Raw genomic sequence first — 115,343 nt, forward strand, 5'->3', positions numbered from 1 at the left:
CCTTAAAACAACCTCAGAGAAACAAAGAAAGTTTGGTTTTTACTGTACTTCGCCCGATTAATATTCCCGTAGCAATGAATATGGGAATCTCGGATGGTTCCCGCCTTTCCACGAATACAACTTATAGCCAATCTTATGACGTGAATTTCTATTGTCATATCATCTTCGAACTGGATCAGCAGCAAATCGCCCGCGCCATACGTTATGAAGGTAAGGCTTGCTAAACAGCCAAATAAAAAACGCAGCAATTGCTGCGTTTTTGCTTTCAATACAGATTAGTTCAGCGCAGAAACAACCGCCTCACCCATCGCATCTGTACCCACTTTGGTCATGCCTTCAGACATAATGTCGGCAGTACGTAAACCTTGATCCAGCACCTGACCTACAGCATCTTCAATCGCTTTGGCAGCCGCTTCTTCACGGAAGGTATAACGTAGCATCATCGCAACTGACAGCACGGTCGCCAATGGGTTGGCAATATTCTGTCCTGCGATATCAGGAGCAGAACCATGACATGGTTCATACATGCCTTTGCCATTTTCATCTAAAGAAGCCGAAGGCAACATGCCAATTGAACCAGTCAACATCGCTGCTTCGTCAGACAGGATATCGCCAAACAGATTACCTGTTACGATGACATCAAATTGCTTTGGTGCACGCACCAGTTGCATCGCTGCATTATCAACATACATATGTGATAACTGAATATTTGAATATTGAGCTTGCTGTAAATCAGTCACCGTTTGCTTCCACAACTCAGTCACTTCAAGTACGTTAGCTTTATCGACCGAACATACTTTTCCACCGCGTAATCCCGCCAGTTCAAAAGCAACCTTAGCAATACGTTTGATTTCGCTTTCTGAGTAAACATCGGTGTTGTAACCCTGTTTCTCGCCATTTTCCAGTTCACGAATCCCACGCGGCTGACCAAAATAAATCCCGCCAGTTAATTCACGAACGATGAGAATATCCAGACCCGCTACAATTTCTGGCTTCAAGCTAGAAGCATCGGCCAATTGCGGATACAAAATTGCTGGACGAAGATTAGCGAATAAATTTAATTCACTACGGATTTTCAATAAACCACGTTCTGGACGAATTGAGCGCTCAATGCTATCCCATTTAGGACCACCCACAGCACCAAGTAGAATGGCATCGGCTTTTTTTGCTTGTTCGCTGGTCACAGCTGGATACGGTTCGCCATGTGCATCAATTGCTGAACCACCGAGTAAACCATGTTCCCATGTCAAACCTAGATTAAATTTATGATTGACCTTGGTTAAAACCTGTTCCGCTGCAGCTACGATTTCAGGACCAATGCCATCACCCGCTAAAATTAAAATATGTTTAGACATCTACTTTTCCAGTTTTCATATAAGCAGTTTTGATACTGCGAGCCGATTAAACCTTTTTCTCAACAAACTCGCCTAAACCTGTACTGACATCAAAAGGACGGCAGAAGCGGCGAATGGTATGTTGCTCTTGCTGTAAATCTACACATAGCGGATCAGGTACAGAAACTTTAAGTAAGCTGCCTGATGAGCGATGTGTTCTGTCTCGATACATTTTAAAGGTATAGCGCACATGCGGTTTAAACGCATGAATGACATGGAAAGTTTCTGCACGATCTGGAGAAATAGGATAGAAACGAATGACAACTTCATATTGCTTGGCAGGTACGCTTAAATACACCTGCTGTTTTCGGCTGAATACCGAACCATGTAATCGAACAATCCCCCGACCCATTGCCTGCTGGCTGATCCGGTGGGTCTTTGCATCGATTACCGCAATATCCCCGATTCGTTCAAACTCACAATTCTCAACGCCTGAACAATATAAAGTCGTGTTGTCCGCCTTACTTTCCAGCATGTTCTGTGCAATACGAACCTGATCAACCACGTTCGGTGCATTTTGACACGCGGTTAAAGTCGTACCAACACATAGACACAGTAAAATACTGCGAGCGAGTCTTCTTCTCATTATTCAAGCCCAGTCCTCATGCCTTGTTAACATGTAAGCAAAAAATTATTCGCTAGCATGTTAACAAGAGTTCAATGTCTGCGCTATGGCTATGTTAAAAATGTCCAAGACGAAGTGTAATTTCGTCCACTCAAATTAAGCCTGAATGTCCTGAAAGACCCAAGGACGCGCCTGTTTTGCTTTCGCTTCATAGGCACGAATATCGTCTGCAACCTGTAAAGTTAAGCCGATATCATCCAAGCCATTCAATAAACAATGTTTACGGAATGGATCAACTTCAAATTTAAATGCTTCACCTGTCGGCGTACGAACTTCCTGAGCATCCAAATCAATGGTTAACTGATAACCTTCATTTTCAGCACATTCTTTAAATAACTGATCCACAATCTGTTCAGACAAGATCACAGGCAACATGCCATTTTTAAAACAGTTATTAAAGAAAATATCGGCAAAGCTTGGTGCAATCACGGTACGGAAACCATATTCACTCAATGCCCACGGCGCATGCTCACGGCTTGAGCCACAACCAAAATTGGTACGTGCCAATAAAATGCTAGAACCTTGATAACGTGGCTTATTTAAAACGAAATCTGGATTTTTTGGACGTTTGCTAATGTTCTGTCCCAAATAACCTTCATCCAAATAGCGCAACTCATCAAATAAATTGTCGCCAAAACCAGTACGTTTAATTGATTTCAAAAACTGTTTTGGAATAATCAAGTCGGTATCAACATTGGCACGATCTAAAGGTGCAACAATACCTTGCTCTACAGTATATTTTTTCATGATTGTTTCCTAGAAAATCTGTAACCTCTCCCTACCCCTCTCCTTTAAGGAGAGGGAACTCCTTCTCCCTTTGGGAGAAGGTTGGGATGAGGGGCATAAAGGCTTTAATTAAAATGTCCGAACATCAACAAAATGGCCTGCAATTGCTGCCGCAGCCGCCATCGCTGGACTCACCAAATGGGTACGTCCGCCATTGCCCTGACGACCTTCAAAGTTACGGTTTGAAGTCGAGGCACAATGCTCACCGGGTTGTAATTTATCGGCATTCATCGCCAAGCACATTGAACAACCTGGTTCACGCCATTCAAAGCCCGCTTCCAAGAAAATCTGATCCAAACCTTCCTGTTCCGCCTGCTGTTTCACCAAACCAGAACCCGGAACGATCATAGCCTGCTTGATACTCGCAGCCACTTTACGACCTTTTACCACGTCGGCAGCAGCACGGATATCTTCAATACGTGAATTGGTACATGAACCAATAAATACGCGATCTAACTGAATATCAGCCAAGGCTTGTCCAGCTGTTAAACCCATATACTGATAAGCACGCGTCCAGTCATTGCGTTGTACGTCATCTTTAGCTTGCTCTAAAGTCGGCACGGCTTGTGTCACCGGAATCACCATTTCTGGCGAGGTGCCCCAAGACACTTGCGGTTCAATCTCGGCACCATTCAATACCACAACCGCATCAAATACCGCATCTTCGTCTGAATGTAAGGTATTCCAGTATTCAACTGCCTGATCCCACTGTTCACCTGTTGGCGCATAGTTACGATCTTTGACATAGGCAATAGTCTTGTCATCAACAGCCACCATTCCCACACGAGCACCGGCTTCAATCGCCATATTACATACCGTCATACGGCCTTCGATTGACATGTCGCGGAACACTTGCCCACCAAACTCGATGGCATAGCCTGTACCACCCGCAGTACCAATTTTGCCGATAATCGCCAAAACCACGTCTTTAGAGGTTACGCCCTTGCCTAATACGCCATCGACACGCACCAACATGTTTTTCGACTTCTTCTGTACCAAGCATTGCGTTGCCAATACATGTTCAACTTCTGAAGTCCCAATACCATGTGCCAAGCAACCAAAAGCACCATGCGTTGCGGTATGCGAGTCACCACACACTACCGTCATACCCGGTAAAGTCAAACCTTGCTCTGGCCCAACAACATGCGCGATGCCTTGGCGAATGTCATTAATACCAAACTCAACGATATTAAATGTTTTACAGTTATCGTCTAAAGTCTGGACCTGAATACGAGAAGTATCATCTTCAATCCCAGCGATACCCTGTTCACGCTCTTTTTTAGAAGTCGGTACGTTATGGTCAGGGGTTGCGACATTGGCACTTAAACGCCACGGTTGACGACCAGCAAGTTGTAAGCCTTCAAATGCCTGAGGGCTGGTCACTTCATGCAATAAATGACGATCAATATAAATAAGGCTAGAACCATCATCGCGTTGTTTTACTAAATGGTCGTCCCATAATTTATCGTACAAAGTTTTGCCTGCCATGTCGTCGCTCTCCATCGTGCTTGCCATCGGACTGGGTATTTTTTATCTTGAATTGATTATAGCAATGCTTTTACATAAATCTAATTTATCATTTTTATAAATTAACAAACTTTTTGGAATGATAAATTTTCTTCTCGGCTCATCTTTGTGCTTTCAAATGAAAAGCATGCGAAATCAATCTGATCCTGCCTGATCTTAACTTTAATGTCATTTTTTTTAATCATATTTAAGTGAATGTTCATTCTATTTATAAAAACAATCGTCATGAATTGAAATTTCTTTTTTACATTTCAAATGATAATGATTATTATTTAATTAAATAGAGATTCTGTAGGGTGAAGCCGATGTCAAATATTCAACAATTCGTAATGAATAATAGTAGGACTTTGAAAAAAACCTTGAGTTATTACATCATGCATATTAGTGTGGCGATGCTCGTTGCATATATCATTACAGGCAATTGGATCATGGCGGCAACCTTAAGTTTGATTGAGCCAACAGTACAAGCCTTTGCTTTTTTCTTTCATGAAAAAGTCTGGAATTATTTCTAATTCAAAAAATTGCACATAAAACCAATTTAAAATCTCTCCCGGATAAGCGTGTATGAACCTCGCAGCTTTTGAAGCATTTGTAAAAGTGATGGAAACTGGTTCAATTTCTATTGCAGCAGAACAATTATTTATTACCCAGCCTGCAGTGACCAAAAGGATTCATAGCTTGGAAGACTACTTTGGCGTCAAGCTATTTGAATCCGCAGGTCGTGGCATTCAACCGACCCATGCAGCACATTCTCTATTGCCCAAAGTTCAAACCTGGCTGAATAAACTGGGTGAGATTCATCATACCCTGAGTCATGAACAGGCACAGGTACAAGGTCGTCTCAAGATTGGTACCAGTCACCATATCGGTTTACATCACCTAGCTGAGCCGCTTAAAAATTTTGTTCAGCATTTTCCTCAAGTCACTTTAGATGTCCATTTTGTCGATTCTGAGCAGGCTCATGAACAGGTATTGGCTGGCGAACTCGAACTGGCCTTTTTAACCTTACCTCCAGTCGGGGATGATCGGCTCAACTATGTCACCATCTGGAATGATCCGTTGGTATTTGTTACCGCGCCCTTCCATCCCTTGGCACAACAAACTCAGCTCAAGCTCGAAGACCTGATAGCTTATCCAAGCTTATTACCGGCAGCACAAACCTATACCAGTCAGATTACTTTGGCGGAATTTGAAAAGAATAATCTCAAGCCAAAAATCACCATGAGCAACAATCCATTAGAATCCATCCGCATGTTGGTATCGATTGGTTTAGGCTGGTCTGTTTTACCCAAAACACTGGTCAATCAGGATTTAAAACAGCTAGATCTACAGCTGGATATGCAACGTCAACTCGGTATGGTCTGGCATCCAGCTCGCATCCAGTCTAAAGCAGCTGAGGAGCTGATTCGGATGATGCAGGTAGGATAATAATCCATCCTTTGCTGTATAACATTGGTACGATAAAAAACCTCCACTTATGGGAGGTTTTTTACATTCTTCAAAATAGACAGGGATATAGAGACTTTAGATTGACCAGTCCTGAATTTCCCAAGCCTGCTCTTGCGCCAATTTTTCTAAACGGTCATCTGGATTGACTGCAATCGCATGGGTCGCATATTCCAGCAAGAAACGGTCATTGATCGAATCTGAATAAGCCCAAGATTCATCTACGGTGCGTCCAGCGAGCCATTGATCCAGACGTGCCAGCTTACCTTTTTGATAACAGGGAATTCCTGTGACCTTGCCCGTGTATTTACCATCAACAACTTCAGCACTGGTGGCAATAATTTCTGTAATACCAAACTCACGGAAAATCGGCGCGGTAATAAAATCACTGGTCGCGGTAATCCCCACAATGGCATGCCCCAGATCCTGATGCTTTTTAATCGCATCAAATCCTTTTGGACGCATTTGTGGGCGAATGACTTTTTGCATAAACAACTGATGTAATTCAGTTAAATAGTGATTATCGTGTTTGGTGAGAAATTCAAAAACAAATTCATTATAGGCAATCGGATCCAGTTGCCCTGCTTTATAGTCTTCGTAAAATTTGTCGTTCATTTGACGATGATGAACAGGATCAACCAAAGCTTCACTGACCAAAAACTCGCCCCATGAATGGTCAGAATCGGTATTTAACAGGGTATGATCTAAATCAAACAAAGCCAATTTCATATAAATGCTCATTTAAATGCAAATTAAAGAAAAAAAACGTAAATCTATTTCCGTAAGTCACTAAAAATTCGTTAAGATCATAGCAATTTAAACATTTTACTTTGACCTTTTTCGAGTTGGACATGGAAGATAGTCTGTCCCCGAGATCAAAGTCAACGATATAGATAAAATTTAGGTAGCCAAATGATCGACTCAGAAGGTTTCCGACCCAACGTCGGGATCATTTTGGCAAACGATGATGGACAGGTTTTATGGGCAAAGCGCATTGGTCACAATGCTTGGCAATTTCCACAAGGAGGGATCCAATTTGGTGAAACCCCTGAACAGGCACTTTTTCGTGAACTGAGAGAAGAAGTCGGTTTATTGCCCGAACACGTCCAGATTATAGCGCAAACAAAAGGTTGGCTGCGTTATCGTTTGCCACATCGGTACATTCGGTCAGATTCAGATCCGGTATGTATTGGACAAAAGCAAAAATGGTTTTTACTGAAGTTAACGGCCTCGCCTCATCATATTCAGTTAAACCTGTCAGACCCACCCGAGTTCGATGAATGGCAATGGGTGAGTTACTGGTACCCATTGGGTCAAGTGGTCAACTTCAAACGTGATGTTTACCGTAAAGCCATGATGGAATTATGTTTACAACTACCTCAGCGTTAATTGTCATAGAATCATCATTTTAAGCAATGATTTTTGGCAAGAGAGCTGTTATAACTAGGCCTATAACGATTCAATAAACTGGAGTAAACATCCATGTCAAACATGCAACTCGACACCCTTAGACGCATTGTGCAAGAAATTAATGCGTCCGTCAGTTTGCATGATTCTTTGGACATTATGGTCAATCATGTGGCTGAAGCCATGCATGTGGATGTCTGCTCGATTTATTTACTGGACGAACGTAATCGCCGTTATGTGCTGATGGCATCGAAAGGTCTTAAACCTGAAGCCGTCGGCAATGTCTCGTTAAATATCGGTGAAGGTCTGGTCGGTTTAGTCGGGCAACGCGAGGAGATTGTGAACCTCGACAATGCGCCGAAGCATGACCGCTTTGCTTATTTACCTGAAACAGGCGAAGAGCTATTTAACTCGTTCCTTGGCGTGCCTGTGATGTATCGCCGTAAGGTCATGGGCGTACTTGTGGTTCAGAATAAAGAATCGCAAGACTTCAGCGAAGCCGCAGAATCCTTTTTAGTGACGCTATGTGCACAACTTTCAGGTGTCATCGCACATGCACATGCGGTCGGCAATATTGATGTGTTCCGCAAGCCAACCACTGGTTCAACTTACAAAACCTTCCAAGGTGTTTCAGGTGCAGGCGGTATCGCACTGGGTCGTGCCATCGTGCTCTACCCACCTGCCGATCTTGCTGCCATTCCAGATCGTGAAGCAGAAGATATCAGCGAAGAACTGGATTTACTGGATCAAGCCATTGCTTCGGTTCGTCAGGAAATTCAGTCCTTAGATGAAAAAATGCAAGATTCCCTCATGTCGGAAGAACGGGCGTTATTTAGCGTGTTCTTACGAATGCTGGATGAAAATGCCTTACCAAGTGAAATTAAAGACCATATCCGTGTAGGAAGCTGGGCCCAAGGCGCAGTGCGTAAAGTGATCGACAAACATGTTGCGCTGTTTGCGCAAATGGAAGATGACTATCTGCGCGAACGCGTTTCTGATCTCAAAGATCTGGGCCGTCGAATTCTAGCCTGCCTGCAAGAGGCGGATTCAAGCCATCGTGAGCTCAGCCCTGACAGCATTCTGATTGGCGAAGAAATCAGTACCGCTGCTCTGGTGGAATTGCCAGTTGATAATATTGCCGCAATCGTCACCTCGGAAGGTGCAGCCAATTCACATATGGTGATTGTAGCGCGTGCATTAGGTATTCCAACAGTGGTCGGTGTTACCGAATTGCCAATCACCACGCTGGACGATATTGAAATGATTGTCGATGCTTATCAAGGCCGTGTTTTTGTCAATCCACCACGTCGCTTACGCCAACGTTATAAAGAAGTTCAGAAAGAAGAAGAACAGATCGCTAAAGATTTAAAGCAATACGAAACCAAAGATGCGATTACGCCTGATGGTATTTCTATTCCGTTATTCGTCAATACAGGTTTAATGATTGATGTGGTGCGTGGTGTTCAGCGCGGTGCCAAAGGTGTAGGTTTATACCGTAGCGAGATTCCCTTCATGCTACGTGAGCGCTTCCCTGGCGAAGAAGAACAACGTGCCATTTATCGTCAGCAGCTCAGCCATTTTGCCAATAAACCGGTGATTATGCGTACCCTTGATATTGGTGCGGATAAAGACTTGCCATACTTCAGTATTGAAGAAGAAAACTCAGCGCTAGGCTGGCGTGGACTGCGGTTTACGCTGGATCATCCTGAGATTTTCTCTGCACAAATCCGTGCCATGCTCAAAGCCAGCATTGGCCTGAATAATCTGCATATCCTGCTGCCGATGGTGACCAGTGTCAGCGAAGTAGAAGAAGTGCTGTATCTGCTTGAGCGTGACTGGGTTGCAGTACAGGAAGAAGAACAGGTCAAGATTACCAAGCCTAAAATCGGGATTATGGTCGAGGTGCCGAGTGTGCTACTGCAAATTGATGAGTTTGCCGAACTAGTCGATTTCTTCTCGGTAGGTTCCAACGATTTAACCCAGTACTTGTTGGCAGTTGACCGTAATAATCCCCATGTCGCCAACGTGTATTCACACTTCCATCCATCGATTTTACGGGCCTTGAAACGTCTGGCTGAAGACTGCCATACACACCAAAAACCTGTCAGTGTGTGTGGTGAAATGGCGGGCGATCCATTGTCTGCGATTCTGTTAATGGCAATGGGCTTCAATACGCTATCAATGAGTTCTAGTAATATTTTGCGAGTACGCAAAGCAATTTGCCATGTGCCAATGAGCGATGCCAAAAAACTGCTTGAAGATGTGCTGCAAATGAACAATCCGCTGGTGATTAAAAGCTGGCTTGAGCATTATTTCAGAACCCACGGTCTTGCCGACATGGTGAAATCGAATCGTCTGGTCAGTGTATAAAATACCATTCACACAATCATAAAAAGAGCGCCCCTTTAAAAGTGGCGCTCTTTTTATAGCTAGATTTTTTATTTTAAATAAACCTGTTGCTTTCCTTGACCAAGATTCACCTTCGGAAATTGGCGGTCGTAATCAATCACAATGGCATCTTTAGCCGTTAGATTGTTGCTATCAGATTGCCAAGTCACATAATAACTAATCTCAGCATCATCACGGACTTGCGGTTGAATCAACTGACGATGCCCTGCGGGCACACTAAACTCCACACTAAACGGCACTTGTGATACCTGCACTTTCTTTTGCTGAATTAAAGTCGCAGGCACATCAGCCATGCGACTTTCTACCGCATATAAACTGACTGTACCTTGCTGTGGCTGAACGGCATGGTTGCCTGTCCCCACAAACTCAACCGTCAAAGCGGTGGCGTGATTGGCCTTATGTTCAGAAGTCTGCGACATGGAGGTACAACCTGTCAGTAAAGTGAAAGATAAACCAAGACCCGTTACTATTTTTTTCATTGTTTTTATCTCATCATGAAAGAGCTCAAACATAGCATGCCTTGAATTAAAATCATGATGACTTACATATTTTCAACCTAATCTCTTATCTCAGCCCTCTTAATGAGATATTGCTCTTAAGGATGAATGCTCAAATATTGACGAATAATTAAACTTTTTGTGCAATTGAATGCCGCTTTACACAACTGCAACAGGTCAATCCCCCTATTTCCGCACCAGCCATCACCATCTTTCATTTCTTCGTTCAGCGATTTTCATGTAGTTGAATGGTTGAGAAAAATTACAATAAAACTTTTATTTTTCATGAGTTTTTTGATTTTTTTAACAATTTCTATATCCAAAAATGCTCAGCTCAAGTTTAAGATTTAGACAGCTTCAATCGAATAAAGCATTTATGACATCAACTTTAATCCATTGGAAAAAAAGCTTTCATCAACCTAGAGTAAAAATACAAAGGCTGAACTGATCCATTACAAATCTTACTTAGGCATCTGAAATTTTGATACCCAATTTGTATATGTCCCAGTAAAGCATTCATATCTTTGAACGGTCAAATTATTGAGATGACCTAGCTCACAGGTCATCTTGATGGAGATAGCACATGAGCCAAGACGATAAATTACAAACAAGTACCACTTCATCAGGACAGTGTCCTGTTCTCCACGGTAGTAATACAGAAAATAGCCAAGGTCCAATGGCTTGGTGGCCAAATGCCTTAAATCTCGATATTTTAAGTCAACATGACCATAAAACAGATCCAATGGATCCAGATTTCGATTACGCCAAAGCATTTGCAGAACTTGATCTGGAAGCAGTCAAGCAAGATCTACGTGAACTCATCAATACCAGCCAAAGTTGGTGGCCTGCCGACTGGGGCAGCTATGTCGGGATGATGGTACGTACCGCATGGCATCTTGCGGGAAGCTATCGTAAACAGGATGGACGCGGTGGTGCCAATACTGGTAATCAGCGCTTTGCCCCCCTAAATAGCTGGCCAGATAACGTTAACACGGATAAAGGACGTCGTTTGTTATGGCCAATTAAACGAAAATATGGCAACAAAATCTCATGGGGTGATCTCATTGTTCTCGCTGGAACAGTTGCCTATGACGTTGCGGGTTTAAAAACCTTTGGTTTTGCGGGTGGTCGTCTCGACATCTGGCATCCAGAAAAAGATGTGTACTGGGGAAGCGAAACAAAATGGTTAGATGCGACGAAAAATCGTTATGACAACGATCAAGATCGTAACTCACTTGAAAATCCATTAGCTGCAGTACAAATGGGCTTGATTTATGTCAACCCTGAAGGCGTTGACGGTATTCCTGATCCATTACGTACTGCACAAGATATGCGTACCACATTCGACCGCATGGGTATGGATGATGAAGAAACTGTTGCATTAACAGCAGGTGGGCATACCGTAGGTAAAGCTCATGGTAATGGTAAAGCGGAAAATTTAGGTGCAGATGTCGAAGGTGCGGATGTCGAATTCCAAGGTCTAGGTTGGCACAATTCTGTTGGTACAGGCAATGCCGAAAACACGATGGTGAGTGGGATTGAAGGTGCTTGGACCACTCATCCAACCAAATGGGACAATGAATTTTTCTATTTATTATTCACATACGACTGGGAATTACGCAAAAGTCCTGCGGGCGCTCATCAATGGGAACCGATCAATATTAAGGAAGAAGATAAACCTGTTGATGCTCACAACCCGAATGTCCGTCGCAATCCAATCATGACTGATGCCGATATGGCACTCAAAATTGACCCTGAATATCGTAAAATTTCAGAGCGTTTCTACCGTGATCCTGCTTACTTGGCAGAAGTATTCGCACGCGCCTGGTTTAAACTTACCCATCGTGATATGGGGCCAAAAAGCCGCTATTTAGGTGCAGATGTTCCTGCTGAAGATCTCATTTGGCAAGATCCAATTCCAACCGTGGACTACTCTTTAACGGATGCTGAAATCGCTGAACTCAAAGCGACATTGCTTACAAGTGGCCTCAACTCGGCTGATCTTATTGCAACGGCATGGGACAGTGCGCGTACCTATCGAGGTTCCGATTATCGTGGCGGTGCCAATGGTGGCCGAATTCGTTTAGCACCACAAAAAGACTGGGTAGGTAATGAACCTGAGCGCTTACAGCGCGTCTTAACCGTACTCGAATCAATTCAAGCAGGTCTCAGCAAGAAAGTAAGCATTGCTGACCTAATCGTACTCGGTGGCACGGCGGCTGTGGAACAAGCAGCACATAAAGCGGGTGTACAGATTACGGTACCTTTTGCGGCAGGTCGAGGTGATGCAACAGCGGAACAAACGGATGTCTATTCATTTGAACCTTTAGAGCCTTTACATGATGGTTTCCGCAACTGGCAGAAACAGCACTATGCCAATACACCAGAAGAATTATTATTAGATCGTGCACAACTGATGGGTTTAACTGCACCAGAAATGACAGTTTTGGTCGGCGGTTTACGTGTCCTTGGTGCGAACTATGGCAATAATCCACAAGGTGTATTGACGGATCGTGTTGGTGTCTTAAGTAATGATTTCTTCGTGAATTTGACTGATATGCAATACAACTGGAAACCAACAGGCCGTAATAGTTATGACATCGTTGATCGAAACAGTGGTGCCGTCAAATGGACAGCAAGTCGTGTTGACTTAGTCTTTGGTTCAAACTCGATTCTACGTTCTTATGCTGAAGTGTATGCACAAGATGACAACAAAGAGAAGTTTGTGAAAGACTTTGTCAAAGCTTGGGTCAAAGTCATGAATGCTGATCGCTTTGATCTTGCTTAAGGACTAAATTGCCTTAAAACTCAAAATGAAGGATCTGCAAAGGTCCTTCATTTTTTATGTACTCAACAAGCATTTAAACCAATAGCAAAACAATCATGTTAAGCCCGAATAAAATGCCCTTCTCGAATGCAATAGAAAGGATTAACCAGTTTCGAAGAAGATTTCATGGCATGCTGTAATTCATGTTCAGGAGAATCACGATCTTCATCTGTCAACTGGAAGGTACGATAATGAATCGCCAGTGAACGGTGCGCATGCAAGTCTAAATGTGCATGAAATGCATCTTGTGGATTCATATGCACATAACGCATCAACATTCGTGGTTCATAGGCCCCTATCGGCAATAATGCAATTCGGGCATCGCCATAGCGCTCATGGATTTGTTTAAAATGCCCTGAATAACCTGTATCGCCGGCAAAAAAACAATGCCCTGTCTTGGCAAGCAAAGAAAAACCGCCCCATAAGGCACGGTTCTGATCGCGCACGCCACGTCCAGATGCATGTTGTGCAGGTGTATAGGCAATCTTTAACTCATCATGAAACGGGATTTCCTGCCACCAATCCATTTCAATCACATGCAAATGCTTCGGCAGGTAATAAGCATTACCTAAACCAGTATAAATCGGCATTTCAAATTTTTGATGTAACCATTCCAGCGTCGCCAGATCCATGTGGTCATAATGATTATGACTCAATAACACCCCATGAATAGTCGGGAGATGTTCTAGTGCTATTCCTGCGGGACATACACGGCGTGGGCCATTGCCCTGTTTCGGGCTGGCATATTCACACCAGACGGGATCAGTCAGAAAGTTATAAGGGCCGATTTGAATTAAAATCGTAGCGTGTCCCACAAACCAGATTTGCCAGTCATTTAAGTCCGCATGCGGACGGTTTTGAGGCAGTTCCAGCATTTGATTGCGTAAATTCGACTCATGAACACGATCAACATTCCATGTATAGGACTGACGTGTCGCCAACCACTTTAATAGCCCTTTTCGATCAAACGGCGTTAACGGTTTCTGCAAATTATAGAAACGGTCTATCCCGCAATGATCAGAAGCCTCATGTGGAAACGGAGGTTTCACCCAAGTATGACTCAAGCAAGATTGTGTCGGCAATTGATAGGTTAATGTCGGCTTATCTTTCATGTACTTCTTCTTTGGTGGAATCTAATCGCATGAGGTCCATTATGCTATATCCCTGTGATTACGGCGTGTTTTCAATGTTATCGCGTTTTAAATCATCATGATTTTTTGACTACAAAGATGACATTTCATCACAACACAATCGGTCTTTGATCCTAACATAAGGTTTTTAGTTATGCTGATTTTCTAGAGCTGAGTCAACACAATTTTACTGAACTAATAACGCTCAGTGACATTTCCATCTAAACGTTAAACAAAGAGTTTTTCATTTATATTTTTTATTTTGATTTGATCGTTTATAGGCACTGCAAAAATTAAAAAAGCCGAACGAGTCGGCTTTTTAGGAGGATGAGAATCTAAGCATTACTAAAAAAGGCAGCAAATTTTTGATAGCTTGGACGCTGCTTAATATTGTCCAGATAGCGTTCAATTGCAGGATGAGATTCAACCTCGCCCATCTTAAGCTGCCAGAACAGCATCGCGGCAACAGTTACATCCGCAGCGGTGAACTGCTTTCCACATAAATATGGATCAACCTCACTCAAGCCTTGTACAAAGGCATTATAGGCATCGTGGTAGTCTCCATATCCCACAGAACCTTTCTGATCGGGTTTCACCTCAACACCTAGCATTTTATTGGTTGAAGCAGCTTCCCAAGGCCCTGAAATAAAGAACAACCAGCGATAATAAAGACCGCGTTTTGGATCATTGAGTGCAGGTGCCAAACCTTTGTCAGCAAACTTATCGGCTAAATACGCACAAATTGCATCAAGCTCATACACCACAATATCATCGTCCACCAATACCGGGACTTTGCCAAATGGATTGATTTTTAAGTACTCAGGCGCTTTCATTTCAGTTTCAAAGGCCACTTCGATGCGCTCACACTGCACACCCAATTCGATGAGTAACCAGTCTACAACGACGCCACGTGAGAAGTTATTGGTATAAAGTTTAAGTGCCATGTTGATATTTCCTTAGTGAGTTATTCTTATTTCAATGTAATTGTTTAGATTGTCAGTTTTTGTCAGTAGTCGCACACACCTCTTGAATCCACCATTGTTGAAAGAGCTGTTGTTTAAATTGCGGATAAAGCTCCTGACTCAGGCTTAAACGTTGAATACGGTCAATCCGAAAGTGCCGAAAACTCTGTCGCAACTCACACCATGCTGCCAGCACAATCCGATCATTAAAATAACCTAAAGCAAAAGGCCACACGGTACGAGAACTGATACGTTGTTGTTCATCCGCATAATCCACGACTATTTTGACCTGCTGACGAATGGCCAAACGCACCTGTTCTACCAGATTTTCATCGACCGGTAACCAGGCATTGATTGAGCGTAAGGTGGTTTGTTCAAGTAAATGTCGACAATGTTCAGGCAATACCGCATTGAGTTTCGCCAAGACCGACGTTGAAGCCGATTTTAAAGCCAGATCTGGAATTTCACTTAACCAGTTTAAGGCCAAGAAGATGGCCTCAATTTCGGTTTCATTCAAGGTCATTGGCGGTAACAGGAAATCTTCTTTGAGTTGAAAACCCAAGCCTGCCGCAGCATCAATATTCACACCTTGGGCGCGTAATGTTTCAATATCACGATAGACACTGCGCTGACTAATCTGCAAGCGCTCCGCCAATACCTGTGCAGTGACTGGATAGCGATATTCTCTGAGTAGTTGTAATAAATTGAGCAAACGGATCGATCGGCTCATACAGTCCCTATTGTTATTATGGATGACGGGAAAGCGAACTCTCCCCTCATGATCATTTTATCTTAAGCGGCTTAACTTTCAGTTAAATCAGCAACCTTGAGGAGGCTTTGTAAATAACCATGCAAGTCCTGCACGTTATGCGCGATGGTTAAAGGCTGATATTGCTGTAAAGTTTCAATACTGTGCACCCCATAACTGACCCCGATACGCGGCATACTCAGGTTTTGTGCCATTTCCAGATCGTAACTGGTATCCCCCACCATAATAGCGTGTTCAACCGCTACATCCATCTCGGCAAGAATCTCCTGCAACATCAATGGGTCTGGCTTGGACTTGGTTTCACTCGCGGCACGGGTAATATCGAACAGTGCATGGCTATTGGTTTGTGCCAATACACGGTCCAGACCTTTACGGCTTTTACCTGTCGCTACAGCAAGCTTGAGACCTTGCTGCTTTAAATCCATCAATAGCTCAGCGACACCATTGAACCAGACATCACCTTTCGAGTTTGCCACATAATGATCGGCATAGCATTGCAAAAGCTCTTGATGCAAATTAGGTACTTGCGGAAACAGGATCTGCATCACTTCGGGTAAACCTAGACCAATAATGCTTTTCGCGGCTTCATCAGTCAGGGGCTGCTCAAATTGCTGCGCAGCATATTGCAAACTTGCCACAATCTGGCCTACCGAGTCGAATAAGGTGCCATCCCAATCAAAAATGATGAGTTCGATATTCTGCTTCATTTCTGCTTTCTCAACTCGTCAATCACTTGCTGCATATCTTCGGGCATCGGTGCTTCAATCACGGGATAATTCGGAATTTCCAAACGCATGGCATGCAGGCACAAACGGCGTGCTGCTGGGCCGTTATACACCGTATTGTGTCCATATTTATCGTCCCCTACCAATGGATGACCAATACTTAAACCATGTACACGAATTTGATGGGTACGACCTGATAATGGTGATGCATGAACCAGAGTTGCTGTTTTAAAGCGCTCAACCACTTTCCAGTCTGTCTTACTTGGCTTACCTTCAGAAGTAACACGGACACGACGCTCGCCATTGGCCAGTTCATAACGCAATAAAGGTGCATCAATCATTTGGCGATCTAGACTGACTTGCCCTTTGACAATAGCCGCATAAGTTTTCTGGATCTTATGTTCACGCAGGAGATCCTGTAACAATTTTAAGGTACTACGCTTTTTACTGACCATCACCAGACCTGAGGTATCACGGTCAATACGATGAATCAGTTCTAAATATTTTTTACCTGTGGCAGCCCGTAACGCTTCGATCAGGCCATAGGCCACACCACTACCGCCATGTACGGCAATACCTGAAGGCTTATTAATGACCAACAGGCCTTCATCTTCATAAACCACACGGCTCAATAAGCTTTGCGCAACGCTATCGCTTACAGGTGCAGCCGTTTCATCCTTTTGTTCATAACGAATGGGTGCGACACGAATCTGGTCGCCAATGCTCAAACGTGTTTCTGCTTTTATTCTTTTTTTGTTTACGCGTACTTGCCCTTCACGAATCAAACGGTAGATTCGACTTTTTGGAACACCTTTTAATCGGGTAAATAAAAAATTATCTATTCGCTGCCCGTCTTGATGCTCATCCACGTCAAACCAAGTGACACTTTGCCATTGTTGTGTAGAATTCATACGCTCGATTAATCCAAGATTTGCTAAATATGATTAAAAAATGATCATTTAGCTAAGTTATTTCACAAGAAACCTAAACTTAGCCCATAGGCAGATGCTGCAAGGTTTGGTATATTCAGCGCACGGATACCACCGTAAGTGAGCATCAAATCAGAAATTTTATTTAGATAAAATTTTAAATCGATGAGATATTCACCAATAACTCGGATAGGTCCTAAAGAATTATGCCGACGCCGAAGGCTTATTATATCGGCAAAATGGCAAACTGTTGCGTTTAATTGTGCATCAGCACATACAGTTTGTTCAGAAAAAATATGTCGCCAGCAATTTGCTGGTTATTAAACGTAAACTGATCCACATCAGACAATTTGCTCCCTGATGTCGCATTCAGGCTAAAGCGTTGATGCATTGGAACTGCCAAGCAGAGATACGATGATCATTCCGTATCAAGACTTCCAGATGGATCGACTTCAATGCTTAATGACAGTGAAAGTCACCATCCAATGCACCGCTCACCCGCCAGTGAAGCGTACAGGAAACTTTGATTATGTCGGATCTAGTGATATTTCACAGATGTAAGACATGCCATGAAATATCAACGGATTCAAGATTGAAGCAGTATTGCTAACATCGGAATAACCGAATCAAAGCCCCCAGCTGGATACTTACAGCCAGTGGTTTCAGAGCTTCCTACACAAAGTTGCTTCTGAGTCTTGATCGCGCCAATTTGATGTTTGCTCAAAAATATTGGGCTTATTGTTTGTGTGTATCACTATTAGGTGTCACACCCATGAAACGTATGTTGATTAATGCAACCCACGCAGAAGAAGTTCGCGTTGCACTTATCACTGGTAATCGCCTTTACGATTTCGATTTAGAGAATCGTACTCGCGAACAAAAAAAATCAAATATTTATAAAGGTCATGTTACTCGCGTTGAGCCATCTTTAGAGGCGGTTTTCGTTGAGTACGGCGCACAGCGTCAAGGCTTTTTATCAATGCGAGAAATTGCAAACTCGTACTTCAAAGCTGACCCTCGTCAAACTTCAAACATCCGTGAACTCATCACTGAAGGCACTGAATTACTGGTTCAAGTTGAAAAAGAAGAGCGTGGCAACAAAGGTGCTGCCCTATCGACTTTCATTTCCCTTGCAGGCCGTTATTTAGTTTTAATGCCGAACAATCCGAAAGGTGGCGGTATCAGCCGTCAGATTTCAGGTTCGGTTCGTGAAGAACTCAAAGAAATCTTAGCGTCTTTAAATGTACCGCGTGGCATGAGCGTGATCGTTCGTACCGCAGGTATTGGCCGCACTCAGGAAGAGCTTCAACTCGACCTACAACACTTACTTGACCTTTGGGCACAAATCCAAGGTTCAGCAAGTTCAGGTCCATCACCAATGCTGGTACATCAAGAAGCGGGCGTGGTGACACGTGCCATTCGTGATTATTTACGTGATGATGTGGCTGAAATCCTGATTGATAGTGAGCAAGCCTATAACGAAGCCTATAACTTCGTAAAAGCAGTGATGCCACGTCAGCTTGATAAATTAAAAACCTATACTTTGAATGAGCCTTTATTTGCTCACTTCGGTATCGAAAGCCAAATCCAGACTGCCTATGAGCGTGAAGTAAAACTTCCTTCTGGCGGTTCAATCGTGATTGACCAGACTGAAGCTTTGGTATCAATTGATATTAACTCGGCGAAATCAACTCGCGGTCACGATGTTGAAGAAACAGCACTCAATACCAACCTTGAAGCAGCTGAAGAAATTGCACGTCAACTTCGTTTACGTGATATCGGCGGTTTAGTGGTCATCGATTTCATCGACATGACCAAAGACCGTAACCAGCGTATGGTTGAAGCCAAATTACGTGAAGCAACGCAAAGCGACCGCGCACGTATCCAGTTCGGTCAACTATCACGTTTTGGCCTGATGGAAATGAGCCGTCAACGTTTACGCCCTTCTCTTGAAGAAGCGACAGGTTACGTGTGCCCACGCTGTCATGGTACAGGTATGGTGCGTGACTTACGTTCATTGTCACTTTCGATCATGCGTAAGGTTGAAGAAATTGCATTACGCGAACGTCAAGGTGAAGTTCAAGTTGAAGTCCCTGTTGAAATCGCAGCATTCTTATTGAATGAAAAGCGTCACAGCCTTGTTTACTTAGAACAAACGTCAAATGTTCGTGTAACGGTATTACCACATCCGCACTTGGAAACGCCGCACTACCAGATCCAGTTCAATCCAGATGGTTTTGCGCCGTCGAGTTATGAACGTACTGAAGCAACTCGTTCGAGTGAAAAAGAACTCGGTTATGAGTCTTCTGACTGGCATTTGGAAGATGCAGAGCATCACCATGCACCTGCACAAAATCAAGCAGCTACACCACAGAAGAAAGCAGCACAACATGCGGCAGCACCAGCAAAACAAGCTCAACAGGCTGTTGCGCAAAAGTCAGCAAGTCCTTGTGCATGGTTAGAAAACCTGTTTGTTCAAAAGCAAGCGCAAACCACAGACCAATCTCGTTCTGCACAAAATGCTGCAGCTGCGATTGAGCAAATGGTAAATAATGGCGCAGTGAGCCGTGGCCAGTTTGGTCAGGTGAACGCACCTGTTGCCACTGAAACTGCTGCACCAGCGGCAAACAATGCCTATATCTCACAAAATCCTGTGAAACAGGAAACGCGTGAGCAGTTTGAGAAAGACGAAAAACCACATCGTCCGAATCAAAACCAGAAGAAACGTAAGCACAAAGAGCAACGTGAACAACACGCCCATGCACATGAACAACAAAATCAAGTGCACGAAGAAGTGGTTCAGTTGTCACGTCAGGAACAGCGCCAAGAGCAACGCGAACTGAAACGTCAGCAAAAACGTCAGCAGTCGCAAGAGCCTCAAAACCAGCAACAGCATCATGATGCTGCTCAAGGCAATGAGAATGCGCCATTACCACGTCGTGACCGCAACCAACAGCGTCCAAACCGTCCAAACCGTCATCGTGACCAAAGCGTGTTGAATGAAGCACCTGCGGCTACAACTGCAGCGCCTGCGAATCCACAGCAAGTTAAAGTTGATGTTGTTGATGCACCACGTTCAGAACCAATGAACACAGCATTGATCGTGAACATTGATCAAGGTCAAAGTGAAATTGTTGCACTGAATCCACAACAAGCACCTGCACCTAAAGCAAAAGCTGAGGTTGCTCCTGCTGTTGTTGAAAAAGCAGAAACAAAACCTGCGGCTCAAGCAGAACCAGTCGTTGCGAAAGAAGCACCTGCTGCAACTGCAGAAGAAGCGGTTCAAGCACCTGTAAAACGTGCCAGCAATGATCCACGTTCTCGCCGTCGTCAACGTGGTGCTCAAGCACCTCAGAAAGCCGCTGCACCAAAAGTTGCACCATCGCAAATTCCTGCGTTGGGTCAATACACGCTAGGTAGCTTGATTCGTCATGTGTATGGCGAAGACTGCACCATCTTGATTGAGCAGTTTGGTTTAATCACGACATTTAACCGTGCCCTACAAAAGTTTGCTGAGCAATATGCAAGCACTCTCGTGGTAGAAACAGTGGTTGAAGAAGAAAAGCGTCCTGTAACACGTGATGCTGAACTTCCAAGCAAGCAAGTCACTGAAGAAGCTGAACCAGCGCCAGTGTTAGCATTAACACCGCCTGAAGCATCAACAGTGCGTGTTGCAAACGATCCTCGTGAACGTCGTCGTTTAGCAAAACTTGCTGCTGAGCAAGCCAAAGAAGCGCATATTGCTTCAAACGCGACTCCAGCTCCTGTCGAAAACACTGAATCGAAAGAAGAAGTGAAAGCAGAAGAAACTGTGGTTGCAGCGCCAGAGCAACAACCATTAGAACTTGCGACTGAGACAGTTGCTACGCCAGCAGAAACAGCACCAGTTGAAGCTGTCGAAGCACCAGTGGCTAAAGCTGAAGCGAAGTCTGAAGTAACGACTAAAGTTGCTGAGAAAGCCCAAGCTGCTGAAAAAGCAGAACAGGCAGCACCTGCAACTGAAGCAGAGTCTGAAGACGAAGCTGCAAAAGCAGAAAAAGAGAAATCGAGCCGCCCGCGCCGTCCACGTGGACGTCCACCAAAAAAAGCTGCAGCTAGCAATGAGTAATTTGCTAAATTGCACTCAATAAGGCTAAGCCTAGTCATTTCGGTGACTAGGCTTTTTTGTTATTTTGTCAAATTAGGTTGATTGCTCTAGGGACTTACCATTACAAAACAGCATCAACGACAATGGTGTGAATGGTTGTGTTCTTACGGATAGCCATTTTTGGATTGATCAAAAAATAAACAGGATTGATATGAGCCAAACTACGCAGACCGATATTATTACTCTTGGTGATGTCGCTACTCGACTTCCAAACTTCATTACTAAAGTACCTCATATCCTTAATGGTCTTAAACAGGCATATTTACGTACGCCATCTTCTCCCGCTGGTTTAGGTATTGCCTTTGAAAAAGCAGTCAAGCGTAACCCTCAAGGCATCGCACTGTTATTTGAAGATCAAAGCTATAGTTATCAGGCCTTAAATGAATGGGCAAACCAGATTGCACATTACTATTTATCTTTGGGTGCTAAAAAAGGTGATGTGATTGCAGTGATGGTTGAGAACCGTCCTGAATTGATTGCCAGCATTGTTGCTTTAGCAAAAATCGGGGTCACCATTGCACTTGTAAATACCTCTCAAGTCGGTAAAGTACTCGCGCATAGTATTAATCTGGTCAATCCAATTGCAGTGATTGCAGGTGAAGAAGTTCGTGCTGCAATCGATGAAGCACGTCAGGATTTAAAAGTTGCTCAGGACCGTTTCCACTGGTTTGCTGATCAGGAAACCCGTAAAAATGCGGGTGTAGCACCAGAAGGCTACCTCAATCTAGCATTACAAATTGACCAGTTCCCTAAATTTAACCCATCCACCACACGTACCGTGACGGGTAAAGATGGCTTGTTCTATATCTACACTTCAGGCACCACTGGTTTGCCAAAAGCCGTGATTTTTACGCATAGCCGCTGGACACTTGCTTACGGTACCTATGGTCATATTCTCAATCTTGGCAAAGATGATGTGATGTATGTCACCCTACCGCTTTACCATGCAACAGGTGTGGTGGTGTGCTGGTGTGGCGTGATTGCAGGCAGTGCAACGCTTGCAGTACGTCGTAAATATTCAACCAGTGCCTTCTGGAAAGATGTACAGAAATTCAATGCTTCTGCAATTGGTTACGTCGGTGAACTTTGCCGCTACCTGATTGATGCACCTGCAACAGAACTGGATCGTGCCCATCGTGTCACCAAAATGATTGGTAATGGCATGCGTCCAAATATCTGGGGTAAATTTAAAGAGCGTTTTGGTGTTGAAGAAGTCCTTGAACTCTATGCGTCAAGTGAAGGTAATGTCGGTTTCAGCAATATCTTTAACTTTGACAATACCGTCGGCTTCTCTCCTACGCCTTATGCCATTGTTGAATTTGACAAAGAAAAGAACGAACTGGTACGCGACAAAAAAGGCTATTGCAAGAAAGTCAAAACCGGTGAAGTTGGCTTACTGATTGGGAAGATCACCAGCCGTTCGCCTTTCGATGGTTATACCGACCCTGAAAAGAACAAATCTGTGATTATGAAAGATGTATTCACTCAAGGTGACTCATACTTCAATACAGGCGACTTGGTCCGTGATATCGGCTTCCGTCATGCACAGTTTGTGGATCGTCTAGGCGACACATTCCGCTGGAAAGGTGAAAACGTTTCGACCACCGAAGTTGAAAACATGGTGTGCGAGTATGAAAAAATCGCAGAAGCAGTGGTATACGGCGTAGAAATTCCAAATACCAACGGTCGTGCTGGCATGGCAGCCATTACCTTGGTCGATGGTGTCGAGCTAAATGATGCAGATTTAAGCGAAATGGTGAACGTATTTAAAAAATGTTTACCTTCATATGCCATTCCTGTGTTTTTACGCGTACAGGAAAAGGTCGAAACCACAGGTACATTTAAATACCAGAAGAATAAATTGAAAGAAGACGCGTTCAATCCGAGCAAAACTTCTGAACGTTTATTGGTTTTATTACCTGGTACAAGCAGCTATTGTGATGTAAATACTGAGATCTTTGACAACATTCAAAGCTATCAATACCGTTTCTAGTTTATTTTTTAGCTAAATAAGAGGAAATCGTGCTTTTTATAAACAATCATGCACATGTTTTTAAATTTCCTCTTGTGTTAGCTGAATAACTTGCTAGAATACGCAACATCAAAACGAAGACGCATTTAGAACAAATTAGTTTTTCTTGCGAAGCTTGTTGAAACACTTGCTTAGGGTCGTTAGCTCAGTTGGTAGAGCAGCGGACTTTTAATCCGTTGGTCCCGCGTTCGAGTCGCGGACGACCCACCATCTAATGTTTTGAGAGTTTGTAAAATGTATTTTACAAACGCCTGTAAGAGGTTAAGCTACAGAAAATCATAGATTTTCTCTTGCGCTCAGGTAAAACGTTGTTTTACTTATCCTCGCTCAGGGTCGTTAGCTCAGTTGGTAGAGCAGCGGACTTTTAATCCGTTGGTCCCGCGTTCGAGTCGCGGACGACCCACCAGATTCTAAAAAGCCTCATCATTTGATGAGGCTTTTTTATTTTGTCTTCGATATCTTTCCAAATGATGACAAAACCAAAATCTATGCTTTAAGCTTCCCTGCTCAAAGCACACATAATTTTTAAACTATAAAAATTTTTCTAGCACCGAATTTAAAAAGATATGTCCCTGCTCGGTACAGGCAATTCGCTCTTCATCAGCAATGAGGAGTTTTTTCTCACGCAACTGATGCAATGTCTCATTCAAATCTTCCAATGCAAGCCCTGTCCGCTGCGTATAAGACTCAGTCGCCACACCTTCATTTAAACGCAATGCGTTCATCATAAACTCGAAAGGTAATTCATCTGCTTCAATACGTTTCATTTGCACATGTTCAGCCGGGACTTTAGCCAAATAATCTTTAGGTAAGCGGGTTTTCTGGAAACGATAGATTCCATCAGGACGCGTGACCTTGCCATGCGCACCAGCCCCAATCGCCAGATAATCACCAAATTGCCAATAATTCAGATTATGTGCCGATGGCTTTTCCTTTCGCCAAGCCGAAACTTCATAATTCACATAACCATTGGCCTTCAAATAGGTCTCGCCTTGCTCCTGAATATGCTCTAGAACCTCGTCTTGAGGCAATACAGGCTGGGTTCGGAAGAAAACCGTGTTTGGCTCAATGGTCAGCTGATACCAGCTAATATGCGTCGCTCCGTGCTCTACAGCCAATCTAAGATCCGTTAAGGCCTGTTGTTCTGTTTGCTGAGGTAAACCGTGCATCAAGTCCACATTTACGCGCTCAAAGCCTGCTTGTCGTGCCTGCTGGATCGCATCTAGTGCATTACTGGCTGTATGAATCCGTCCTAAACGCTGTAAATGTTCAGGATCAAAACTTTGTACGCCCAAGGATAAACGGTTAATCCCCGTAGCAAGGTAATCCGCAAACGGGTCATGTTCAACGGTTCCCGGATTGGCTTCCAGCGTAATTTCACAATCTTCCTCAAACGCTAAACGCGCTTTCAACTGCTCAAATAACCATTGATACCCTTGTGCAGAAATCAGTGAAGGTGTTCCGCCACCAATAAAAACACTGTGAATTGATCGGCCTTGTGCCATTTCAACCTGAGTTTCAAAATCTGCCACCAGTGCAGCCAGATATTGCTGTTCCAGTTCTAACGACAATTGTCCATCAGGCACAGCATGCGAGTTAAAGTCACAATAAGGACATTTACGTACACACCACGGCATATGAATATACAAGGAAAGCGGAATATTTGCGGGGTTTAAATGGCTCAAGATAGCAGCTCAATGACAGAACTCCGCTATTTTAACATGACTCGCGCATTCGGCTTATCATCATCTACGTATTCAGTTAGACTGAGGATAACCAAGAACAATTAGACCGATAATATGATGAAAATTTCTAGCCAATTACTTTTTATTCTTCCCCTGACTTTAGGGATTGGCATTGCCATGGCCTTTCAGACTGCAATCAATACACAACTGCGAGAGTATCTAAACTCTCCCCTGCAAGCGGCTCTACTTTCTTTTTTTATTGGCACGATTGTGCTGGCACTACTGGTCTGTTTTCAGAGTGCCAGCAAGCCGAGTTTAAGTGAAATTTCACAAATTCCCTGGTTTCTATGGCTAGGCGGCTTTCTTGGGGTTTATGCGATTAGTTTGAGCATTTATACTGCACCCAAGCTCGGATTGTTAACGTTTTCAGGTTTGGTCATTTTCGGGCAACTGGTGATTTCGATGTTTATTGATCACTTTGGCTGGTTAGGTACAGAAAAAACACCGATTAACTGGCAACGCCTGCTCGGTAGTATTGTGATTTTTATTGGGGTGCTCCTCACCCTGCAACGCTGATTCCTCCTCATTTTAATAAGAGTATTTTTTGTGTCCCATGTCACAACTAAGCGGTTTGAACTCAAGCAGCTATTCCATTTGATGTTTCCCATCCTGATCACCCAGTTTGCTCAAGCGGGTTTGGGGTTGATCGATACCATTATGGCAGGTCATCTTTCTGCGACAGATCTGGCAGCCATCGCAGTCGGTGTCGGGCTGTGGATTCCGATTATGCTGTTATTTGCAGGCATCATGCTGGCAACGACCCCATTGGTCGCTGAAGCACGGGGCGCAAAAACACCAGAGAAAATACCGACCATTGCCCGTCAGTCTTTATGGGTCGCTGTGATTCTTGGTACTGTGGCAATGTTGATTTTGCAATGTATGCCTAGATTTTTGCCGTTGTTTGGCGTACCTGAAAGCTTATTGCCCAAAGCCAGCCTGTTTCTTCATGCAATTGGCTTCGGTATGCCTGCGGTGATGATGTATGCTGCGTTACGAAGCTACTCCGAAGCCTTGGGACATCCACGTCCAGTCACCGCAATCAGCTTAATCGCCTTACTGGTATTGATTCCGCTCAACTTTATGTTTATGTACGGCTTCGGACCAATTCCAGCACTTGGTAGCGCAGGCTGTGGTTTTGCAACAGCCATCTTGCAATGGTTAATGTTCATTACACTGGCTGTGTATGTGTCAAAAGCCAAAGCCTATAAGCAGGCGCCTATTTTTACAAAATGGGAAAAACTTGATCCAGTCTGGATTAAACGAATTCTAAAACTTGGCTTACCGATTGGTCTGGCCGTTTTCTTTGAAGTCAGTATTTTTAGCACAGGCGCAATTGTGCTCAGCCCACTTGGTGAAAATGCGATTGCAGCGCATCAAATTGCAATTTCAGTCACCTCTCAACTGTTTATGATTCCGCTTTCATTGGCGATTGCCTTAACGATTCGTGTTGGCATGTATTATGGCGAGCAGAACTGGCACGCAATGCGTCAGGTACAAACCGTGGGATTGATTAGCGCTACGATTTTTGCTGCGTTCACGATGACGCTGATTGTTCTGGCTCGTCCTTATATCGTGGCAATCTACACCACAGATGTAGATGTGATTCCTGTGGCAATGTATCTGCTCTGGTTTGCAATGGCATATCAATTGATGGATGCATGGCAAGTGAGTGCGGCAGGTTGCTTACGAGGGATGCAGGACACGCAGGCACCGATGTGGATTACCTTAATGGCGTATTGGGTGATTGCCTTCCCGATTGGTTTATATCTCGCCCGTTATACCTCTTGGGGCGTGGCAGGTGTCTGGTTGGGTCTGATTATTGGCTTAAGCATTGCCTGTGTATTGTTGATCAGCCGTTTATATTTAAACAATAAACGTTTGGCAAAAATGACGCTCACGACCTAATGACAATCCATTTTTAACAAGAAAAGACATCAAGGGCGGCATGGACGCTGCCTGCGATTGATCCTCCTGTCATTACTTTCAAAACCATGATTTTTAGATCATGCACCATATAGCCAGTACAGTTTGCATGCATACAGTTGCTGATCGCAGCCCTCTTATACCTGCTTACATCACTTAACATTTTGTTATAGGCAATTTAAGTTTTGTCACCTATGATCAAGGTATCACTTTGAAACTGGATCGTATGAGGTCAAGTCCTTATGGCAAAACATGCAAGCTCTCCCAGTAAGCGTTTTCTAAAACTGGCTGGTATGACCGCAAGTATTGCCAGCAAAAGCGTGGCGAACTCTATCCGCAATCTCACCGCAGATGAAGAACAGAAAAATGCAGCGCGTAGCCAGCTGTTTCAGGACATCGGTCTACAGATTGCCGATACACTCGGAGAAATGAAAGGCGCAGTGATGAAAGTCGGGCAAATCGCCTCGCAATATAAGGATATTTTCCCGCCAGAAGTCGCCAAAGCCATTGCCAAGCTGCAACGTCAGGCCCCAGCAATGCCTTTTTCCGCGATTCAACAACAAGTTGAAAAAGAACTGAGTAAACCGTTAAACCAGATTTTTAGCTCTTTTGAAACAGAACCTTTTGCTGCCGCATCAATCGGACAAGTCCATCGTGCAGTATTGCCAAATGGGCAAGCCGTTGTGGTAAAAGTGCAATATCCGGGTGTAGATCAGGCCTGTGAAAGTGACTTAAAACAAGTACGTTTGGCTTTGCGATTGATGGGCGTATTAAAAATTGACAAGAAGCTGCAAGATCAACTATTTCAGGAAATTCAGGACAGCCTCTCAGCCGAATTAAACTATGAAATCGAGGCCCAAAATCTGGAAGTATTTAAAACCTTCCATGAAAAGCTGGATCCTCATGTGATCATCCCAACCGTTTATAAAGACTATTCATCTCGTCGCGTACTGACCCTAAGTCTGGAGCAAGGTGAATCTATCGAAACGGCAAGTACATGGTCAGTTGATACGCGTAATCAGATTGGACGTCGCCTGATTCGTGCCTTGGGACAGGAAATGTTTTTCTTAAAACGCTTCCACTGCGACCCGCACCCAGGCAACTTTGCTTTCCGTGAAGATGGCAGTGTGATTATTTACGATTACGGTAGTGTCAAAACCTTATCACCTGAAATCGTTCAGCACTTTAAGGCGCTGGTCAATGCAGCTCGTCAGGAAAATATTACCCAAGTTGAAGACTTACTGGCAGAACTGCATTCGATTGCCGAAAAACAGAAATTTCCAAGTGAGTTATATACGCAATGGATTGAAATTCTATTGCGCCCATTAACGACCAATTATGATTTTGCAGAAAACTCATCACATCATGATGGCATGTTGCTGGTGAAAAAATCGCTTAAATACTGGGATGTCTTTAAACCGTCACCAGATACGCTCATGGTTAACCGAACTATTTCTGGCCATTACTGGAACCTGATTCATCTCAAAGTGCATGACAATCTCAATGATTTATTTGAAGAATTAGTTCCAAATTAGTCTATCTGATACCCTCTTATCTTGTTGCGACAAGTTAGAGGGTTATCTACTTTGATCAATTTCTATATACAACTGACTTGAAAAGACATGAATTGACTTCACATATTGTTATGTTATAACATTTCTATTAACAATAGGAGTCATTCAAAATGCGTAAAGATATCCATCCTGCTTATCAACAAGTATTGTTCCACGATACCAATGCCGATGCTTACTTCTTAATTGGTAGCACCCTGCAAACCAAACAGACCAAGGAATATCAAGGCAAAGTTTATCCCTACGTGACGCTTGATATTTCAAGTGCATCACATCCGTTTTATACCGGTGAGCAACGTCAGGCCAGCAATGAAGGTCGTGTTGCAAGCTTTAACAAACGCTTTGCACGTTTTAACCGCAAAGGTTAATTTTCATTTAAGTTTCACCCATTAAGCTAAAAGCATTAGAAGTCTAAGGTTAACTCTCCTCCACTTAGACTTCTTTTTTTATGTCTTGATTCCAGCCTTAGGAATCTGTCTTTTGCTGTCCCACCACGCCAAACTCAATCGGTGTTTTCACATAGAACAGCGAAATCTCTTTAGCATTGAGATAGCTCAATAATTCAGTCGCCTGTTGCTCTGTTACCGCAAATTGAATCTGCACAGGTCGATCCGCCAATTCAAAAAAACTGGCAGAATGAAATAGGCCTTGATGGTCAACACCTTCCAGTCCAGCCAATACCGTCGCGCCACGTAAATTCATCTGTTTGGCAACGGCCAATAGCCATTCACTGATCGGCTGCCCCTGATAGGAACGATTTTGTGCGGTATAAAAGGTAATTAAAAATCCATTCATTGCGATAACTCCCAATTATGCAGCACTGAGCCATTGATGCAGGCTCATTCCCAGAATAGTAAACAATAGCGATCCAACCACATGAATCACGATTGCTGCACAGGCATAGCCCAGTTTACCACTTTGTAATAAGGCAATAATCTCGGCAGAAAAAGTCGAAAATGTCGTGAGCGCGCCACAAAAGCCTGTAATCACAAACAATTTATAATTGGGACTGAGTGAACTTTGAGAAAAATATGAAATGGCAAAACCAATAATAAAGCCACCGACAAAGTTGACCGTGACCGTACCCAAAGGAATATTCGGGAAAATAGGATTGAGTTTTAAGCCCAAAAACCAGCGCAACCATGCGCCTAATACTGAACCTAAGGCAATCGAAAGTAATGGATAGTACATGATTTACTCCAAGAACAGAGTTGGAGCGAAAGAATGATGAGACATGGATGTATAGCAATTATTCTGAAGATTTTTCATGGGCGAACTCCAAAAATGGGAACAGAGCACGCACGAACCTACGTCCCCTGTTCAGGGTAACATAGGCATCATTAGCCATTCTGGCGGTTTGTAATAGGAGGAATGCCATCTCCTTTGCTCTAAAATAACATATTTTTTAGGCAACTCAATCGCTCTTTTTAAGCAGAATTGCACTGTGTATAAACATAGAGTTATCCACAATTCAGCTAGATGTTGCTAAAACTTTTCCCCAGCCCCATCAAAATTTCAGGCAGATGCGACAAAAGCAAAGGCGGGGATCTATACATGATTCGTCAATATATAAATGACGACTTTGCACATAAACGGCGAATACACCAACGACTTCTCTTCTGCATTTTCAATGTTATGATGCTGCTATTGATTCAATCAACATGGAATTTTAGACATGACTCAAAGCTTATTGGCACAACTTAAAGATGGCTCGGCAAAGTTTGCAGATGTATTGGCATTTATCGAAGCGCGTTATCAACATACCCCAACTGCATTCCAGAACGGCGCGCAATCGAATGCTGCGACTGAAAACCAAGGCAGTGCCAAAGTACTCAGCTTTGCTAAAATTGAAGGCTTAAATCAAGCGGACACACTCAGTTTATTTGCAGAACATTATGCCTCTGTGTTGGCAACGCCTGAAGCAACAGACCATCAAAATATCCGTCAGTTTATGCAAAATGGCTGGGATGGGGTCAAGTTTGAAGGTGAGGCTTTAACTGCCAAATAATAGAAAAAGGAGGTAGTTAACCTCCTTTTTTATGCTCATCTGTTGTGGATGACACGATTGGTCGGGCAAGTTTTCGTAGATCGGTGGTTAAACTATAAAAATCGCCACCCATTTTGCCAACACTATCCAGTTGTTGCTGGTCGATCATTTGACCATCCCAGAGCCGATCATCGACATAAATTGATTTCACATCCAGCAAAGCCACCGTACCACCCGATGGAAGCGTACTCAGTTGCAGCACCTCTCTTAACTGACATTCATAACGAATCGGTGCATGTTTGACGGATAAAGCGGCCACCGAATGGCTTGGCTCAGACTCAATCTCGGCAAACTCAAATTCGCTTTGCGCTGGAGGCAATAAAGCACAGGATAAATTCATCTTTTCCAGCAATTGTAAATTCACGATATGCACCACACACTCTCGTGTATCCATCAGATTACGAATGGTATCTTTATCTTGCCCATTCCTGGGATTGACCTGCGAATACCATAAAATAGGTGGATTACAGCTGGCAACGTTAAAAAATGAATAAGGTGCAATATTGGCGACACCCTCTTTGGAGAGTGTACTAATCCAGGCAATCGGTCGAGGCGAAATTCCACCGGCCAATAAACGATAGATATCATTTGCTTCTAAATCAGAGGTCTCAAAAATCATCGTAAAAATACATCCGGTTTAAGGACGTTCAGCATATTGAGGTAAATCATCCGCAATACAATCCCACTCTGCTTTAGAAGCAGCGAAAATATGCATGCTTGGCTTTTGCTGTAATGGCGTATCCAAAGTTCCGATTCTTAAACGATAAAGCTCAGGCTGCGCATCCCGTGAACTGACCAGTGGAGAACCACATTCGCCACAGAACCAGCGATATACCCCAGATGCAGCAAACTTTTTAACTAGCGCTTCACCTTGTACAATTTTAAACGCTGTACTACTTATGGGTGCATTGGTGGCATAGGCCGTACCATTAGCTTTGCGGCAACGCTGGCAATGGCACTGTATAATCTCGCCGATTTCACCATGAATCTCATAATGAATTCCATTACATAAACAACTGCCACGATACACGGGTGAAGCTTGAGACATTGGTCATTCCTTGGATGATTTTTCCACTAAAAATATAGGCTAGATCTTGTCACCATGCAAATTACAAATCCTATTTATTCAGACTTTTTGGTCTAATACTTTTTGAGCGCGGGCATGATCGATATCCTTTTCCCAATGCGCAATTGCAACCGTCGCCACACAATTGCCGATCAAGTTTGTGCAAGCACGTACAATTCCAATGAACCAATCCACTGACAACAATAGAACCAAACCAATGGTCGGAAGACTTGGAATGACGGATAAGGTCGCCGCCAAAATAACCAAAGCTGAACCAGGAATACCGTGCGCACCTTTTGAAGTCACTAAAGAAACCAGTAAAATTGCGAGTAGATCATGCATGGATAAATCGATATTGCAGGCTTGTGCAATAAAGATGACTCCGAGGGTTAAGTAAATAGAGAATCCATCCAGATTAAAAGAATAACCCGTAGGAATCACCAAGCCGACCGTCGAATCCTGAATGCCTAAATTTTTCAACTTTTTCATGATCTGTGGCAATACAGAATCAGAAGATGCTGTTCCCAATACGATGGAAAGCTCGGCTTTAAAATAATTGAGAAATTTGAATATATTTAAACCTGCAACTTTCAGGATTCCACCCAAAACAATCAGCACGAATACAGTACACGTCACATAAAATAACAAGACTAAATAACCAAGCTGGATCAGCGAATCCAGTCCAAATTTTGCGGTGGTGTAGGCAACCGAACCTAACACTCCGATTGGAGCCAGACGGATAATCAAAGCCATCATTTTAAAAAACACTTCAGAAAATGCTTCAATTGCCTTGCAAACCAGTTCTGCTAAATGTTTTGGGATCAGTAATAAGGCGACACCAAATAAAATCGCAATCAACAGAACCTGTAAAATATCACCACGGGCAAACGCATCTACAAATGTTTTAGGAATAATATGAAGTAAAAAATCTGATCCCGAGCTAATGCTATGTGCACGTTCGGTATAAACATTTAAATCTTTGCCATCTAGCTTGGTGATATCAATATTCATCCCGACACCAGGTTTGAATACATAGGCAACCACAATCCCCAAAATCAGTGCAATACTGGTGACCACTTCAAAATATAAAATTGTTTTTGCACCAACTTTTCCCATTTTTTTAATGTCATTTGCGCCATAGATTCCCAGAACGACCACACAGAAAACAATCGGTGCAATCAACATCTTGATCAGCGCAATAAAGCCATCCCCGAATGGTTTTAAAGCTAAAGAAAAATCGTGAAAGCTAACCCCAATAACAATACCGAGAATTAATGCAAAAACAACTTGAGCAAATAGGCTGGACTTGAACTTTTGCAACATTGAACATTCATCAATAAAAAGATAAATATCAACACTGCAAAAAACTCGCCAATCGCTAAAAATAAGGTGATTTAGAACATGAAAAATACAGAAATTTTAAATAACGCTTTTAAAAACATTATCTTGTCGGGGCACACTCTAATCGGCGATGTACACCCTCTCCAGCGGCTCGCCCAGTTGCAAAGCAGGCTGTCAGCAAATAGCCACCCGTTGGTGCATCCCAATCCAGCATTTCACCACAGCAAAATACATAAGGGTTCGAGTGTAATTGCAGTTGTGGAGATAACACCTCTTGCTTCACCCCACCCGCACAGCTAATGGCTTCTTCAATGGGACGAAAGCCTGCCAAAGGAATACGAAGCTGTTTGATCTGCTGTGCCATTTGCTTGGCATCTGACCATAAGCTTTTTTCGACGATTTCCCGAAGCAGATTAATTTTGACATTGTCCAATCCTGCTTTACGCCAAAGATTGGTCAAAGACTGTTTTTTATTCGCCTGTAATTTCTTTTCTAATTGCTCAACGCTGACATCTGGCAGTAGGTCTAGCTGTAATTGTAGAGATTGCTGTTGGGTAAGCTGCGCTCTGAGATCACGCCCCAATTTATAAATCACGCCACTCTCAAAACCATAACGGGTAATGATGATATCGCCATGCGTTTGCTGTTCAGGCCATATCCATGCATTGACGCGTTTTAAAGGCTGACCGAAACATTCCTGCATAAACGGCGACCATGTTTTCAAAACACCAGCATTGCTGGCCTGAAAAGGCGCGATTTCATTCTTTGAGAGCCATTGTTGCCACGCACCATCACTGCCCAATTGCGACCATGACACCGCACCACAGGCCAGTACAATCGCATCATAACTGGCACTAAAACGTTGCGTCTGATTTTCCAGAGTGAGTTGATTATTGGATAAATCCACACAACGATGGCGATAATGAAATTTTACGCCAGCACTCATCAAACGCTTTAACCATGCACGGAGTAACGGCGCTGCTTTCATTTCTACAGGAAAGATACGTCCCGAACTGCCAACATAGGATTCAATCCCCAGACCTTGCATCCAGTTCTGAATCCATTGTGCATCCCATTGCTTGACCCAAGGTCCCAACCATTGTGTCTGGTCATAACGCTGGATAAAAGCCTCAACAGGCTCAGCATGGGAAATGTTTAAACCTGTTTTACCTGCCATTAAAAACTTGCGTGCAGCCGACGGTTTCTGCTCAAACACGTCAATTTCATAATCATATTGACTCAACACCTCAGCAGCCATCAAACCGGCTGGGCCTGCCCCAATAATGGCAACACGCTTAGGCATCGCGGTTCTCTTGGGTATTTTGACCTTGCAACGGTGCAAAATCATCAAAACGGGTTGCGTAACCTTTTGGCTTGCGAATGATCAATTGCTGGCAAAGTTCGCCGCGTTCCAGATATTTGATTTCAAAATGCGTTCGAGCTGAATCCGCTGCAATTTTTTGTTTTTCGTAAGGTAATTTCCATACTTCAATCAGTTGTTGCTCTGCTTCATCAATATATTCTGGAATATTACTGGCTAAGGTAATGGTTCCATCTGGCTGAAGGCGAGAAAGCAGGAATTCGAAAAATGGCATATTGAGCCAGCGCTGTGCTGGATTATGTGGTTCTGGATTTGGATAAAGAATAAAAAATTGTTGTACTTGTGCCGGGAACAAGGCGTGCACGACCCAAGGCAAAGCATCGGCATGAATAGGATTTAAATATTCCCGAGATTCCAGCTGATGCTGTTTTTGCATCGCCAAAAATTTTTCTTTGGTTCGCTCAATTGCATACAACGTGGTTTGCGGGTTTTGTCCCGTAAATAACAAGGCATGTTTGCCTTTTCCCGCACCAATTTCCACACAAATCGGGGTGTTAGAAATGGCCTTAAAATCACGAGGGGCTTGCATACGTTGTGCTTGAAATTGACGAATCGACATAATCTCATCAAACTATCTAGAAATCGGCATAAGTCTAACAAGTCACCTTACTTTTGCCTAATCTATTTAGTTTTTGTTTTAGGAATTTTCTATGCCACGTACATTTCCCTGCCCGCGTTGTGGTGAAACCAGCACTTGGGAAGGTAATGCATTTCGTCCTTTCTGCTCAGAACGTTGCAAGATGATTGATCTCGGTGCCTGGGCCAGTGATCAATACAAACTACCGACGCAAGATACACCACAAGCAGAGATGAAACGCCACGAAGATGATTATGAAGATTAATCATCTTCTACTCATGTGCTAAGACCAGATTCGGTTCAGTACATTGAGCCAGTTGCCCCAGCAGATTTTCTCAATCAGTTCTTTTGAGTAGTGGCGCTGTTGCATCGCAGCAATCAGTTGCGCTAAGCCCGTAACGTCTTGCAGTTCTGTACTGATCAGCGCGCCATCAAAATCTGAACCGAAGCCGATGTGATCTTCTCCAAGGTGATCCATCATATATTCCAGATGATCTAGAATCAGTTCAAGTGGCGTGTCCGCATTCCGCTGTCCATCGCCGCGTAAAAAGGCCACATCGAAATTGACCCCGACCATGCCACCACTCCCAGCAATTGCCTTGAGTTGTGGATCAGTGAGATTACGCGCTTGGGGACATAAAGCATGTGCATTGGAATGGGTGGCGACAATCGGTTGCTGCAAAATATCGACCGTGTCCCAAAATGCACGTTCATTCATATGCGATACATCTACCACCATTTTCTTTTCAGCACAGCGTCTTAATAAGGCTTTACCTGCTATGGTCAGGCCTGCACCTGTATCGGGTGAATGAGGAAAACGGGCATTTAAACCATGTCCAAACTGGCTCACCCTGTTCCATAAGGGGCCAATACTCCGCAACCCGGCCTGATAAAAAACATCGAGCAAGTCAGGGTTGTCCTGTAAAGCTTCCGCCCCTTCCATGTGTAGCACCATGGCCAGTTGGCCTTGAGTACGGCAGTCTTGAATCTGTTGCACCGATGTACACAGTTGAATCTGCTCGGAAGCTTGCACCATCTGCTGTGCCAGCTCGAATTGCGCCAGACAGATCTGCTCAATCTGCCGTTGAGTGAAATCTTCGGCATTTTTATCCACGAGCTTATCGGGATGATGTTGTTTCACATAAGCAAATGGCGGTAGAAAAATTGCAAACATGCCGCCTACAAATCCTGCCTGCTGGCAGCGCTTTAAATCCAGTTGTCCAGACAACTGTTCATGTATAAAAGCCTGTACGGGGTCCGCTTGATCGCTGAGCCATAACCGTGTCAGCAGATCATTATGACCATCGAAAACTGCAACGTTGTTGTGATTTAGGCCATGCATCATGAGGAAGATTCGCCCGTAATGCTTTGCACAGGAATTTTTTGCTGAAGTGCCAATTGTTTTGAGTTCTTGCTATTTCGAAATACCAATTGCGCAAGGGATGAAGCCTGTTCACTGTCACGGCGTGCTTGTTCAATCAGATAATGATCGCTGGATTTACCACACACAGGATCGGCATTGGCAGCATCACCTGTGAGCATATAGGCCTGACAACGGCAGCCGCCAAAGTCACGCTGTTTGTCTGGGCAACTACGGCAATTTTCTGGCATCCATGCATCGCCACGGAAATGGTTAAAACCAGTGGATTTGTACCAGATCTCCGATAAAGATTGTTCACGAACATTCGGAAATGCAATCGGTAGCTGACGTGCTGCATGACAGGGCAATGCCGTGCCATCAGGCGTCACCGTAAAGAAGATTTTACCCCAGCCATTCATACAGGCTTTGGGACGTTCCTCATAATAATCAGGCACCACAAAGATCAACTTACACGGATGATTCTGCTGGCGAAGTTTTTCTCGATAGGCATTGGTCACCTTTTCGGCACGCGTCAACTGTTCTTGAGTAGGCAATAGGCCCTGACGGTTTAAAAAAGCCCAACCATAAAATTGACAGATTGCCAGTTCGACCGTATCAGCATTCAGCTCCAGACACAGCTCAATAATCTGTTCAATCTGGTCGATATTATGTCGATGAATCACGAAATTCAGCACCATCGGATAGTCATATTGCTTGACCAGACGGCACATCTCATATTTCTGTTCAAAGGCATGTTTTGAACCCGCCAACGCATCATTCACCACAGGATCACTGGCCTGAAAACTGATCTGGATATGATCCAGTCCAGCCTGTTTAAGTTGAGCAATACGCTGCTCATTCAGGCCCATTCCCGAGGTGATTAAGTTGGTATAAAAACCTTGCTGATGCGCATGCGCAACCAGTTGTTCCAGATCTTGCCGAACCAGCGGTTCCCCACCAGAAAAGCCCAGTTGCACCGCACCCATCTGCCGTGCCTGATCAAAAACATCACACCATTGTTGCGTGCTCAGTTCATTTTTATGCTGGGCATAATCCAGAGGATTCGAGCAATAAGGACATTGTAAAGGACAACGATAGGTCAACTCCGCCAAAAGCCAGAGCGGTAAACCAACGCCTTCGGTCATCGCAAATCAATCCAGTATTGTTGCTGCGCAACGCGCATATAGTCGACCACATCCTGCTCGATTTCTGCAATGTCACCAAACTGCTGTTTCAACAAGGCCACAATGTCGGCAACATTCTGCTGTCCATTAATATGCTGTCCAATCGCTCCAGCACTGTCATTCAGCTTGATCATGCCTTCTGGATATAAGATCACAAAAGCATTTTGTGCAGGCTCAAACTGAAAGCGGTAACCTTGTCGCCAAGCCGGAATCAGGTTTAAATCAAATTCTGCATTAGTCACGAAATAACCCCTTATGCCAGACAGGTTGTGCGGTCACGGTATGATACGGCGCTTGCTCATGCACATAGGCCAAAGTCAGCGCATCCAAAATACTCCAAAGAATGTCCAGCTTGAATTGCAGGATTTCCAGCATACGCTGCTGCTGTTCATACGTGGTAAATGAGTCCAGTGTAATATTCAAACCATGCTCCACATCGCGACGAGCCTGACTTAAACGCGAACGGAAATAGTCATAACCCTGATCATTAATCCACGGATAATGCTGTGGCCATGAATCAAGACGGGACTGGTGAATTTGTGGTGCAAATAATTCGGTCAAGGAACTGCTAGCTGCTTCGCGCCATGTGGCACGGCGAGCAAAATTGACATAAGCATCCACAGCGAAACGCACGCCGGGTAACACCAGCTCTTCTGAAATCACTTGCTCACGGGTTAGGCCAACGGCTTCGGCCAAACGTAACCATGCTTCGCGCCCACCACCATCAGGATATTCGCCATCCTGATCAATCATCCGCTGAATCCATTCCTGACGCACACGCTGATCTGGGCAATTGGCCATGATCGCGGCATCTTTCAGTGGAATATTGATTTGATAATAATAGCGATTGGCAACCCACGCCTGTATTTGCTGCTGGGTGGCTTTACCCTCGTACATCATCACATGAAAAGGGTGATAAATATGGTAATACTGCCCTTTATCCAGAATGGCCTGCTTAAACTGTTCGACACTTAATACATCAGCGCTTGGCATCATCATTTACCTCAAAGTTCAATCTGCATGCCATCAAAGGCGACTTCAACACCGTGGGCTTTAAGTTCAGCACATTGAGCCGAGTTTTCATCTAAAATCGGATTGGTATTATTGATATGGATCAACACTTTTTTAGGGCGGCTAAGCTGATTCAGATAAGACAATGAACCACCCTCGCCACTAATATATAAATGCCCCATCTCACGTCCGGTTTTGCTGCCAACACCGGTGTGTTGCATTTCATCATCCGTCCAGAGCGTACCATCAATCATGACACAATCTGAATCACGCATGATCTGGATGATCTGTTCATCAATCTTTCCAAGACCCGGTGCATAGAACAACTGTTTTTGCGTTTTATGATCCCGAATGATCAATGCAATATTATCGCCCTCATGCGGATCGTGACGATGAGGTGAATACGGCGGTGCAGCACTTTGAATAATCAGTGGTATAAATTCCAAATCTTCAAAATCCGCAATCTTAAATGCCTGTTTAGGATCGATTTGCTGATATTGCAGACCGCCATTCCAGTGCTTCAACATCTTAAATACGGGGAACCCTGTGGTCAGATCCTGATAGACCATATCGGTACACCAGACCTTGATTGGACAGCCTTCACGTAAAGTCAGCAGTCCAGTGGTGTGATCCAGCTGGCTGTCCATCAGGATCACATCACGAATACCGGTATCACGTAACTTACGGGCAGGCTGAGCTGCCTTAAAATCAAATAATTGCTGACGGATATCTGGTGAAGCATTAAGCAGCACCCAATCGATGCCATTTTCAGAAATCGCGATTGAGGATTGTGTACGAGCCTTGGCCTGAATCGTACCCGTACGCACGCCATGACAATTGGGGCAATTACAATTCCACTGCGGAAAGCCCCCACCAGCAGCCGAACCTAGAACATGAATATACATAGATTTAATTTCTTGTTAGAAAAAGATAAGCCCTAGGCATAACTAGGGCTTATCTTGAATTTGAATCGGAATGATTAACGTACTTCGAAGTACATGGTCACTTCAAAACCAATACGTACATCAGTAAAAGCAGGTTTAGTCCATTGCATGAAATCGTCTCCAATTGGTTTTCATCAGGTGAAATTAAGCAATTAGTTCAACATGAATAAAGCGTTTCACACCTGATTCTAAATAAAAATAATCGCTTTGTAGACCTACCCTGCCCAAGATATTGTTCGATAATTGTGAGTTTTGGCTAAATTTCGGTAAGTCCCACTCAAATTCAGTCTCTCTGCTTAAAAATTGTCTACCGACAACGCTATTCTTAATAAAAATTTACACATTTTAAATATGTGATTCACATCACAGTAATTTACTTTTCCATGACCTTATGCAAATCTAGTGACAACTGTAGGATTGAATAACAAGACCAAACTACACATTACAACTTATACATTGTTCTGATCCAGTTTCGCACCGATTTATGTGGCATCAGCTTGTTCAATAAAAAGATTTAAATTTACCAGGATGTAAAAATGAATAACGATATTCCTTATCAGCTCAAGCTTTTGGCGACACAAATTGATCCCAATCTGGATGCTGATTGGCAAACGGCACTGATCACACTTTTTTCAGAACACACGCCTGAACATTGCGAAAAAATTTCCCAGCAGGTGCTGCAACTCAAAAAAATTCACTGGAACCGAAAGGACAACAGCTTTTCCTATTTGGCCAAACATGACTTTGATATTCTCATTGAGAAAATTTATATCGCTCCAATCAAAGTGTTAGTGAAAAAAATTGCAGCGTCCCTAGAAAAGTTAAGAAGCTATCAGCATGCTTATGAAATTTCAGACTATCTGGAAAATATCCTGAGCCAGATTCATGCCATTGAAACCGAAGACGACTTTGATCTACAAGAGCAAAAGAAACTGATTCTAAAAGAATTTATCTATGCAGCAGCGCAAATTATTCTGGCAAAAGAAAAAATCATCCTGCCTGATAATCAGCGACATATTAATACCGACATCATTAAAACCTTTATGACCGAGGTTTTTCTCAAACAACAGTTATTAAAATATTCTTTTAACCTTTTGCGTTCGCATCAACTCAGAGCAGAAAAACCTCATATTCTGAAATATTTTCTCTATAAACAACAAAAATCCAGACAACTGGATATCGTGAAAACCTCCAAATATATTTTTGCTTTGGCGCCGAACAAGGAAGGAATGGTCAATACCTTTTCAATTCGACGTTTCTTACAAGAAGAAAAATTTGAAGGCTGTGACAATATTTATGTGAATTCAGCGATTCTGCATTTAGATAAAATCGAAGACATCCACCATCACGAACAATTCGAGTGGCAAATCAGCCGAATCATTACGATTGATAAGCCTGTTAACCAGTATGTTTCAGATATTGTGCGCAATATTGAACTGTATACCAGCAAAACCTTAGTGCCGTTCTTACGAGAACCACTGCAACCCAATGGGGTATTTATGGAAAAACTGGTAGAACAACGGCTGATTGATTTCGAACAGAAACTCAATAGCAATATTCTTGAACCTGTTGCCGAAGCGCTGAAGCATTCAGTGCATCATCGGGATGAATGTAATTATCTCTATTTAAGTGTCAAACAAACGCTGGATGATCTGATTAGCCATTTTATCGAGTTCCAGTCACAGCCCTCTTTGATCTTTAACAAACAGGTTAATCTGTTTATTGCCCGACTCAAATCTTATGCCACCTTGCTACAGAAACGGCATTCGGATGTGTTCACCGTGTTTTCTTATGAGGAATGGAAAAAACATCATGCCGAAGCGTTAGAGCCAACCAATATCCTCAAAGACATTAGCTTGGCCTCGCTACAGGAATATAAAGATGCTTTTTCGGAATTAAAAGAAAATCAGCGCCAGCTCAAACAAAGTGCTTCATTTCTGAGTAAACTTATGAATAAACCTCAGAAAATAAAAGACAATATTCTCAAGCTAAAACTTAAAACTGCGCAAATTAAAAAAGATGCACATCAGGAAATTATGCGGATTCAGCGACGTTTTCCATCTCTGATCGTTTATTTAGAATTTGAATCACTGATTTCAATTAACCACAAAGAACGCCATTACGCTTTTCCGACAGGAGAAAATGGCATTACCCGCCTGCCCATTCTGATTCAGATTCCAGAAGATAAAGCCTCTTTCGACTTGCAAAGCATTTGTAATAGTTTGAACTTTGATTTGAATCTGGCCAATCAAAAATGGCTGGAAATCATTTAACCAGCAAGGAGCTGGCTTGTGTATAACACGCTACTATACACAAGCTAAAAGGTGCAGTTAGCCTGCTTTGCTTGCCACAAAAGGATTAAATTGCTTTTCATAACCAATGGTACTCATCGGGCCATGACCTGAAATAAACTGAGTATCATCAGGCAAGCTAAAGCATTCGCGCTGAATCGAATCGAGCAACTGCTGGTGATTGCCTTTTGGAAAATCTGTACGGCCGATCGAGCCTTTAAACAGCACGTCACCTGTCCACAACAAACCATGTTTGGCGTTATAGAACATCACATGACCTGGGGTATGGCCTGGGGCAAAACGCACTTCAAACTCATCGTCACCCAGCTTTAAAACTTCACCACCTTCCAACCATTGGTCCACTTTGACAGGCTGGGGAATTGGAAAGCCATAACGCGCCGAGACTTCCTGAATCATGTCCAGCCAGAACTGATCTTCCTTATGCGGGCCAATCACGGGGATCTGCCATGTTTCAGCAAGTTCACCCACTGCACCTGCATGATCGAGATGCCCGTGCGTCAACCACAGTGCCTTCACTTTTAGACCCAAAGCTTCCACTTCTTTTTTCAGCACCGCAGCATCACCGCCCGCATCAATCAAAATCGCTTCTTTGCTTTCACTGTCCCATAAGATCGAGCAGTTTTGGGCAAATGCAGTAACAGGGACAATTTTGACTTGGAGCATAAAAACCTCTGGCGAAATAAAGCGTCGATTTAACGATGGGCTAAGGTATGAGTGAGTGCATCAAGATTAGCCTGAACCAGACCGGCAAGCAAATCTATATGGGCCTGATCCGCATTCAAGGCTGGAATATAGACATAGTCTCCGCCACCCGCATGCTGGAAAATTTCCTTGTTTTGCATGGCCAACTCCTCCAGCGTTTCCAAACAATCGGCTGAAAAGGCAGGACTAATCACCTGTACCGATTGAACCTTTTGTTCACCCCATTGCTGTAACAACTGATCCGTATAAGGCTTTACCCATTCCTGCTTGCCAAAACGTGACTGGAAGCTGATCGCCCATTCATCCTCTTTGAGATGTAAAGCTTCTGCCACCAGACGTGCTGTAGTTCGGCAACGGTCTGCATAGGGGTCGCCTTTATCGGCATAGGGTTGAGGAATACCATGAAATGACATTAACAGTTTTTCAGCTTTGCCATGTTGTCCCTGATAATGCAATACGCTATCTGCCAACGCCTGAATAAATAAAGGATGCTGATGATAGTCCTTAATAATAGTCAGACCAGGTAAATGACGTTGCTGTGGAATCCATTTGGCAAACGCATCATATAACGGCGCTGTTGAGGTTGCTGAATATTGCGGGAACAGCGGCAGCAAAATTACATGTTCTTGTGGATCCTTTGCCAGTTGCGCCAGTACATCATGGATACTGGGTTGACCATAAGTCATGGCCGGTACAACCGTCAGATCAAACTGATGATTTTCTTCTTGTAGGCGTTGTTTAATCAGCAGTGTTTGTTCCAGCACAATTTCACGCATCGGTGAATCATTCGACCAGACCGAAGCATAGGCTTCAGCCACCCGTTTCGGACGAAAAGTCAAAACAAATAAGTGCAGGATGATCCACCATAATAATTTGGGAATCTCAATCACACGGGTATCAGATAAAAACTGTTTCAGGAAACGTCGTACTGCTGGCACAGTTGCTTCATCTGGCGTACCTAAATTGGCCAGAATCACAGTCACTTTTGGTTTTTGTGTCGCTAACATAGACCGCATCCGCTTTTCATTGGGTTCATACAATTACTTTAGCAGTTTTAGCCCTGTTTGCTAAATTGGATTAATGCATGGTCTTAAATTGAAAAACCCGATTACTATCCAGCATATTACTTTCAAGTAGTTTCTGTCCTTTTGCAGTGAGCTGCCACAACATACGTTGACGATCATCACGCCCTGTTGGCACAATCCATTCATTTTGACGCATTTGTAATTTGATCTCATGCAAAGCACGAATATTCACTTGGGCACGTGATACAGCATGCGCTCTTGGCATTTCCTTACGGGCATCATCCAAACCTGTCTCATTGAGATATTCATTGATCCGCTTGGAAAAATATTCTTCTGGTGTCGGAATCACAAAGGCTGAACCGAGAACATTCAGTAATTGAGCCCATGTCATCTTGCGATGTGGCTTTACTTCCTTGAAATTGCCATCCTGATAGGCATGCATACGATATTCAAATGAATAGAGTTCATGCATCGAAACTTTAGGTACATTGGTCAACGGATCAGCTTCACGATTACCCAGTTCCGTTTCCAACTGTTTCACCTTGGCACGTAATGCATCAATTTCATCACGCAATACCTGCGTATTTTGTGGACGCACCCACCCCACCACAGGATAACGCTCTAGCATTTGCGGCATACTTGAACGTACAGCCAGCTCCAGATCTCTTAAGGTACGATAACAAAAGACCTGATCCACTTCGTGTTGTAGCTGTTTTCTAAATTCTTTGAATTTTTCTTTAAGTTCTGGCTTGTGATCATGCAATTTGGCATCACGAGACTCTGGGTCTTCATGCATAAATACAATCACAGGCTTTTGTTTGGTCATGGCATAAATATATTCCAGATGCATATAGCCGACACCTGAAACGGATTGTTCGCCATATTGGCTACCCAGCAAAATCACCACATAATCACAATCATCAATTTGACGGCGGGCAATCGACGTACTGAGCGGGGTGCGCTGTTCTAGCCCCCATGACAGAAATCCCATGCCAACTAATGTTTGTGCGAGAACCGCTCGCTCTGGTTGCATTTCATTGCCAGAGGTAGAAATAAAGACTTGATAACGAGTATCTTGCATAGGCTAGGCCCCAATTCATTGATCAATAATATCAAGTATTTATCTTGATTTTTTATTAACAACTAACCCCAATAAATATATAAATATGGCTCGATTTAGTGATTTCCTATCTCAATCTCGGCCAGATTTTGAATCTTCCATGTTAATTGTTCTGGTATAAGGTGCTGAAGAACGGGTTCTAGTTCGACCGCATTGTTACCACTGACATAACATTGAATACGGGTAATGTTATGACGCAATTTGTCACATAATAACCCATTTTTAATTAAAAGATAGGCAGTTTGTCGCGCAACTGCTTGTCCAGAATCAATTAATTTTAATTTTTCAGAAAAAATCTGACGAATCGCATCTTTCAGGAAAGGATAATGGGTACATCCCAAGACCAGAAAGTCAGCGCCCTGCTCGACCACAGGTTGTAAAATCTGTTGTAGTACTTCGAGACATGCTGGACTCATCTGCTGCCCAGCCTCAACAAATGGCACCAGTTCCAGACTCGTCACCGTCAACACTTTGACACCAGCAGGCTGTGCAAAGTTTGCCATCACATCTTTAATCAGCTGTCCACGGAAGGTTGCAGGCGTCGCCAGCACCGCCACAACTTTGGATTGAGTTTGAATGACGGCGGGCTTTAATGCAGGCACAAGACCAACGATTGGAAAGCGTTCTCCATAATGATCGCGCAGGTAATCCAGACTAAAAGCAGAAGCGGTATTACACGCCACAACTGCAATTTTACAGCCCTGACGATAAAGCCATTCGATTGCCTGTGCAGTCAGTTGACGGATTTCCTGATCTGAACGCGCGCCATATGGCACATGCGCCGTATCTGCATAGTAGAGAATGCGTTCATTTGGTAAATGTCGTGCAATCTCTTGTGCAACCGATAAGCCGCCAATGCCTGAGTCAAAAACACCAATGGGTGCATCAGCAGATGCGTGTGGCATTGGATCAAGTAAAAGAGGCATGGATTGAACGGCTGTCATATTACACATGGACACTGGTTTATTTACTCTTTTAAGCTTAAACCTCAGGTGCTCAAATGCAAGACCAAATCACCACTTTTTAGCGTTAAAACCGTGTCACCTTGCGCATTTTCAGACAAAGTTCCGTAGTTGACGAGATGATAAAAACTCTGACGCTGGATCAGGGCATTCATACCAAAACGCACATGCACATAAGGACGTAACTCCCCTTCATATTCACGCATAAAAATAGGATGCGCTTCATCTACAATAATTACATCCTGATTGATGGTGGTGAGTTGCAGATAGGTTTTGCCTTCGATTTGCACCTGATCCGCCTGATTGATCAACAATGGTTCATCTTCAACGTCGATTTCAATCTGTTCCACAGGCGTTTTGAGGTAGAATTTGCCGTCCTCTTTCCACAAGACCTTACTGAACAGATCCAGAAGAGCTTGACGTTTGATCAATTGACCTTCGTGCCACCATTCTCCATTGGCTTTTATGCGTAGATCCATTTTGCCACAATGCTTTGGATGCCACTGGTCTAAAGGTGGAATTGACCTTTTGTGACTTTGCTGTACATCATTTAAGTATTGTGCAATGTTCATTAAGTTTTTATCATCAGAAAACATGATTTTTCCCTGATTTTCTAAAGAGTTTTGTGGAGAATCATTTTCATTTATCATAGTTTATGCCTTGCTGACGAGAAAATATGACCGCTCAGCCAATTGGCGAGATCAAGGTTTAAAACTATACTATCCCAAACGTTTGCAAGCACATACTATCATTTGTGTTTGGCAATTAAGAACACTCATGGCAGCGCCGAATCGCAATATTACGGTTGCCACCCTTAAAAATATGAGGAGTCCTACATGGAACACATCGAACGTGAAGCGATGGAGTTTGACGTAGTGATCGTAGGCGCAGGACCTGCGGGTTTATCTGCTGCGATTAAAATTCGTCAATTAGCGATTGAAAACAACCTACCTGACCTTTCTGTATGTGTTGTTGAAAAAGGCTCCGAAGTAGGTGCGCATATCCTTTCAGGTGCTGTACTTGAACCACGTGCCATGAATGAATTATTTCCAAACTGGAAAGAAGAAGGCGCACCACTGAATGTCCCTGTCACAGGTGACGAAACTTATTTCTTATTGTCTGATACCAAAGCGCAAAAAATGCCGTATTGGATGGTACCAAAATCAATGCACAACGAAGGGAACTATGTCATTTCTCTTGGTAATGTCGTGCGCTGGTTAGGCCAGAAAGCAGAAGAGCTGGAAGTTTCAATTTTCCCAGGCTTTGCTGCATCTGAAGTGCTTTACCATGAAGATGGTACGGTAAAAGGTATTCAAACAGGTGATATGGGCATTGGCAAAAATGGTGAGCCAACGCATAACTTCACGCCTGGTTATGAACTTCATGCCAAATATACATTGTTCGCTGAAGGCTGCCGTGGTCACCTCGGTAAGCGCCTGATTGCAAAATACAATCTTGATAAAGATGCTGATCCACAGCACTACGGTATCGGGATTAAAGAACTTTGGGAAATCGATCCTGCTAAACATAAGCCAGGCTTAGTCATGCATGGTGCTGGCTGGCCGTTGTCTGAAACAGGTTCATCTGGTGGCTGGTGGTTATACCACGCTGAAAACAATCAGGTGACTTTGGGTATGATCGTGGATTTATCATATGAAAATCCGCACATGTATCCATTCATGGAAATGCAACGCTGGAAAACGCACCCAACCATCAAGCAATTCCTTGAAGGCGGTAAACGTATTTCTTACGGCGCACGTGCTGTTGTGAAAGGTGGCTTTAATGCTTTACCTAAACTCACTTTCCCAGGCGGTTGCTTGATTGGTGATGATGCTGGTTTCTTGAACTTCTCAAAAATCAAAGGCTCACACACTGCAATGAAGTCAGGTATGTTGTGTGGTGAGGCAGTATTCGAAGCGATTGCTGCGGGTGTTGCAAAAGGTGGTGATCTTGCGATTGCACGTGTGCTTGAAGGCGACGATCATTTCGACAAAGAATTGACTGCGTATACAGACAAATATAACAATTCTTGGTTAAAAGAAGAGTTATATAACTCACGCAACTTTGGCCCTGCAATGCACAAGTTTGGTCAATGGATTGGTGGCGCGTTTAACTTTATCGATCAAAACATCCTTAAAGTGCCATTCACGTTGCATGATCTTAAACAAGACTTTGCTGCACTTAAAACTGTAGATGCGTCAACGTTTAAACCAAATTATCCAAAACCAGATGGCAAGTTGACCTTTGACCGTTTATCTTCTGTATTCGTATCAAATACCGTACATGAAGAAAATCAGCCAGCACACTTAAAGTTGACTGATCCATCTATTCCAGTTGATGTAAACCTACCAAAATGGGATGAGCCTGCTCAACGCTACTGCCCTGCGGGTGTTTATGAAATCATGGAAAATGATGACGGCTCTAAACGCTTCCAGATCAACGCAGCAAACTGTGTTCACTGTAAGACCTGTGATATTAAAGATCCATCACAGAACATCACTTGGGTAACACCTGAAGGCGGCGGTGGTCCGAACTATCCAAATATGTAATTCAAAATAAAAAAATCCGAGTTTAGACTCGGATTTTTTTATGTGCCATGCAATTTAAAAGTCAAAAAAAACTTAACCTTTCTGCACTAAATAGCGATATTCAGTATTGCTATTTTCATCCTGATTTTCTTCTTTGAGCAACAGCTCATGTCCAAGATGCATACAAAATTTTGGAATATCCCATGATGTTGAAGGGTCTGTTGCCAATACTTCAACAATCTCACCTGACTTGGCTTTGCGAATGGCTTGGTGCAACATCATCACAGGTTCAGGGCAACGTAAACCTCGCGTATTGATTTGAACAGCGGGAAGTTTTGGTTGTTCAGACATCATAAAACTCAAATATTCGAATTTTCACATTTTAGCATAAACTGCTCATATAAAAATCATCTGGCCTGTTTTGGAAAACTGTACGTTTTTTACATAGTATTGTTGATGCATATCCGCTTTATCTTCGGTATGATGAAAATCATCTAATTGATATAGAGAGTCTTTAGGAAAGATCATGGTCGAGGAATCCAGTCCGTCGTGGGGTATGCGTGGCTTAAGAAAATGGTTAGGTACCGCACCTGAAACCCGCGATGAATTACTCAAGTTAGTTCAAGACTCACGTCGCTTTTTAGAGCCAGATACTGTTGCTATGCTTGAGGGTGTTCTTGACCTGCCAGCAACAAAGATTCGAGAAGTCATGACACCGCGTACAGCGATCATCAGTTTGCAGGAGGACGATCAATTACTTGATATTCTGCATGTACTGATCGATTCTGCACATTCGCGCTTCCCCGTATTTTCAGCGGATCAAAGCGACAATGTGGTGGGCATCTTATTAGCGAAAGACCTATTACCTTTTTTAACTGAGCGTAATGTCAAAGTTGATATTCGTTCATTGATGCGCCAGCCTGTATTTGTGCCTGAAAGTGCACGTTCAGATCAGGTGCTGCGTATGCTGAAAAATACGCAAACGCATATTGCCATCGTGATTGATGAATATGGTTCAACCTCTGGTCTCGTCACCCTTGAAGATATTCTTGAAGAGATTGTCGGCGAAATTGAAGATGAACATGATATTGCGGATGAAGAAGCCTTATATATCGTTCCAGATAATGACCCGACCACAGCAAATACGTGGATTGTGCAGGCACTTACACCAATCGAACATTTCAACACTATTTTAAATGCAGATTTTTCTGACGATGAAGTTGAAACTATGGGCGGTTTACTGCTGCAAGAGATTGGTTTAGTGAGCGATTTACAAGGTCAAACTATTGAGCTTGGCGATTGGCAATTTACTATTATTGAAGCAGATGCACGCACTATTCATCTGATTCGAGCTGTCCGTCAATGAGAACCTATTTTGAGAAGCTGTTAAATTCGTCTCAACCACAAAAACAGCTCCCTTTTATTTTTCCACTTTTGATTGCACTCATTTCGGGTGCAATCTTTAGTTTGGCGCTCGCCCCGTACTATTTCTGGTGGCTTGCGATTTTGTCGCCTGCATTACTCTACGCTGTATTGCGCCAGCGTAGCCCACGTCAGGCCTTTGCGCTCGGCTGGACCTATGGCTTTGGTTTATGGTTTGTCGGGGCATTCTGGCTCTATACATCCATCCATACCTATGGCGATACCAATGCTATTTTAAGCGTGTTGATGATTGCCTTTATGGCAGCAGCAATGGGCTTGTTTACGGCATTTCAGACTTGGCTGTATCGTCGCTTTTTCCCAGAGACGCCGCTTACGTTTGCACCCCTGTGGGTGCTGTTTGAGTGGGCAAAAACCTGGGTATTTACTGGTTTTCCGTGGTTATTCGCAGGTTATGCCTTCACTGAACGCCTATTAGATGGTTATGCACCTCTATTTGGTGTTTATGCTGTTTCTTTCGTTGTCATCGTATTGGCCTGTGCGCTGGTCGAGATTTTAAATCGTCGCTGGTTTTGGGCAGTGCCTTCCGCAGTTCTAGTATTAGGTGCATGGGGCGCTGGATTTATTCAGTTTGTACAACCTAAAACAGCCAAACCACTGAGTGTGTCTTTGGTTCAGGGAAATATTCCTCAAGACCTGAAATGGTTAACTGAATACCAGATTAAGACCTTAGAAATTTATGCCACGCTGACTCGTGCTGAATGGGGACGTGATCTGATTGTCTGGCCAGAATCTTCGATTCCAATGTTCCAGACCGATATTCCAGAGTTTCTGGAGGCGATGGATGCTCAAGCCAAGAAAACAGACAGTGCATGGGTGACCGGTATTCCGTATTGGGATATGGCAAAGTCGCAGCAAGTCGGTGAACCATTGTATTACAACAGTATTATGGCTTCAGGCAGCGATTCACATGGCTTGTATAAAAAGCAACGTCTGGTGCCGTTTGGTGAATATATTCCATTATCAGGCATGCTGAAATGGGTACTGCCTGCGATGCAGAATGATGTCAGCATGAGTGGTTTTTCTCGTGGTGAATCGAACCAGAAGCCATTAATGGTTAAAGGTCATGCGCTGGCAGCTGCAATTTGCTATGAAGTGGCTTATCCAAACCTGACCCGCCGTAATGCATCGAATAGCGACTTTTTGATCACTGTTTCAAATGATGCATGGTTTACAGGGACTGCTGGGCCTTGGCAACATTTGCAAATGGTACAAATGCGTGCCAAAGAAAATGGCCGCTGGTTTATTCGTGCGACCAATACCGGTGTGACAGCATTTATCGATCAGAACGGTCATATTGTGAAACAGGCGCCAATTGATCAGGAAGCCGTGCTTCGTGGTGAACTGCCTGCCATGCAAGGGCAAACCTTGTATAACCGCTTAAGCGATTATCCGATCCTGATTTTCTCACTTCTGTTATTGATCGTTGGCTGGATTTACCGCCCACGTAAAGTCGATATTTCGTTTAAATCACGTCGATAAATCACAACAACTTTGTGCCCAGAGGAACATCAAACTCTGGGACGCAAAGTGCCACCTCTCCTTCCGCATTATGAAATCCTGTGACCAGACATTCTGATTGAATCGGGCCAATCTGTTTCTTCGGGAAGTTCACTACGGCAACCACCAGTTTTCCAATCAAGTTTTCAGGCTGATAAAGTTTGGTAATTTGCGCACTGGATTTTCGGATTCCTAATTCTTCACCAAAATCAACTTGCAAGATATAGGCTGGTTTTCGCGCTTCTTTAAATACTTCAGCCTGTACAATCCGACCGACACGCAACTCCACTTTGGTAAAATCATTCCATTCAATTTGTTGCATTTACTTGTTCTCTTCGATTTTTAAAGTCATATGGAATATAGAGGATCTCTATTTTTAAATAAAGATGCTCATTTTTTATTCCCTATTCTGATCCTTCATGTTAAATTAATTTTGCTCTTTATAAAGCCGTAAACGTTTACGTCAATCAACGTGCCAACATATCTCCAACAACGTTTGGAGCTATTTGATCAAGATATTTCATATTTGATCAGGCACTGGCGTTTGTTGGTTTACGGAGAAAAAAATGCAAAATTTCAAAGGGTCTTCTTTTCGTTTTCAAAAGATTCCAAATCGTTACGCCACCGTAGTTTTACCTTTGTTCCTATCTATCATCATGACCTTTATCGTGTCGTGTATTAGTACTTTACGTAGCATGGGATTAGAACAGTTTTCTACTCACATCTGGCTATCCGCATGGGGAATTTCGTGGTTAATTGCCTTCCCTGTTCTACTTTTAGTCTTGCCAATGGTACGCAAAATTACCTTTTTGTTTGTTCGCGCTGGCTAAATTCAGGCAATAAAAAACGTAGATTTTAAATCTACGTTTTTGACGCTCAGTATTTTAATAACTTAAAAGCTTATCGATAATTGCACGCTTAAATAGGCAACCAAACTAGATAAAAATAACATCGGAATATAACGATAAGCCTTAAATAAAAACTGCTCATATTTAGAAATCAAGTCAACATGATTCCAGACCGTGGTTTTCAAGGCACTTAAAAAGCACAAGACAAACCATGCACTTAACATACTTAATGCAAAGAAACCAATCATAATCTGGCTACTTCCCTCAGCGGCTTGCCATAATGTTAAAGCACCTTCACTAATGGGTAATAAAGTTAAAATGAGCAATACAGATTTAAGCATTGCCCAATGAAACTGATTCAGTTCATCTAACATAAAGAATGCTTTCATCTGATTTCTCACACTTGGTTTCAATGGTCTGAATTTATTATGCAAAGCTTTGATCTAAAGAAAAAGTCTATTTTTCTGCATAATTTCTTTTTCTTGTAACTATTAAATATGGGAATAATTCTTATTATAACTCTCACATATTCAATATTTTATTCTATCTTTATTTTTCAATAATTTATTAATTAATTTCGAATTAAGAAACATTATCACTTCACTCTAGATTTAATAATTCAAAAGTGAAGTGATATTTTTATCTAATGATTAAGGCTGATAATAAATATCGGCATCATTGCCTTCGCCACCTTCTTTACCATCCGCACCAAACGAATATAAATCAAATGGACGGCCTTCACGACCTGGAATAACATACTGCAAATCATTTTCCCAACTGTCTTTTGGATAGCCACCTTTCACATAACCACCAGGTAACCAGTTTTTCGCTGTTGCTGGCTGGTTGACCAATGCATCTAAACCACCATCTTGCATAGATGGGTAACGGCCATTGTCCAGCTTATATTGATCCAAGGCACCCGCAACACCTTTTAAGGTAATACTGGTAGTATCAACTTTGGCTTTTTCACCACGACCCATCACGTTCGGAACGATTAGTGCAGCCAAAACACCTAAAATTACAATAACAACCATCACTTCTATTAACGTGAAGCCAGATTGCTTCACATATATTTTTTGATTCTTCATATTCATCTCTTTCATGTCACTCATCAGATCATATTGTTCATATTAATAATTGGCAACATTACCGCAATCACAATCACCAATACAATTGCTGCCATAAAAATCAGCATCAAGGGTTCAAGCAAGGCCAGTAAAGTTGAAATAAAGGTGGTCACCTCACGATCCTGCATAGTTGATGCCCGATCCAGCATACGATCCAGTTCACCAGAGGCTTCACCACTTCGAATCATTTGTACCATCATCGGAGGGAAATAACCGCAGCGCTCCAGTTGTGTTGCCAAATTACCACCTTCTGTTACACGCTCCATCGCCAATTCAATGGCATCCCGAATTACCCAGTTATTACTGACTTCGGCACCAATGCGTAAGGCTTCCACCAAAGGCACGCCTGAGCGGGTTAAAATGGATAAGGTACTGGCAAAACGTGCCGCATTTATACCACGCGAAAGTTTACCGAATAGTGGCAATCTGAGCGTTAATCGGTCAAATGCATAATGCCCTGCATTGGTTCTTAAGAATCGGGTAAATAAAATGATGGCAATAAAGGCAAGAATAAGCATGCCAATCCAGGTATGCCGAATAAAGGCGCTGGCTTTCATTAAAGCAACAGTGATCCACGGCAAAGCCTCTTTACTTTGTTCAAAGGTTTTGACGATTTCTGGCACGACATAAGTCATCAAGGCCATCACAATACCGAAAGACATCAGCATCAGTACAATCGGGTAAATCATCGCACCCTGAACTTTCTTCTGCATGGCAAAACGGTTTTCTGTGTAGTCCGATAACTGATCCAGAATCAGATCAAGATGACCTGAACGCTCACCCGCAGCAACCGTTGCAATATAGAGCTCGGGAAAGCGTCCTGACTGTTGCATACTTTTTGCCAGTGAGTGCCCTTCCAGTACCTTGGAACGTACTGCAATCAATAAATTTCGGACATGCGCTTTTTCACTTTGTTTACTAACCGCACGGAGCGCTTCTTCCAATGGAATTCCTGCCGCGACCAACACTGAGAGTTGACGCGTCATCAATGCTAAATCATAAGCGCTAAAGCTTTTTTTAAACCATGAACGCTGTTGTTGTTTATCTTTTTGCTCAACCGCATCGACCGCAATTGGTGTCCATGCTTTATCGCGTAACTGTTGGCGAATCTGGCGTGCGGAATCCCCTTCCAGCACACCTTTATGTTGCTTTCCTGAGGCATCGATAGCAGTAAATTGATAAGCAGGCATGGTTCTGTTCTAATTGTCCCAAAATAGTCGTTGTTAAGTGCATCCGTGTATGGCCTGAGGAACATGGTTCCACAAGAAATTCATCGACATAACGCACAGCACTTTAGCATAATTCTATGAGATGCCGTCATGCCTTATTTAAGTTGTTTTAAGCGATCATACAACTTAAAAGGCTGAAAATATCAACATACACTTTACATGAATGAAGCCTATATGCCGACCCAAAATTCTAGCGCTATTGTTTACCGTATTCGCGTTGCCATACCTGTATATCTGTATGACACCTTTGATTATACGGTCAGTGCAGAGCAATATGCTCAGGCACAAGTCGGCGCGCGTGTTGCCATTTCATTTGGGCGGCAAAATCTGGTGGGTCTCATCACTGAAAAAGTTGATCCTCATGAAGTGTTTACAGGTCAGTTCAAACTTAAAGCCATCACGGAATTACTCGATCAAGAAGCGATTTTAGACCAACAAGTTTTAACTTTGTTGACATGGTCTGCCCAATATTATCAATTTCCGATTGGTGAGGTCATGCAAAGTGCCTTACCGGCGTTACTCAGACAAGGTCGTGCCTTAGATATCCTGTTCCATCTATGGAAAATTACGCCACACGATGACCCTACCTCTTTATTAAAACGTTCACAAAAACAATATGAAGCCTATCAGGTGCTAAAGCTACATCCGCATGGCACCACTGAAAATGTCTTGAATCTTAGTGGCGTCGAGACTTCGACCCTGAAAGCACTGGAAAAGAAAGGCCTGGTCGAATGTTGTCTGGAACCGCATGATTTTACTCCGACACCAGTGCAATTGGCGCAAGTTCCATTAACACCGAATGAAGACCAGAAAAAAGCCATTCAACATATTCTCAAGGCACAACATCATTATCAGGCCTTTTTACTCGACGGTTTGACTGGAAGCGGAAAAACCGAAGTTTATCTGCAAGTGATGTATGAAGTATTAAAACAAGGCAAGCAGGTACTGGTGCTGGTACCTGAAATTGGCCTCACCCCACAAACCGTTTCACGATTTAAATCACGCTTTCATTGTGATATTGCCTTGCTCCATTCTGGTCTAAATGACTCGAAACGTTTACAGGCATGGCAACATGCGCAAACGGGCAAAGCTTCGATCATTATTGGTACACGCTCTGCGATTTATACCCCATTGCCAAATCTGGGACTGATCATTTTAGATGAAGAACATGACCTTTCTTATAAGCAGCAAGAAGGTTTCCGTTACCATACCCGTGATGTCGCCTTATATCGTGGACATTTGCAAAACTGTCCTGTGATTCTCGGCTCAGCCACCCCTAGCATCGACAGTTATCATCTGGTTGAGTCAGGAAAATTACAGCTCCTTGAACTGAATCAGCGTGCAGGCGTAGCCGTTTTACCGAAAATGCATGTGGTGGATTTAAAGATTGCGAAAAAGCAGCATGGGCTCAGCCAGACCTTGATTCAGCAAATTAAGCATACGTTAGAGCGCAAAGAACAAGTCCTGATCTTTTTAAACCGACGTGGCTATGCACCCATTCTGATGTGTGAAAGCTGCGGCTGGCAAGCCAACTGTCCGCATTGTGATGCACACTTTACCCTGCATTCACAGCCTTACCATTATTTGCATTGTCATCATTGCGGTACCATCAATCGTCTACCAGATCATTGTCCTGAATGCAAAAAACAGAGTTTGAAAACGATTGGCGCAGGAACGGCGAAGCTTGAGGAACACCTACAAGAACTCTTCCCGCACAATGAAGTGATACGGGTTGATCGTGACAGTACCAGTCGCGTCGGTAGCTGGCAGAAAATTTATGATCGGATTCAACAAAACAAGCCAAGTATTTTACTGGGTACGCAAATGCTGGCTAAAGGTCATCACTTCCCACATGTAACGCTAGTTGCGATTCTGGATATTGATGCAGGTCTGCTCAGTGTTGATCCGCGCGCGCCTGAACGAACCGCACAATTGATTGTACAAGTGGCTGGACGTGCTGGACGTGGCGAGCATAAAGGTAGTGTGTATTTACAAAGCTTACGTCCTGACCATCCAATGCTGACCACACTGATTGAGCATGATTATCGTACCGTCGCCAAACAAATGCTGGCTGATCGCAAAATCGCCCTGCTACCGCCTTATCGTTATGCTGTACTGGTTCGGGTTGAATCTAAAGACCGTGATTATAGCCAACAATTTCTAGCGGATATTGCCCAGCAACTTAGAACAATGGCTGGCGATCTGGTTGATATTTGGGGCCCAATCCCTGCCCCTATGGAGCGTAAAGCAGGCCGTTATCGTGCACACATGGTGATTTTGTCTACCGATCGGGCAAAACTGCACTTTTATTTGCGTCAATGGTGGCAACAAGTGGTACATTTACCTCGACAGCATCAACTCAGACTTTCGATTGATGTTGATCCACAAGAGTTTAGTTAAGATACTTTAGACAGATGTTATAAAAGACACGTCACAGGATTGGTCTTTTTAACCTTTACTCATTTGAGTTAGTCTAGACAGAATAGAAAAATTGAGGCATTCGATGTCCTTACTACTACCCATTATTTTTTTACTGGCTGCGACTTTAATTTTTGTTCCATTGGCCAAGCGCTATATGGGCACCACTGTTTTGGGTTATCTCATCGCAGGGCTGGTACTCGGTTCTAATGTCTCAGGGCTGGTTGAAGATCCTCAACTAATCCAATCATTGCTCGAGCTGGGTATGATTGCGGTCATGCTCTTTCTAGGTCTTGCGTTTCGACCAGTACAACTCTGGGTAGAGCGTCGAAGTATTCTTAAACATAGTGGCTTACCACTCGCAATCATCATTCCACTTTTAGTCGGTGCCTGTTTCCTACTGTTGAATCAATTGCTGACCAGTCTCATTCTTGGCTTCGCACTGGCACTCTCCGCGGTTACTTTAGTGCAGCAACTACTACAGAAAAAACAACAACTGCATAACCAGTTGGGGCAAGCCTGTTTAGCCACACTGCAATTTCAGATTTTTATCACAGTGGTTCTGATTGCACTCTTTCCTTTGCTGGAAGAAACCGCATCGACAAGACATGGAATTGCTTATTTTGCTGCGATTATTGCCACGATTTCGGGTCTATTTCTCGCCAGTCGCTATCTAGTACGTCCAGCCTTCCGCTTTTTAGCACCAAAAAACAGTATTCAACTTATCCCTGTGCTGAGTGCCTTAATCATTGTCTCGGTCATTCTAATTATGGATATTTTGAATATTCATGTATTGATTGGTGCATTTTTAGCAGGCTTATTACTAGCAGAAACCGAATTCAAAGCTGAAGTTGAACGTATTCTTGAACCCTTTAAAGATGCTGCAATCGGGTTATTTTTTCTGGCGATTGGTCTCGGTCTTTCGCTTGAACCCCTCGCTCAGACGCCATTATTAATCTTAGGTTCAATCTTTGGATTGGTGCTGATCAAGGCGGGTGTTATTGCAGCAGTCCGTTATTATCAGCAACGTCATGCCAGATTCAGCACCTTGTTTGGAATCACCTTGGCCCAAAGTGGTGAACTGACTTTTATTCTACTGAAACTGGCAGAAAGTGAAGATCTGCTCAGCAAAGCCTTATTACAACCTGCCTTGCTGATTGTGTTCGGTTCGATGTTATTGACGCCTCTGCTGTACTGGCTCTTTGATGCAGAAATTTTGCCACGATTGCAGAAAAAAGTACGCATTGCGCCTGAAGATGTGCCACAACATCCGATTCTGATCGTCGGTTTTGGACGCTTTGGACAAGTGGTTGCCCGAGTTTTGCATGCGCAAGGCAAACAATTCAGTGTGATTGACAGCAACCAACCTGATGCTGACTTTATTGAACAATATGGACATCGTTTTTTTGATGCCGACGTGACTCAGGTCGACAACTTACGTGCTGCGGGAATCGAATACTGCAAGCTACTGATTCTCGCGATTGATGATGTTGAAGACAGTATGAATCTGGCGCGTTATCTGCGTTTGAATCATCCCGACCTGACGCTGTTTGTGCGGGCACGTGACCGTCATCATGCCCATTTACTCAATGGTTTAGGCATCCAATATATGTGGCGTGAAACCTATGCCGCTTCGCTGGATATGGCACAGCAGGCTTTAGTCGAAACTGGCCTTTCAAATCTTGATGCACAAACGCAGATGGAACGTTTTAAGCAACAGGATGAGCTGCTTCTGATCCAGCAACATTGGGTACAAGAACAGCAAGAGATTGTTGAACATTATCCAAGTGCAATTGCGGAACTTGAGTATTTGTTTGAAAACACAAAAACTTTGCAGCCAGATCGCATGCGCAATGATCAAAACACACAAAGTGATGCAAATTCACTCAATGAAACATCTTGAGTTTTAGCAAACTGACACCATTATTGACTGCATACATGCACCTTTTTATAAAGCCCTAAGTGCTTTTCAAAGCAGCGCATTGCTTTGTTTTCCCTGTGCGGGATACTGGAGAAAAATATGTCTGATTTACGCCAACGCTTTTTTATTGAGGACTGCCCTGTTCGCGGTGAAGTGGTGCATCTGGAAGAAGCATTGCAAACCATTTTGGCGCAACGTGAATATATGCCTGCAGTACAAAGCCTGCTGGGCGAAATGTTAAGTGCAACAGCATTACTTGCCAGCACACTGAAAATCCGTGGCCGTATTAGCTTACAGATTCAGGCAAGCGGCACCTTCAAATGGGCAATGGCTGAATGTAACCATTTAGGTGAAGTTCGTGCTCTGGCTGATTATGAAGAAGATCCAAGATTTGTAGAAGGTCATGATAGCCGCACGGTACTTGCAGCGTTAACCAATCCAGTTCTGTTCATTAATATTGAACCTGAGCACGGCGAACGCTATCAAGGGATCGTACCGCTTGATCAACCGACCTTGGCAGGCTGCTTGACGCAATATTACGATTTGTCGGCGCAGATCCCGACGCATATCGTATTGGCGACCAACAGCAAACGTTCAGGTGGTTTATTGATTCAATTACTTCCTCGTAATGATGAAGAAGAGCAAAAAATGGTGGACGAAGACCTATGGCCTCGTCTGACCATGCTTACTGAAACCTTGAAACCAGAAGAGCTGACCGATCTTTCAGCCAATGAAATCCTCTATCGTTTGTATAACGAAGAAGAAGTGCGTTTGCCTGAAATTGAACAGTTAAAGTTTGGTTGCACCTGCTCTAAAGAGCGTTGTGCCAATGCATTGATTCAGATTGGTGTAGATGCGGTACACGAAACGTTAGAAGCGCAAAACCCGATCCAGATGGATTGCCAGTTCTGTAATACACGCTATGAATTTACAGCAGAAGAAGCTTTGGCTTTATTCGGTGAACATTTAAGTTAATTTACCCAATGTTCAAAAATAAAAAGAGACGGGCTTCCGTCTTTTTTTATTTTGTATTAAGGTCTACCCGATAAAATAATTTTCAAATCTCCCAATAATATCGACCTTATGATTAAGCTATGAATTACTTCGAATATTTGCTGTTTATTGTGAGTGTGGTGGTCCTCATTGCCACGCCCGGCCCTGTGATGATTCTGGTAGCCAGTGCCGGACTCAAAGGCGGTTATAAAAAAGCTTTACAGACCATCTTTGGAACCAACTTTGCCTCTTTAATCCTGATTTTTATTTCAGTGCTGATTCTCAAAGGCTTTCTCACCATTGATGAAAATTACCTGAAAGCCATTCGGGTATTAGGTTGCCTTTATATTGCCTATCTTGGTTATAGCATTATTAAAGAAGTCATTCAGGCACCACATCCAACTGCAATTCAAACCGTATCGGCACAAAATGGCGGTTTTAAAAAAGGTTTTTTGGTCGGAATTTCCAATCCCAAAGATATTATTTTCTTCTCGGCATTTTTCCCGCAATTTATTTCAATTTCATCCAATATCAATTTTAGCCTCAGTCTATTGACCGTGACGTGGATCGTTCTGGATTTCCTGACTTTATCTTTGGTGTATCTGTTCTTCCGTCGCTTATCGCAAAGCAGTATTTATCCAAAAATTCTCGGTTTATGCGGTGCCTTGCTGGTCTTGATTGCGCTCTATGGCCTAATCGAAACCTTTATCTAGATGCTCAACCGAGCCAAATAAAATTATTTATACGCTCTTTTCTGATTCAAACAGAACAAGTCTTATACAATCGAATCCATTGAAATCTCTTGGATTCGTTTCATAATGAAAGAAACACAACATTATTATATTTAAAGATCATGGCAAAAAATTATTATGAAGAGCTAGGTGTTTCCAGAGATGCCTCAGCAGATGAAATCAAAAAAGCCTATCGAAAACTGGCGCGTAAATATCATCCTGACATTAGTAAAGAAGCGGATGCGGAAGCCAAAATGCAGGCGATTAATGTCGCCTACGACACCTTAAGCGATAGCAGCAAAAAAGCCGAATATGATCAAATGCTGGATCATCCACAAGGTTTTTCCAACTTTGGTCAAGGCAACCAAAGCGGTTTCGATGGTTCGCAGTTCTATCGCCAGAGTTCAGGTGAAGGGGCAGATTTTAGTGGCTTTGAAGACCTGTTTGGTCGTTTTGGTTCAGGCTTTGGTGGTGGGCAACAACGCTCTCAACGCCAACAGCGTAGCTATCGGGGTGAAGATCAGCATGCCAGTATTCAGGTCGATTTAGAGATCGCCTATCATGGATCAACTCAGCAAATCACGCTACAAATTCCGACTTATAACGTCTATGGCGAGCCTGAAGTTCAACGGAAAACCTTAGAAGTTAAAATTCCAAAAGGAATGAAAGAAGGCCAGCAAATCCGTCTCAATGGTCAAGGCCAGAGTGGTATCAATGGCGGCGCAAATGGCGATCTTTATATCGAGATTCAGTACAAGGATACTGACCGTATTCGTGTTGAAGGTGCTGATGTATATCAAACCATTGATGTCAGCCCTTGGGAAGCGGGTCTTGGGCAAAGTATTGAAGTCAATACCCCTGCTGGACAGCTCAAGGTGAACTTGCCGAAAAATGCCAAGAATGGGCAACAGTTACGTTTAAAAGAGAAAGGCATTCCGAATAAGACTGCGGGGCATCTGTACCTGATTATTAATATTGTTTTACCGCCAGCACACAGTGAGCAAGAGCAACAGGCTTATCAACAATTTGCCGAAGCCTTTGCTGCATTCAAACCTCGTGCCTCATAAGGAGTAAGATCATGACAACGATTCAATACAAAGAAATTCAATATGACGGTCACTGCCAAGTTGAAATCATTGATGAACAATTGGCACTTGATCTTGAACACTTTGCAGAAGCATGTGGTCAAAGTACCGAATGGGTACTCAAGCTGATCGATTATGATATTTTGCAAATCTCTGTCGATCCGCAAAGCTATCAGTTTATCGGTGAAGATGTCAGTCGCGCTCGGCGTGCCTATCGCCTGCAACGTGACTTTGATGCAAGCCTGTCAGCAGTAGCCGTGATGCTGGATTTAATCGATGAAGTGCAACAGCTTCGCAAACAGCTCAAACATTTTCATTAACCAATATTCTTAATTTAACGAACAACTAGATAAAATCTGATACTCGAGGGGGTCATCCACAACCTGAGCGAAGATAAACAAAGCACTGCTTTGTCTGAAGCACAAGACGAACAGCTATACTGTGAGTATGGTATCAAAAGTGAACCTTGCGGAGCTTTAGTCGCTCCTCATGTGGATGACGGTGCCTTTGCTCTTGCGAAGCTTTAAACGCTTCTCAGGGCGAAACCAAAGTAAGGCGAGCCTGAACGAACCAAAGCGATTAAAGCTTTGGTGAAGTGCAAGACGAAGTAGTTAATCCTGAGAACGGATGAGAACTCAGTATGACTCCGCTAAAAATTACTTTTTAACAATGAAATATTTGAACGAAATCTGTTATTTCAGCTTGGTCATTTTCTCCACCTCTTTCAGCGTTTGCTTAATCGGTTCGTAGTCCAGAAACCATAGCAAATTCAGATTACGCTGTTTATGTTGCTGTGCAAGCAAATCAATCACACTCCTTTCACCGCGCCCAACCAGATGCTGACGATAGAAATAATATAGCAGCAACACGGTACTCATCAGCATTACGCCCAGTATGATCCAGAATCCAACAGGTGATTTCAGCCCGGGAATAAACTCGAAGTTCATCCCATACACACCCGTTAATAAGGTCAATGGTGCAAAAATGGCCGTAATAATCGCCAAGATGCGCATGTTTTCATTGGTTTGATTGGCAATCGCAGAAAAGTGCAAATCGATAGCCGACTGAATCGCATTACGCAAACGTAAGGTATGTTTCTGTACCCGTTCGACATGGCTCATCAGATCATTCAAACGCACCAGTAAAATGTCTTGCGCCTTATGCTTATGCTCACCCACGACATGATGATAATTATCGACCAGCTCATCTCTAAACTCCTGCAAGGTTTCAATCTGCTCCTCACATAAATTTTCGATTTGCTGAAATGCCATGTCTTCATGAAATAACTGATGCCATTGCTTAAATCGACGATTACCCTGTAACAACTGCTGCTGCCAATATTCAACCCGTCGCGTTAACGGTGTGCGCAGATTCAGATAGCCATCAATCATGCTGTTCAGTAAGCGCAAGCAGAGATCTGCAGGTGTCGTAGGTAATTTACGTGGTTTATTCTGCTCGGCGATCGGACGTCCCATAATGGTCTGTAGACGCTGTATATAGCTTTCGACTGCCTTATTGCCCTGCTCGCGTACACTCACCAGAAATTGTGGCGTCAGGATAAAACTCATTGGCGTGGTGGCGAGCCCAAAAACACTCTCGTGAGATTCCAGAACATTCTCACTTTCAAGAATTTGGTCATCTGGGCTAATTAATTTACGGAACACCAAGAGATCGTATTCTTCAACCGTATCAAAAGCACAAGGATGTTCAATATTGAGTAAATCGCGCATATGGAATTCATTCAAAACCAATCCCGTATGCCGACAAATATCGCTTTGCCACGTCTCGTTATGATTGACCAGATCCTGTCTTAAACTATCGACCCACAAAAATTCCAGCGCGTGTTCTGCTTGTTGTTCTGTACTAATAAAAATTGTATTTTCACTGTTATGGCGATAAAAATAATAAAGCTGCATAGGACAATATGAATTTGGATAGCTACTGAAATGCTGCCATGAAGCGTGGTAAAAAGCTATCGCTATTCAATCCGCTATTTACTGCACAATAAAAAAGCCTCACATGGAGGCTTTTTTAACAGATAAAAGATTATGCATCTTCTTTAACGATACCGTGCTTTAACGTCAAATCAAGTTGTTCTTTATCTAATGCGTTATCCCATTTCGCAACCACGATAGTTGCACATGCATTTCCGACAAGGTTGGTCAATGCACGACATTCAGACATGAAACGGTCAATACCTAAAATCAGCGCCATACCTGCAACTGGAATTGCGGGTACGACTGAAAGTGTAGCTGCCAAAGTAATGAAGCCTGCACCTGTGATCCCTGCTGCACCTTTAGAGCTCAGCATCGCTACCAATAGAATGGTGATCTGTTGAGTCAGCGTCAATTCGATATTACATGCCTGCGCGATAAACAAGGCTGCCAAGGTCATGTAAATATTGGTACCATCCAGATTAAATGAATAACCTGTCGGAATGACCAAGCCGACCACTGATTTTTCACAGCCCGCCTTTTCCATTTTCGCCATCAATGAAGGTAATGCTGCTTCAGATGAACTGGTACCGAGTACCAACCAGAGCTCATCTTTAATATAACGAATCAGATCAATAATTGAGAAGCCGTTATAACGTGCGACTGCACCTAGAATTACAATGACAAACAGTAAAGCCGTAATATAGAAGGTCGCAATCAGCAACATCAAATTACCAATCGAGCTAATCCCATACGCACCAATGGTAAAGGCCATTGCACCAAACGCACCAATCGGCGCGAATTTCATCAACATCCCAACCAAGGTGAAAACTGGATTGGTCAATTGTTGAAGAAAGTCTGTGACTGGACGGCCTAAATCACCTGATTTTGCCAAAGCCAAACCAAATAATACAGCAACAAATAGAACCTGAAGAATTTGTCCCGATACGAATGGGCTGACCAAAGTATCTGGAATAATATTCATTAAGAAGCCAGTAATCGAAGATTCATGCGCCTTAGCTGCATATTCATCGACTTTGGTGCTGTGCAAGGTACTTGGATCAATATTTAAACCATGACCTGGCTCAATCACATTTCCGACAATCAGACCAATAATCAAAGCCAAGGTTGAAAAGGTCAGGAAGTAAATCATTGCCTTCGCGGTGACACGCCCAACACTTCCAATATTTTTCATCCCTGCAATCCCTGTTACAACCGTCAGGAAAATCACAGGAGCAATGATCATTTTCACCATTTTAATGAATGCTTCGCCCAGCGGCTTCAAGCTTTCACCAAACTCAGGAAAGAAATGACCAAGTAGTATCCCTGCAACAATTGCGAAGATCACTTGTACATAGAGAATTTGATAGAACTTTGGTTTCTTGGGAGGTTGTTGGTCATCTTGACCTGCGGCTACATGATCGACAAGCATGTGCAATATTCCTTCATATTGAGATGAACAAATAGACTTCCGACTGTCTATCTAAAACCACATAAATACGGCAGGCACGGAAATTTGGGGAATTCTACGTTAGTTGTTGGGCTCAGATTTAAAGCATTAGACTAATGTCTAATATAAAGAAATTTTATGTTTACAGTTTCAACTTTTTATATTTATAACAATCATTAACTTAATAAAAAAAGCGCATTGTTTGTACAATGCGCTTTTTTTAGTCGAAAGACTGAGCTAGCTTATGCTTGCTCGATATCTTTCATTGTCAACTTGATACGACCACGGTTGTCGACATCAGCAACTTGTACTTTAACTTCCTGACCTTCTTTCAATACGTCAGTCACATTCGCAATACGCTCATTTGAGATTTGTGAAATGTGAAGTAAGCCATCAGTACCCGGCATGATGTTGACGAATGCACCAAATTCAACGATACGGATCACTTTACCGTCGTAGATTTTACCTGGTTCAACTTCAGCAGTAATCGCCTGGATTTTTGCAATCGCAGCTTTCGCAGCTGCTTTAGTTTCACCAAATACGCGCACTGTACCATTGTCTTCGATATCAATCGCAGCTTTAGTTTCTTCAGTGATTTGACGGATGGTTGCACCACCTTTACCAATCACATCACGGATCTTGTCTGGATTGATGTTAATCACTTCAAACGTTGGTGCATTCGCACTGATTTCTGCACGCGCACGTGAAATCACTTTATTCATTTCATTGAGGATGTGCATACGACCAGCAAATGCTTGGTTTAATGCAACTTCCATAATTTCTTCAGTGATACCTTCGATCTTGATGTCCATTTGAAGTGCAGTAATACCGTTTGCAGAACCTGCGACTTTAAAGTCCATATCACCTAAGTGATCTTCATCACCCAAGATGTCAGAAAGAACTGCGAAACGCTCGCCTTCTTTCACTAAGCCCATTGCGATACCCGCAACTGGTGCTTTAAGTGGAACACCTGCATCCATAAGTGATAATGAAGCACCACATACAGAAGCCATTGAAGATGAACCGTTAGATTCAGTAATATCAGAAACGATACGAATTACGTACGGGAAGCGGTCAGCCGCTGGAAGCACAGCTTGAACACCACGACGTGCTAAACGGCCATGACCGATTTCACGACGCTTAGGACCAGATTCACGACCAGTTTCACCTACAGAGTATGCAGGGAAGTTATAGTGCAACATGAAGTTGTCAGTTTTCGTACCTGAAAGGGTATCAACCATCAACGCATCACGCGTGTTACCCAAAGTTGTTGTAACCAATGCCTGAGTTTCACCACGCGTGAATAACGCAGAACCGTGTGCACGGTCTAATACGCCAACTTGTACGTCGATACCACGAACAGTTTTGGTATCACGACCATCAATACGCGGCTTACCAGACAAGATGTTGTCACGTACTGTACGGTATTTAAGGTCTTCAAATAATTCATTTACTTCGTCAGCAATACCAGTTTCGTCATTTTCAGGAACGAACTGAGCAACCGCTTCTGCATAAAGTGCATCAAGTGCCGCATAACGGTCTTGTTTGATTGCAATGGTATATGCTTCAGAAATCTTCGCTTCGAAAGCTGCTTTTAATTGCTCAAGAAGCACTTCGTTTTTGCTTGGAGCAACCCAAGTTGATTCAACTGCGCCCGCAGCAGCAGCAAATTCTTTAATCGCTTGAATTGCGATTTGCATTTCGTCATGACCGAAAAGAACAGCACCAAGCATTTGGTCTTCTGAAAGCTCTTTTGCTTCAGATTCAACCATTAATACTGCAGATTCAGTACCAGCAACAACAAGATCAAGGTCAGATTGTGCAAGTTGTTCGAAGTTCGGGTTAAGAACGTATTCACCGTTAATTAAACCAACACGCGCACCACCGATTGGACCACGGAATGGTGTACCTGCAATTGACAATGCAGCAGATGTACCGAGCATTGCAGCAATATCGGCATCCATGGTTTTGTCAGAAGAAACAACAGTTGCTGTTACTTGAATCTCGTTGAAGTAACCTTCTGGGAACAACGGACGGATTGGACGGTCGATCAAACGTGAAATTAAAGTTTCAGCTTCAGAAGCACGACCTTCACGCTTACCGTAACCACCAGGGATACGACCAGCAGCATATTGTTTTTCTTGGTAGTTAACAGTCAACGGGAAAAAGTCTTGACCCGCTTTTGCTTTAGGTTGGGCAACAACTGCAACCAGAACAGTCACGCCACCCATGGTAACTAAAACTGTATTGGCTTGACGTGCAACACGACCCGTTTCTAAAACAACTTGATGTTGACCAAATTGAAATTCTTTACGAATGATATTAAACATTGACATGTATTATATTTTCCTAGTTTTATTCTAGTGAGACCCCTAAGGTTTGGCATTCAGACCACCACTAGCGTGTGGATAAATGACAAAGCTTAGAAGCCATCGCACTAGATCAAAAATTTTTAAATAAAAGTTAAACACAAAGAAGGAGCGAACAAGCGCCCCTTCTAAACTCACCTAACGGAAATTAGGCGAAACTCTCTTTTCAGCGATAAGGCATTGCAACATGCGAAATAGCGAAAACAAAGTAAAATCGAATTAACGACGTAAACCTAATGCGCCGATCAAAGCAACATAACGACCGTGATCTTTACCGTTTAAGTAGTCAAGTAATTTACGACGTTGGTTTACCATACGAATCAAACCACGACGGCTGTGATGGTCGTGTTTGTGTTCTTTAAAGTGACCTTGCAAATCATTGATTTGAGCAGACAATAAAGCAACTTGTACTTCAGGTGAACCAGTGTCGTTTTCAGCACGAGCAAATTTAGCGATGATCTCTGCGCGATCTGCGTTAGTTAAAGCCATTCGATTTCTCCGAGATGCTTAAAAAATAAAATGATATTGATCAGTTGAAAACAACTGACTGCCGTGCATCACTACAGCAAGGCGCTATTTTAAGTGATCTATCGCTATATTGCAAAATTGTTTTATGTTTGCTGGCATTTCGGCAGCTGACAGCATTGCACAAAATAGGCACACTACCCTTGCCCTGTTTAGATTCATGACAGAGGAAAAAAGAAAATGAAAAAATTGCGAGGGATGCGTGAAAATTTTATCAACCAATACTTGCTACGTTCCACATGACCTCAATCAGGTGATTCGCACCAAAGATGAAGTTTCGGCTGAATTGGGTGGCATGACAGAAAAGCAGATTCAAAAAATCTGGAGCAGTGTCGAAGCTCTCTATAAAACGGGGAATTATCCACTCATCACCTTATGTTTACGCCGACAGGGACAAATTCTGTTAAACCGCAGTATTGGTTATGCGCAAGGCAACTCGACGGAAGGCTTAGCGCCTGATGCCAAGATTGCAACACCAGATACACCTGTCTGCCTGTTTTCTGCATCTAAAATGGTAACAGCCATGTTAGTGCATATGCTGGATGAGCGTGGCGACCTGAATTTACTTGATCCGATTAGCTATTACATTCCTGAATATGGCGTCAATGGCAAACGCCGTGCCACGATTTTTCATTTACTTTCGCATCGTGGCGGCATTCCACGTATTGATAGCGAAGTAACGCCAGAGCTGCTCTTTAATCAGGAAGAAATCTTAAAACTGCTTTATGCCGCGAAACCAGTTTCCCCTTCAGGTACGCATCTTGCCTATCATGCCGTCACTGCGGGTTATATTCTGGGTGAAATCGTTCAACGCGTGACAGGACAAAGTGTTCGAGAGTTCCTCGCGGAGCACATCGAAAAACCGATGGGCTTAGACTATTTCAACTATGGTTTAAAACAAGAATATCGCGATAATGTTGCCTTGAACTATGCCACAGGGATTCATCCAAGCTTAGGCACAGATTTTTACCTCAACCATGTGTTAGGAGGCGGCCTGCAACTGGCGGTGGATGTCACCAATGATCATCGCTTTATGGATACGATTTGTCCTGCGGGTAACATTTATACCAGTGCTGAACAGGTGGGACGATTTTTTGAAATGCTGCTCAGTGGTGGTGAATATCAAGGCAAGCAAATCATGAGTGAAAAAACCGTATTCCGCTCAACCTTACCGACCTCTGGCATTAGTCTGGATCGAACCCTCTTGGCACCAATGCGCTATGCGTTGGGCCCAATGCTGGGTAGTAATCCTGTCGGCTTATTTGGTCCAATGACAGGTCAGGCATTTGGTCATATCGGTTTCTCAAATATTTTGTGTTGGGCTGACCCTGAACGTGACATTAGTGTGTCATTGCTCACCACAGGTAAATCAGTCGTAGGTACACATCTGCCTGCACTGGCAAAAACGTTGTACCAGATCTCCACAAATTGTCCAAAAATTCCGAAAAATCAGCGCCGCTCACTGTTTGCGACAGATCGTACTGAGGCGGATCTGGTTTAGCACTTAAATTAAGACAAAACCTCAAAACAAAAAAAGCCCAAGTTCAACTTGGGCCTTTGCGCTGAGGTTTTATAATTATATTTTGCTTTATTTTTCTTGTTAACTCTTCTTCTCCTTTCACATTCACACCCTCTGAATGATCTTACACACATCATTGTCTTTATTATCTCGTTCTTGTGTGTGCTGTTTCTATACTGACTATTCTGTCAGAATCAATTGTGGAGAAAAATAGCATTTTTCTTATCTCTGTGTAAGATAAAACGTACAAGTCTGTATAACATTTAACTTAATAATAACAAAAAATTGTTCTACAACAGAATTCTCATTTCTTCTTTTTATCTGACTTGATTCAACGCACACAAAGTGACAAAAACATGAATATTCACGTTTTTGAGTGGATTATAGAAATAGATTGATGGTGAAAAATTTGACGTACTGGAACAGTAAAAATAAAAAAGCCCTGTAGTCTCTCCCAAAACTACAAGGCTTAGCGGCTGTAAGTTTCCTCTCTTATCACTTACTTCACTGTAAGTTCGCTGTCATCACGACGTTATTATTATATTTTTGCGATTTACCTAGCTTTCCGTGCTAGGCTCTTTGTGGGTACATAATCTCAAAAAGCTTCAATTTGCTCTAGCGACAATATCTCGAATCTTTGTAAGCTTTTACTTACAAAAGCTCATATTTTGTAGAAAAAGTTCACAATATAACCAAATTGATCTTTTGCACTAAACCACTGCGGCGTACTGTTCGTGTTGTGAGCGCCTGTTGTAACGCATTTGGATCAGCCAAAATACTCACCACTTTTTTCGCTCGGGTGACCGCGGTATAGATCAGTTCCTGACTCAGCAATTTCTCCGCACTTGCATCCAGTACAATCGCGGTATGAGTAAACTCGGAACCTTGAGATTTATGGATCGTCAAAGCAAACGCGGTCTGCATATTTCGTGGTAAACGATGTGCTGCAATCCATTTGTTCAGGCTGGGGAAAAAGACTTCAAACTGCTGAGGTTGGGTTCTATGTTTGAAGCAGATCCCGATATCCCCATTGGAAATACTGAGCTGGTAATCATTATAGGTCATCATCACTGGACGCCCGATATACCAGTCCCCTACGGCAATTTGTTTGAGTTGCTGGTTCAGCCATTGTTCAGCATGACGATTCAGCTGTTCAATCCCCAATTGTCCGTGGCGAATCGCGGTTAAAATACGATAGTCATCGAAGGCCTGAATCACCTGTGAGGTATATTGCTCAGGTTCATCTGCCTTTAGATAAGTTTTTAATGCCTCAACATAGCCTTGAAAACCATACATTAATTTCTGCTGTGCTGTCGTAATATCAGCCTCATTCTGTTCTGGCAGATATTCAAGCTGAATCAGGTCAGGCATATCTTTAGATAAGACCACTGCTTGTAAAGCTGTTGCTGGTACGATCTGGCTTTCCAGATTTTCCAATACAGAAGCAGCTTCTGCCTGATTGTGCTGATCCTGAATAAATCTTGCCAGTTGTCCAATCTTGGCCTCTCCAGAGAAACGACGACTGGTTTGCAGTTGCACCCGATTCTCCGCCAGTGCAGGAACTTGCTGTAAATCAGCCAAGACTGAACCAACATCAACCGAAGCCAACTGATTGGCATCTCCCAATAAAATAATGCGGCAAGCATCAGATACCGCTTCAAATAAGGCAGTTGCCAGATTTAAATCCAGCATTGATGCTTCATCGACCACAATCACGTCATAAGGTAAAGGTTGTTTCTGGTTAAAACGAGGAATCTGCCGATTACCCATGCCCAATAAACGATGCAAGGTTTGTGTATTCTGATGGCGTAATTCATCGGTAATCAGTCCCGAAGCCACCAGTTTTGAATCATTAAATGAGTTCTGTAATGCTTCCTGCATACGTTGTGCTGCTTTGCCTGTCGGGGCTGCCATGGCAATCCGAATATCAGGAATCATCTGATTCAGGGCAGCAATAATACGTGCCAACGTATAGGTTTTACCTGTACCCGGCCCGCCTGTAATAATACTCAGCCCTTGTTGCAACACCATTTTCAATGCTGCTTGCTGATGTTGATCACTCAGTAAATCGTGATAATCCTCAGCTTGAATGGTCTGAATCGTTTGTCGCTTTAATCGACAAATCTGATGAGCGAGGCGTTGCTCTAGTTGCCAATATCGGTATAATGCCAAGCCCTGCTGATCATAGACGCACGGCGCCACCTGAGTGGTTGCAAGCTCACTAGAAACAGCAAGATCTCCGAGGGCTTCAAGCTGTAGTGGATTAACTTCAATACAACTATCGCCTTGCAAGCTGGCCTCAACCAGTTGCTGCAATACTTGTGCAGCGCCAACGGACTGAGATGATTGAGAAAATGTTGCTTGTGTGAGGTAGTTACTCCACATATTCAACCAGGTCATTTGCTCAGGCTGATTATCCACTAGCTTGTCCACAGAGTTATCCTCAAACTTACCCACACGCTTGTCCACAAGGTTATAAACATATTTATCCACATGATAAGTTTTTGTTTAGTTTAGCTTCATACATTTTATCTACACCATTTTTCCTGCTTTATCCTCAGAGAAATATCCAAGAATTGCATCCAAACGCAAGATAAATTCGTCCTCAGGTTTCCAGTACAGACTGCCTTGATCTTCTTGCCCATTCATCCCACGTAAATATAAATAAGACGCCCCGCCCAAATGCTGCTCTATGCTGTAGTTCTGCAATTTCACGCCCAGATAACGGTGCAACGCGACCAGATATAAAGCCGCTTGTAGCCAATAACTAGAGAGCGACATACTTTCTGCAATCTGCTCATGTTGGTAATCGGCTTGGTCCGTACCTAAATAATTACTTTTATAATCGGCAATATGGTAACGCTGCCCATCGAAGTAAACCAAATCGATTGAACCATTCAGATAACGGGCAGACTTGGCCTCAAGCAGTTCAGGCATCTGGATCTCATATTCTTCAAACAGTTGCTGCACACGCTGCATTGCCAGCACCCGATCCGATAACGCCAGATAGAATGGACATTCCGATAGATATTGCCCCGCGAGCAGTTGCTTTAATTGAAAGCCCTGATTCAGTGGCGTTACCAGTACATCCTGCAACCATGCCGCAATCCATTCATACAGTTGCTGTTCTGGTTGCTCCTGCTCTGGAAAGTGCTGTTGATATTGTTCGAGTAAATCGACCCATAAACTTTGATAGGTATTTTTAAAACGACGGCGAATTTCCTCAATCCACGTTTCTGGACGCTGAAAATCAATCTGCTCAAAAATCTCATGCAGAAAGTTGCCCGCCAGCGTGCCTTTAGGAAAGTATTGCTTAATCCATGCGATCGGTTGAGAGGTCGCTAAACTCTGATGGCTGGCAAGATTAAGTTCATCTTCGGCCTGTTCAAAATCGGGGTCGATATTTGCCAGTCGGTCAACGCGATTGGCCTTGTGCTTTAGATGCTGCGCCAGATAACTGAAACTGGTCTTGCCACGTGCATAAAAGCGTTGCTCAGGTAAAGGCTGGGCAGCAAGCGGGAGCTTTTGTTTGTCCTGCTGATGATAGGCGGCATACGGTCGTTCAAGTACCAAAGCCTCATCTGCACAACAAGGATGCTGAAACGGCTCACCCTGATTTTTCCAGAATGCCAGACCAGAAAACTTATTTTTATCCCCTTTTTCAGGTTCAAATACCGCATAAACCCGATGGCTGGCACGCGTCAGTGCCACATACCATAAACGGTTTTGTTCAGCTAAGGCGCGTTGCTGATGTTGATCTAGCTCAGCCTGCTGTAGAAAGTTTTTATCTGCGACAGCAACCACCCGTTGGGTACGAATCTGCCCTGTTTCTGGATGCTGAATCTCCGCAGTCGAAAAGTTTAGACTCTTCTGCATTTCAGCAAAGGCTTTGTTGGCACCAAGCAGAAACACGATTTTATATTCCAGCCCTTTGGACTGATGAATCGTCATCAACTGTACACCGGCTTCACTGGACAGCTTATGTTCTAGTTCCCATTCACGATCACTAGGCGAATGCAGTTGTTTGAGATACCAGTGATACAGATTTTGTATACCTTGCACATGTTCGCTGTGCTGACTCAGAATATCGGTGAGATGACGTAAATTGACCACCGCACGCTCATTATCTTTACTCTGCGTTGCCACCAGTTGCTGCCAGATGCCAAACTGGTTTAAACAACGTTGCCACGCCGCCAGAAAACCTTGATTGAGCCACATTTCCCGTATTTCATCCAGTTGCTGGATATAAGCACTTAAGCCTTCTGGACTTTGCTCAAGTGCCAACAAACGGGTTAAATCAAAGCCAAATAAACGGCTCAGTAAGGCACGCTTTAATTTGGCCTCATCATAAGGATTGAGAATGGCGGTTAACAACGCCCCGATATCCTGTGCAATCGCTGAATCAAAGACACTGCGTTTGGAAGGACGGTTGACCCGAATCCCCAAACGTTCCAATACGTATTGCACTTCATCGAGTTGGCGATGGCTACGGGAGAGTACCGCAATATCATCTTCGCAAATGGCTTTAGGGGCTTCACCCTCCAAATACAGTTGTGTTGCATGCGCCTGATTGAGCAGGGTCTGTATTTTCCAGGCCACTTGGGTCGCTTGTTCATTGCCATCCTGTAGTTGCAACCAGCGTAATGGTGCGGGATTGATCTGATTATTTTCAATCAAGGCAGGATGTGGACGCGATCCCGCCTGAATCGGGTCATACAATACCTGCTCACCAAAATCAGTCTGTCGCTGGAACAAGACATCCACCACCTCGACCAGCTCTTTCACTGAACGATGGTTATGAATCAGCTTATAGACACGCCCCTGCTTTGCCATAATATCCTGATGGGCATTCAGGAACGTCAGCATATCGCCGCCGCGGAAACCATAAATGGCCTGTTTACGATCCCCGACCATGATCATGCAGCCCTTTTTATAGCGCTGTGGATGCCGCCAGATGCTGGCCAACATATCATCCTGATCTTGGTTCGTATCCTGAAATTCATCCACCAGAATCAGCGGATAACGTGCCTGTACAAATACGGCAAAACGTTGTCCCTGCTCGCCTTTTAATGCTTCAGACAAGGTTTTAATTTGCTGGGAAAATGTGGTTTCGCCCTTTTGCTGCAATACTTGTGGCAGCCTTTTTTTGACCTCAATACACAGATAGGCCTTTAGATAAACCTGTAATTGTTCAAATTGTTGCTGTGTTTGTTGTAATGCCTGACCAAGCGCTTGTAACTGTAATATTGCGGGATGCTGATAAAATCCATCACTAATGTCTGCAGGACATTTCTTAAAAATTTTCTGATTATCGAGCTTGTCTAAAAATTTGAATAAGACATCGCGATCTGCTTCAAAATAAGCATCAAAAACCTGTATCGATGCAGATTGCTTTAAAGCATTTAATAGCGCAGGACAATGCACTGTAAACAGCTTATTAAAAGCATGGTTGCGGAAAGACGTACCATTAATATGTGAATAATGCGCACCATCTAGATTAAAATATTCAGCCAGCTCGGCCAATTCAATCTGTTCAGCTTGCTGCTGCCATTGTTGTAATTGCGCCAATTCAATCTCAGGCATGGCTGGTAATTTAAATTGAGCTGAACTAAAGTTGAGGGAACTCTCGACCATCGAGACAAAATGGTCGACACTCTTGAGACCGCCGACGCTATAAAGTGCATCAATCACTTGTTGTGGTTGAGCCTGAATCCACTCACGCAATACATCATGAATCAATTGACGAGTATAGCTTTTTGCATCATCAGTAATCTGTGCCGCTTCGATCTTGCCACTTTCAAAAGCAAACTCTCTGAGCAACTTCTGGCTAAAGCTGTCCAGAGTTCCGACAAATAATTCATCTAACTGATCAATCACCAGTTTCAAACGTTCACAGGCGTAGGCAATACGAGGTGCAAAAGTCTGTAGAACTTGCTGTTTGAGCGGATCCGACTCTTGTACAGCCAATGCCTGAATATCCTGTTCCAGCACGGTACGTAATGGTTCCAGAAATTGCTGCATCTCTACCAGACGTAAACGGATACGGCTTTTTAACTCGGCAGCGGCGGCACGGGTAAAGGTGGTTGCAATGACCTGATTAGGCAGATATTTCTCCAAGAAAATACGCACCATTAAGCTGGACAGTGTATAAGTCTTGCCTGTCCCCGCTGAGGCTTCAATCAGATGTAGACCTTCGAATTGAATATCCCGAATCGGTTGAAAAGACGTATTTTCTATAGATGACATAAGCCCCATACTCTGAAACTAAAACGATGCGCGAAGGCATGGCAATCATTTTTAATCATAACTGATTGTATTCGAACTTTCACAGCCGTTGTGCTGAGTCCACATCTCTCCGAATAGATGTTATACATCTATATTTCATCGTATTTCAGGATCTATCGCGATGAATATAGGCGATACGGGATATGCAACAAATAAATTCGAAGGAAAATAAATCTATGAAAAATATTATCTTTCTATCTGTCATTATTGGGGCAACTTTAGTTAGTGGATGTAGCAAGTCAAATAATAGCTCGACAGCCCCGAATCATAGCGCCACAGCAGATACAACAAAAGATGACATTTCAGGTCATGATGACACAAATCACTCATCCAATACTTTTGCTATTCAAAATATCCCCATCTCAACCCATCAGTTTGGAGAGTTTCCCTTTTTTAATCTTCCAACAGGGTTGATCACCACTAACCCACCGATTCAACGTAAATATGACATCGTCTACTTTCCTATTAACGGAGTGATGACGCCCATCGAAGGCCGTGTATGGAAATCTCATATTTCTCTAGAGAAACCAGAAAATGGGGGCTGGTCTCTGCCTTACTTCTTAAAAAGTTACGATGATGCAATCACTGCGGTCGGTGGGAAAAAGATATTTGACGGAAAAATCACAGATCAAGAATATAAACGCTATCACGATCAGGCACCCTATTTAGGTGAAGATGGCTCGATTGGCTACGCGGATCAGGACATTAAAGTCTATATTATTCGCAGGCCAGATGGCGATGACATCTACCTTCAACTGACTGGCGATACCGCTTCTGGCCGCGTCAACATTTTACAAGAAAAGCCATTTAAACAGACCATCACATTACTCCAGTCAGAGGAGATCCAGCAACAACTGGAAGATACAGGTAAAGCCATTCTATATATTAATTTCGACAGCAATAAAGCGACCTTAAAACCTGAAGGCATGGTCAGTATTCAAGAGATCAAGGAGGTACTCGATAAAGATCCTCAACTTAAACTTGAAATACAGGGCTATACAGACGATATAGGCAGCGCTGAGCATAACCAGAGGTTGAGTCAGGCACGTGCAGAAGCCGTCAAGAATGAGCTTGTTAGAGCCAACATTTCATCTGATCGGCTTCAGGCAACAGGCTTTGGACAGACTAAACCGATTGCAGATAATCAGACCGAGCAAGGAAAAGCGAAGAATAGACGAGTCGAGCTGGTCAAACTCAATGCTGATTAACAGTCCCCATACTCCAACGCTTGTTGATATAGGACAATCAAGATATTCCTACACTCAACAAGCGGGCGTTGCCGATCTGCTATTCCACACGTAAAAATTCAAAAATAGGCTGGTACAAGCAATAGGAATAGTGATCACAAGCATATTGCAATAATGCTGCTGCATCCTGTTCTTGCAAAATAAACTGCCAGTCCCGATGTAACTTACAGGCTTCATTCTGGGTCATATCAAAGCCAGAGAAATCGCCTGTATCATTCCAATCTTTCAGCACCTGCTTTTGACTATCTTCCACGAACACCTGCTTTGAATCCAGTTCAAACCATTCGTATTGTTTAGCTTTTTCCAGTGGCTTCAACATCAATGCCGCAGGTAAAACCACAGGCTGTTGTTGTGCAGTTTGCCATAGTTCCAGCCACGCCTGTAAATAAGTCTGTGCTTGCTGGGAACTCAAGCCTTCACAAATCACGGTCTGATCACTAAACACCACGATACGGCGTTTTTCAGTCGCAGCTTCATGATTCAATACAGTTAACCACAACAGATACTCTAGCCAGACCTTGGCAAGACGTTTGGCACGTGCGCTTGAGGCATCCAGACTAATCCAGTCCTGCCCGATGTGTTTCGGGGTCATACAACCGATCTGTAAATGTTTCGACACCCGCCAAACACGCTGTGTGGTTTCTGTCGGCGCTGGAGCATATTGCTGCAAACGTTCCAGTAAACGCTGTTGCTCTAAGCGGCTTTGCTGCCAAGCACTTTGCTGGACTTTGCCAACAGGCAACTGATCTTGTAATAACTGAGGTGAAGTCTTGTCATCATGCTGCTGTAAAAAATGACGAATGGCATATTTACCCAAACCATCTAGCAATAGAGGCTCAGTTTGATCAACGAGTTCTGTTGCACTCAGGTTTTCTACACCCAAAGTTTTTAAGTACAAACGGGCTGGGAAAGTGACATCCTGAATCCATTGCTGACCATCCAGAATCAGCATTTCATTATTTTCAACGGGATAAACGGTATTGACCCAAGCCGCTCGTTCGCCTTTTTCCTGCTGGATTTGCGAAGCAACTTTAAACCATTGATCTTGAAAACGAATATGGCCTTGTTCTGCCATAAAGCCTAATGGATCAAAGGGTTGTAAGCGATGAATATAGAAAAGTGGATACAACTGTGTCGGGAGTTGTAAGGCTGCAAATTCTTTAGAAAAATCCTCTATATCTCCAGAGTCACCCTTTTTTAAAGATGGGCTGAGAGAAATCTCCCCCAATGAAGTCTCTCCCTTTGAGAGAGATTTAGCGAGGGGCGGCTTTATAATCAGTGCCAAATGATCGCGGAAGTTCTGTAATACACTAGATGGCTCTCGTACTTCACCATCATTCACATCAAAACCATTATAGAACAACCATAATTGTTCCTGCGCCAGCAAGACCGCATCTAAAAAAGCGCCCTGATCATCTTCCAGACGAGAACGATCCCCCAATTGCTGACGTAACGCATCCATCAAATCAAAAGGAATATGACTATCACGATTTGGAAATTTTCCTGTATCCAGATTCAACATCACAATCAGTCGATAAGGAATTGGCCGTATCTGACCGATCTGGCTAAAGGTAATTTGCCCTGTGGGTTCAACCTGCGCTGACTGGCTTTCCAGCGTCCGTTGAATTTCTTCAATGATATAAGGCAGAGGCAAAGAAATCTGGCGTAACTGGCTTTCCATATCTTCATAATAACTTGCCAGCGTCAGCATACGCTCCTGCTTCTGAATAATCTCACGCACAGCTTTTAAGGCCACAATATCTGCCTGCTCAAACTCTTGAACATCTGCTTTCAGGCGTTTTAGCCATGTCTCTACCGGTAAGCGCTGGCCTTGCTCATGCGCTACCAGCCAGTGACGTCGCACCGACAAATCCTGATATATCTGGATCAGAATACCAATCAGTTCAAAATCACTTGGTTGTACCCCTGCATAACTTAAAGTTTGCTGCACCATTACATGCGCAGGCACGGCAATACCTAAAGCCAAACGATCTAAAGCAAACTTAAAGCTATAACGGTAATCTTGATCATCGGCACTTAAACTGTGCTTGAGATGCTCCTCATCCAGACCGCGTTTAAAACCCGCTTCATTTAGCAAGGTCAGGATGCGTTGTGCCTGACTATAATCTAGTCCATAACGCTGTTGGGTTGCCGATAGATTCAACCAGTCAGCAAAATCATCTTGCGTCATTCGGGTTTGTGTCAGTTGCAAACGCCCCAGCACTGCCCGCCAAGCATTCAGTGCATCGAGCTGGGCCACACCTGCAATTTTAACGGGTAAGAACACATCATGATCATTGGGTACTGAAGGGAAAACACTACGAATCAGCGGCTCAAGCTCAGCCAGATTCGGGGTAAGAATCAGAATATCGTTGGGACGACGTGGTGATGAATCTGACTGGGAAAGCCAATGTAAGAGCTGTTCTTTTAACACCTCCAGCTGTCTGAGGCTCGAATGACAGACATGGAACTGAACCGATTTATCCTCGGCTGCCAATTCATATTGCTCAGATAATGGCTCTGCCAGATAGAAAATATCCGACTGGATTTTGCCCAGTAAGGTCTCGGGGAAATAATCTTCAAATGCATCGACCCATTTCCCCTCCTCGCCCGTTGCAAGTTGCGATAACAAGGAAAAGTGATCACGCGCCTGCTTGCCTAAACGGGTGAGTAAAGGATGACGAGATTCACGATTTAGGGCATTAAAACCTAAACTGAAACGCTCAAAAAAAGCAGCAATTTCTGCATCGGTTGCCTTGGGATGCTTGGCAATAAAACGTTCTTTCACACCCAAGTCATAACGTTGCTTCCACAAGGGATCGACACTATCCGCCCAATATTCTTGTGAAGGGTTATAGTGCAAAATCACCACATCAAGATATTGACCTAAACGGCGTAAAAACTGCAGCTGGCTGGGTGGCAAATCGAGCACCGTAAAAACGATCACCTGATTCGGTAATTGTGCTAAAGCTTTTGCCCGTGTCTGCTCATTGTCTAAAGTCTTCCAGAAATCAGCATCAATCCCCTGCATTTCAATAAAGTCATCATGAAAATAGTTTTGCCATAACCAGCGCTGCCACGCTTCCAGTTGCTCGGTCTGGTTTAAGCTAAAGGCTGAGGTCTGCTGATCCGTCTGGGCGATCAGCTGTTCAATATCCAGTGCTTTATTCTGTCCCCAAGTCGAGAGCCAGTTGGTTGTGCAACTGCATTCACTGCGACAGCCTTTTTGACAATGACCGCGATAAATCATGTAGTTATTAAAGAGTTGCGACACCTGCTCCGCCACCCAATACAACATGCTCTGCTTTTTTAACTGTTTTTCTGTGCCCTGCGGTAATTGCGCCGCACTGTCATAAATGCGCTGCACAATTGAATATAAAGGATGATCTGTAGCAAGATCGAGCTGATCAGCACGGATAAAGGGCTGTAAGGCTTGGTGAATACGCCATTTTAAAATTAATCGTGGAATATTGGCCTTTCGCACCTGCTCTTTATTTTCAAGCACCTGCTGATAGGCATACCACTGAAAACCACGAATACGCTGATGAAACTGATAATTGGCGGTCATGCCTTGCTGTTCAGCAATTTTCTGTGTTAACCATTGTTCTTGTGCAGGACTCGGGACAATAAAATGCTGGGTTTTAAACACCTGAAAAGGTGAATCACTGGGCTGGGTAATTGATGCCATCACGCCTTGTAATAACACTTCAAGACGTTGACTTTGAATAACATGAATACCCATGTATTAATATAACCTCATCAAAAAATGATCATTTTGTTGCACGAAAACGTCCATAATAGTCACTATACAACATTCAACTTCATATCATGAAGTCACGTTAAATACACAATCCAACAAAAAAATTGTTTTGAAATTCACCATTCAATACGATTGAATGTACTATCAAGGGATAGACTTTAGGTATAACTTTATGAAAATTGAAAAAATTCCTGATTCCATTGACCCAAGTTTAAACTTGGAACAAATTCGTGACGAATGTTTAGAACTCACTAAAAAACGTGCATATTGGTCCGCAGGCGCAGCAATTGTACCGATTCCATTCTTTGATGTGGTGGTTGATTTGGGTATGCTGACCCAGATTATTCCCGATATTAATGCCCGCTTTGGTTTAGCACCTGAACATATCAGTGTTTACGACCCTGAAACTAAAAAAGTTCACTGGGACGAACTACGTAAGCGCGGATTTGAGTTTTCAGGTTTTGTGGTGGCGCGTACCGCGATGAAAAAGTCGTTTAATGGCTTTTTCACCAAGATTGCCACCAAACAGGTGACTAAATTTATTCCTTTAGGCGGACAACTTGTGGCAGCCAGTCTTGGCTATTTCATGATGCGCAAAATCACTGAAGCGCATGTCCAGGATTGCTATAATCTGGCAAAACGGATTCAGCAAAAAAGCCGTAATACCATTGTTGCTTAAATCAAAAATAAGCAGGTATCGATTTAAATACCTGCTTTTTATTGGTTTGGTCAGGTGAAATGAAAAACTGAAAATTGCCCCTATTACTCGACCAAATTCATGTGTTATTTACTTCACACCTCAAGGCTCCTGTTTACATCACACCAACACATCCATAAAAAAACACCACAATTACGTTAATATTCACTTAATTTTTTAAGCTTTCATAAAGATTGTATTTTTAATCTCCACATCTCGATGATAATTAGATGATGGAGCGTCGTTGTGCAAACTAGCCAATCACCTTCTCGTGTCCGTGCAATTTTTAACGTGACCAGCGGGAACTTCCTTGAACAATACGACTTCTTCCTTTTCGGTCTCTATGCACAGGCGATAGGCGAGACTTTCTTCCACTCCGACAGCAGTTATGCCGCACTGATGAAAACCTTTTTGGTGTTTGCTGTCAGTTTTCTGATGCGCCCGATTGGTGCGCTGGTACTTGGCCCTTATGTTGACCGGATCGGTCGCCGTAAAGGTCTAATGGTGACCTTGAGCATTATGGCTTTTGGTTCTTTAATCATTGCATTTACCCCAAGCTATGCCAGTATTGGCTTTGCAGCCACAGTCCTCATTTTCGCAGGTCGGCTTGCACAAGGTTTCTCTGCTGGCGTTGAACTTGGCGGGGTCTCGGTTTATTTGGCAGAAATTGCCGAGCCACATAACCGTGGTTTTATCACCAGTTGGCAATCGGCGAGTCAGCAAGTCGCGGTGATCTTCGCTGCTGTGTTGGGCTATATCGTCAGTGTCATTTTCACCAAAGCTCAGGTTGATGCATGGGCATGGCGAATTCCCTTTTTCGTCGGTTGTGCCATCATTCCATTTATCTTCTGGCTACGTAAGTCATTGGCTGAAACAGAAGCCTTTGCCTCCCGTAAAGAACATCCAAGCACTCGACAAATTCTAAGCACTTTGGCGGCCAACTGGAAAATTGTGCTGGCAGGTGTTTGTATGGTCGCCACCACAACGACAATGTTCTACTTTATTACTGTCTATACACCGACTTACGGTAAAGAAGTACTCCATTTAACCCGCACCGAAAGCTTAATCGCCACGATTATGGTTGGGCTAAGTAACTTTATTCTGTTACCGATTGGCGGACATCTTTCTGACAAATTTGGTCGAAAACCATTGTTAATCACCACAACCTTGTTGATCTTTATCAGTGCTTATCCACTACTGACTTGGCTGACCCATACCATTAGCCTGTCGCATATGTTGATGGTGCTGTTGTGGTTCTCTTTGCTGTATAGCTTCTACAACGGCGCGCTGGTGGTTTCACTAGCTGAAATGATGCCGAGTTCAGTCCGCATTGCCGGTTTCTCCGTGGCTTATAGCTTTGCCACTTCGATTTTTGGTGGACTCACACCGATGATTGCAACCTATCTGGTACAGACCTCAGGCAATAAGAGCATGCCTGCTTTCTGGCTGATGTTCGCCGCAATCACCAGTTTAATCGCGACACTGATCGTATTCCGTCAGCATCGCAGTTATAGCGCCCAATTAGCGAGTAACAATTAATTTAATTGAAGTTAGCTGTAAGGCGGATTAGTCCGCCTTCAGTTGTTGCAAAATTGCTTTTAAAACCTGAATCCGTGCTGAATATTTATCATCCGTCGCAATTACATACCACGGTGCATAATCGGTATCGGTTCGTTCAAACATATCCGCTGCTGCCTTGAGATAATCATCCCATTTCTCACGATTACGCCAGTCTTCTTCTGTGATTTTAAAACGTTTATGTGGTGTTTGTTCACGTGCCTTGAATCGGAGTGCCTGCTCGTCTTTACTAATCGCCAGCCAGATTTTGACAATCACTGTCTGGCTATCCACCAGATTTTCTTCAAAACGATTAATTTCACTATAAGCTCGTTGCCATTCTACTGTTGAGGCAAAACCTTCAATGCGCTCAACCAACACCCGCCCATACCAGGTACGGTCAAAAATGGTAATCTTGCCGCTATCATTTAATCTATTCCAGAAACGCCACAAATAAGGTCGGCGCAACTCATAACGTTCGGGTGCTGCAATGGTATGGATTTCATATTCTCTCGGATCGAGTTTTTTGACGATGCGTTTGATTGCACCGCCCTTACCTGCTGCATCCATCCCTTCAAAGCAGATCACGACTTTGCGCTCATCAAAACGCAGCTTATCCGCCACTTTTTTGGTCAGTTTACTCAGTTCTTCTTTATAATCTTCTTTTTCCAGATTGGCTTGCTCTGGTTCCAATAGGCGCTGTGGGATTTTTGCCTGTTGCCACTTCTGGGTCACTTTAGTCTGGTGTTCTGGCAACTCTTGCAAGGTTTGCAAAAGATATTGTGCGAAACATTGATCACGCAACTTTTCATCTTCGCCATCAATAATAAACCAGTCATCGGTAAAGCGTTGGCTCAAGCCCTGCAAGGTATCGTATTGTTTTTTATTCCGCCAATCCAGACCGTGTAATTTATGCCAGCGTTGTTCCGAAGCATCGATTTGGTCCAAGCGCTTTTGTAGCGATTTCCACGATAAATCAAACCAGACTTTGACAATATGTACATGATTATTTTGCAAATCATGTTCAAAAGCCCGCATTTGTTCAATATAGGCATCAAACAAATTTTCATCCAGTGGCTTGGACACATGCATCGCGGTGGTAAGCAAATCGCTATACCAGTTACCAAACATCACCACGATTTGCCCTTCAGCAGGAATAAAACGGGTGTAAGACTGCCAAAAAGGCTGGCTATTTGTTAAAAATTGCGGTGCGTCGGCCTTGACTCGTAAATAACGAGGATCTAGCCATTCACGTAACTGTTTCACGGCCTCACCTTTACCGGCCAACTCAATACCACTCACCAGAACCAGAACACTTTTTGCATTTTTCTTATCACGACTTTCTTTTAATGCATATTGCGCCTCAATCAGCTCTAAAGAGAGTTCATCTTCGTCACGTAATTCAAATGTGGGTTGTTGTTTACTCATGTGCTGCTCTAACTGGCTCATTATTAAAATTAAAATTGCTATTGTTCAAACTATAAATGTTCGCAGAAAAACCCGTGTACAGTTTATGTTGACTGTACCGACACGACTATAGTGACTAATTATTAAGCATTTAAAGTTTATGCTGTCATGGTTCTCCGCTATGATGATGCCTATGATTTTATCGTTTTATTTTCTTTGAGTTCGAACATGTCAAAACTCGCTGCATTTGATCAACTTTTATTACAATATCAATCTTTGAATTACCACCAGAATCCAGCGATTGCGCAGAGATTGCATGAAGTACAGGCATGGATGAAAGCACGTATTGCCGAGACGCATGCAGAGTTCTTTGCCGAACCCAAGAACCAGCTTATGGCAGCGTACTTTTTAAATCGCTTATATGGTGGGCCAGACTTTGATGCAATGGCGCAACAAATCGAACGTCTGCTCAAATATGCCCATAAAGCCGAAAGCCTTCTCCCGGAAAATGCGATTAAAACAGGCACTAAATCAGTGAGTTTAGCGGTACTTGCAACACGACTCGATGAGCAAGTTGCTCAGCAACTGTTAGAAGATTATCCCCTCGAAACACCTTTAACGGATGAGATCATGCGCCAGACCTTGATCAAACTCGATCAGGGTGAAGCGCGTTATGAACAACTCCAGCTTCTTGATGAATTAGGCCTGACGCTTGATAAATATATGCGTTCAACCATGATGTATGCTGCCTTTAAAATGTGCAAAGGCATCGCACATAAATACCAGTTTGATGGCATGTATGAGTTTATTCAGGAAGGTTTCGCTGCGATGAAACCCATGAAATCTGCGGCAACCTTTATTAAAACCTTTAGTGAAAAAGAGCGTGAAATTATTGATAAAGTTCATGCAGGACACCCAAATCCATTCCGTGACTAGGATAAGTCTGCTTCTATTTCAGCCACGCACATGATGGCTGAAATAGAAAAATGAGTCTTTTCAAATCTTAAGAAAAATTAAAACCCTTTTGAGAAAGTGACTTTCTGTATATTATTCATATCAATTACATGCGAAACCCTGTAAAAAGATACAAAATCTGTCATCATGCTTGCTGATTCGTGCCGCTAGAGCGAAAGTTTAGGAGAAAACAATGTCTAACGAAAACCAACAGCCTACCCCAGAAGTTGAGCAAAACCCAAGTTCAGACAAAGTCAGCCCTTTCTTAAACACGCCACTTCCACAAGGCACACCACAAGGTCAGCAACAGTCTCTACAACAAGATGCAGCGCCGACCTCAACAGGTTCAATCCCAAAATATAATTTGCCGCGTGGTGCCAATACAGGCAACGTTGGTGCAACCACACACTTCGGTTATCAAACCGTGAGTAGTGATGATAAGGCACAAAAAGTTGCCGAAGTGTTCCATTCCGTTGCCAGCAAATACGACATCATGAATGACTTGATGTCATTTGGTATTCACCGTCTATGGAAACGCTTTGCGATTAATATGTCAGGCGTTCGTCGTGGTCAACATGTGCTGGATATCGCAGGTGGTACAGGCGATTTAGCCAAAGTATTCAGTCGTGAAGTTGGGCCGCAGGGTCATGTTGTTTTATCAGACATCAATGAATCAATGTTAAATGTCGGTCGTGATCGTCTGATTGATGCAGGCTGCACCAACGTTGATTTCGTACTTGCCAATGCTGAAACTTTAGAGCCATTTGCAGACAACAGTTTTGATTTAGTCACCATCAGCTTTGGTCTGCGTAATGTGACTGATAAAGATGCTGCGTTACAAGCCATGTATCGCGTGCTTAAGCCAGGCGGTCGCTTATTGATTCTTGAGTTTTCTAAGCCAGTGTTTGAGCCATTCTCAAAACTGTATGACCTTTATTCATTCACAGCATTGCCGATCATGGGCAAACTGGTTGCCAATGACTCGGAAAGCTATAAATATCTGGCTGAATCGATTCGTATGCACCCAGACCAGCGTACCCTGAAAGGAATGATGGAAAATGCAGGTTTCCAAAGCTGTGACTATCACAACTTAACAGGTGGTATTGTTGCGGTTCATCGTGGATTCAAACTTTAAGGTTTAAGATATGTGGTCGATTTTAGCACTCGGTGCAGTCGAACGTATCATTCATCATGTGATTGATCTGGATGCGATTACACGCATTCAGCTTAATCAACTACAAGGTCAATTATTACGTGTTGTGATCGATAGTCCACAACTCTCGGTTGATGTGTTTTTTGATGAGAATAGAGTTCGTCTCGAACCGACCGTGACGGGACAAAGTCAAAGCCCTTCTATTTTTGAACAGCGCCCTTTTGATCCTCAACATACCCTCAAGGATGCAACTGCAACCTTACATGTTGAAAATACGGTTGAGCTGGTTAAATTATTGCTCAGCGACATAGATCAGATTGGCAATATTCCATTGCAAGGTGATTATCACTTATTGCAGGATATTCAAAAAATCATGCAGCAAGCAGAGCCAGATCTCGCAGCGCATTTATCCCCGTGGATCGGTCCACAACTGGCACATGAGTTGGGTAAAGTGCAACTTGCACCGAAACAGTTAAAACGCTCACTACAAAGCCATTTATTTTTTGTTGAAGATGCCTTAAAAGAAGATAGCGGTTTATTTGCCCCACGTTGGCAAATGGATGATCTCAATCGAGAGACCCGCCAACTCAATCAGGAAATTGATCGTCTGGAAGCCAAGCTTCAACAGCTGAATGCTCAATTCAATCCACAAAAGCAACCCACATAAGACTAGGTAAGACTTTATATGATTCCGCATGTTACACGGTTACACGAACTCTGGCGTATCGCAGCACACTATCGCCTTGATACCCTGTTCCCTGCGGAAGAATTACCTGTTAAAGCACGTCATGCATTAAATATCATTAAAATGCACCCAGCGGCTTGGTCAAGCCGCGAAAAGAAGAATCCGCTTAAACTGAAAGAAGCACTTGAAGAAATGGGGCCGCTGGCGATTAAGCTGGGACAACTGCTGTCTACACGCCGCGACCTGATTCCACCAGAAGTATTATCGCAATTGGTGTTATTGCAAGATCAAGTCAAGCCCTATGACACCCAACTGGCAAAACAACGGATTCAGGAATCACTTAAAGCAGATGTGACCACCCTGTTCTCTCGCTTTGATGAACAACCACTTGCTGCCGCTTCGATTGCACAAGTGCATACAGCAGCTTTGCATGATGGTCGCGAAGTCGTAGTGAAGGTCACTCGTCCTGATATTCGCAGTCAAATTTTACAAGACTTTGAAATTCTGGCTTGGTTAGGTGACTGGCTGGAAAACCGTTTGGAAGCAGCCCGTGCCTTGCATCTGACAGAGATTATTCAAGATTATCGTCAGATTATTTTAAATGAGCTTGATCTAAGTCTGGAAGCCGATAATACCCGTCGTATGCGTCACTACTTTACAGGTTCAAGCATGATGTACGTGCCTGAAGTCTATATGGACAGTAAAGATGTGATGGTAGCGGAACGTATTACTGGCGTGCCGATCTCTGATATCGCGACCTTTGACCGTTTAGGCATGGATCGTGCGGATCTGGCAGAAAAAGGCCTGACCATTTTCTTCACCCAAGTATTCCGAGATAATTTTTTCCATGCAGATATGCATCCGGGAAATGTCTTTGTCGAGACTATTAATCCAAGCAATCCACGCTTTATTGCGCTGGACTGTGCCATCATGGGTGAACTCTCCAAGCATGACCAGATGACGGTTGCACGTATGTTGCTTGCGGTGATGAACAGCAACTTTATGCAATTGATTCAAATCGTGCATCAGGCAGGCTGGATTCCACCGGGTACGGATCAGGATGCATTATCGCGTGAAATGCGCCGTACTGTTGGGCCAATGGTTTCAAAGCCGATGGATCAACTGGATTTTGCAGGTATCCTGATTCAGGTCATGGATATTGCCCGTCGTTTCCATCTGGAAATTCCACCACAACTCATGCTACTGCTCAAGACACTGGTGCATGTGGAAGGTTTGGGTACTGATCTTTATCCGCAACTGGATATCTGGAAACTGGCAAAACCGATTCTGACCGAATGGGTGAAAGCCAATATGAATCCCGTCAAGAATGTGAAAGAGCTCGGACAGCAAATCCCAGATCTGTTACTTGGCGCGCAAGACATTCCAAGCCTGTTGATTGATAGTCTGAATGGATTAAAAAACCAGTCTGCATGGCATGACAAGCAACTCCGTGAAATCCAGCACATGCGTTTGCAAATGCAGCAACAGCAACGTCGTAGCTGGATGTTTGGCAGCACCATGCTGATTTTGCTGACCATTGCCATTATTACACCGTGGTTTATTTCCATTGTATTGATTGTACTGAGTAGCCTGTTGGCGCTTTGGCGTATTGCGAAATAAATTCTGCTTTAAATCAAACAAAGGCTGTATCGATAGATATGGCCTTTCTTTTTGCCCTCAAATTCATTTTTTCTTAAAACCCAGCAAAAACGCAGCCAATTTTCAATTTAAAAATCATTTCAGGAAAATTTTATATTGAACTTAGGCCATCCTTACCTGAGCCCTTTTCCTGTTTTGAGAAGTAGATGATTATTTTTTGCTGATTGCTCATCGAAGCTACGACTAAGGCAATCAAATTAAAAAAAACAGATGTGAAAGGATGCAAATTTGAGTTTAAGGAATAGCGCAGAGAATTACGGCACAATTGCAAGATGGCTACACTGGACCACAGCATTGCTATTTTTATGTGCCTATTGCAGTGTTTATTACCGCCATTGGTTTACTGAAAAAGGTACAGCTGAAAACTGGACTGCTCTACAAATGCATCTTTCTGTCGGCGTAAGTATTGCAGTGCTTGTCATCCTTCGCGTGATCTGGCGTCTTAGCAATCCACAACCGAAGTTAGAACCTGCCAGCCCGCTCATGACTTTTGCAGCGCATGCAGGGCATTTTGCCTTATATGCCATTATGATCATTGCACCATTAACAGGCTATTTAGGTACCAGTGTAAATACGGAATTCTTTTTCCTGTTTGAGATCCCCCAATTTGAGCATACAGCCCTGTTCCAAAGCTGGATTTCACAAGGCTTGGGCTTAACCTTTGAAGAATTTGAGCAACCGATTGATTTTATTCATAAGCAAATTCTTGGACAATGGCTGATCTGGATGTTGATCCTTGGGCATGCAGGTGCAGCACTGTATCACCACTTTATCAAAAAAGACCGCACCCTCCTCAAAATGACCACTGGGCAAGATCAACCTAAATAAACCCATCTAATATTTAAAAAAGCGCTTAGATTTTCATTTTTAAAAAGTCGTGCAGATCAGTTAAGATCATCACTGAATGCTCCAATAAAGACTTTAAAAGAATAAGCAATGAAAACTCCACACTTTGCGATTGTCGGTGCAGGTACTGCTGGACTCGCCACAGCCATTTTACTTGCACGTGTAGGCAATCAAGTCACGCTATTTGAACAGGTTGATGAACTTTCCCCTGTGGGTGCAGGTTTACTTTTACAACCCGCAGGTTTAGCCGTATTTGAACATCTTGGTGTACTTGAATCTGCACTAAAATTAGGCGCGAGAGTCACAGGATTAGAAGGTCAGCTTGCAGATAAACGACTGTTGGTAAATAGTCATTATCGTGAGGCAGGCAGCAATCTATATGGACTCGGCATTCATCGTGCAACTTTATGTCACGTTCTCACCCAAAAGCTGGCTGAATATTCTAGTCATGTCACTTGGCGAATGAGTCACTCGATCGACCAGATTCAGGAAAGTGCCCATGAAGTTCGGCTATTCGGTACGTATCAGCAACAGAAATTTGATCAACATTTTGATGCGGTACTGATTGCCAATGGTGCACGTAGCCAGTTACGCCCTAAAGCATGGGTAAAAGTGGATCAGGCTTATCCGTGGGGTGCGGCATGGAGTATCGTGCCAGAATGCCCAAACTTAAATCCTGAAATTTTGCATCAATTTTATGACCGCTCAAAAATCATGATGGGTGTGCTGCCTACAGGTGCAATCCCGACCGCTCCACAGCAACGCCTTTCTAGTGTGTTCTGGAGTTTGCCTACCCCGCAACTGGGCGCTTTTCTAAAAGATGAATCAGCGAAACAACAATGGTTAAAGCAAGTCGGCGATCGTTGGCCTGAGGTTGGAGAATGGCTCAAACAGCTTTTGACAAATGAACAGAATCAACCTCAATGGCTTTCCGCTCAATATCGTGATGTGGTGATGTCACAATTTGGACAAGGTCGAACCGGTGTGATCGGTGACGCTGCCCATGCCATGAGTCCACAACTGGGGCAAGGTGCCAATATGGCTTTACTGGATGCATGGGCTTTTTCTCAATCCTTACAGGCTGCAACCCATCATCAGCAAACTGACTGGCCGATGCTCTGGCAACACTACCATCAACATCGACGTTCTTCGACCCAGTTCTACCAGTTTCTCAGCCGATTATTAACGCCATTGTATCAATCTGATCATTGGTGGGCGGGCGGCATACGCGATCTGACTTTCCCATGGATGTATCAAATTCCCTACTTCCGTAAAGAAATGGCAATTACCATTTCAGGTTTAAAAACTGGACTATTTCAACAACTGGATTATCAGCAAGTGGCACATTATGCTGGATCAAACCATGCATTGAAAAATACCAATGCATCTGTCCCTGAATATGAATGAGCACAGTGAAATATGAAAATTAGCCATCTAGATCATTTGGTTCTGACCGTTGCCGATATTGAGACAACTTGTAAGTTCTATCAATCCGCCCTGAACTTTAAAGTCATTCATTTCGGTGAAAACCGCAAGGCACTACAATTCGGCACTCAAAAAATTAATCTGCATCAAGCCGGCAAAGAGTTTGAACCTAAAGCATTTCGACCAACCGCAGGTTCAGCCGATTTATGTTTTATTGCGGAAACGCCACTCAATGAAGTGATTGCACACCTTCAGGCACAGCAGATTGAAATCATTGAAGGTCCAGTGCAAAGAACAGGTGCGATGGGAAAAATCCTTTCGATTTATTTTCGTGATCCAGATCAGAATTTGATTGAAATCTCAAACTATCTTTAATGCCCTATCCGCGATTTTTTACCCCACAAGCATAGCCAACCCCAGCCACAAACGCTACACTAGCTGCTTTCCACCCAATGGATTTTCACTCATGTCAAACTGGTTAGATGAAGTTAAATTTGATTCCAATGGTCTTGTTCCTGCCATTGCACAACATCATCAAACTGGTCGAGTGTTAATGGTTGCGTGGATGAATCGTGAGGCTTTACAACTCACTGCTGAAAAAAATCAGGCGGTGTATTACTCGCGTTCACGTCAAAAGTTGTGGCACAAAGGTGAAGAGTCAGGGCACTTTCAAACCGTGCATGAAATTCGTCTCGATTGCGATGCCGATGTCATTATTCTACAAATTGAACAGCATGGTGGTATTGCCTGCCACACGGGCCGTGAATCTTGCTTCTATCGCAAGCTCACCCCACAAGGTTGGGAAATCGTAGATGCCCAACTCAAAGATCCGACAGCGATTTACGGCGCATCTGCAAAAGTTGAAGCACATGATCACGTTCAAAGTGAACAGGTGGATGTGCTTGCTTATCTCGGGCGTTTGATGCAAGAACGCAAAAATGCCGAAGCAGATAACTCTTATGTTGCCAGCCTTTACAAAAAAGGCATCAATAAAATTTTAGAAAAAGTCGGTGAGGAAAGTGTCGAAAGTATTATCGCTGCCAAAGATTATGCGGTGCACGCCTCACTGGAAAATAAACACGATCTGGTTTATGAAGTCGCTGATCTCTGGTTCCACAGTATTGTCATGCTGGGTTATTTCGACCTTGATCCGCAAGTGGTACTAGATGAGCTGGCACGTCGCCAAGGTTTATCTGGTTTAGTTGAAAAAGCGAACCGTAGTAAAGAAGCGTAAATAGAGCCTGTGTCAAATATAGAAAAGCCAAAAGCCACCTATGAGCAAGCGATAGCCATAGACAATGCCCGTTTAGGTCAATCTTTTAAAGTGATTGCGTATGCTGGCACAGGTAAAACCACCACTTTGCAAATGATCAGTGATGCCATGCCCGAACGGCGTGGTATGTATCTGGCCTTTAACAAGGCTATTGCTTCTGAAGCACAGAATAAATTTCATGGCAACGTAAACTGTCGTACCTTCCACTCACTGGCATTTCGCAGTGTTCCACGTGGAGTCACCGACAAGTTACGTCTGCCCCGTCTCAGCCCAAGTTTTATTGCCAAAGAATATCGCTTAGAGCCAATTACTCTGCGTCGCTTAATGGGCGGACGTTATGAAAAATATGTATTGATGCCCAGCCGTCTAGCCAGTCTGGTGGCCAATGCGGTGAGCTACTTTTGTTCGACCAGTTCCCAATACCCTGCCCCACGTCATATTCAGGCACCGAGCTGGTTACATCTGGATGATATTGAAGCCTTACAGCAGCACCTTTATCCTGCGGTAGAACGCCGTTGGCTGGAATCGATTGATCCGAATCATCAGGCTGGAATCGGGCATGATATTTACCTGAAACTATGGGCCTTATCAGAACCGAATATTCCTGCAGATTATGTGCTGTTCGATGAAGCACAGGATGCAGACCCATTGATGCTAGGGATTTTACTGCGTCAAAAAAGTACCCAAGTGATTTATGTCGGTGATGCGCATCAGCAAATCTATGCATGGCGTGGTGCAATCAATGCCATGCAACAAATGCCTTTGCCTGAAAGTCGCCTCACCACCTCTTTTCGTTTTGGTGAAGCGATTGCCGATGTTGCCAACAGCTTGCTGGGTGCATTGAACGAAACCGTTCCTCTACTCGGCAATCCAAATGTAAAATCAAGTGTGGTCAATAAACCGCATACTAAAATGCGTGATGCCATCCTTTGCCGTACCAATGCCCGCGCGATGGAACTACTGCTTTCTGGTCTGGTGCATGGTGATAAAGTCAGCCTGCAAGCCGATCATCAAAAACTCAGCCGCTTTGTCGATGCCGCAAGTTTGCTGAAACAAGGTAAACGGATTACCGATGTGCCTGAACTGGCTTGGTTCAACTCATGGCATGATGTGCATGAATATTGTGAAACCAATGATGGTAGCGATATCAAACCTTTAGTGAAGCTGGTTGATGATCACGGAACTGAACCGCTGAAAAAAGCATTGGCAAAAATTACGCCGATTGAACAGGCAGACTATGTCATTTCAACTGCACACAAAGCCAAAGGTCTGGAATGGAATCGGGTTCATATCGAAGACGATTACCAATTTAAAATAAATGGAATGGAACATAAAATTACAGATGAAGAGTTAAGACTACTTTACGTGGCCTGCACGCGTGCTAAAGTAAGTTTAAATATTCATCATTTATACGACTTAATACAACAATTAAAACAGCGGGCGCCCTCAAGTCTTCGTCAGTCAGCAGGTTAAAGCGCTCATGATTGAGGTCAGCTTATGCAACTTGAATCGGTTCTATTTAAACACATCGGGATGTTTCGGGATTTAAAACTCGATTTCTATCCTGAACAACACCCCATTACCTTGATTCTGGGTGATCAGGCCACTGGTAAAAGCACGATTTTAAAGAATATCTACCAAAGCCTGACCTGGTTTTCTGCACGCTATAAAGATATACGCACCGCTGGGGTCGTGATTGCCGATCAGGATATTCTGTTAAATAGACTACAAGCCAAAATCCAGATTCATGTCCGCATGAGCAGCGAGCTGAATGGCGCTTTGCCTGAAAGTAGTAATGCACAGGCCGAAGATACACAAACCTGCATGTGGAAATTGTACAAAACCTTCAATGCACAAGGTGTTGGCATCAGTCAGGTGGAAACCCAGCAACTCGACCAGCTGGTAACGCTGTACCAGAAAACCAATCAGCAGGATCCGCTACTCGGCTTACCATTGATCGCCTATTATCCCGCTGAACGCTTTGTACAAGATATTAATTTACAAAGTAAAAATACGCCGGGGACTTTGCAGGAAATTGCCGCCTATGATCTAACAGCAATTCCTTACACCACTTTTGCACGGTTTTTTGAATGGTTGCGTGAAATCAGCGATGTGGAAAATGCGCATTCGGCTCACATTGTCAGACGTTTAATGGGCAACGATTTTAATCAGCAAAACCAGTCAGAAATTTTGCAAGAATTGCAGCAGGAACTGGTCAATCATCCTAAACAATTGTCTGCACCGAATTTGTATGCCTTGAAAAGCAGTCTGCAAACTGTTTTTCCCGAACTGAATGATATTTATATTCAATACGTTCCCAAACTTCAGTTAATGGTGCGCTATCAGGAAAAGACGCTGCCATTTCAACTGCTGTCTGCTTCGATGAAAGCATGGATTGCGTTGGTGGGAGATATTAGCCGACGATTGTGTTTATTGAATCAGCATTGTTTTAATCCCTGTCTGGAAGGTGAAGGCATTTTGCTGATTGATCAGATTGATCATCAGCTCGACCAGCATATGTGTGCTGAAATTCTGGCGCGCTTACATGAAGCATTCCCTCGTCTGCAAATTATTAGCACAGGCAACCGTGATGCTTTGCTGGAGCATGCTGCGCAATACCAATGCCTGAAACTGGATCAAAAAGGCGTTTATGAAATCGATCTGGAAGCATCCCAACAACAACTTTCTGCCTTGTATCAAGAGTTAGCGCAAACAGAAGAAATGAGCTTAATCGAACAACAGAATTTGCTGCAAGCTGATCCTTTATCGAACAAAGTGGATGATTTATTTCATCAGATTCAGGGTCTAAATGAACAAGAAAAGAGCGATTTAATCAACTTGCTCAGGATAGATGACACCCCGCAGGAGAGCCCACTTTAATCGATTGCCCGAACTGGATAATTCTGTGGTTTAAAACAAAAAGTGTTGTTATTTTCATGTAATAACATCAGATTTTTATTGATGTTTTGTAGTAAAATAAATCTCATTTTTTATTTTCAAGTTGTGCAATACAACTTGCTGCCTCCGTTAACTTGATTGGGCTTCAAGATTTAAAGTTTTTGGTATTCTCTTTGAGTGCCTGTAAGTCTTGAAAAAAATTCACCCTTAGGTCTCGACCTAAATCATCGACATGGATACCAGTGTGCTACCGATTATTATCCTATTACCGCTCATACTCGGCACCACCCTTGTCTCACAATTGCAACGTATTTCACGGGGCGTGACGGCACTTGGGGCGATTGGCATCAGCCTTAGCTGTTTTATTTTACTTCTTACTCAGGCAGAAACGGTTCTTCAGGGCAATACCCTGCAACAAAGCTGGGACTGGCTTCCACAGCTTGGAATCAATCTTAGTTTTCGCCTAGATGCATTAGGTTTATTGTTTGGTCTGCTGATTAGCGGTATCGGCACACTCATTTATATTTATGCCTATTATTATCTCAGCCCGAAGAACTCGCTCAGTAAACTCTATCAATTATTAATGCTGTTTATGGCAGCAATGCTCGGGATTTCACTCTCCAACAACCTGATCCTGTTATTGGTGTTTTGGGAGTTAACCAGTATTTCCTCTTTCCTGCTGGTTGGTTACTGGAGTCAGTATGATGCTGCCCAGCGTGGTGCCCGTATGGCTCTTACAATTACAGGAATGGGTGGTTTGGCAATGCTGGGGGGCTTTGTCTTACTGGGTCAAATCACAGGCACCTATCAAATTGATCAACTGGTGCTGATGAAAGATACCATTCAGCAACATGAGCTTTTTGTTCCGACCTTACTGTTAATTTTACTTGGGGCTTTCACCAAAAGTGCGCAGTTCCCGTTTCACTTCTGGTTACCCAATGCCATGGCGGCACCCACGCCTGTTTCGGCCTACCTGCATTCGGCAACAATGGTTAAGGCAGGGATTTTCCTGCTGGCACGTTTAGCGCCTATTTTTATTGGTGCTGCGCTATACCACAACATCGTTACTTTTGTCGGTTTATTCACGTTGTGTATGGCCGCAGGTTTTGCGATTTTTAAAGAAGATCTCAAAGGATTACTGGCTTATTCGACCATCAGTCATTTAGGTCTGATTGTCTGCTTACTCGGTATCGGTTCACCGCTCGCAGTTGCAGCGGCTGTATTCCACATCATTAACCATGCCACCTTTAAAGCGGCATTGTTCATGATTGCAGGGATTATCGACCATGAAACGGGTACACGTGATTTACGTAAGCTCAGTGGCGTCTGGCAACTGCTTCCATTCACTGCCACCCTGACCATGATCACCGCTGCATCTATGGCAGGCGTTCCACTGACCAATGGTTTCATCTCCAAAGAGATGTTCTTTACTGAATTACTGGCAAATCTATCTGGCCCAGTCATGGTGATCTCAGCGATCGTTGCGACCTTGGCAGGTATTTTTGCGGTGAGTTATTCGATTCGTCTGGTTCACGGTGTCTTCTTCGATGGCCCACTTGGTAAACAGGTTCCAAATAAAGATGCGCATGAACCACCATTAGGCATGCGCTTGCCTGCAATCATTCTTGCGACTTTGTGTATCTTGGTCGGTATCCTCCCTGCCCTACTCGCTGGCACGCTCGTGAATAGCGTAACGCGTGCAAGTCTGGCTCAACCTGAATTTGAAGGTGTGCATCTTGCGATTTGGCATGGGGTTAATGCACCGTTGCTAATGAGTGTGATTGCCTTGATTGGTGGGGCATTGTTCTATTTCGCACTAGCGAAAGACGGACGCATTCGCAAGATTGATCTTGATCCTCATTTGGGTAAATTTCAGGGCAGAGTTCTATTCGATCTATTCCTGAAACATTTACTGCTCAGCAGTCGCCGCATGAAGCAGACCACCGAAAATGGTTCTCTGCAAAGCTATCTGCTCTGGATCGTCCTCTTTAGTATTGTCATGGTGGCACTGCCGCTGTTGAATCAGGGACTCACCACAGGTACACGAGAACTGACACATGCACCGTGGGTGGCTATTGTTTTATGGCTCACTTTGTTCTCTGGTTGCTGGATGATGCTTTGGTTCCATCATGAACGAATCAAAGCGGTTCTAATCAGTGGTGCGGTTGGTTTAGTGGTGACCATGGTTTTCGTGACCATGTCTGCACCTGACCTTGCATTAACACAAATTACCGTAGACGTTGTTACGACGGTTTTACTGTTAATGAGTCTGTCGTTATTACCGCAACTGACGCCATATGAATCAAGTCGTTCACGTCGCTGGAGAGATGCAAGTCTGGCAATCGCAGGCGGTTTAGGGATTGGCTGGATTGCATGGTTGTTACTGACACGTGACCATAATTCAATTTCATGGTTCTTCATGCAACAGGCGATTCCACTTGGCGGCGGATCAAATGTCGTCAACGTTATCCTCGTGGACTTCCGTGGATTCGATACCTTCGGTGAAATCACCGTATTGGGCATCGCGGCAATTGGTGCGCTGTGCTTGATGGATGGCATGCGTGCGCATGGCACGACCATGACACAAGGTCTGACTTATCGTTTTAACCCATCTCCACTGATGTTACGTATTACTGCATCATGGATCTTGCCGCTTGCGCTTGTGGTGAGTGTGTATATTTTCATGCGCGGTCATAACCTTCCAGGTGGTGGCTTCATTGCAGGCTTAATTACCTCAATGGCCTTGGTGATCCAGTACATCGTGCTGGGACAAGACCAGACTGAACAGATGATCAAAGCCAAATCTGGACGTCTTTATGAGTTGTGGATTGGTTCTGGTTTAACCATTGCAGGTTTAACTGGTATTGCAGCATGGTTCTGGGCGCGTCCATTCCTCACCAGTGCACATATTTATGTGGAAGCACCTTTACTCGGAAAAATGCACCTTGCATCGGCTGTTGCCTTTGATACTGGTGTCTATATTACCGTTGTAGGGGCTGCCATGTTATTGATCTCGGTCTTGGGGGACTCACGTCACTCCAGTATGTCAGGCCCGATCCCAAGTGGAGATAAAGAAAATGGTTAGTATTGAATTTTTACTCGCTTCAGGGATTGGTTTATTAACGGCAACAGGTATTTATTTGATTCTACGTGCCAGAACGTTTCCTGTTGTGCTTGGCCTTGCCATGATTGGTTATGCGGTCAACCTTTTCCTGTTCGCAATGGGGCGCTTGCAAATTAACGCCCCTGCTGTTTTGACACAAGCCACCAAAGTCACCGATCCATTGCCACAGGCACTGGTCTTGACAGCCATTGTCATTGGCTTTGCAACCACAGCATTTATTGTGCAACTTGCCTTACGCAGCCGTTATGAATCAGGTACTGATCATGTCGACTCTAAAGAAGAACCCACCTTGACTTATGACCCACGTGAGGATGAGCCATAATGTTTGATTTTTATACTTTCTGGCACGCTCACGCTCCGATTATCAGTATTTTAATTCCGGCTTTTACCAGTTTTATCTTGCTCTTACTGGGTAATCCGGGTGCAGGTTCTTTAAAACGCGATTGGCGTCAACCTTGGCGTCGCGGTATCAGTCTGGGTTCAGCAATTTTAGGTCTGATCACCGCAATCAGTTATCTTGCGATTGCCAGTACCGGCCAAATCACGGTTTATCAACTCAGTGAATGGTCTGCACCTTTTGGTATTGTTCTGGTTCTCGATCAACTCTCTGCATTTATGCTAGTGCTCACTTATCTTCTTGCCGTACCTGTAATCTGGTTCGCAAGCGATAACTGGGACACGCGTGGACGCTATTTCCATACCATGGTGCATTTCCTGTTGATGGGAATCGCGGGTGCATTCCTCACAGGCGACTTGTTCAACTTATTCGTATTTTTTGAAATCCTGTTGATGGCTTCGTATGTGTTGCTATTACACGGTCAAGGTCGTCCACGTTTTCAACTGGGAATTCACTACGTCACCATTAACCTGCTCGCCTCTGCCCTGTTCCTGATCGGTTTAGGGATGATCTATGGCAGTGTAGGTAGCTTAAATATGGCCGATGTCGGTCGTCTTGTACCAACCTTGGATGGTGATCAGCACAAGCTTGCAATTGCAGGTGGTTTTTTACTGTTCGTGGTATTTGGTATTAAAGCAGCCATGCTCCCTGTCGGCTTCTGGTTACCAAAAACCTATGCCGTTGCCAGCACACCTGTTGCAGCACTGTTTACCATTATGACCAAAGTCGGCATTTACGCGATTTTGCGGGTCAATGGAACCGTGTTTGATGATGCTATGGCACAGAGCATTTTCAAGAATTGTTTACTGATTATTGGCTTGATTACTTCACTTTATGGTGTAGTTGGTGCAATTGGTGCAGAACGTCTCCGTCGTTTTGTTGGCTTTATGGTGTTGTCATCGATTGGTACCTTGCTGATTGCAATTGCCATGTTCAACACAGCAGCATGGGCTGCGGCACTCTATTATTTAGTACACAGTACTTTAATCGCAGCGGCATTCTATTTATTCTGTGGCTGGATGACATCACAACGTGGTTCTTTCAAAGATCATTTGAAAGTTGCACCTAGAATTAAACAGGAAAAAGCAGCAGCATTTACCTATTTCATCATTGCGTTAATGTTGGCTGGTTTACCACCTTTCAGTGGTTTCTTGGGCAAAGTCTTTATTTTACAAGCCACAGCTGAAACGCCATATCAAGGCTGGATCATTGCAGTCATCTTGATTGTCAGCTTGCTCAGCATCATCGCGCTGACACGTGTTGGTTTTATTCTGTTCTGGCGTGCAACGCCTCCAGAAGATGACCAGAAAGAAGCTGCTTATGCTGAATATCAGGCCTTACCTGAAGTTGCACCAAAACGTAATGACAAGGCGATCTACATCCTGCTTGCCAGCTTGATGGCCTATGTGGTTTTTGCTGCGCCAATACAAAGCTATACCACAGCAACTGCTCAGCAAATCCAGAACCATGCATTATATAACCAGACCATTCTGAAAAATGATGCACAAGGTCGTCCAATCAGTGTTCAGCCTTATGATCCAAGCTATTTACCTGAAACCAAGTATGGTGGTGAAGTAGAAGATCATAATGCCGTATTGATTCCGGATATTATTTCCAAGCCGACCTTACAAGGTGAACATATTTCCGAATATAAACAGCGTCAAATCGCTGGGCAGGTTTTAGAAGCACCGACCATTCCAAATAACACGCAGTTAAAACCAATGGAGGATCACTAATGCAAAAATCATCTTTGCTTGACCGTTGGTTCCCACATCCATTTGTGTCTGTTTTGATTTTCCTGAGCTGGCTAATGCTGGCTCACAGTCTGGATGCAACTGATATTTTAATTGCCGTGATTCTGGCAGTCGGGATTGCACGTTTAGTGAGTCCATTTATTGCCAGAACACCACATATTCACTGGACGCCTGCCATTAAACTGGTTTTTGTGGTGCTTTGGGATATCGTGATCTCTAATTTCCGTGTTGCTAAAATGGTACTCGGACCAATGGACCAGTTGCATCCTAAATGGTATCGCGTTCCATTGGACACCGAGCACGAACAAGTGAATACCTTGCTGGCAATGATCATTACCACCACACCGGGTACGGTTTCGGCGGGTATTGATCAGGAACGTGGTGATATTCTAGTGCATGCGCTCAGTACTGATAATGCCGAGCTTGATATTCAGGACATCAAAAAGCGCTATGAAATGCCTTTAATCGAAATCTTTGACGTGAAGATTACAGCAGAAGGAGCAACCAAATGACTATTTTACCTTATGCATTGGGTATTGGTTTAATTGCGATTACCATCTCCATGTTCATGTGTTTGATTCGTCTGATTGTCGGCCCTTCTGTGATTGACCGCTTGCTGGCACTGGATACACTCTTCCTGAATGCCACCTGTTTAATCGTGGTATTGGGCATTTATTGGGTCAGCACCAATTTATTTGAAGGCGCACTTCTGGTTGCAATGCTGGGCTTTGTTTCAACCGCTGCCCTCGCCCGCTATTTCACAACCGGTCACGTGATTGATTAAGGAGCTCCAGCATGCAATTGATTTTTGAGATTATCATTTCATTCTTTGTGGTGTTTGGCGCATTCTTTATGTTGGTCGGTTCGATCGGCATGATCCGTCTGCCAGACTTGTTTATGCGTCTACATGCACCAACCAAATCCAGTACGCTGGGTCTCGGGAGCTTCTTGATCGCTGCAATGATCTTCTCAGCGACACAAGGCCGTTTTGGTTTTGCAGAGCTGCTGATTACTTTATTTGCATTTATCACTGCACCAGTATCAGCGAATTTGATGGCTCAAGCGGCAATTCACTTACGTTTACGCTCAACCAGTGGTGATGTACCAGAAGCGTTAAATCGTCCGCTTCCTTGGCAACGCTACCGTCGTCATCCTTTGAAGAAAGATTAACACTTTTATTCAGCGCATAAAAAAGCCACCCGAAGGTGGCTTTTTTATATCTATTTACTTTTGTTCATCTTGCTCTTGTTCAGGCAGATCTTTAACCGCTTCAGCAATCAGACCAAACATATAGTTACCATAGGCATTGGTCTTGTCGTAATGGAAACGCAATCTTGGCGTAATACGTGTCTTGATACGACGACTCAACTCATGACGCAGGAAACCAGATGCTTTATTCAAGACATCCAAGGTTTCTTTATTTGCAGCTTCACTTTGGTCATCACCAAGTTCACGGCCCATTACAGTGACATATACTTCAGCATATCCCATATCTGCACTGACTTTCACGGCTGAGATGGTCACAAGACCACCCAGACGTGGATCTTTAAGCTCCTGACGGATGAGCTCGGACAACTCACGTTGTACCGAATCCGCCATGCGCTTTAAGCGTTGGCTACCCGCCATTAAAGACTCCGTTTAATCAATTGAACATCATACACTTCGATCTTGTCTTGTGCCTTGATGTCTTTATAGCCTTTGACTGCAAGACCACATTCCATACCAGCACGAACTTCTTCAACCACTTCTTTATAGCGACGAAGAGATTCAAGCTCGCCTTGGAACACAACCACGTCATCACGTAATACGCGAATTGGCTTGTTACGGTGTAATACACCTTCAAGTACCATACAGCCTGCTGCTGCACCAAACTTACTTGAGTGGAATACTTCACGCACTTCAGCAACACCCAAGATAGTCTCACGGTGTTCAGGTGCAAGCTTACCGCTCATTGCAGCTTTCACATCGTCAATCAATTGATAGATGATGCTGTAGTAACGAATATCGATACCATCTTGGTCAGCTTTTTGACGTGCTGTATTGTCCGCACGTACGTTAAAGCCTAACAATACTGCTTCTGAAGATTCAGCCAACGTTACGTCTGACTCGGTGATTGCACCTACGCCAGAACCGATTACACGGACTTTAACTTCATCAGTTGCAAGCTCATCAAGTGCAACATGCAATGCTTCCAAAGTACCGCGTACATCAGTTTTGAGTACCACGTTAACTGTTGGAACATCTTTTTTGCCCATTGATGCCATGATGTTTTCAAGACGCATCGAGCTTGCGCGCTCAAGACGTTTTTGACGTTCACGGTCTGCACGAGCATCAGCAACTTCACGTGCTTTCTTCTCGTCATTAACAACAAGAACTTCATCACCCGCCATTGGCGCTTCTGGTAAACCTAAGATTTCTACAGGAATTGATGGGCCTGCAGAAGTGATACGTTGACCATTTTCATCTGACATTGCACGTACACGACCATACGATGAACCTGCCAATACAAGGTCACCAATGTTCAATGTACCGTTTTGTACAAGAATCGAGGTTACTGCACCACGGCCTTTATCAACACGTGCTTCAATTACAACACCTTGTGCCGCACCTTCAGCAGAAGCTTTAAGCTCCATCAATTCAGATTGGATCAGGATCAGGTCAAGTAAACCATCGATACCTTCACCAGAGTGTGCAGATACTTTAGCGATTGGAACATCACCGCCCCACTCTTCAGGTACGATACCTTTGGTGGTCAATTCGTTTAATACGCGATCTGGATCAGCTGATTCTTTATCCATTTTGTTGATTGCAACAATGATTGGCGTACCAGCAGCACGCGCATGGTCAATTGCTTCAGCTGTTTGTGGCATTACACCATCATCAGCAGCAACAACAAGTACCACGATATCAGTTGCTTTCGCACCACGTGCACGCATAGACGTAAACGCTGCGTGTCCCGGTGTATCTAAGAAAGTAATAATGCCTTTCTCAGTTTCAACATGGTAAGCACCAATGTGCTGAGTAATACCACCCGCTTCGCCCGCTGCCACTTTAGAGCGACGGATACGGTCCAACAATGACGTTTTACCATGGTCAACGTGACCCATGATTGTAACGACTGGTGGACGAGTTGTTTGCTCACCACGCGCTTCTTCAGCTGCAACCAATAAGTTATCTTCTGCTTGTGTATCAGAAACCAATACTGGGTTATGACCCAATTCTTCAACGACAAGTACAGCGGTATCTTGATCAATCGCTTGGTTCTGAGTAACAAGCTCACCCATTTTCATGAGGGTCTTGATGACTTCACGAACTTTAACAGCCATTTTCTGTGCAAGATCGGCAACAATGATTTTCTCACCGATCTCTACATCATAAACCTGTTTCTTCACAGGCTTTTCAAAACCATGCTTGTTGGCTTGGCTTGTTTTCAAGCCGCGCTTGTGATGGCTCTTGCTAAAGCTTTGTTCAGACTGAGCATCGCCACCACGACCGCCTTTCTTACCACCACGTGGGTTTGCAGTCGCGCCACCGCGTTTGATTTCACGGTCTTCCTTATTGAAAGAATCTTCATATGCCTGACCAACAAGACCAGCAGCTAAAGGTGAATCATCAATAACACGAATGGTTGCAGTTGCATCATCATTTGAATATTTTGATGCCATCTGACGCATTTGCTCAAGCGTACGTTGCTGCGCTTCTTCAGCTGCTTTACGACGTACTGCTTCTTCAGTCGCTTTCAACTGAGCAGTTTGCTCTTCACGTGCTTTTTTCTGTTCTGGTGTTTCTGTAGGACGAACAACAGGGGCTTTAATGACCTTGTCGCTATTACGCTTTTTCACCACAACAGCTGCTTTCGCAGTGGTTTGACCTGAACTATCAGAAGTATGCGCTGCACGCATTGCTTCTAATGTTGCATTTGCTTTTTGTTCAGCGCTATGACGAGCTTTTTGATCTGCTTCATCACGTACTTTTTGTTCAGCACGTACTTTAGCATCTGCTTCTACACGCGCTTTTGCTTCAGCTGCAAGTAACTCTGGATTTGGCTTAGCAAAAACTTGTTTCTTGCGAACTTCAACATTAATGCTTTTTGCTTTACCTGAAGTACTTGTAACTTTAGCAGTACTCGTTGTTTTACGTTTCAACGCAATCTTTCCTGTGTTACCACTTTCCTGACCATGTACTTTTTTCAAGTGATTGACCAAAGTATCTTGCTGTTCAGTGGTAATAATGTCATCTGCTTTACGCTGTGGTAAGCCTGCTTCGCGAACCTGTTCCAGGAGTTTCTCTACAGGACGTTCTACACTGAGTGCTAACTCTTGAATCGACTTGTCCGTCATCTATTATCTCCTAGTTAAACCATGATTCACGTGCTTTCATGATTAACTGACCCGCTTTGTCATGACCTAAACCTTCGATATCAGAAATATCGTCAGTTGCTTGGTCTGCCAAATCATCAACAGTAACCACACCACGCGCCGCCAATGCATACGCAATCTCAGTTGTCATACCTTCCATACCGAGAAGTTCTGCACTTGGCTCTTGAATATTTTCTTGCTGTTTCAATGCATCCGTCAAAGCAGCTTCTTTCGCACGACTCTGTAGCAATTCAACCAAATCAGCTTCAAGCTCGATTTCGTCAAATGTTTCAGCTGGAACGTAAGCAATCTCTTCTAATGAAGTGAAGCCCATTTCAACCAATGCCATTGCCAAGTCTTCTTCAATATCAAGACGTGTAATAAACATGTCTAAATATTGCTGTGCTTCATTTTGCTGACGAGCACGATACTCTTCTTCTAACATCATGTCGAGTTTATAACCCGTCAATTCAGATGCTAAACGAACATTTTGCCCTTGCGAACCAATTGCACGCGCTAACTGATCATTGGTCGCAAAGATGATGTCAGCACTACGTGCATCTTCATCAAGGACAATACCTGATACATCAGCTGGCTCTAACGCACTTGCGATATATTGAGCTGGATCATCAGACCACACCACCACATCAATACGCTCACCGTTCAACTCTTGCTGTACAGCTTGGATACGTGTACCACGCATACCAATACATGCACCTACTGGGTCAATACGATGGTCATTGGTTTTCACTGCAATTTTAGCACGAACACCCGGTTGACGCGCTGCTGCTTTAATTTCGATGATTTCTTCAGAAATTTCTGGAATTTCTTTCTTCATCAATGCAATCAGCATTTCAGGACGTGCGCGAGACAATAATAATTGTGCGCCACGACCTTCACGGTTTACATTGTACAAAATTGCATTGATACGCTGTTTAGGACGTAAAATTTCTTTGTGAATGGTTTCTTCACGCGCCAAGTAAGCTTCAGCGTTGTCACCAAGATCAATGATAAAGCCATCTTTGGTTTGCTTTTTCACTTCACCGTAAATCAACTCACCGACTTTAGATTCATACGCATCTGCAACCAGTGCACGCTCTGCTTCACGAATCTTCTGTACGATCACTTGTTTAGCGATTTGCGCAGCAATACGACCAAACTCGATTGATTCAACTTCAAGCTCACGCACATCACCGATTGACCATTTCGCAGGGTCTACATCAGAAATTGCATCTTGGCATGCTGGCATTTCATGATCTTCATCCGCAACAACTGTCCATTGACGGAAGGTACGGTAATCACCAGTTTTACGATCAATCTCAACACGGAGTTGAGCTTCTTCAGAATGTGTGCCTTCGTAAAACTTTTTCTTCGTTGCCGCAACAAGTGCTTGCTCTAACGCTTGGAAGATCGCTTCACGACTAACACCTTTTTCATTACTAACCGTTTCTGCAACGGTAAGAATTTCGCGGCCCATAAGTCACCTACCGATTTCTTATAAAATTAAGTTAATATTAGTCTTGATAGATTAAATTTGCTTTATCAATATTATTACTATCAATTTCAAGCACATGATTACCTTCAACTTCGACCTGAATGATTTCATTTTCCAAGTCTACAGAAAGTAATTTCGCCTGAAATTTGCGACGGTTCTCGACAGCAGCAATTAATCGTAAAGCCACTTGTTGCCCGATATAGGCAGGTAATTGATTAAGTTGAAAAAATGGACGATCCCAACCTGGTGATGATACTTCTAAAGCATATTCACCCGAAATTGGATCATGGACATCAAGCATTGCACCCACTTGTTGTGTTACCAAAACACAATCCTGAACGCCAATACCACGCCCGAGTTCAACTTCACCATCTTCATTGAGGACAGGTTCAGCATTTTCATCTACGACTTTATCGATATAAATACGTAGTAAAGAACGCTTACCTTGTGGCAGGAATTCAATCCCCCACAGATCTACACCACACGCAGCTACAGCTGGCGCAATAAGATCATGCAATGCTTGAGATTTATTTGATAATTTCATGTACTCTCGTCGCTCTTATACGAGCCAATCAATCTTAACCGTATAGTGAAGCACGACTATTTGACCAATTGATGTCGAACAACTACACGATAGCTAAACAACCAATAAAAAAGGGCGTAAATCGCCCCTATGTTACACAGAAAAGCTTAGCCCACTGTGCAAAAAGGCCCACCTTATTGTGAGCCTCTTTTTAGAAACTTGGTAGCGGGAGCTGGATTTGAACCAACGACCTTCGGGTTATGAGCCCGACGAGCTACCAGACTGCTCCATCCCGCATCAACGTGCAAAAATTATATACAAATATGAAAAAAAGTCAATTTAAGTTTTCTTCATATCCGTCTGATTAAGTTGCACCTTAATCAAATGGTAGCGGGAGCTGGATTTGAACCAACGACCTTCGGGTTATGAGCCCGACGAGCTACCAGACTGCTCCATCCCGCATCAACACAAACACTGCATACACCGAACTTAACTGGTTATTAAGTTTGGTGCGGAAGGGGGGACTTGAACCCCCACGCCCGAAAGCACTACCACCTCAAGGTAGCGTGTCTACCAATTCCACCACCACCGCAGTTTGTGGGACGCATTCTATTCCTTTAAATACAAAAAGGAAAGTCCTAAATCGACTTATTCAGCCGTTTTAGGTGCATTTGATGAAGTTTCAGGCGATGTTGCCGGCGCAGATGTCGTCGTTTGAACAGTTTTCAAACTATATGCATCTGTGGTTTGTTTCTTTGCAAACACAGCGAGTGTCAAACTGGTGACAAAAAACAGCGCTGTAAAAATCGCAGTCATACGAGTTAAAAAGTTGCCTGCGCCTGAAGCACCAAATACGGTTGCAGCACCGCCACCACCAAATGATGCGCCTGCTTCTGCACCTTTACCTTGTTGTACCAGAACCAAAGCAATAATCAAAATTGCTAGAATGATGTGTACAACGAGTATAAAACTATACATCTCTATTCCTCGTTATTTGCTTTGCGCAAATGCTTTTGCGATTTGGTAAAAAGATTGCGCATTTAAAGATGCACCACCCACCAAAGCACCATTAATATCTGGACATGCCGCCAATTCAACCGCATTTTCAGCTTTTACACTACCACCATACAAGATCGCAGTATTTGCGCCAAATGCAGTAATCTGCTTTAAGCCTTCACGAATTTTTGCATGCATCGCCTGAGCATCTGCGGGTGACGCGGTTTTACCCGTCCCGATTGCCCAAATCGGTTCATACGCTACCACAATATTTTGCCATTGTTCAGCTTTTACCACCGCTGCAATATCACAAATTTGTTGTAATACGACTTGCTCTGCTGCACCCTGCTCGCGTTGCTCCAAGCTTTCACCGACGCAATAAATCACGGTTAAACCTGCGCTTAAGGCATTTTGCAGCTTTGCTTTTAATATTTCGACATTGTCACCGAATAATTCACGGCGTTCTGAATGTCCAATCAATACATATTCAATCTGACTGTCTTTTAACAGTTCCGCACTCACTTCACCTGTGTAAGCACCTGTACCTGCCACACGAGAAAGATCCTGAGCCACGGTATAAACAGCTCTGGCTGCATCTTTTAACTGGGCATGGACACCCGTCAGCGCAATCGTCGTTGGCGCTACACCAATATGACATTGCTCAGGAGAAATATTGTCCTGCTGTAATAACTGCTTAAATTCTTCTATTAGTTGGAAAGCATTCGCATGCATTGGATTCATTTTCCAATTGCCAACAACCCAAGGGGTAATGGTCGAGTTCGACATACTTCGCCCGCCTACTGTTAATTTTCAAAAATGCTGCATATTTTACACGGATTTTTATAAAATTCAGTTTTTTTCTATTGTTTAGATATAAATCAATTTAAAATTTATCTGAATCTAAAATACGCTTTGTTTTACAACGCACATCGCACTCATATTTATTTAAAAACAAGAAGCTTCTGGCTGGTAAAAGTATAGGATCAATTTAGAAATTAACGTATTACATAAAATTAATTTGTAAAAAAACTCGATCAGTTCAAAGTTTAGCTATGAATCAAGGCAAAAACGACACTTTCTCTAGTGGCATTTTTGCATAACAAAAGTATAATTTTTAGGATACATATTATAAACATTTATTGTCATAAGGCGGACAGATGTCAGGATTACATACGTCTCCAAAGTTTTCGGGGTTTATTCGACGGTTAGTTGAAGACAGTCATCTGTCTGCGGCAACCATGCAATCAGCGATTGATGCTGCTAAAAGAGCACAACAAGACATCGTCGCGCACTTAATTGAACATCATCGTTTATCGCCGCTTACTATTGCTGAAACCATTGCAGCCGAATTTGGCGAACCTCTGTTTGATCTGGCAGTCTACGATACTGCCTTGCTGCCGCGTGATCTGGCTGACAACAAACTGATTCAGAAACACAGAGTCGCTCCCCTACTGCAACGAGGCCAGATCCTGTACGTTGCCACCAGTAATCCGACCAATATCGAAGCACTGGATGCAATTCGCTTTAACACCAAACTCAATATCGAACCGATCATTGTTGAACACACTAAATTAGAAAAACTGATTGAACAGCAATTTGGGGATTCGGGAAGTTTCGACTTTGGTGATAGCGAAGATTTTGATCTGGATATTGATGTAAGTCAGGATCCAACAAAAGAAGAAGACGATGCTCCACAAGGCGATGAGTCACCGATTGTTAAATATATCAATAAATTACTGATTGATGCGATTCGCATGGGTGCATCCGATTTACATTTTGAACCTTATGAAAAAATGTATCGGGTTCGCTATCGCGTTGATGGTGTACTCCGTCAAATTGCCAATCCGCCTTTACAAATGGCAACGCGTTTAGCGTCTCGTTTAAAAGTTATGTCGCAAATGGACATTTCAGAAAAACGGATGCCTCAAGATGGTCGTATTAAATTAAAGCTCTCTAAAACCAAAGCCATCGACTTCCGTGTGAACTCACTGCCGACGCTGTTTGGTGAGAAACTAGTTCTACGTATTCTTGATCCATCCAGCGCCATGCTCGGAATCGAAGCACTCGGTTACGAAGATGAGCAAAAAGCTTTATTCATGGAAGCGCTGGATAAGCCTCAAGGCATGCTTCTGATCACTGGTCCAACGGGTTCTGGTAAAACGGTCTCGTTATATACAGGCCTCAATATTTTAAATACTGAAGATACCAATATTTCCACGGCCGAAGATCCTGTCGAAATCAATCTGGAAGGGATTAATCAGGTCAACGTCAATCCCAAAACGGGTCTCACCTTCTCTGCTGCATTGAAAGCCTTCTTACGTCAGGATCCAGACATCATCATGGTGGGTGAGATTCGAGATCTGGAAACAGCAGAAATTGCCATTAAAGCTGCCCAAACAGGCCATATGGTAATGTCGACACTGCATACCAACAGTGCACCTGAAACCTTGACCCGTTTACGTAATATGGGCGTACCGTCCTTCAATATTGCCACTTCAGTGAATCTGGTGATTGCGCAACGCTTGGCACGTCGCTTATGCTCTCAGTGTAAGACACCGATTGATATACCGAAACAAAGCCTTTTAGAGCTTGGCTTTACTGAACAGGATATGGCTGATCCTGATTTCAAAATTTTTCAGCCTGTGGGTTGTTCTGAATGTCGTGAAGGCTACAAAGGCCGCGTTGGTGTTTATGAAGTCATGAAAGTCACGCCAGAAATTTCTAGAATTATTATGGAAGACGGCAATGCCTTACAAATTGCAGCCGCATCAGAACAAGCAGGTTTTAGTAATTTACGTCGTTCAGGTTTAAGAAAGGTGATGCAAGGAATTACCTCTTTGCAGGAAATTAACCGCGTGACAAGTGAATAAAATCAATAAAAAGGATTAATAATCATGGCAGCTAAAAAAGCGCAAATGATGCCAACTTTTGCTTATGAAGGGGTCGACCGGAAAGGAGCAAAAATTAAAGGGGAATTACCAGCTCGTAATATGGCTTTGGCGAAAGTCACCTTACGAAAACAAGGCGTCACCATTAAGAATATTCGGGAAAAGCGCAAGAATATCCTTGAAGGTCTGATGAAGAAAAAAGTCACGACGCTGGATATCACTATTTTCACTCGCCAATTGGCAACCATGATGAAAGCAGGCGTACCACTGGTACAAGGCTTTGAAATCGTTGCAGAAGGTCTGGAAAACCCTTCTATGCGTGAAGTGGTACTGGGGATCAAGGGTGAGGTTGAAGGCGGTAATACTTTTGCTGGTGCCTTAAAAAAATACCCGCAATATTTTGATAACCTGTTTTGCTCGCTGGTGGAATCTGGTGAACAATCAGGTGCGCTCGAAACCATGTTAGACCGTGTTGCGATCTATAAAGAAAAAAGTGAGCTGCTCAAACAGAAAATTAAAAAGGCCATGAAATATCCAGCTACCGTTATTGTAGTGGCTGTAATCGTGACCATTATTTTGATGGTTAAAGTTGTACCTGTGTTTCAGGACTTGTTTAGCTCTTTTGGTGCAGACCTGCCTGCGTTCACCAAAATGGTCGTGAACATGTCCAAATGGATGCAAGAGTACTGGTTTATCCTGATTATTGTAATTGGTGCAATCATTGCAGCCTTTTTGGAAGCAAAAAAACGCAGTAAAAAGTTCCGCGATCTTCTGGACAAAATGGCATTAAAAGCGCCTATTTTTGGGGATCTGGTTTATAAAGCGATTATTGCGCGCTATAGCCGTACCCTAGCAACGACCTTCGCAGCAGGTGTACCGCTGATTGATGCACTAGAGTCAACTGCGGGTGCGACCAATAACGTCATTTATGAAGAAGCGGTCATGAAAATTCGTGAAGATGTCGCGACAGGTCAGCAACTACAATTCGCCATGCGTGTTTCAAACCGCTTCCCTTCGATGGCGATTCAAATGGTTGCAATTGGTGAAGAGTCTGGTGCTTTAGACAGTATGCTGGATAAGGTTGCCACTCATTATGAAAACGAAGTCGACAATGCCGTAGATGGTTTAACGTCTATGATGGAACCGTTAATCATGGCTATACTTGGTATTTTAGTCGGTGGCCTCGTTGTTGCCATGTATCTACCAATCTTCCAAATGGGTTCTGTGGTCTAATACGCATGCAACAAATTATTTATTATTTTATTGAAAACCCAACTGCACTTTATCTTGCGGTTGGGCTTTTTAGTTTATGCATTGGCAGCTTCTTAAATGTTGTCATCTTCCGCACCCCCAAGATGATGGAGCAAGAATGGCATCAGGAATGCCAGATGCTACTCAATCCAGAACAGCCGATAATTGACCAAAGTAAACTGACCTTGAGTCAACCCGCTTCGACCTGCCCCAAATGCGACTCTGCGATTCGCTGGTACCAGAATATTCCTGTTATTAGCTGGTTAGCGCTGCGAGGTAAATGTGGAACCTGCCAGAACCCAATCAGTATTCGTTATCCGTTCATTGAACTACTGACCATGCTGTGCTCGCTGGTAGTAGTTGCTGTTTTCGGCCCTACTCTAAAGATGCTATTTGGTTTAGTGCTCACTTGGGTATTGATCACACTGACCTTTATTGATTTTGATACCCAATTGCTGCCAGACCGCTTTACCCTTCCCCTAGCGGCCTTAGGTTTAGGAATTAATAGTTATGCCATTTATACCTCTGCCAGTCTGGCAATCTGGGGTTATATCATTGGTTTTTTATGTCTCTGGATCGTGTATTACATTTTCAAATTAATCACGGGTAAAGAAGGCATGGGCTATGGCGACTTTAAGCTGTTAGCTGCCCTAGGTGCATGGATGGGGCCAATGCTGCTGCCTTTAATCGTGCTACTCTCTTCAATGGTGGGTGCGATTATTGGTATTATTTTGATGAAAATGCGTGGTGAAAATCAGCCATTTGCATTTGGTCCTTACATTGCAATCGCAGGCTGGATCGCCTTTTTATGGGGCGATCAGATCATGAAAGTTTATTTAGGTGGTTAATATGAGTTTTATCTTGGGTATTACAGGCGGTATTGGTAGTGGAAAATCGGCTGCTACACAATGGTTTGAATCCCAAGGTATTACTGTCGTCGATGCGGATATCGTGGCAAGAGAAGTGGTTGAGCCAGGCCAACCTACATTGCAAGCGATACAACAGGCCTTTGGCGACTGGGTTTTATTAGAAGATGGCAATTTGGATCGCAGAGCGTTGCGTGAGCATATTTTCCAGTTTCCAGAAGCGCGTCAAACGCTGGAAAAAATTACCCACCCAGCCATTCGACAGTCTATTATTCAGCAGTTACAACAGGCCGAAAGTCCTTATGTGATTTTGGTTTCACCTTTACTTTTTGAAACCAACCAGCATGAACTCACGCATCATACCTTGCTGGTAGATGCTGATGAGCAAACCCAACTACAACGGGCCAGTCAGCGTGATGGGCAAAGCGAAGAACAAATTCGTAAAATCATTGCAGCACAAATGCCCCGCGTTCAAAAACAACAGCTTGCCAATGATATTGTCATCAATGATGGCTTATTAGAGCATCTGCATCAGCAACTTAAACCATTGCACTTGAGTTATTTGCAACGCGCAGAACACGCCTTCTAACCTTGTTTCTGCCGAGCCAACTGCGCAGCCAAGCTGTCTTTACGGAACCAGTGCCATGGCTGCAATGCGCCAATCCCCATCCCGATCAGGCCACAAACAATCGCGGCATTCAATGGTTCATTCAATAAAGGAACTGCAATAATCGCGGCAATAAAGGGTGCCAAGGTTACAATACTGCCTGTTTTAAATGCACCTAATCGCTCAATAGCAGCCACATAAGTCAGCGTTGCCACAATCACAACTAGCACACCATGAAAAAGCCCCTGAATCAATAAATGTGCAGGCGTTGCTTCATGAAAATGCTTGGGAATAAATAGAAGATAAATAGGGAGATAGATAATTGCAGACCAGATCACCACACCCGCAGTTGCGTGCCACGCAGAGAGCTTCCACTGTTTCAGCAAAACAGTAAAAATTCCCCACCAGATTGCACTGACAAATAGAAGTAGATCTCCAACGCCCAATCCCGAGGCTTGATCATGCAGCATCAAATAGCTCATGAGTACCAAGGCACTCATCATGATGATTAAGCTTACCCAAGTATGTTTATCAAAAGGTTGCCTAAATAAGATATAGGCAGCGACGGCGGTACATAGCGGAATACAGCCATTCAGGAAAATGGCAGCATGTGCGGCTGGTGCATGTAAAAAGGCGGTATAGACTGTAAGGCAATACACCAGTCCACCAATCAGCGCCAAAATAACGGGGCGTGGATTCCATAAAAAGGCGAGATCTTTTTTATAGATCAAAACTGGCAATAAAATCAGGGAAGCAATGGCAAAACGCATGGCCACCAGATCCCAGACACTGACATGCCAATGTGCATTGAGGCGGGAAAAAATCGTAAATCCGCCCCAAATACACATCGTGATCAGGACAAAGAAATAGCCTTGCGTACGAGCAGTCATCTGGGCTTACATAGAACAATATGAGCTTAAATTATACACCACGTTGACGGCAGGCTTCATACAATGCCATACCTGTTGCCACGCTTACATTTAAACTTTGCAGGTCACCCGACATCGGGATATACACAGTATGATCACATTGTGACTGGGTAATCGGTCTTAAACCCGTATCTTCAGCTCCCATGACAATCACGACAGGACCTTTAAAATCACATTGATGAATCGGCAATGCTTTTTCATCCAGCATGGTACCAATCACACGGGTGTGTGTGCTGTCTTTCAGATGTGCCAAGGTTCTTGCCAGATTGGTCACTTGAATAAATTTCACTTTCTCGGCACCACCCGCTGCAACTTTACGCGCTGTCGGCGTCAAGCTTGCTGAACGATCACGTGGCACAATCACCGCCTGAACACCCATCGCTGCCGCAGTACGAATACACGCGCCAAGATTGTGTGGGTCAGTCACCTGATCAAGCGCCAGTAACAACGCATCTGGAGACTGCTGCATGAGTTCATCCAGATCTTTTTCATTCAAGGTCGGATGTGGGCGAACTGCGGCAACCACCCCTTGATGGAAAGGTAAACCTGCCAGTTTCTCCAGACTGTCACGACTGGCTTTTTGAATGCTGATGCCAAAAGGTTCAGCAAGTTGCAAGATTTTTTGCAAACGCTGGTCATCTCGACCTTTTAATGTAAATAAAGTCAAAACGCGTTCAGGCTCTAACTCCAACAATGACTCCACCGAATGAACGCCATAATAATATTCAGGTTTTGCCATGAACGACCTCGTTTAGCACGTCCTCTTTTACAAAAAAGAGAATTAGGAATTTTGAAAAATAAAAATCCTG

100 protein-coding genes, 5 tRNA genes, 2 pseudogenes and 1 riboswitch (1 of these 108 only partly in view) are annotated in these 115,343 nt (G+C 43.5%); of the genes and pseudogenes, 52 read left to right on the forward strand and 55 right to left on the reverse strand.

Annotated elements, in window-relative coordinates; all coding sequences use genetic code 11:
* Positions 1 to 224 carry the 3' portion of a hypothetical protein gene (locus EC846_RS14865; protein ID WP_123775636.1) on the forward strand. 166 nt of this gene lie to the left of the window's left edge, so only the last 224 of its 390 coding nucleotides appear in the window; its start codon lies off the left edge, out of view; it ends in the stop codon at positions 222 to 224.
* A gap of 51 nt (positions 225 to 275) precedes the next feature.
* Here EC846_RS14865 and leuB read toward each other — a convergent pair whose 3' ends face one another.
* From leuB to leuC, 4 genes are all read right to left on the reverse strand, one after another.
* Positions 276 to 1,355, reverse strand: coding sequence for a 3-isopropylmalate dehydrogenase (leuB, locus tag EC846_RS14870; RefSeq protein WP_004774241.1), 1,080 nt, complete (start codon positions 1,353 to 1,355; stop codon positions 276 to 278).
* 46 nt (positions 1,356 to 1,401) lie between these two features.
* A complete protein-coding gene (locus EC846_RS14875; RefSeq protein ID WP_004774240.1) occupies positions 1,402 to 1,980 on the reverse strand; it encodes a hypothetical protein in 579 nt (192 codons plus the stop codon).
* Between the two features lie 135 nt (positions 1,981 to 2,115).
* Positions 2,116 to 2,766, reverse strand: coding sequence for a 3-isopropylmalate dehydratase small subunit (leuD, locus tag EC846_RS14880; protein WP_123775637.1), 651 nt, complete (start codon positions 2,764 to 2,766; stop codon positions 2,116 to 2,118).
* A 108-nt stretch (positions 2,767 to 2,874) separates the two neighbouring features.
* A complete protein-coding gene (leuC, locus tag EC846_RS14885) occupies positions 2,875 to 4,293 on the reverse strand; it encodes a 3-isopropylmalate dehydratase large subunit (RefSeq protein WP_123775638.1) in 1,419 nt (472 codons plus the stop codon).
* A 344-nt stretch (positions 4,294 to 4,637) separates the two neighbouring features.
* Here leuC and EC846_RS14890 point away from each other — a divergent pair, with 344 nt between their 5' ends.
* Together EC846_RS14890 and EC846_RS14895 are read left to right on the forward strand one after the other, a co-directional pair.
* Positions 4,638 to 4,844, forward strand: coding sequence for a DUF2061 domain-containing protein (locus EC846_RS14890; protein WP_004774234.1), 207 nt, complete (start codon positions 4,638 to 4,640; stop codon positions 4,842 to 4,844).
* A 52-nt stretch (positions 4,845 to 4,896) separates the two neighbouring features.
* Positions 4,897 to 5,760, forward strand: coding sequence for a LysR family transcriptional regulator (locus EC846_RS14895; RefSeq protein ID WP_004774233.1), 864 nt, complete (start codon positions 4,897 to 4,899; stop codon positions 5,758 to 5,760).
* A 96-nt stretch (positions 5,761 to 5,856) separates the two neighbouring features.
* Here EC846_RS14895 and EC846_RS14900 read toward each other — a convergent pair whose 3' ends face one another.
* Positions 5,857 to 6,507, reverse strand: a complete 651-nt coding sequence (locus EC846_RS14900; RefSeq protein ID WP_004774231.1) for an HAD family hydrolase — start codon at positions 6,505 to 6,507, stop codon at positions 5,857 to 5,859.
* Positions 6,508 to 6,690: 183 nt separating this feature from the next.
* Between EC846_RS14900 and EC846_RS14905 the strand changes: the two genes are divergently transcribed.
* Positions 6,691 to 7,167, forward strand: coding sequence for an RNA pyrophosphohydrolase (locus EC846_RS14905; RefSeq protein WP_004656060.1), 477 nt, complete (start codon positions 6,691 to 6,693; stop codon positions 7,165 to 7,167).
* A gap of 93 nt (positions 7,168 to 7,260) precedes the next feature.
* Positions 7,261 to 9,555, forward strand: a complete 2,295-nt coding sequence (gene ptsP / locus EC846_RS14910) for a phosphoenolpyruvate--protein phosphotransferase (RefSeq protein WP_004774229.1) — start codon at positions 7,261 to 7,263, stop codon at positions 9,553 to 9,555.
* 68 nt (positions 9,556 to 9,623) lie between these two features.
* On the opposite strand, the gene EC846_RS14915 is transcribed toward ptsP, so the two are convergent.
* On the reverse strand, positions 9,624 to 10,073 hold the full coding sequence (locus tag EC846_RS14915; protein ID WP_123775639.1) for a hypothetical protein: 450 nt from the start codon (positions 10,071 to 10,073) through the stop codon (positions 9,624 to 9,626).
* A 601-nt stretch (positions 10,074 to 10,674) separates the two neighbouring features.
* On the opposite strand from EC846_RS14915, the gene katG reads away from it, so the two are divergent.
* Positions 10,675 to 12,879 carry a catalase/peroxidase HPI gene (gene katG / locus EC846_RS14920; RefSeq protein ID WP_123775640.1) on the forward strand — a complete coding sequence of 735 codons (2,205 nt, stop codon included), beginning with the start codon at positions 10,675 to 10,677 and terminating at the stop codon, positions 12,877 to 12,879.
* A gap of 98 nt (positions 12,880 to 12,977) precedes the next feature.
* Here katG and EC846_RS14925 read toward each other — a convergent pair whose 3' ends face one another.
* From EC846_RS14925 to EC846_RS14945, 5 genes are all read right to left on the reverse strand, one after another.
* Positions 12,978 to 14,030, reverse strand: coding sequence for an MBL fold metallo-hydrolase (locus tag EC846_RS14925; RefSeq protein ID WP_004774224.1), 1,053 nt, complete (start codon positions 14,028 to 14,030; stop codon positions 12,978 to 12,980).
* A 353-nt stretch (positions 14,031 to 14,383) separates the two neighbouring features.
* Positions 14,384 to 14,992, reverse strand: a complete 609-nt coding sequence (locus EC846_RS14930; protein WP_047431290.1) for a glutathione S-transferase family protein — start codon at positions 14,990 to 14,992, stop codon at positions 14,384 to 14,386.
* A 52-nt stretch (positions 14,993 to 15,044) separates the two neighbouring features.
* Positions 15,045 to 15,740 carry a helix-turn-helix transcriptional regulator gene (locus EC846_RS14935; protein ID WP_123775641.1) on the reverse strand — a complete coding sequence of 232 codons (696 nt, stop codon included), beginning with the start codon at positions 15,738 to 15,740 and terminating at the stop codon, positions 15,045 to 15,047.
* A gap of 71 nt (positions 15,741 to 15,811) precedes the next feature.
* A complete protein-coding gene (locus tag EC846_RS14940) occupies positions 15,812 to 16,486 on the reverse strand; it encodes an HAD-IA family hydrolase (protein ID WP_123775642.1) in 675 nt (224 codons plus the stop codon).
* Entirely contained in the window at positions 16,483 to 17,415 is a 933-nt protein-coding gene (locus EC846_RS14945) for an RluA family pseudouridine synthase (RefSeq protein WP_004774219.1), read from the reverse strand. Before EC846_RS14945 ends, EC846_RS14940 begins: the two co-directional genes overlap by 4 nt.
* A 432-nt stretch (positions 17,416 to 17,847) precedes the next feature.
* Here EC846_RS14945 and EC846_RS18350 point away from each other — a divergent pair, with 432 nt between their 5' ends.
* From EC846_RS18350 to EC846_RS14970, 5 genes are all read left to right on the forward strand, one after another.
* A complete protein-coding gene (locus tag EC846_RS18350; protein ID WP_004637771.1) occupies positions 17,848 to 17,994 on the forward strand; it encodes a hypothetical protein in 147 nt (48 codons plus the stop codon).
* 211 nt (positions 17,995 to 18,205) lie between these two features.
* A complete protein-coding gene (locus tag EC846_RS14955) occupies positions 18,206 to 21,541 on the forward strand; it encodes an Rne/Rng family ribonuclease (RefSeq protein ID WP_123775643.1) in 3,336 nt (1,111 codons plus the stop codon).
* 190 nt (positions 21,542 to 21,731) lie between these two features.
* The gene (locus EC846_RS14960) at positions 21,732 to 23,573 is read left to right on the forward strand and encodes a long-chain-acyl-CoA synthetase (RefSeq protein WP_123775644.1); all 1,842 of its coding nucleotides are present in this window, start codon (positions 21,732 to 21,734) and stop codon (positions 23,571 to 23,573) included.
* Positions 23,574 to 23,746: 173 nt separating this feature from the next.
* A tRNA-Lys gene (locus EC846_RS14965) sits at positions 23,747 to 23,822 on the forward strand.
* A gap of 120 nt (positions 23,823 to 23,942) precedes the next feature.
* Positions 23,943 to 24,018, forward strand: a tRNA-Lys gene (locus tag EC846_RS14970).
* 124 nt (positions 24,019 to 24,142) lie between these two features.
* Here the strand turns inward: EC846_RS14970 and hemW are convergent.
* Positions 24,143 to 25,297 carry a radical SAM family heme chaperone HemW gene (gene hemW / locus EC846_RS14975; RefSeq protein ID WP_123775645.1) on the reverse strand — a complete coding sequence of 385 codons (1,155 nt, stop codon included), beginning with the start codon at positions 25,295 to 25,297 and terminating at the stop codon, positions 24,143 to 24,145.
* Between the two features lie 114 nt (positions 25,298 to 25,411).
* Between hemW and EC846_RS14980 the strand changes: the two genes are divergently transcribed.
* From EC846_RS14980 to EC846_RS14995, 4 genes are all read left to right on the forward strand, one after another.
* Positions 25,412 to 25,873: a DMT family transporter gene (locus tag EC846_RS14980; RefSeq protein ID WP_005226577.1), complete on the forward strand. Its 462-nt coding sequence runs from the start codon at positions 25,412 to 25,414 to the stop codon at positions 25,871 to 25,873.
* Between the two features lie 30 nt (positions 25,874 to 25,903).
* Positions 25,904 to 27,262: an MATE family efflux transporter gene (locus tag EC846_RS14985; RefSeq protein ID WP_004774209.1), complete on the forward strand. Its 1,359-nt coding sequence runs from the start codon at positions 25,904 to 25,906 to the stop codon at positions 27,260 to 27,262.
* A 260-nt stretch (positions 27,263 to 27,522) separates the two neighbouring features.
* Positions 27,523 to 28,815 (forward strand): ABC1 kinase family protein, encoded by a 1,293-nt coding sequence (locus tag EC846_RS14990; protein ID WP_123775646.1) that lies wholly within the window; start codon positions 27,523 to 27,525, stop codon positions 28,813 to 28,815.
* Positions 28,816 to 28,964: 149 nt separating this feature from the next.
* Positions 28,965 to 29,219: a type B 50S ribosomal protein L31 gene (locus EC846_RS14995; RefSeq protein ID WP_004774205.1), complete on the forward strand. Its 255-nt coding sequence runs from the start codon at positions 28,965 to 28,967 to the stop codon at positions 29,217 to 29,219.
* 97 nt (positions 29,220 to 29,316) lie between these two features.
* Here EC846_RS14995 and EC846_RS15000 read toward each other — a convergent pair whose 3' ends face one another.
* Together EC846_RS15000 and crcB are read right to left on the reverse strand one after the other, a co-directional pair.
* Positions 29,317 to 29,646, reverse strand: coding sequence for a DUF190 domain-containing protein (locus EC846_RS15000; protein ID WP_047431318.1), 330 nt, complete (start codon positions 29,644 to 29,646; stop codon positions 29,317 to 29,319).
* Between the two features lie 15 nt (positions 29,647 to 29,661).
* The gene (gene crcB / locus EC846_RS15005) at positions 29,662 to 30,042 is read right to left on the reverse strand and encodes a fluoride efflux transporter CrcB (RefSeq protein ID WP_004774202.1); all 381 of its coding nucleotides are present in this window, start codon (positions 30,040 to 30,042) and stop codon (positions 29,662 to 29,664) included.
* 133 nt (positions 30,043 to 30,175) lie between these two features.
* Positions 30,176 to 30,242: riboswitch (Fluoride riboswitch) on the reverse strand.
* 284 nt (positions 30,243 to 30,526) lie between these two features.
* Here crcB and EC846_RS15010 point away from each other — a divergent pair.
* Positions 30,527 to 30,859 carry a HopJ type III effector protein gene (locus EC846_RS15010; RefSeq protein WP_009514235.1) on the forward strand — a complete coding sequence of 111 codons (333 nt, stop codon included), beginning with the start codon at positions 30,527 to 30,529 and terminating at the stop codon, positions 30,857 to 30,859.
* Positions 30,860 to 30,875: 16 nt separating this feature from the next.
* Here the strand turns inward: EC846_RS15010 and EC846_RS15015 are convergent, their stop codons facing one another.
* The 5 genes from EC846_RS15015 to EC846_RS15035 form a co-directional block, all read right to left on the reverse strand.
* The gene (locus EC846_RS15015; RefSeq protein ID WP_123775647.1) at positions 30,876 to 31,517 is read right to left on the reverse strand and encodes a flavin reductase family protein; all 642 of its coding nucleotides are present in this window, start codon (positions 31,515 to 31,517) and stop codon (positions 30,876 to 30,878) included.
* An 18-nt stretch (positions 31,518 to 31,535) separates the two neighbouring features.
* The gene (locus EC846_RS15020) at positions 31,536 to 31,946 is read right to left on the reverse strand and encodes a GFA family protein (RefSeq protein ID WP_123775648.1); all 411 of its coding nucleotides are present in this window, start codon (positions 31,944 to 31,946) and stop codon (positions 31,536 to 31,538) included.
* A gap of 78 nt (positions 31,947 to 32,024) precedes the next feature.
* Positions 32,025 to 33,287: a C4-dicarboxylate transporter DctA gene (gene dctA, locus EC846_RS15025; RefSeq protein WP_123775649.1), complete on the reverse strand. Its 1,263-nt coding sequence runs from the start codon at positions 33,285 to 33,287 to the stop codon at positions 32,025 to 32,027.
* A 118-nt stretch (positions 33,288 to 33,405) separates the two neighbouring features.
* Positions 33,406 to 34,608: a TIGR03862 family flavoprotein gene (locus EC846_RS15030; RefSeq protein ID WP_123775650.1), complete on the reverse strand. Its 1,203-nt coding sequence runs from the start codon at positions 34,606 to 34,608 to the stop codon at positions 33,406 to 33,408.
* Positions 34,601 to 35,245: an SAM-dependent methyltransferase gene (locus tag EC846_RS15035; RefSeq protein ID WP_123775651.1), complete on the reverse strand. Its 645-nt coding sequence runs from the start codon at positions 35,243 to 35,245 to the stop codon at positions 34,601 to 34,603. The genes EC846_RS15030 and EC846_RS15035 overlap by 8 nt, the downstream gene beginning before the upstream one ends.
* A gap of 91 nt (positions 35,246 to 35,336) precedes the next feature.
* On the opposite strand from EC846_RS15035, the gene EC846_RS15040 reads away from it, so the two are divergent.
* On the forward strand, positions 35,337 to 35,528 hold the full coding sequence (locus EC846_RS15040) for a DNA gyrase inhibitor YacG (RefSeq protein ID WP_123775652.1): 192 nt from the start codon (positions 35,337 to 35,339) through the stop codon (positions 35,526 to 35,528).
* 18 nt (positions 35,529 to 35,546) lie between these two features.
* Here the strand turns inward: EC846_RS15040 and EC846_RS15045 are convergent, their stop codons facing one another.
* From EC846_RS15045 to pqqA, 6 genes are all read right to left on the reverse strand, one after another.
* A complete protein-coding gene (locus EC846_RS15045; RefSeq protein WP_123775653.1) occupies positions 35,547 to 36,608 on the reverse strand; it encodes a dipeptidase in 1,062 nt (353 codons plus the stop codon).
* Positions 36,605 to 37,768, reverse strand: coding sequence for a pyrroloquinoline quinone biosynthesis protein PqqE (gene pqqE, locus EC846_RS15050; RefSeq protein ID WP_123775654.1), 1,164 nt, complete (start codon positions 37,766 to 37,768; stop codon positions 36,605 to 36,607). The genes EC846_RS15045 and pqqE overlap by 4 nt, the downstream gene beginning before the upstream one ends.
* Positions 37,765 to 38,049 (reverse strand): pyrroloquinoline quinone biosynthesis peptide chaperone PqqD, encoded by a 285-nt coding sequence (pqqD, locus tag EC846_RS15055; protein WP_123775655.1) that lies wholly within the window; start codon positions 38,047 to 38,049, stop codon positions 37,765 to 37,767. The genes pqqE and pqqD overlap by 4 nt, the downstream gene beginning before the upstream one ends.
* On the reverse strand, positions 38,042 to 38,800 hold the full coding sequence (pqqC, locus tag EC846_RS15060; protein WP_123775705.1) for a pyrroloquinoline-quinone synthase PqqC: 759 nt from the start codon (positions 38,798 to 38,800) through the stop codon (positions 38,042 to 38,044). Before pqqC ends, pqqD begins: the two co-directional genes overlap by 8 nt.
* 11 nt (positions 38,801 to 38,811) lie before the next feature.
* Positions 38,812 to 39,723, reverse strand: coding sequence for a pyrroloquinoline quinone biosynthesis protein PqqB (pqqB, locus tag EC846_RS15065; protein WP_123775656.1), 912 nt, complete (start codon positions 39,721 to 39,723; stop codon positions 38,812 to 38,814).
* A gap of 74 nt (positions 39,724 to 39,797) precedes the next feature.
* A complete protein-coding gene (gene pqqA, locus EC846_RS15070) occupies positions 39,798 to 39,872 on the reverse strand; it encodes a pyrroloquinoline quinone precursor peptide PqqA (protein WP_009514286.1) in 75 nt (24 codons plus the stop codon).
* Between the two features lie 426 nt (positions 39,873 to 40,298).
* Between pqqA and EC846_RS15075 the strand changes: the two genes are divergently transcribed.
* Positions 40,299 to 42,035 carry a hypothetical protein gene (locus EC846_RS15075; RefSeq protein ID WP_123775657.1) on the forward strand — a complete coding sequence of 579 codons (1,737 nt, stop codon included), beginning with the start codon at positions 40,299 to 40,301 and terminating at the stop codon, positions 42,033 to 42,035.
* Between the two features lie 57 nt (positions 42,036 to 42,092).
* Here the strand turns inward: EC846_RS15075 and EC846_RS15080 are convergent, their stop codons facing one another.
* From EC846_RS15080 to EC846_RS15100, 5 genes are all read right to left on the reverse strand, one after another.
* Positions 42,093 to 42,737 (reverse strand): MBL fold metallo-hydrolase, encoded by a 645-nt coding sequence (locus EC846_RS15080; RefSeq protein ID WP_005255381.1) that lies wholly within the window; start codon positions 42,735 to 42,737, stop codon positions 42,093 to 42,095.
* Positions 42,738 to 42,766: 29 nt separating this feature from the next.
* A complete protein-coding gene (gene hemH / locus EC846_RS15085; protein ID WP_123775706.1) occupies positions 42,767 to 43,783 on the reverse strand; it encodes a ferrochelatase in 1,017 nt (338 codons plus the stop codon).
* Between the two features lie 70 nt (positions 43,784 to 43,853).
* Positions 43,854 to 44,882 (reverse strand): DUF4062 domain-containing protein, encoded by a 1,029-nt coding sequence (locus EC846_RS15090; RefSeq protein ID WP_004774177.1) that lies wholly within the window; start codon positions 44,880 to 44,882, stop codon positions 43,854 to 43,856.
* Between the two features lie 95 nt (positions 44,883 to 44,977).
* Positions 44,978 to 45,865 (reverse strand): glutamate racemase, encoded by an 888-nt coding sequence (gene murI / locus EC846_RS15095; protein ID WP_062848166.1) that lies wholly within the window; start codon positions 45,863 to 45,865, stop codon positions 44,978 to 44,980.
* Between the two features lie 44 nt (positions 45,866 to 45,909).
* A complete protein-coding gene (locus tag EC846_RS15100) occupies positions 45,910 to 46,533 on the reverse strand; it encodes a DUF1285 domain-containing protein (protein ID WP_123775658.1) in 624 nt (207 codons plus the stop codon).
* A 186-nt stretch (positions 46,534 to 46,719) separates the two neighbouring features.
* Here EC846_RS15100 and EC846_RS15105 point away from each other — a divergent pair, with 186 nt between their 5' ends.
* A complete protein-coding gene (locus EC846_RS15105) occupies positions 46,720 to 48,432 on the forward strand; it encodes an electron transfer flavoprotein-ubiquinone oxidoreductase (RefSeq protein ID WP_004774172.1) in 1,713 nt (570 codons plus the stop codon).
* A 72-nt stretch (positions 48,433 to 48,504) separates the two neighbouring features.
* On the opposite strand, the gene tusA is transcribed toward EC846_RS15105, so the two are convergent.
* A complete protein-coding gene (gene tusA / locus EC846_RS15110) occupies positions 48,505 to 48,762 on the reverse strand; it encodes a sulfurtransferase TusA (protein WP_004774171.1) in 258 nt (85 codons plus the stop codon).
* Between the two features lie 175 nt (positions 48,763 to 48,937).
* Here tusA and EC846_RS15115 point away from each other — a divergent pair, with 175 nt between their 5' ends.
* Positions 48,938 to 49,777 (forward strand): HlyC/CorC family transporter, encoded by an 840-nt coding sequence (locus EC846_RS15115; protein WP_004774169.1) that lies wholly within the window; start codon positions 48,938 to 48,940, stop codon positions 49,775 to 49,777.
* Entirely contained in the window at positions 49,774 to 51,333 is a 1,560-nt protein-coding gene (gene lnt / locus EC846_RS15120) for an apolipoprotein N-acyltransferase (RefSeq protein ID WP_123775659.1), read from the forward strand. Before EC846_RS15115 ends, lnt begins: the two co-directional genes overlap by 4 nt.
* 1 nt (position 51,334) lies before the next feature.
* Here the strand turns inward: lnt and EC846_RS15125 are convergent, their stop codons facing one another.
* The gene (locus EC846_RS15125; RefSeq protein ID WP_004774166.1) at positions 51,335 to 51,673 is read right to left on the reverse strand and encodes a tRNA-binding protein; all 339 of its coding nucleotides are present in this window, start codon (positions 51,671 to 51,673) and stop codon (positions 51,335 to 51,337) included.
* 244 nt (positions 51,674 to 51,917) lie between these two features.
* Between EC846_RS15125 and EC846_RS15130 the strand changes: the two genes are divergently transcribed.
* Positions 51,918 to 52,181: a DUF2798 domain-containing protein gene (locus tag EC846_RS15130; RefSeq protein WP_123775660.1), complete on the forward strand. Its 264-nt coding sequence runs from the start codon at positions 51,918 to 51,920 to the stop codon at positions 52,179 to 52,181.
* Between the two features lie 62 nt (positions 52,182 to 52,243).
* Here the strand turns inward: EC846_RS15130 and EC846_RS15135 are convergent, their stop codons facing one another.
* The 3 genes from EC846_RS15135 to gspF all read right to left on the reverse strand — a co-directional run bounded on the left by EC846_RS15135 (position 52,244) and on the right by gspF (position 54,516).
* Positions 52,244 to 52,588: a hypothetical protein gene (locus EC846_RS15135; RefSeq protein WP_123775661.1), complete on the reverse strand. Its 345-nt coding sequence runs from the start codon at positions 52,586 to 52,588 to the stop codon at positions 52,244 to 52,246.
* Between the two features lie 261 nt (positions 52,589 to 52,849).
* A complete protein-coding gene (gene gspG / locus EC846_RS15140) occupies positions 52,850 to 53,287 on the reverse strand; it encodes a type II secretion system major pseudopilin GspG (RefSeq protein ID WP_032810915.1) in 438 nt (145 codons plus the stop codon).
* A 23-nt stretch (positions 53,288 to 53,310) separates the two neighbouring features.
* A complete protein-coding gene (gene gspF / locus EC846_RS15145; protein ID WP_123775662.1) occupies positions 53,311 to 54,516 on the reverse strand; it encodes a type II secretion system inner membrane protein GspF in 1,206 nt (401 codons plus the stop codon).
* Positions 54,517 to 54,729: 213 nt separating this feature from the next.
* Between gspF and EC846_RS15150 the strand changes: the two genes are divergently transcribed.
* The 6 genes from EC846_RS15150 to EC846_RS15175 all read left to right on the forward strand — a co-directional run bounded on the left by EC846_RS15150 (position 54,730) and on the right by EC846_RS15175 (position 62,023).
* A complete protein-coding gene (locus EC846_RS15150; RefSeq protein WP_228200687.1) occupies positions 54,730 to 56,955 on the forward strand; it encodes a primosomal protein N' in 2,226 nt (741 codons plus the stop codon).
* A gap of 103 nt (positions 56,956 to 57,058) precedes the next feature.
* On the forward strand, positions 57,059 to 58,876 hold the full coding sequence (locus EC846_RS15155; RefSeq protein WP_123775664.1) for a cation:proton antiporter: 1,818 nt from the start codon (positions 57,059 to 57,061) through the stop codon (positions 58,874 to 58,876).
* A 117-nt stretch (positions 58,877 to 58,993) separates the two neighbouring features.
* A complete protein-coding gene (gene hslO, locus EC846_RS15160; protein ID WP_005255398.1) occupies positions 58,994 to 59,869 on the forward strand; it encodes an Hsp33 family molecular chaperone HslO in 876 nt (291 codons plus the stop codon).
* Positions 59,870 to 59,988: 119 nt separating this feature from the next.
* The gene (locus EC846_RS15165; RefSeq protein ID WP_004774151.1) at positions 59,989 to 60,600 is read left to right on the forward strand and encodes a LysE family translocator; all 612 of its coding nucleotides are present in this window, start codon (positions 59,989 to 59,991) and stop codon (positions 60,598 to 60,600) included.
* 140 nt (positions 60,601 to 60,740) lie between these two features.
* Positions 60,741 to 61,685, forward strand: a complete 945-nt coding sequence (locus EC846_RS15170) for a DnaJ C-terminal domain-containing protein (RefSeq protein ID WP_123775665.1) — start codon at positions 60,741 to 60,743, stop codon at positions 61,683 to 61,685.
* Between the two features lie 11 nt (positions 61,686 to 61,696).
* Entirely contained in the window at positions 61,697 to 62,023 is a 327-nt protein-coding gene (locus EC846_RS15175) for a chaperone modulator CbpM (RefSeq protein WP_004774148.1), read from the forward strand.
* A 372-nt stretch (positions 62,024 to 62,395) separates the two neighbouring features.
* On the opposite strand, the gene EC846_RS15180 is transcribed toward EC846_RS15175, so the two are convergent.
* The 4 genes from EC846_RS15180 to rpsO form a co-directional block, all read right to left on the reverse strand.
* The gene (locus EC846_RS15180) at positions 62,396 to 63,619 is read right to left on the reverse strand and encodes a magnesium transporter CorA family protein (RefSeq protein ID WP_123775666.1); all 1,224 of its coding nucleotides are present in this window, start codon (positions 63,617 to 63,619) and stop codon (positions 62,396 to 62,398) included.
* 130 nt (positions 63,620 to 63,749) lie between these two features.
* Complete coding sequence (locus EC846_RS15185) at positions 63,750 to 65,069, reverse strand: dicarboxylate/amino acid:cation symporter (RefSeq protein ID WP_123775667.1); 1,320 nt, start codon at positions 65,067 to 65,069, stop codon at positions 63,750 to 63,752.
* Between the two features lie 260 nt (positions 65,070 to 65,329).
* Entirely contained in the window at positions 65,330 to 67,417 is a 2,088-nt protein-coding gene (gene pnp, locus EC846_RS15190; protein ID WP_171410041.1) for a polyribonucleotide nucleotidyltransferase, read from the reverse strand.
* Between the two features lie 258 nt (positions 67,418 to 67,675).
* Positions 67,676 to 67,945, reverse strand: coding sequence for a 30S ribosomal protein S15 (gene rpsO, locus EC846_RS15195; RefSeq protein WP_004774141.1), 270 nt, complete (start codon positions 67,943 to 67,945; stop codon positions 67,676 to 67,678).
* 238 nt (positions 67,946 to 68,183) lie between these two features.
* Here rpsO and EC846_RS15200 point away from each other — a divergent pair, with 238 nt between their 5' ends.
* A complete protein-coding gene (locus tag EC846_RS15200) occupies positions 68,184 to 69,482 on the forward strand; it encodes a serine hydrolase domain-containing protein (protein ID WP_123775669.1) in 1,299 nt (432 codons plus the stop codon).
* 699 nt (positions 69,483 to 70,181) lie between these two features.
* Here EC846_RS15200 and recD read toward each other — a convergent pair.
* Positions 70,182 to 71,933 (reverse strand): exodeoxyribonuclease V subunit alpha, encoded by a 1,752-nt coding sequence (gene recD, locus EC846_RS15205; RefSeq protein WP_213071319.1) that lies wholly within the window; start codon positions 71,931 to 71,933, stop codon positions 70,182 to 70,184.
* A gap of 99 nt (positions 71,934 to 72,032) precedes the next feature.
* A complete protein-coding gene (locus EC846_RS15210; RefSeq protein ID WP_123775671.1) occupies positions 72,033 to 75,746 on the reverse strand; it encodes a UvrD-helicase domain-containing protein in 3,714 nt (1,237 codons plus the stop codon).
* A 215-nt stretch (positions 75,747 to 75,961) separates the two neighbouring features.
* Here EC846_RS15210 and EC846_RS15215 point away from each other — a divergent pair, with 215 nt between their 5' ends.
* On the forward strand, positions 75,962 to 76,993 hold the full coding sequence (locus tag EC846_RS15215) for an OmpA family protein (protein WP_123775672.1): 1,032 nt from the start codon (positions 75,962 to 75,964) through the stop codon (positions 76,991 to 76,993).
* Positions 76,994 to 77,072: 79 nt separating this feature from the next.
* Here the strand turns inward: EC846_RS15215 and EC846_RS18630 are convergent.
* Positions 77,073 to 78,182, reverse strand: a pseudogene (locus EC846_RS18630) (exonuclease V subunit gamma); the annotation flags it as partial.
* A gap of 113 nt (positions 78,183 to 78,295) precedes the next feature.
* Positions 78,296 to 80,774: pseudogene (locus tag EC846_RS15220) on the reverse strand (exodeoxyribonuclease V subunit gamma); the annotation flags it as partial.
* 190 nt (positions 80,775 to 80,964) lie between these two features.
* Between EC846_RS15220 and EC846_RS15225 the strand changes: the two are divergent.
* The gene (locus tag EC846_RS15225) at positions 80,965 to 81,471 is read left to right on the forward strand and encodes a hypothetical protein (protein WP_047431420.1); all 507 of its coding nucleotides are present in this window, start codon (positions 80,965 to 80,967) and stop codon (positions 81,469 to 81,471) included.
* Positions 81,472 to 81,735: 264 nt separating this feature from the next.
* Positions 81,736 to 83,028, forward strand: a complete 1,293-nt coding sequence (locus EC846_RS15230) for an MFS transporter (RefSeq protein WP_123775674.1) — start codon at positions 81,736 to 81,738, stop codon at positions 83,026 to 83,028.
* Between the two features lie 27 nt (positions 83,029 to 83,055).
* Here the strand turns inward: EC846_RS15230 and EC846_RS15235 are convergent, their stop codons facing one another.
* Positions 83,056 to 84,474, reverse strand: coding sequence for a phosphate--AMP phosphotransferase (locus EC846_RS15235; protein WP_123775675.1), 1,419 nt, complete (start codon positions 84,472 to 84,474; stop codon positions 83,056 to 83,058).
* Positions 84,475 to 84,681: 207 nt separating this feature from the next.
* Between EC846_RS15235 and EC846_RS15240 the strand changes: the two genes are divergently transcribed.
* From EC846_RS15240 to EC846_RS15315, 16 genes are all read left to right on the forward strand, one after another.
* The gene (locus EC846_RS15240; protein WP_205634340.1) at positions 84,682 to 85,389 is read left to right on the forward strand and encodes an FFLEELY motif protein; all 708 of its coding nucleotides are present in this window, start codon (positions 84,682 to 84,684) and stop codon (positions 85,387 to 85,389) included.
* A 211-nt stretch (positions 85,390 to 85,600) separates the two neighbouring features.
* Positions 85,601 to 86,542, forward strand: a complete 942-nt coding sequence (gene ubiE / locus EC846_RS15245; protein WP_004774123.1) for a bifunctional demethylmenaquinone methyltransferase/2-methoxy-6-polyprenyl-1,4-benzoquinol methylase UbiE — start codon at positions 85,601 to 85,603, stop codon at positions 86,540 to 86,542.
* 10 nt (positions 86,543 to 86,552) lie between these two features.
* Positions 86,553 to 87,227, forward strand: coding sequence for a ubiquinone biosynthesis accessory factor UbiJ (locus tag EC846_RS15250; RefSeq protein ID WP_123775677.1), 675 nt, complete (start codon positions 86,553 to 86,555; stop codon positions 87,225 to 87,227).
* A gap of 18 nt (positions 87,228 to 87,245) precedes the next feature.
* Positions 87,246 to 88,865 carry an ABC1 kinase family protein gene (locus EC846_RS15255; RefSeq protein ID WP_004774121.1) on the forward strand — a complete coding sequence of 540 codons (1,620 nt, stop codon included), beginning with the start codon at positions 87,246 to 87,248 and terminating at the stop codon, positions 88,863 to 88,865.
* Positions 88,866 to 89,132: 267 nt separating this feature from the next.
* Positions 89,133 to 89,732, forward strand: coding sequence for a cytochrome b (locus EC846_RS15260; protein WP_123775678.1), 600 nt, complete (start codon positions 89,133 to 89,135; stop codon positions 89,730 to 89,732).
* 108 nt (positions 89,733 to 89,840) lie between these two features.
* Positions 89,841 to 91,157, forward strand: coding sequence for an FAD-dependent oxidoreductase (locus EC846_RS15265; protein ID WP_123775679.1), 1,317 nt, complete (start codon positions 89,841 to 89,843; stop codon positions 91,155 to 91,157).
* Between the two features lie 12 nt (positions 91,158 to 91,169).
* On the forward strand, positions 91,170 to 91,550 hold the full coding sequence (locus EC846_RS15270) for a VOC family protein (RefSeq protein WP_123775680.1): 381 nt from the start codon (positions 91,170 to 91,172) through the stop codon (positions 91,548 to 91,550).
* 91 nt (positions 91,551 to 91,641) lie between these two features.
* Positions 91,642 to 92,409, forward strand: coding sequence for a bifunctional phosphoribosyl-AMP cyclohydrolase/phosphoribosyl-ATP diphosphatase HisIE (hisIE, locus tag EC846_RS15275; protein ID WP_062848138.1), 768 nt, complete (start codon positions 91,642 to 91,644; stop codon positions 92,407 to 92,409).
* A 9-nt stretch (positions 92,410 to 92,418) separates the two neighbouring features.
* A complete protein-coding gene (locus EC846_RS15280; RefSeq protein ID WP_004774114.1) occupies positions 92,419 to 93,921 on the forward strand; it encodes a UvrD-helicase domain-containing protein in 1,503 nt (500 codons plus the stop codon).
* Positions 93,922 to 93,945: 24 nt separating this feature from the next.
* Entirely contained in the window at positions 93,946 to 95,328 is a 1,383-nt protein-coding gene (locus EC846_RS15285; RefSeq protein ID WP_123775681.1) for an ATP-binding protein, read from the forward strand.
* A 250-nt stretch (positions 95,329 to 95,578) separates the two neighbouring features.
* Entirely contained in the window at positions 95,579 to 98,431 is a 2,853-nt protein-coding gene (locus tag EC846_RS15290) for a monovalent cation/H+ antiporter subunit A (RefSeq protein WP_123775682.1), read from the forward strand.
* Positions 98,424 to 98,792, forward strand: a complete 369-nt coding sequence (locus EC846_RS15295) for a Na+/H+ antiporter subunit C (protein ID WP_004774108.1) — start codon at positions 98,424 to 98,426, stop codon at positions 98,790 to 98,792. The genes EC846_RS15290 and EC846_RS15295 overlap by 8 nt, the downstream gene beginning before the upstream one ends.
* On the forward strand, positions 98,792 to 100,603 hold the full coding sequence (locus tag EC846_RS15300; protein WP_123775683.1) for a monovalent cation/H+ antiporter subunit D: 1,812 nt from the start codon (positions 98,792 to 98,794) through the stop codon (positions 100,601 to 100,603). Before EC846_RS15295 ends, EC846_RS15300 begins: the two co-directional genes overlap by 1 nt.
* Complete coding sequence (locus tag EC846_RS15305) at positions 100,603 to 101,133, forward strand: Na+/H+ antiporter subunit E (protein ID WP_004774105.1); 531 nt, start codon at positions 100,603 to 100,605, stop codon at positions 101,131 to 101,133. Before EC846_RS15300 ends, EC846_RS15305 begins: the two co-directional genes overlap by 1 nt.
* The gene (locus tag EC846_RS15310) at positions 101,130 to 101,405 is read left to right on the forward strand and encodes a monovalent cation/H+ antiporter subunit F (protein WP_004774102.1); all 276 of its coding nucleotides are present in this window, start codon (positions 101,130 to 101,132) and stop codon (positions 101,403 to 101,405) included. Before EC846_RS15305 ends, EC846_RS15310 begins: the two co-directional genes overlap by 4 nt.
* 11 nt (positions 101,406 to 101,416) lie before the next feature.
* Complete coding sequence (locus EC846_RS15315; protein ID WP_004774101.1) at positions 101,417 to 101,791, forward strand: Na+/H+ antiporter subunit G; 375 nt, start codon at positions 101,417 to 101,419, stop codon at positions 101,789 to 101,791.
* 54 nt (positions 101,792 to 101,845) lie between these two features.
* Here the strand turns inward: EC846_RS15315 and EC846_RS15320 are convergent, their stop codons facing one another.
* The 9 genes from EC846_RS15320 to tpiA all read right to left on the reverse strand — a co-directional run bounded on the left by EC846_RS15320 (position 101,846) and on the right by tpiA (position 108,779).
* The gene (locus EC846_RS15320) at positions 101,846 to 102,247 is read right to left on the reverse strand and encodes a ribosome-binding factor A (protein ID WP_004774100.1); all 402 of its coding nucleotides are present in this window, start codon (positions 102,245 to 102,247) and stop codon (positions 101,846 to 101,848) included.
* Positions 102,247 to 104,961 (reverse strand): translation initiation factor IF-2, encoded by a 2,715-nt coding sequence (gene infB, locus EC846_RS15325; RefSeq protein ID WP_004774098.1) that lies wholly within the window; start codon positions 104,959 to 104,961, stop codon positions 102,247 to 102,249. The genes EC846_RS15320 and infB overlap by 1 nt, the downstream gene beginning before the upstream one ends.
* A 10-nt stretch (positions 104,962 to 104,971) precedes the next feature.
* The gene (gene nusA, locus EC846_RS15330; protein ID WP_004774096.1) at positions 104,972 to 106,456 is read right to left on the reverse strand and encodes a transcription termination factor NusA; all 1,485 of its coding nucleotides are present in this window, start codon (positions 106,454 to 106,456) and stop codon (positions 104,972 to 104,974) included.
* Between the two features lie 37 nt (positions 106,457 to 106,493).
* Positions 106,494 to 107,018, reverse strand: a complete 525-nt coding sequence (gene rimP, locus EC846_RS15335) for a ribosome maturation factor RimP (RefSeq protein WP_004774094.1) — start codon at positions 107,016 to 107,018, stop codon at positions 106,494 to 106,496.
* 199 nt (positions 107,019 to 107,217) lie between these two features.
* Positions 107,218 to 107,294, reverse strand: a tRNA-Met gene (locus EC846_RS15340).
* Positions 107,295 to 107,382: 88 nt separating this feature from the next.
* Positions 107,383 to 107,459: transfer RNA gene (locus EC846_RS15345), tRNA-Met, on the reverse strand.
* A 45-nt stretch (positions 107,460 to 107,504) separates the two neighbouring features.
* Positions 107,505 to 107,589: transfer RNA gene (locus EC846_RS15350), tRNA-Leu, on the reverse strand.
* A gap of 56 nt (positions 107,590 to 107,645) precedes the next feature.
* Positions 107,646 to 107,975: a preprotein translocase subunit SecG gene (gene secG, locus EC846_RS15355; RefSeq protein ID WP_005255466.1), complete on the reverse strand. Its 330-nt coding sequence runs from the start codon at positions 107,973 to 107,975 to the stop codon at positions 107,646 to 107,648.
* Positions 107,976 to 107,987: 12 nt separating this feature from the next.
* Positions 107,988 to 108,779, reverse strand: coding sequence for a triose-phosphate isomerase (tpiA, locus tag EC846_RS15360; RefSeq protein WP_004774091.1), 792 nt, complete (start codon positions 108,777 to 108,779; stop codon positions 107,988 to 107,990).
* Positions 108,780 to 109,150: 371 nt separating this feature from the next.
* Here tpiA and pilB point away from each other — a divergent pair, with 371 nt between their 5' ends.
* The 4 genes from pilB to coaE are packed head-to-tail and all read left to right on the forward strand — an operon-like array spanning position 109,151 to position 113,587.
* Positions 109,151 to 110,863, forward strand: a complete 1,713-nt coding sequence (gene pilB / locus EC846_RS15365) for a type IV-A pilus assembly ATPase PilB (protein ID WP_123775684.1) — start codon at positions 109,151 to 109,153, stop codon at positions 110,861 to 110,863.
* A 24-nt stretch (positions 110,864 to 110,887) separates the two neighbouring features.
* Positions 110,888 to 112,114: a type II secretion system F family protein gene (locus EC846_RS15370; RefSeq protein ID WP_004774089.1), complete on the forward strand. Its 1,227-nt coding sequence runs from the start codon at positions 110,888 to 110,890 to the stop codon at positions 112,112 to 112,114.
* A 5-nt stretch (positions 112,115 to 112,119) separates the two neighbouring features.
* Positions 112,120 to 112,980, forward strand: a complete 861-nt coding sequence (locus tag EC846_RS18560) for a prepilin peptidase (protein ID WP_005255469.1) — start codon at positions 112,120 to 112,122, stop codon at positions 112,978 to 112,980.
* A gap of 1 nt (position 112,981) precedes the next feature.
* Positions 112,982 to 113,587, forward strand: a complete 606-nt coding sequence (coaE, locus tag EC846_RS15380; protein WP_004774087.1) for a dephospho-CoA kinase — start codon at positions 112,982 to 112,984, stop codon at positions 113,585 to 113,587.
* Here coaE and EC846_RS15385 read toward each other — a convergent pair.
* Positions 113,584 to 114,495, reverse strand: coding sequence for a DMT family transporter (locus tag EC846_RS15385; RefSeq protein WP_123775685.1), 912 nt, complete (start codon positions 114,493 to 114,495; stop codon positions 113,584 to 113,586). The genes coaE and EC846_RS15385 overlap by 4 nt on opposite strands.
* A gap of 31 nt (positions 114,496 to 114,526) precedes the next feature.
* Positions 114,527 to 115,273 carry a 23S rRNA (guanosine(2251)-2'-O)-methyltransferase RlmB gene (gene rlmB / locus EC846_RS15390; protein WP_004774084.1) on the reverse strand — a complete coding sequence of 249 codons (747 nt, stop codon included), beginning with the start codon at positions 115,271 to 115,273 and terminating at the stop codon, positions 114,527 to 114,529.
* Positions 115,274 to 115,343: the final 70 nt, after the last annotated feature.

This window comes from Acinetobacter sp. BIGb0102, from assembly GCF_003815055.1.
In the GTDB taxonomy this organism is placed as follows: Bacteria; Pseudomonadota; Gammaproteobacteria; order Pseudomonadales; family Moraxellaceae; genus Acinetobacter; species Acinetobacter vivianii.

Coding starts and splice junctions, on each gene's coding strand:
- leuB (WP_004774241.1), bottom strand. CDS start 1,355: ATGTCTAAACATATTTTAATTTTAGCGGGTGATGGCATTGGTCCTGAA.
- EC846_RS14875 (WP_004774240.1), bottom strand. CDS start 1,980: ATGAGAAGAAGACTCGCTCGCAGTATTTTACTGTGTCTATGTGTTGGT.
- leuD (WP_123775637.1), bottom strand. CDS start 2,766: ATGAAAAAATATACTGTAGAGCAAGGTATTGTTGCACCTTTAGATCGT.
- leuC (WP_123775638.1), bottom strand. CDS start 4,293: ATGGCAGGCAAAACTTTGTACGATAAATTATGGGACGACCATTTAGTA.
- EC846_RS14890 (WP_004774234.1), top strand. CDS start 4,638: ATGTCAAATATTCAACAATTCGTAATGAATAATAGTAGGACTTTGAAA.
- EC846_RS14895 (WP_004774233.1), top strand. CDS start 4,897: ATGAACCTCGCAGCTTTTGAAGCATTTGTAAAAGTGATGGAAACTGGT.
- EC846_RS14900 (WP_004774231.1), bottom strand. CDS start 6,507: ATGAAATTGGCTTTGTTTGATTTAGATCATACCCTGTTAAATACCGAT.
- EC846_RS14905 (WP_004656060.1), top strand. CDS start 6,691: ATGATCGACTCAGAAGGTTTCCGACCCAACGTCGGGATCATTTTGGCA.
- ptsP (WP_004774229.1), top strand. CDS start 7,261: ATGTCAAACATGCAACTCGACACCCTTAGACGCATTGTGCAAGAAATT.
- EC846_RS14915 (WP_123775639.1), bottom strand. CDS start 10,073: ATGAAAAAAATAGTAACGGGTCTTGGTTTATCTTTCACTTTACTGACA.
- katG (WP_123775640.1), top strand. CDS start 10,675: ATGAGCCAAGACGATAAATTACAAACAAGTACCACTTCATCAGGACAG.
- EC846_RS14925 (WP_004774224.1), bottom strand. CDS start 14,030: ATGAAAGATAAGCCGACATTAACCTATCAATTGCCGACACAATCTTGC.
- EC846_RS14930 (WP_047431290.1), bottom strand. CDS start 14,992: ATGGCACTTAAACTTTATACCAATAACTTCTCACGTGGCGTCGTTGTA.
- EC846_RS14935 (WP_123775641.1), bottom strand. CDS start 15,740: ATGAGCCGATCGATCCGTTTGCTCAATTTATTACAACTACTCAGAGAA.
- EC846_RS14940 (WP_123775642.1), bottom strand. CDS start 16,486: ATGAAGCAGAATATCGAACTCATCATTTTTGATTGGGATGGCACCTTA.
- EC846_RS14945 (WP_004774219.1), bottom strand. CDS start 17,415: ATGAATTCTACACAACAATGGCAAAGTGTCACTTGGTTTGACGTGGAT.
- EC846_RS18350 (WP_004637771.1), top strand. CDS start 17,848: ATGATCATTCCGTATCAAGACTTCCAGATGGATCGACTTCAATGCTTA.
- EC846_RS14955 (WP_123775643.1), top strand. CDS start 18,206: ATGAAACGTATGTTGATTAATGCAACCCACGCAGAAGAAGTTCGCGTT.
- EC846_RS14960 (WP_123775644.1), top strand. CDS start 21,732: ATGAGCCAAACTACGCAGACCGATATTATTACTCTTGGTGATGTCGCT.
- EC846_RS14980 (WP_005226577.1), top strand. CDS start 25,412: ATGATGAAAATTTCTAGCCAATTACTTTTTATTCTTCCCCTGACTTTA.
- EC846_RS14990 (WP_123775646.1), top strand. CDS start 27,523: ATGGCAAAACATGCAAGCTCTCCCAGTAAGCGTTTTCTAAAACTGGCT.
- EC846_RS14995 (WP_004774205.1), top strand. CDS start 28,965: ATGCGTAAAGATATCCATCCTGCTTATCAACAAGTATTGTTCCACGAT.
- EC846_RS15000 (WP_047431318.1), bottom strand. CDS start 29,646: ATGAATGGATTTTTAATTACCTTTTATACCGCACAAAATCGTTCCTAT.
- crcB (WP_004774202.1), bottom strand. CDS start 30,042: ATGTACTATCCATTACTTTCGATTGCCTTAGGTTCAGTATTAGGCGCA.
- EC846_RS15010 (WP_009514235.1), top strand. CDS start 30,527: ATGACTCAAAGCTTATTGGCACAACTTAAAGATGGCTCGGCAAAGTTT.
- EC846_RS15015 (WP_123775647.1), bottom strand. CDS start 31,517: ATGATTTTTGAGACCTCTGATTTAGAAGCAAATGATATCTATCGTTTA.
- EC846_RS15020 (WP_123775648.1), bottom strand. CDS start 31,946: ATGTCTCAAGCTTCACCCGTGTATCGTGGCAGTTGTTTATGTAATGGA.
- dctA (WP_123775649.1), bottom strand. CDS start 33,287: ATGTTGCAAAAGTTCAAGTCCAGCCTATTTGCTCAAGTTGTTTTTGCA.
- EC846_RS15030 (WP_123775650.1), bottom strand. CDS start 34,608: ATGCCTAAGCGTGTTGCCATTATTGGGGCAGGCCCAGCCGGTTTGATG.
- EC846_RS15035 (WP_123775651.1), bottom strand. CDS start 35,245: ATGTCGATTCGTCAATTTCAAGCACAACGTATGCAAGCCCCTCGTGAT.
- EC846_RS15040 (WP_123775652.1), top strand. CDS start 35,337: ATGCCACGTACATTTCCCTGCCCGCGTTGTGGTGAAACCAGCACTTGG.
- EC846_RS15045 (WP_123775653.1), bottom strand. CDS start 36,608: ATGATGCATGGCCTAAATCACAACAACGTTGCAGTTTTCGATGGTCAT.
- pqqE (WP_123775654.1), bottom strand. CDS start 37,768: ATGACCGAAGGCGTTGGTTTACCGCTCTGGCTTTTGGCGGAGTTGACC.
- pqqC (WP_123775705.1), bottom strand. CDS start 38,800: ATGCCAAGCGCTGATGTATTAAGTGTCGAACAGTTTAAGCAGGCCATT.
- pqqB (WP_123775656.1), bottom strand. CDS start 39,723: ATGTATATTCATGTTCTAGGTTCGGCTGCTGGTGGGGGCTTTCCGCAG.
- EC846_RS15075 (WP_123775657.1), top strand. CDS start 40,299: ATGAATAACGATATTCCTTATCAGCTCAAGCTTTTGGCGACACAAATT.
- EC846_RS15080 (WP_005255381.1), bottom strand. CDS start 42,737: ATGCTCCAAGTCAAAATTGTCCCTGTTACTGCATTTGCCCAAAACTGC.
- hemH (WP_123775706.1), bottom strand. CDS start 43,783: ATGTTAGCGACACAAAAACCAAAAGTGACTGTGATTCTGGCCAATTTA.
- EC846_RS15090 (WP_004774177.1), bottom strand. CDS start 44,882: ATGCAAGATACTCGTTATCAAGTCTTTATTTCTACCTCTGGCAATGAA.
- murI (WP_062848166.1), bottom strand. CDS start 45,865: ATGACAGCCGTTCAATCCATGCCTCTTTTACTTGATCCAATGCCACAC.
- EC846_RS15100 (WP_123775658.1), bottom strand. CDS start 46,533: ATGATAAATGAAAATGATTCTCCACAAAACTCTTTAGAAAATCAGGGA.
- EC846_RS15105 (WP_004774172.1), top strand. CDS start 46,720: ATGGAACACATCGAACGTGAAGCGATGGAGTTTGACGTAGTGATCGTA.
- tusA (WP_004774171.1), bottom strand. CDS start 48,762: ATGTCTGAACAACCAAAACTTCCCGCTGTTCAAATCAATACGCGAGGT.
- EC846_RS15115 (WP_004774169.1), top strand. CDS start 48,938: ATGGTCGAGGAATCCAGTCCGTCGTGGGGTATGCGTGGCTTAAGAAAA.
- lnt (WP_123775659.1), top strand. CDS start 49,774: ATGAGAACCTATTTTGAGAAGCTGTTAAATTCGTCTCAACCACAAAAA.
- EC846_RS15125 (WP_004774166.1), bottom strand. CDS start 51,673: ATGCAACAAATTGAATGGAATGATTTTACCAAAGTGGAGTTGCGTGTC.
- EC846_RS15130 (WP_123775660.1), top strand. CDS start 51,918: ATGCAAAATTTCAAAGGGTCTTCTTTTCGTTTTCAAAAGATTCCAAAT.
- EC846_RS15135 (WP_123775661.1), bottom strand. CDS start 52,588: ATGAAAGCATTCTTTATGTTAGATGAACTGAATCAGTTTCATTGGGCA.
- gspG (WP_032810915.1), bottom strand. CDS start 53,287: ATGAAGAATCAAAAAATATATGTGAAGCAATCTGGCTTCACGTTAATA.
- gspF (WP_123775662.1), bottom strand. CDS start 54,516: ATGCCTGCTTATCAATTTACTGCTATCGATGCCTCAGGAAAGCAACAT.
- EC846_RS15150 (WP_228200687.1), top strand. CDS start 54,730: ATGCCGACCCAAAATTCTAGCGCTATTGTTTACCGTATTCGCGTTGCC.
- EC846_RS15155 (WP_123775664.1), top strand. CDS start 57,059: ATGTCCTTACTACTACCCATTATTTTTTTACTGGCTGCGACTTTAATT.
- hslO (WP_005255398.1), top strand. CDS start 58,994: ATGTCTGATTTACGCCAACGCTTTTTTATTGAGGACTGCCCTGTTCGC.
- EC846_RS15165 (WP_004774151.1), top strand. CDS start 59,989: ATGAATTACTTCGAATATTTGCTGTTTATTGTGAGTGTGGTGGTCCTC.
- EC846_RS15170 (WP_123775665.1), top strand. CDS start 60,741: ATGGCAAAAAATTATTATGAAGAGCTAGGTGTTTCCAGAGATGCCTCA.
- EC846_RS15175 (WP_004774148.1), top strand. CDS start 61,697: ATGACAACGATTCAATACAAAGAAATTCAATATGACGGTCACTGCCAA.
- EC846_RS15180 (WP_123775666.1), bottom strand. CDS start 63,619: ATGCAGCTTTATTATTTTTATCGCCATAACAGTGAAAATACAATTTTT.
- EC846_RS15185 (WP_123775667.1), bottom strand. CDS start 65,069: ATGCTTGTCGATCATGTAGCCGCAGGTCAAGATGACCAACAACCTCCC.
- pnp (WP_171410041.1), bottom strand. CDS start 67,417: ATGTTTAATATCATTCGTAAAGAATTTCAATTTGGTCAACATCAAGTT.
- rpsO (WP_004774141.1), bottom strand. CDS start 67,945: ATGGCTTTAACTAACGCAGATCGCGCAGAGATCATCGCTAAATTTGCT.
- EC846_RS15210 (WP_123775671.1), bottom strand. CDS start 75,746: ATGTCATCTATAGAAAATACGTCTTTTCAACCGATTCGGGATATTCAA.
- EC846_RS15215 (WP_123775672.1), top strand. CDS start 75,962: ATGAAAAATATTATCTTTCTATCTGTCATTATTGGGGCAACTTTAGTT.
- EC846_RS15225 (WP_047431420.1), top strand. CDS start 80,965: ATGAAAATTGAAAAAATTCCTGATTCCATTGACCCAAGTTTAAACTTG.
- EC846_RS15235 (WP_123775675.1), bottom strand. CDS start 84,474: ATGAGTAAACAACAACCCACATTTGAATTACGTGACGAAGATGAACTC.
- EC846_RS15240 (WP_205634340.1), top strand. CDS start 84,682: ATGTCAAAACTCGCTGCATTTGATCAACTTTTATTACAATATCAATCT.
- ubiE (WP_004774123.1), top strand. CDS start 85,601: ATGTCTAACGAAAACCAACAGCCTACCCCAGAAGTTGAGCAAAACCCA.
- EC846_RS15250 (WP_123775677.1), top strand. CDS start 86,553: ATGTGGTCGATTTTAGCACTCGGTGCAGTCGAACGTATCATTCATCAT.
- EC846_RS15255 (WP_004774121.1), top strand. CDS start 87,246: ATGATTCCGCATGTTACACGGTTACACGAACTCTGGCGTATCGCAGCA.
- EC846_RS15265 (WP_123775679.1), top strand. CDS start 89,841: ATGAAAACTCCACACTTTGCGATTGTCGGTGCAGGTACTGCTGGACTC.
- EC846_RS15270 (WP_123775680.1), top strand. CDS start 91,170: ATGAAAATTAGCCATCTAGATCATTTGGTTCTGACCGTTGCCGATATT.
- hisIE (WP_062848138.1), top strand. CDS start 91,642: ATGTCAAACTGGTTAGATGAAGTTAAATTTGATTCCAATGGTCTTGTT.
- EC846_RS15285 (WP_123775681.1), top strand. CDS start 93,946: ATGCAACTTGAATCGGTTCTATTTAAACACATCGGGATGTTTCGGGAT.
- EC846_RS15290 (WP_123775682.1), top strand. CDS start 95,579: ATGGATACCAGTGTGCTACCGATTATTATCCTATTACCGCTCATACTC.
- EC846_RS15295 (WP_004774108.1), top strand. CDS start 98,424: ATGGTTAGTATTGAATTTTTACTCGCTTCAGGGATTGGTTTATTAACG.
- EC846_RS15300 (WP_123775683.1), top strand. CDS start 98,792: ATGTTTGATTTTTATACTTTCTGGCACGCTCACGCTCCGATTATCAGT.
- EC846_RS15305 (WP_004774105.1), top strand. CDS start 100,603: ATGCAAAAATCATCTTTGCTTGACCGTTGGTTCCCACATCCATTTGTG.
- EC846_RS15310 (WP_004774102.1), top strand. CDS start 101,130: ATGACTATTTTACCTTATGCATTGGGTATTGGTTTAATTGCGATTACC.
- EC846_RS15315 (WP_004774101.1), top strand. CDS start 101,417: ATGCAATTGATTTTTGAGATTATCATTTCATTCTTTGTGGTGTTTGGC.
- EC846_RS15320 (WP_004774100.1), bottom strand. CDS start 102,247: ATGGCGGGTAGCCAACGCTTAAAGCGCATGGCGGATTCGGTACAACGT.
- infB (WP_004774098.1), bottom strand. CDS start 104,961: ATGACGGACAAGTCGATTCAAGAGTTAGCACTCAGTGTAGAACGTCCT.
- nusA (WP_004774096.1), bottom strand. CDS start 106,456: ATGGGCCGCGAAATTCTTACCGTTGCAGAAACGGTTAGTAATGAAAAA.
- rimP (WP_004774094.1), bottom strand. CDS start 107,018: ATGAAATTATCAAATAAATCTCAAGCATTGCATGATCTTATTGCGCCA.
- secG (WP_005255466.1), bottom strand. CDS start 107,975: ATGTATAGTTTTATACTCGTTGTACACATCATTCTAGCAATTTTGATT.
- tpiA (WP_004774091.1), bottom strand. CDS start 108,779: ATGTCGAACTCGACCATTACCCCTTGGGTTGTTGGCAATTGGAAAATG.
- pilB (WP_123775684.1), top strand. CDS start 109,151: ATGTCAGGATTACATACGTCTCCAAAGTTTTCGGGGTTTATTCGACGG.
- EC846_RS15370 (WP_004774089.1), top strand. CDS start 110,888: ATGGCAGCTAAAAAAGCGCAAATGATGCCAACTTTTGCTTATGAAGGG.
- EC846_RS18560 (WP_005255469.1), top strand. CDS start 112,120: ATGCAACAAATTATTTATTATTTTATTGAAAACCCAACTGCACTTTAT.
- coaE (WP_004774087.1), top strand. CDS start 112,982: ATGAGTTTTATCTTGGGTATTACAGGCGGTATTGGTAGTGGAAAATCG.
- EC846_RS15385 (WP_123775685.1), bottom strand. CDS start 114,495: ATGACTGCTCGTACGCAAGGCTATTTCTTTGTCCTGATCACGATGTGT.
- rlmB (WP_004774084.1), bottom strand. CDS start 115,273: ATGGCAAAACCTGAATATTATTATGGCGTTCATTCGGTGGAGTCATTG.